This window comes from Streptosporangium sp. NPDC020072 (assembly GCF_040631445.1).
GTDB lineage: Bacteria > Actinomycetota > Actinomycetes > Streptosporangiales > Streptosporangiaceae > Streptosporangium.
On sequence record NZ_JBEYAB010000002.1, the window covers coordinates 280,939 to 396,281 of the forward strand.

Here is a 115,343-nt window from a genome sequence, read left to right on the forward strand (position 1 = left end):
TGCACGGCGTCCAGGCGTAGGCCGTCCACGTGGTAGTCGCGCAGCCACTGCAGGGCGTTGCCCACGAAGTAGCGGCGCACCTCGTCGGAGCCGGGGCCGTCCAGGTTGACCGCCTGCCCCCAGAAGGAGGCGGCCGAGGGGTTGAAGTAGGGGCCGAAGGGGGCCAGGAAGTTGCCCGAGGGCCCCAGGTGGTTGTGAACGACGTCCAGGATCACCCCGAGTCCCCGCCGGTGGCAGGCGTCGACGAAGCGCTTGAACCCGTCGGGGCCGCCGTAGTTCTCGGTCACGGCCCACAGGTCGACCCCGTCGTAGCCCCAGTTGCGCGTGCCGGGCACCGGGGGGACCGGCATGACCTCGACGAAGTCGACGCCGAGTTCGGCCAGGTGCGGGAGCCTGTCGATCGCCGCGTCGAAGGTCCCCTCGGGGGTGAAGGCCCCGACGTGCAGCTCGTAGATCACCGAACCGGGCAGGGCGCGCCCGCGCCACAGGTCGTCGTTCCACGCGAACCTGTCGTGCTCGTAGACCCGGCTCGGCCCGAAGATGCCCTCCGGCTGCCTGCGTGACCTCGGGTCGGGCAGCCCGGGACCGCCGTCGAGGCTGAAGCGGTAGTCGGTGCCGTGGCCCGCTCCCGGCACCCGGGCCGACCACCAGCCGCCCGCGCCCAGGGCCATCGGGTGGCGCACTCCGTCGATCTCCACGTCCACCGAGGACGCCTGCGGCGCCCAGACCTCGAACACGGGCTACTCCCTCTCAAGAAGCGCGACCGGGAAGACGGAAAGCAGGTGGGCCAGCGGGACACGCCCGGTGTGGCGGGCGCCGGACAGCAGGTCGAGCCATCTGCCGTGCGGCAGGGTGATCGTCTCACCGCCCCAGCCGCCGCGCGCGGCCAGGCCGACCGGCAGCCGGGTCGCGACCGCCACCGCCCTGTCCCCCCGGGCGAAGGCGACGGCGTGCTCCCCCGTCTCGACCGGCAGGTACGGCAGCGCCGGGTCGAGGCGTTTGCGCAGCCGCAGCGCCTGGGTGGTGACCAGCAGCTTGTCCTCGTCCCACGAGCCGCTCCCGGGCCCGCTCCCGGTCACGGCCAGCAGCGCGCGACGGCGGGCGAAGTCGACCGGGCGGCGGTTGTCCGGATCGACCAGCGAGAAGTCGGTGATCTCGTTGCCCCAGTAGAGGTCGGGAACGCCGGGCAGCATGAGCTGCACGAGCTTCTGGCCGAGGGAGTTGGACCTGGCGTACGGCTCGATCATGGCGGTGAACTCGGCGACCGAGGGGCCGCACTCGTCGACGGCCCGCATGACGAAGTCACGGACGCCCCGCTCGTAGGCGGGGTCCGGGGCCGCCCACGAGATCGCCGTCTTGGCCTCGCGGGCCGCCTTGAGCAGGTAGTCGAAGAACCTGCCCGGCTCGATCGGCCAGGCGGCCATCAGGTTCTGCCAGGCGAGATAGTCGAGCGCCGGGTCGAAGGAGACCTTCGCCGACCACTCCCCCACCGCCCGCGCCCACTCCTGCGGCATCTCGGAGAGTACGGCCAGCCGCGCCCGCACGTCCTCGGAGCGTTTGGTGTCGTGGGTGGACAACGTCGTCATGGTCCCCGGGGACATCTCCCCGCAGAAGGCGTGGAAGTCCCCGACGTCTCCGCCGAACCGGTCGGGCTCGCCGCCGACCTCGTTCAGGCAGGCCAGCGGGTACCACCGGTAGAGCGCGGTGTCCTCGACGCCCTTGGCCATCACGGGACCGCAGGTCTGCTGGAAGCGGACCACGGCGTCGGCGGGGCCGTACAGGACCCTGTCCACGACCTCGGCGACCGGGGCGCCCTCGGGCAGTCTGGCGGCTGCGGCCCGCCCCGCCGCCTCGACGATCGCCACCGACCGCTCGGGGACCGGCTCACCCGGCACGGCGTAGGCCCGGTAGACCGGCATCGCGACGAGCAGTTCGGCCAGCGCCGTACGGTCGGAGCCGACGACCGCGTGCAGCCGGTCGAGTTCGGCGCCGAGGAACAGGTCGATGACCTCCCGTTTCGCACGGCCGACCACGGCGGCGTACTCGCGGGGCATGCCGGTGCGCTCGACGAACAGGTCGGTCAGCGGCTCCTGCCCCGCCGGGTCGACGAACAGGCCGGTGATCCGGTTGAGCACCTCGTAACCGGTCGTGCCGTCGCAGTCCCAGTCGGCGGGCAGCCGTTCCTCCCCCACCAGGATCTTCTCGGCGACCGTCCACACCCCGCAGGCCTCGCGGAGCCTGGCGAGGTAGCCGCGCGGGTCGGCCAGGCCGTCCGGGTGGTCGACCCGCAGCCCGTGGACGATCCCGTCGCGGACCAGCCCGACGATCACCTCGTGGGTGGCGTCGAAGACCTTCTCGTCCTCGACCCGCAGCCCGATCAGCGAGGAGACGTCGAAGAAGCGCCGGTAGCCGGGGCCGCGACGCCAGTCGACCAGCCGGTAGTGGGTGTCGGGCAGCGGGAACTCGTGGTCGTGGTAGCGCAGCACGGGGCCGTCGGCGTGCGGCTCGACCTCGTCGCCGAGGACCGGCATGTCCACCCGGCCGCCGCCGCCCGCCCAGTCGATGTCGAACCACCGCGCGTACGGCGAGGCCGGGCCGTCCCTGAGCACCGACCACAGCTGCCGGTTGCCCGACTCGGGGACCGGGACCGTCATGTGGTTGGGCACGATGTCGACCACGACGCCCAGGCCGTGCGCGGTCAGCCGCTCCGACAGCGCCCGCAGCCCCTCAAGGCCGCCGAACTCCTCCCTGATCCGGGAGTGGTCGGTCACGTCGTAGCCGTGGCGGGAGCGCGAGGTCGCCTGCAGGATCGGGGAGAGGTAGACGTGGCTCACCCCCAGGTCGCGCAGGTAGGGGGCCAGCTCGGCGACCTCGGCGAAGCCGAAGTCGGGGGTGAGCTGGAGCCGGTAGGTGGACAGCGGCGGTCCGAAGTCCCGCCCCGCGTTCTCCCTTCGCCCGTCAGACACGCCGCAACACCCGTACCGACCTGCCGGTCACCGGCACCTCCTCACCCGCTCTGCAGACCCTGGTGTCGACGATGATGGGCATCGCCGTGTCGATCTCCGTCACCCACATGTCGCCGTGGTCCTTGGGGATCGTGAACTCGATGACGTCGTGGTGGGCGTTGAACAGCAGCAGGAACGAGTCGTCGACGATCCGCCGTCCCCTGCGGTCCGGCTCGGTGATCGCGTCGCCGTTCAGGAAGACCGCCAGCGACTTGGCGTAGCCCACGTTCCAGTCGGCGTCGGTCATCCGTTCCCCTCTCGGGGTGAACCAGGCGATGTCGCTGAGGTTGTCGCCGGAGCCCCGTACCGGGCGGCCGTAGAAGAAGCGGCGCCTGCGGAAGACGGGGTGCCCGGCGCGGAGCCTGGCCAGGCGCCGGGTGAACTCCAGCAGCAGCCAGTTCTCCCTGACGTCGGACCAGTCGACCCAGCTCAGCTCGTTGTCCTGGCAGTAGACGTTGTTGTTGCCCAGCTGGGTACGGCCGAGCTCGTCGCCGTGGGAGATCATCGGCACGCCCTGGGACAGGAACAGCGTCGTCAGGAAGTTGCGTTTCTGCTGCTCGCGCAGCGACTCGATCGCCAGCGAAGCGGGCCCCTCCGTGCCGCAGTTCCACGAACGGTTGTCGTCGGTGCCGTCCCGGTTGTCCTCGCCGTTGGCCTCGTTGTGCTTGCGGTCGTAGGAGACGAGGTCCTGCATGGTGAAGCCGTCGTGGCAGGTGACGAAGTTGATCGAGGCGGCGGGCCTGCGGCTGTCGTCCTGGTAGAGGTCGCTGGAGCCGGTCAGCCGGGAGGCGAACTCCGGCAGGGAGGCGGGCTCGCCGCGCCACAGGTCGCGGATCGTGTCGCGGTACATGCCGTTCCACTCGGTCCACCTGGCGGGGAAGTTGCCCACCTGGTAGCCGCCCGGGCCGACGTCCCAGGGTTCGGCGATCAGCTTGACCTGCGAGAGCACCGGGTCCTGCTGGACGAGGTCGAAGAAGGCGCTCAGCCGGTCGACCTCGTGCAGTTCCCTGGCCAGGGTGGCCGCCAGGTCGAACCTGAAGCCGTCCACGTGCATCTCGATGACCCAGTACCGCAGCGAGTCCATGATCATCTGGAGGACGTGCGGGGAGCGCATGAACAGGCTGTTGCCGGTCCCCGTCGTGTCCATGTAGTAGCGCCTGTCGTCGTCCACCAGCCGGTAGTAGCCGGGGTTGTCGATCCCCCGCATGCTCAGCGTCGGCCCCAAGTGGTTGCCCTCGGCGGTGTGGTTGTAGACCACGTCGAGGATGACCTCGATGTTCGCCTCGTGCAGCGCCTTGACCATGGCCTTGAACTCCAGCACCTGCCCGCCGCGCTGCCCGGTGCTCGAATAGGCGTTGTGCGGGGCGAAGAACCCGATGCTGTTGTAACCCCAGTAGTTCGTCAGGCCACGCTCGGCCAGGACGTGGTCGGTGACGAACTGGTGGACCGGCATCAGCTCGATCGCCGTGACGCCGAGGGAGGTCAGATGGTCGATGATCTCCGGGTGACCGATGGCCGCGTAGGTGCCCCGGATCCGCTCGGGGATCTTCGGGTGGTTCACGGTCAGGCCCTTGACGTGCGCCTCGTAGATGACCGTGTCGTGGTACGGCGTCGCGGGCGGCCGGTCGTGTCCCCACCCGAAGAACGGGTTGATCACGATGGACCGGGGGACGAACGGGGCCGAGTCCGCGTCGTTGCGCAGGTCGGGGTCCCCGAAGCGGTAGCCGTACACGGCCTCGTCCCAGCGCATCTCCCCCTCGATGGCCTTGGCGTAGGGGTCGAGCAGCAGCTTGGCGGGGTTACAGCGCACGCCCCTGGCGGGGTCGTAGGGGCCGTGCACGCGGTAGCCGTACCGCTGGCCCGGGCCGACGCCCGGCAGGTAGCCGTGCCAGACGTAGCCCTCGCACTCGGTGAAGGGGACCCGCGTCTCGTTGTCCTCCTCGTCGAACAGGCACAGTTCGACCCGCTCGGCGACCTCGGTGAAGAGCGCGAAGTTTGTCCCCGCGCCGTCGTAGGTGGCCCCGAGGGGATAGGGGTCACCGGGCCAGATCTCGATCATCACACCGCCCTTCAGCGGTGGGAAGACATGCCCCATGTTTCCCCTGTCATGCGTGGCGGTGCCCCGGCGTGAGCCTCGGCGCGGCGAAACCGGCATGACATGGGAGTATTCCTGGCCCTCAGGCGGGAGGACAGGACCGCGCCCGGCGATTCGCGGCCCGTCGCCGGGCCCGCCCGCCTACCGGCCCGTCCTCGCCTCCCCCACCGGCTCGGCCAGCCTGGCCTCCAGCTCGCGCAGCGCGGGCTCGTAGCGGGTCAGCCGGGCGCGGGTGACCAGGTCACGCGCCGCCCCCAGGTGGTCGTGGGCGCCCCGGACGTCGCCGTCGAGCAGGGCCAGCCGCCCCAGGCACAGGTCCGTCACCGACCAGCCGAGCAGCCTGCCCGCGTTGGGGGCGAGCAGGCCGTACAGGACACGTCCTGCCGCCCGCTCGCCCAGCACGGCGCAGGCCTCGCTGAGGGCGTCGGGGACGAACCGGTAGGCCAGGTCGGGTCCGGCGGCCGCGAAGCCGTCCGCGGCGAGGACCGTGAAGACGGCGCGTGCCCGTTCGGTCTCACCCAGGTCGATCAGGGCCAGGCAGCGCAGGGCGAGCCAGGGCCGCTGCCCCGAGCGCAGGACGAGCATCTCGTCGGCGACGGCGAGCGCCCCGGCCGCGTCCCCGGCCGCCCGCAGCGTCAGGAAGCGGAACACCCCGCGCCGCAGCCCGGCGTCGTCCCTGCCCAGCGCCCCCTCCGGGTAGGCGGCGGCGGACTCCTCGGCCGCGGTGAGGGCCGCCTCCGCGTGCCCGCACAGCCAGGCGTGCACGGCCCGCTGCCAGGCGGCCAGGCTCACCATCGAGGGGAGCCTGAGGCGTTCGGCCGTCTCGGTGAGCCAGGCCAGCAGTTCGGGGGCCCGTTCGGTCCTGCCCTGGGTGAGCAACTCGACGTAGGCGGTCTCCCTGCCGACCCACTCGACGGCCAGGTCGCCGATGCGGTGGCCGATCTCGGTGATCTCGTCGATGACCGCCTGCCTGCGGTCGTGGTCGTGTTCGGTCCGGGACAGCAGCTCCTGGACGATCAACGTCTTGGCCAGCGTCCTGTCGTCACCGAGCCTGCGGGCCAGCCGTACGGCCTGCAGCGCGGTCCGCGTGCTCTCCTCGACGGGCCTGGTCGTCGCGCCGGTCAGCGCGGCGGCGGCCAGGAGCTGGGCCCGCCAGGGCGAGTCGGCGGCCAGCCCGGAGGCCAGGACCCGCTCGATCCGCTCGGCGAGCCGGTCGATGCCGGTCGTCTCCTCGTACATGGCCAGGGAGATCGGGTCGGTGAACCCCAGCACCGCCCTGGCCAGCCTGCTGTCGTCGCCGAGCCCCTCGGCGATCTCCGCCGCCGCCTCAAGGGAGGCGTGGGCCGCCACGCTCATCCCGGCGGCGCCCTGCGCCTCGGCCAGGTCGAGCAGCAGGTCGCAGCGGAGCGCGTCGTCGGACCTGGGCAGGGCTCCGACCAGCGCGATCGCCTGCTCCAGGTTCTCCACCGCGTCCTCGTGGGCGAACTGCGCCGTGGCCTGCGCCGCGGCGCGCCGGGTGTAGCCGATCGCCTTGCCGGTCGTGGCGGCGGTGAGCAGACTCTGCCGGTAGTGGTGGGCGATCTCGGTCAGGCGCGCCCCGCCACGGGCCTCCAGCACCTCGGCGATCCGGGCGTGCAGGCGCCTGCGGCGCAGCGGGGGCAGCGCCTCGCGCAGCACGTCGCGGACGATGTCGTGGACGAAGCGGCAGGCGGGTCCCCGCCCCTCGGTCAGCAGCCCCGCGCCGACGGCGGCGTCCACGATGTCGAGCACCCGCTCGACGGACAGCCCGGTCACCTGGGTCAGGACGTCGGCGACCACCTGATCGCCGAGCAGCGCCGCGGTGGTCAGCACCTCCTCCGTCTCCGGAGGCAGGCCCGTCATCCGGCCACGCACGACGTCGGAGAGCGCCGCCGGGGTCTCCCCGAGCCGCAGGACCTCCCCCAGGAAGAACGGGTTGCCCGCGGTCAGCCTGCCCATCTCCCCGGCCAGCCCGGGGTCGGCGCCGGCCCGCCCGAGGTACTCGCCGATCTCCGCCTCGCCGAGCCCCCGCAGCGGGAGCCTGCGCACGTACGGCAGCCGCGCCAGGGCGGCCAGGGCGTGTTCGAGCGCGCCGCCGGGCCGTACCTCGGTGTCGCGGTAGGTGGCGACCACGGTCAGCTGGGGGCACAGCCGGGTCGAGGCGAGGAATTCGAGCAGCCGCAGCGAGGAGGCGTCGGCCCACTGGAGGTCGTCGAGGACGACCAGGACCCTGCCGTGCTCGTTGAACAGCTCGGCGAAGGCCTCGTAGAGCTCGAAGCGGTCGCCTCCCGAGGGCCCGGCCTTGCCGCCCTGCCCGCCGGTCAGCTCCTGCGCGGCCTGCGTCCAGGGCCAGAAGGGCGGCGCTCCCGTGCCGTCCCAGCAACGGCCCCACACCACCCGGTTACCCTCAGCCCGCGCGGTCCGCGCCGCCTGTTCGGCCAGGCTCGTCTTGCCGATGCCCGGCTCCCCGGCCAGCAGCACCACCCGGTACGGCCCGCCCGTGACCGCGGCGTCGAGCACCTCCGCCTCGGCGTCCCTGCCGATGAGCCGGGTCTCCCGAGGGTCCTTCGCGGGCCGGGGCGGAGCCGGTGTGGCCTGGACGCGGGGGGTCAGGGACGGGTCCTGGGCGAGGATGCGCCGTTCCATCTCCCTTGAGCGGGGGTCGGGGTCGAGGCCCAGCTCGTCGGCCAGTGTGTCGCGCCCCCTGGCCAGCACGGCGAGCGCGTCGGCCTGCCGTCCCGCCTGGTAGAGGGCGTGCGCGCCGAGCACGTGCAGGCGTTCCCTGAACGGGTTGGCGGCGACCAGCCGCGTCAGGGTGCCCGTCAGCTCCGCCCCCAGGCCGAGCGCGAGTTCGCACTCGGCGAGGTCCTCCTGCAGGGTCAGCCGCTGTTCGCCCAGGTGGGCGGCCTCCCGCGTGGCCCACGAGGCCTCGGCGAAGTCGGCCAGCGGCTCCCCGCGCCACTCGGCCAGTGCCAGCCGCAGCCGTCCCGCCGCGGCCTCGTGCTCGCCCGCGGCGGCCAGGCGCCTGCCCTCGGCCGCGTACTCCCGCACCCTGGTCAGGTCGAGGTCCCGTGCCGGGATGTCGAGGGCGTAGCCGCCCGGCTTGCTGACCAGGACCGTGGGCCGCGTGGCACGGCTCCTGCCGGGTTCGAGGGCCCGGCGGAGCTTGGAGACGTAGGCCTGGAGGGTGTTGAGTGCCCTGGGCGGCGGCTCGCCCTCCCAGAGCTCCTCCATCATCGTGGCCGCCCCGACGGGCCTGGGCGCGGCCAGCATGCACAGCGCCAGGACCGCACGCTGCTGGTGGGGACCGATGTCCAGCGGCGTCCCGTCACCGGTGATCACGCTGACCGGTCCCAGCACACGAAAGTCCATCAGGCACCTCGCTCACGAATTCGGCAGATGGTAACCCACCTCGGACCCGGACCGTAAAGTCGTGGTCGTGCGAACGTCATCGCTCAGTTACTCTCCGGGGCGGGCTTCGCGGTAGGCTCGGCGTCCACACGAGTGGAGGACGCACGGAATGACCGGATTCAAGAAGTTCCTGATGAGGGGCAACCTCGTCGAGCTCGCCGTGGCCGTGGTCATCGGCGCGACGTTCAGCGGCCTGGTCCAGGCCCTGGTCAAGGACCTCATCACCCCGCTGATCGCGGCGGTCACCGGCGGCAACGAGCCGGACTTCTCCGACTACGTCTTCACGGTCAACGGCGCCAAGTTCATGTACGGCGACTTCGTCAACCAGCTGCTGAGCTTCCTGATCATCGCCTCGGTCGTCTACTGGCTGGTCGTGCTGCCGATGAGCAGGGTCGTCGCCTACTTCGACAGGAACAAGGAGTCGACGGAGAAGAAGTGCCCCGAGTGCCTCAGCGACATTCCCGTCGCGGCCAGGCGCTGCGCGTTCTGCACGGCGGTGCTGGAGGACTCCGGAGCCACGGCCGCCTCCTGAGCGGCCTCCCCCGTCGTCCGCGAGACGATGGGGTCATGAGTTTCGAACTGGCCGTCTGGCACGAACCCGAGCCGATCACCGCCGAGCGCGCGGCCGAGGTCCTGCGGGCGCTGCGCGAGGGCGACACCCGGGCCGTACGGCCTCATCCCGGGGTGGCCGAGTTCACCGCCGCGTTCCCCGAGGCCGTGTCCTTCGGCGACTCCCCGGCTTACGCCCTGCTCACCGTGGACCTCGAACGCTCCGACGAGGTCGCGGGCGAGGCCTTCGCCCTGGCCCGTGAGTGCGGGCTGGTCTGTTACGACCCGCAACGCGGGCTGGTGCACAACCTGGCCCCGCTGGGCGCCTATCCCGGCATGCAGCTGCGCACCGGGGACGGCATGATCGTCGTCGATCCCGACCTGCGGCTCGTCGGGGACGCGGTCGCCACGATGTCGCCGCAGAACCCGTTCACGGCGCTGGTCGTCTTCGGTGAGCACTTCGTCCAGTCGTCTCCGGAGATCACCGGATACGAGCTGGAGTACAAGGACAGCGCGCGGGACGTGATGGTCCGCACCCACGTCCCGGAGATCGGCGCGGTGCGGGAGGCCTTCGTCGAGTACGCCGAGGGGGGCCGTTCCTTCCTGGAGCGCCACGACTGGCGCCGGGTCTAGCGGTCGGGCGGGGCCGTACGGGGAGAGGGGCTGTGCACGGGCCGCCCCGGGGATGCGGGGGGCGCCGGAAAACCGGCCGCGGGCTCATCGTCCACCACCCTCACCAGCCTTTTCACGACATAGACGACGCCAGGCGGAAAAAGGCGACAACGCGGTGATGGCGGGGAAAAACAGTGATTTGTAAGCTGTGTCAGTAATATCGGTAAACCTCGGAGAATCCGAGAGGACACCGGCGGGAGCACCACGACCCAACCTTCCAGGAGCCCCCCGTGACCATCAAACGAGCCGCCTCGTACGCCCTGCTCGCCGCACTGACCGTCACCTCCTCGGTCGCCACGGCCGCCCCGTCGAGCGCGGACACGGCCGGCCACGCCGCGTTCGCCCTGACCAGCGCCGCCTTCACCGAGGGCGGGACGATCCCGAAGGTCCACGAGTGCACCAGCGGCGGCAACGACCCGCGCCAGCACAACGAGTCCCCGCCGCTGACGTGGGCGGGCGCGCCCACCGCCGCGCGCAGCTACGCACTCGTCATGCGCGACCTCGACAACAACAACCTCATCCACTGGGTCATCTACGACATCCCGGTGAGCGTGACCTCGCTCCCGCAGAACGTCGATCACGCCTACCGGCCCACGGTCCCCTCGGGGGCCAGGCAGGTCTACTACCGCGGCAGCGCCAGCCTGTACGGCTACCAGGGCCCCTGCTCGCCCAGGACCGTCAACACCTACGAGTTCGTGGTCTACGCGCTCAACAGGGCGAGCCTGACCGAGCTGACCACGAGTTCCTCGACGCAGACCGCGGCCAGGATCATCGCCAACGCGTCGCTGGGATCGGCCAGGCTGACCGGGGAGTCCTGAGCGCTCCGTCAGCAGCCGCAGTCGCAACCGCAGCCGTCGCCGCAGCACCCGTCGCCGCCACAGCAGTCACAGCAGCTTCCGCAGTCGCCGCAGTTCCCGCAGCAGTCGCAGCCGCTGGCGTCGCACCGCTCACCGCATGACTTGTACCGGTCCTCATCCCACGGGGGCCGGTACAGGCCACAGGTGCAGCAGGCCATCGCCGCGCACATCACCGACAGCAGGCCGCCGGGGTCGGGCTTGAGCCGCGGGTCGCGGGGCCGGTCGTGGTGCGGGGTCTTGGGGTCCTTGTGACCCGGTCTCCCCCGCTGCCCGGCCAGGGCGAAGGTCCGTTCGACGGAGCGGGCGGTCTCCCTGACCAGCAGCGCCCTGACCAGGGTCCGCCGTTCCAGGTCGAGTTCGGCGACCGCGAGGCGCAGCCCGAGCAGCGCGTCGTCGCAGTGGCGCCGGGCCTCGGTCAGGCCGGTCCCCGAGGCGATCAGCGGGTTGTAGGCGCCCCGGGCACGGTCCTCGGTCAGATCCTCGACCGCGTCGAGCAGGTGGGCCAGGCGGCCGAAGTGGCGCCCCGCCTCCCGCAGCGCCTCCTGGTTGTGCGGCTTGCCGGTGAGCAGGGCGGTGTGCCCGAAGGCGGCGGCGACGGCCTCCTCGGTCGGGGCGGTCAGTTCGAGCAGCCGCAGCCCCGGCACGCCCTCCAGCCTGGTCTGCTCCGCCACCGCCCTGACCAGGACCTCGGGGTCGAAGCCGACCGCGACGGCCGTACCCGAGCCCGCCGCGGACCAGCGGGTGGCGACCCGGCCCGCGACGGCCGCGACCGGCCTGCGCGCGTAGGCGCCGTCCCCGTCCGCGACGTGGTCCCCGATCTTGCCCGCGGCCAGGATCAGCGAGACCGCCGCCGCGAGCCGTACCCCCTGCTGGGCCTCGACGACGTCGGCGCCCTTGAAGCCGCGCAGCGCGCACGCCGCGGCCCTGCGGTGCGGGGAGGAGGAGACGGCCTGGGCCTCGGTGAGCACCGAGACGAGCAGGCCGTCGTAGTTGGTGACCAGCCGGGAGAGGTGGCCGTGCTCGTCACGCAGCGCCAGGCAGAGCCCGCACAGGTGCGCCATCCACTCCTTGAACAACCCGTTGCACATCCCGTGGCGGCACGGACGGACGATTCCGAACATCTGCTTCCCTCTGTCACACGGCCGCCGTCGCACGGCACGCGAGCCACCGCCCTACCCCCCCGGTGGACAGGCGCTCCGGCGATAAGGATGCCCCATTTGGCCGTCTTGTGGGGATATATCGCACTAGGCGCGGACAGTGTCGCCCATTCTCCGATAGGCGGCGCGACAGAGGGCCCCTACGCCCGCCTCCAGCGGCCTTCAGCGGCCCCGGCGCGCCCGATGTGATCCATCGAGACCCGGGGCCGTTTCGGCGGCTCGTAGGACGGCTCAGCCCCGGGTGTCGGCGAGCAGGGCCTTGAGCACGAGGTTCGGGTGGTCGCGCAGCACGCCGCGCATGCGCCACTCGTCGCTGAACAGCGCGAGCAGCTCTCCGTCGATCGCCCGGGTGAGGACCTCGACACCCCGCTGACGGGCCAGGATGGGCGCGGACTCGGCGTCGGTGATCCTGGCCAGGCTGTAGTCGAGCCTGTCCATGACGATCTCGGTGTTGAACTCCCCCGCCAGGCGGTGCTTGACCACGTCGAACTGCATCGGGCCGACGGCGGCGAGCACCGGCGACTGGTCTCCTCTGATGTCGGAGCGCAGGACCTGGACGACGCCCTCGGCCTCCATCTGGTCGATGCCCTTGCGGAACTGCTTGGCCCTGCTCGAATCACGGCACCGGGCGGTCCAGAAGTGCTCGGGCGCGAAGCTGGGGATCTTGGGGAACTCCACGGGGACGCCGTCGTAGAGCGTGTCCCCCGGGCGCAGGGCGGTGGCGTTCACCAGGCCGACCACATCGCCGGGGAAGGCCTCGTCGATGGTGGCGCGCTCCTGGCCGAAGACCGACTGGGCGTACTTGGTCGCGAAGGGACGGCCCGTCGCCGCGTGGGTCAGCACCATGCCGCGCTCGAAGCGCCCCGAGCAGACCCGGACGAAGGCGATCCGGTCGCGGTGCGAGGGGTCCATGTTGGCCTGCACCTTGAAGACCAGGCCGGAGAACGGCTTGTCGAGCGGGCGGGGGTCGTCCTTGACGTCAGGGCGGGGCGCCGGGGCCGGGGCGATGTCCACCATGGCGTCGAGCAGGCGGCCGACGCCGAAGTTGTTCAGCGCGGCGCCGAACAGCACCGGGGTCGACTCGTGGGCCTCGAAGGCCTTCTGGTCGTGGTCGGAGCCGATCGCCGACAGCAGGTCGGCCTCGTCCCTGGCCCGCTCCCAGTCCTCGCCGAGTTCGGCCGTGGCCAGCTCGGGGGTCAGCAGGGTCTCGATGGCCTTGGTCGCCCCACCGGGGGTCCGGGTGTAGCGGACCGCCTGCTCGGCGACGCGGTCGATCACCCCGTGGAAGAAGCCACCGGTGCCGATCGGCCAGGTGATCGGGGTCGGCCGCAGGCCGGTCTTCTCCTGGATCTCGTCGAGCAGCTCAAGGGCCTCCCTGCCGGGACGGTCCCACTTGTTGACGAACGTGATGACCGGGATGCGCCGGTGGCGGCAGACCTCGAACAGCTTCAGGGTCTGCGGCTCCATGCCCTTGGCCGCGTCGAGCAGCATGACCGCGCAGTCGACGGCGGCCAGCACCCGGTAGGTGTCCTCGGAGAAGTCGGCGTGGCCCGGGGTGTCGACCAGGTTGAACATGTGGCCGCGGTACTCGAACCGCAGGGCCGCCGAGGTGATGGAGATGCCCCTGGCCTTCTCCATGTCCATCCAGTCGGAGGTGACGCCACGCCTGCCGGCCTTGCCGTGCACGGCACCGGCCTCACTGATCGCCGAGGCGTGCAGCGCGAGCGCCTCCGTCATCGTGGACTTTCCCGCGTCGGGGTGGCTGATCACCGCGAACGTACGGCGCCGCCCCGCCTCCTGCGTGACCGCGGTCATTTCCTCAGCTCCTCGCCGTCCGGGGTGGTGGGGCTCCCGGCAACGTGTGCGGGGAGCCGAAACAGCTTACGCGCCACGGTGACCCCCAAAGGATGTGACGACACTTCCACAGGCCGCTTGCGCCACCATGGTGTTAAGTGGATTGTGGAACATCTCGGTTCGACCGTGCCGATTCCACCGCCCGAAAGCGACCCGCTCGTGCAACTCGACCTTCCAGTGGTGTGCAGATGATCACGCTCCGCTACGCAGCCGGTTCCGACGTCGGCCGTGTCCGCCAGGGCAACGAGGACGCCGGGTACGCCGGCGCCCGGCTGCTCGCCGTCGCCGACGGCATGGGCGGCCACGTGGGCGGGGAGGTCGCCAGTTCGGCGGCGATCGCCGCGGTCGCCTACCTGGACCACGAGTGTTCCGCCGACCTGGCGGCCGCGGCCGAGGCCGGGATACGCAGGGCCAACCAGCGCCTGCGCGAGCTCGTCGAGCAGGACCCGTCCCTCACCGGGATGGGCACGACGCTGACGATGATGCTCTGGGACGGCCCCCGGGTGGCCCTGGCCCACATCGGCGACTCCCGCGCCTACCTGCTGCGCAACGGCGACCTCTACCAGATCACCTACGACCACACCCTGGTGCAGACGCTGCTCGACGACGGCCGGATCACCCCGGAGGAGGCCGCCAGGCACCCGCACCGGTCGATCCTGCTGCAGGTCCTCGACGGCGGCGACAACGCCGACCCCGACCTGTCGCTGCGGGACGCCGAGGTCGGCGACCGCTACCTGCTGTGCTCGGACGGCCTGTCCGGGGTCGTCGAGGCCGAACGGCTGCGCCACGTGCTGGCCGAGGTCGACGACCTCTCCGAGGTGACGCGGCAGCTCATCGAGCTGGCCTGCGAGGCGGGCGGCCCGGACAACATCACCTGTGTGGTGGCCGAGGTCGTCGAGGGACCCGGCTCCGAGGAACCGGTCGTCGTCGGCTCGGCGATTCCCTCCTGAGACCCCTCCTGACGGCCTTCCGAGGGTTCTGGTCGCGGCGCGGGGCAGGCGCTATCGTCGGTGCTCAGCGTTCCCGCAACGATCGTCACCCTCGAAGGGATGTCCGTCGTGTACAAGGAGTTCGCCATCGAGGCGATCGTGTGGCTCATCCCCGTCGTGATCCTCGTCGGGCTGGCCATCATGATCACGCGGCCCGCCTGAGGCCCCGAGGCCGGGGCGCGCAAGGCCCGCCGCCCCGGTTCTCACCCCTGCGACTACGCTGTTGGTGCCGATCAGCCTCCCACCGGGCCGGGCGGACACGTGTCAACCAGCGGGCGGTGCCGCCATCGCGGCCATCGTGCCGAGCGATCTCAGGGGATTAGGGAACAGTGAAGCTTCTCCACTCAGGGAAGGTCCGCGACGTCTACGAGGACCGGGGCGACATCATCCTGGTCGCCTCCGACCGGGTCTCGGTCTACGACGTGATCCTGCCCACGCCCATCCCCGACAAGGGAAGGATCCTCACCCAGCTCTCGCTGTGGTGGTTCGAGCAGCTCGCCGACGTCGTGCCCAACCACGTCATCTCCGCCACCGAGGTGCCCGACGAGTTCGAGGGCCGGGCCGTACGGTGCAGGCGGCTGGAGATGGTGCAGGTCGAGTGCATCGCCAGGGGTTACCTCACCGGCTCGGGCCTGAAGGAGTACCAGGCGACCGGCGCGGTCTCCGGGGTCGAGCTGCCGCCCGGCCTGGTCGAGGGCTCCAGGCTCCCCGAGCCGATCTTCACGCCGACCACGAAGGCGCCGCTCGGGCAGCACGACGAGTTCATCACCTTCGACGAGGTGGTGGCCCGGGAGGGCGCGGAGACCGCCCAGGAGCTGCGCCGGATCACCCTTGAGGTCTACCGGCGCGGCGCGGAGCTGGCACGCGAGCGCGGTGTGATCATCGCGGACACGAAGATCGAGCTCGGCCGGGACGCCGAGGGCACGCTGGTGCTCGGCGACGAGGTGCTCACCTCGGACTCCTCGCGGTTCTGGCCCGCCGACCAGTGGGAGCCGGGACGCCCGCAGTTCTCCTACGACAAGCAGTTCGTCCGCGACTGGGCGGCGAACAGCGGCTGGGACAAGAAGGGGCCCGCCCCCGAGGTGCCCGAGGAGGTCGTCGAGATCACCAGGGCCCGCTACATCGAGGCCTACGAGCGCATCACCGGCAGGACCTGGTAGTGCCAGGTCCGGTACGGCGGGCCGGCCTCCGATCCGCCCGCCGTACCGGTCACAGGGACAGTCTTCGCTCCGCCGCGGCGCCGACGACGAACCGGTTCGCGGAGGCGGGGTGGGCGCCGAAGTCGGCCACGACACAGGTGATGTTGTCGGGCCCGCCACCCCGGTTGGCCAGGTCGATGAGCCATCTGGCCGCCTCGTCGGGGTCGCCGATGTCGGTCAGCGTGTTGAACAGGGTCTCCGGGCCGACCACGGCGGTCAGGCCGTCCGAGCACAGCAGGTAGCGGTCGCCGACCTTGGCCTCGCGCAACGACAGGTCGAGCTCGCCGTCTCCGGTGCCCTCAAGGACCCGTAGCACCATGGAGCGGCGTGGGTGCTCGGCCGCCTGCTCCGGAGTGATCCGCCCGTCGTCGACCAGCGACTGGACCAGGGTGTGGTCGTGGGTGATCTGGTAGAGGGCGCCCTCGCGCAGCATGTAGGCGCGGGAGTCGCCGACGTGGGCCAGCGCGAAGGAGGCGCCGTCCCAGAGCATGGCGGTGAATGTGGTTCCCATCCCCCGCAGGGTGGGGTCCTGCTCGCTCCTCTCCCTCAGCGCGTGGTTGACGTCCCGCGCGGTGTTCTTGATGGTGGTCACCAGATCGACGCCACTTTGCGGGAGACTGTCGTCCAGTGCCGCCAGGGCCGTGACGGCCAGGGAGCTGGCGACCTCCCCGCCGGCGTGACCGCCCATGCCGTCCGCTATGGCCAGCAGGCGCGCGCTCGCGTAGCCCGAGTCCTCGTTCGCCTCACGGCGGACGCCGACATCCGAGCGGGCGGCATAGCGCAGTGCCGGTGCTTCGTTCAGTGCCATGAAGGCAGTAAATCATTGGTTGAAGCACTTCACAAGCAAAGCTGTTGTAGACCGCTGCGGCACAGTGAACTACTCTGGCCCAGTATGGAGGAGAGCCAGGAGATCACGGTGAACGCGGGCGACATCGCCCGGCTCGCCTCCGTCGGCCGTGCCGCGGTCAGCAACTGGCGCCGCCGCCACGACGACTTCCCCCAGCCGGTCGGCGGAACCACCTCCAGCCCGCTCTACTCCCTGCCCGAGATCGCCGCTTGGTTGCGCCGTAACGGCAAGACCTTCGAGGTCTCCCTCGGTGACCTGGTCTGGCAGCGGCTGCGCACCTCGGCCGACGACCTGCGCCTCGGCGACCTGGTCGGCGGCGCCGGGGCCTTCCTGCTGTTCCTGCACCGTGAGCCCCGGGCCTGGCGTGAGCAGGGCAGACGCGCCCTGTCCCGGATCGCCGAGGTGACCGCCGACCTGCCCGGCGTCCCGGCACGCGTCGACGACCCCGCGCTGCTGCGCCTGGTCGCCGAACTGGCCGCCGAGCTCGGGCCGCTGCCCGCCTTCGAGTTCCTCTGCGAGCGCTACGTCGAGGCCCACTCCCGCAGGCTCTCGGTCACCAGGGACGACGTCGCCGCGCTCATGCACCGGCTGGCCGTGCAGGACGGCGGAACGGTGCTGGACCCGGCCTGCGGGGTCGGGACCCTTCTGCTGCACGCGGAGAACGCCCTCGGCCAGGAGATCAACGAGACGAACGCGCTGCTCACCGCGGTCAGGCTGCTGCTGCGGGGGACGAGGGCGCGGATCGTCGCGGGTGACTCGCTCCGCGAGGACGGCCTGTCGGACGAGCCCGCCGACGCCGTGGTCTGCGACCCGCCGTTCAACGAGCGCGCCTGGGGTTACGAGGAGCTCACCGGCGACCCCCGCTGGGAGTACGGCCTGCCGCCGCGCGGGGAGTCCGAGCTGGCCTGGGTGCAGCACTGCCTCGCCCGCGTACGGCCCGGCGGCCTGGTGGCGATCCTGATGCCCGCCGCCGCGGCGAGCCGCCGTCCCGGCAAGCGGATCAGGGGCAACCTGCTGCGCGCCGGGGCGCTGCGTGCGGTGGTCACGCTGGGCGCGGGCGGCCCCGACCTGTGGCTGCTGCGCCGTCCCGACGGGGAGAGGCCCCCCTCCCAGCTTCTGGTGGTCGACGCCAGTGAGAACCTGTCGGTCGTCGAACCCGCCTGGCGGGCCTACTGCGACGACCCAGAGGCCGAGATGACCGGCGAGAGCCGTACGGTGCGGATCATCGACCTGCTGGACGACGAGGTGGACCTCAGCCTGGCGCGCGTCCGCCCCCAGCAGGGCGGCCCCGACTTCCTGCGTGACTTCACCGGGGCGCTCGACCGCTTCAGGGGCACCTCGGCGAGGCTCTCCGGCGCGCCCTTCGCCCTCGAACCGCTCACCGAACGGCAGGACCTGCCGACGACCACCGTGGGCGAGCTGGTCAAGGCGGGCCTGATCACGATCCTGCAGGCCCCGCCGAAGATGTCCGTCGAGAAGGGCCCGCTGCCGGTGCTGACCGCGGAGGACGCCGCCCTGGGCACCGCCCCCTCCGGCAGGACGACCCCTGACCCGGCGCCGGTCATGGTCACGCCCGGAGACGTCGTGACGACCGTCATGGGCGCGGTGCGGGTGGTCACGCACGGCGGGGCCGCGCTCGGCCCGCAGCTCACGCTCTACCGGGTCGATCCCGAGCGGCTCGACGCGGACTTCCTCGCCGGTTTCCTCCGTTCGGCGGACGCGGCGCGAATCCATCCCAGCTCAAGCCGCCTCGACGTACGGCGGGCCAGGGTGCCGATGCTTCCCCTGGTTGAGCAGCGCCGTTACGGCGCCGCCTTCCGTGAGCTGTTCGCCCTTGAGGACAGATTGCGCGAGACGGCGGCGCTGGGGGAAACCTTGATCCGGTTAGGCTTTGACGGACTGGTCGACGGTCATCTGCGGCCGTGCGACCAAGGAGTGTGATGTTCCGCGGGCTTGGAGGACCGGATGGTCATCGGCGACCGGTACGTGCTCGACGACCTCCCGCTCGGCCAGGGCGGCATGAGCGCCGTCTACGCGGGGCACGACAGGCATCTCGACCGCAGGGTCGCCGTGAAGTTCCTGCGGCTCGTCACGGGTCCTGACGAGGAGATGAAGCGGCGCTTCCTGCGTGAGGCGCGCATCCTGGCCAGGCTGGAGCATCCCGGCGCGCCCGTCCTGTACGACTTCGGCACCTTCGACCACCGGCTGTTCCAGGTGATGCAGTTCATTGCGGGCGTCACCGTGGCCGACCTGCTCAGCGAGCACGGCCCGCTGCCGGTTCCCTGGGCCGCCACGATAGCCGCGCAGGCCTGCGCGGTGCTGGTCGCGGCCCACGCGCTGAGCATCTACCACCGCGACCTCAAGCCGACCAATCTGATGCTCTGCCCCGACGGCAGCGTCAAGGTGCTGGACTTCGGGCTGGCCGTGCTCCGTGAGACCGGTTCGGCCCAGTTCACCCGGGTTGGGCAGATCCTCGGGACGCCCGCCTACATGGCCCCTGAGCAGATCCAGAGCGGGATCGTCGGGCCCCGCAGCGACCTGTACGCCCTGGGCTGTGTGATCCACGAGATGCTGACGGGCGAGCAGTTGTTCACCGGCCCGACGGAGTACGCCGTGTTCGAGCGCCAGGTGAAGGAGCGCCCGCCCCCCGTCGGCGGCGTCCCCGCCGAGCTGAACCGGCTGATCCAGGACCTGCTGGAGAAGGACCCCGAACGGCGTCCCCCAGGGGCCGACGTCCTCTACGAACGGCTGCAGCCCTTCGCCGTGAACCCGCCGATGCTTCCCGGCTTCCTCAACCCGCCCTCGGTGCCCAGCCCGGGGCGGATGTACGCCCGGATGGTCGGCCGCGTGCTGGCCTGACGTTCAGGGGGCCGCGTCGACCGGCCTGCGGCACACGTACGCGATCCCCGGCGGGATGTTCCGCCAGACGGGCCCGGTGATCAGCACCTCGTCGAAGACCGCGCGCAGCCGCCGGCGCAGCGCCCTCGCCCCGGCCAGCGGCAGCGCGTGCAGGTAGGTCACGGTCGTGAACGCCCCGCCCGGGGCGAGGGCCCCGCTGATCTGGCCGAGGATGCGCTCCTGCACGTCGCCGGGGAAGAACGACCACGGCAGCGTGCTGACGACCGCGTCCACCCGCTCGACCCCCGCCTTGGCCAGCAGGGTGCCCAGGTCGGCGGCGTCGCCGTACAGGGTCTCCATCCACGGCCTGGTCCTGCGCAGGTGCGCGGCGAGGTCGGGGTCGATCTCGACGGCCAGGTGGCGGGAGCCGGGGGCCAGCCGTGCGTGGATGACCTCGCTGATCGGGCCGGTGCCGGGGCCAAGCTCGACCACGACCGACGCGTTCCCCGTGGGGACCACCGCGCTGAGCGCCCTGCCCAGGACGGGGGAACTCGGCGCGATCGCGCCGACGACGTGCTGTCTGCGCAGCGCGGCCGACATGAAGGCCCGCAGGTCCGGGCGTACGGCTGTCTGGTTCATGGCCCCCATGACACCGTCGCCGGGGTCGTGGACACAGGACGCCAAAGCCTAGTTTTCCGGGTATATCTGGCTATACCCCTATAAGTGGGGTTGCTCTCCTGGGGGCCTCCGCTCCGGGGACGTAGTGTCGTCGGATGCAGTCATCGGCGGCGTGGCGGGCCCTCACCCGGTGGGACCTGGTGCTGACCTCCTGGCCGTGGCGCTCGCTCGCCTACCTGGTCACCGGCGTGCTCGTCGGCGAGGTCGTCCTGGTGGTCTTCCTGCTGGGCCTGTTCACCGGGACCGTCCTGGCCGCGGTGCTGATCGGCGTGCCGCTGCTGCTCGTGCTCGCCCTCGGCGGCATACCCGTGGCCGCGCTCGAACGCCGCAGGCTGCGGATCATCGATCCGGACCCGGCCCCGACCCCGCACCGCGCCGCGGAGTCCTCGGGGGTCGTCGCGTGGCTGCGGTTGCGGCTGCGGGAACAGGCCACCTGGCGGGAGCTCGGCTACCTGGTCCTGATGGTCACGGTGCTGTGGCCGATCGAGCTGCTGGCGGTGACCTTCGGCCTGGGCATGCCCGCCACGATGGTCCTGACCCCCGCCCTGCGCTCGCAGACGGGAGACGTCAGGGTGCTGAGGTTCTGGCTGGTCGACAACGACCTGTCGGCGATGGCCGCGCTCGCCATCGGCTCGCTCTGGCTCCTGCTGGCCCTGTACCCGCTGACGCTGCTCGCCCTGGCCCACGGCGCGCTGGCCAGGGCGATGCTGTCGCCGAAGGAGATCGACGCGGGACGGCGGCTCGCCGAGATCACCCGGTCGAGGACCCGGCTGGTCGCGGCCTTCGAGTCGGAGCGGCGCCGGATCGAACGCGACCTGCACGACGGCGCGCAGCAACGGCTGGTCGCGCTGACCATGACGCTCGGCATGGCCAGGCTGACGGAGGGCGAGGAGACCGCCGAGCTGGTCGCGCGGGCCCACGGCCAGGCGAAACTGGCCCTGGCCGAGATCCGCGACCTGATCAGGGGCATCCATCCGCAGATCCTCACCGACCGGGGCCTGCCCGCCGCCGTCGCCGACGTGGCCGACCGGTCGCCGATACCCGTCGACGTCTCGGTCACGCTGCCGCGCCTGCCCGAGGCCGTCGAGTCGGTCGCCTACTTCGTGGTCTCCGAGGCGCTGGCCAACGTGGCCAGGCACAGCGGCGCCGCCCACGCCCGGGTCGAGGGCCGTCTCGACGGCGGCCTCCTGGTGGTCGAGGTCGGCGACGACGGCACGGGCGGCGCCGACCCCGCCAGGGGCAGCGGCCTGGCCGGTCTGGCCGACCGCGTCTCCGTCGTCGACGGCAGGCTCATGCTCTCCAGCCCCGCCGGGGGCCCTACCCTGCTACGTGTGGAGATCCCTTGCGTACCGACCGACCCCTCGACATAGTCCTCGCCGAGGACGGCGTCCTGCTGCGCGAGGGGCTCGCCGGGCTGCTGACCCGCTTCGGGCACCGGGTGGTCGCCTCGGTCGGCGACGCCGACGGCCTCGTCGAGGCGGTACGGGCACACACCCCTGACGTCGTGGTCACCGACGTGCGGATGCCGCCCGGCTTCACCGACGAGGGACTGCGGGCCGCGGTCGCGCTGCGCGCCGCCGACCCCCGCCTGCCCGTCCTGGTGCTGAGCCAGTACGTCGAGCAGACCTACGCCAGCGAGCTGCTCGACTCCGGCGACGGGACCGGGGTCGGCTATCTCCTCAAGGACCGGGTCGGCGACGTCGAGGAGTTCGTGGACGCGCTGCACGGCGTCGCCTCCGGCGGCACGGTCGTCGACCCCGAGGTGGTCAGGCAGTTGCTGCGCCGCCGCCGTGACCCGCTCGGCAGGCTCTCCCCGCGTGAGCGGGAGGTGCTGGCCCTGATGGCGGAGGGCCGTTCCAACGCGGCCATCGCCAGGGGGCTGGTGATCTCCGAGGCCGCCGTCGGCAAGCACATCGGGAGCATCCTGACCAAGCTCGACCTGCCGCCCGCCGAGGACGACCACCGCAGGGTCCTGGCCGTGGTGACCTACCTGCGCGGCTGACCTCCATGGCCCGTGGACAAGCAGGCATATAAAGAATGAATTTTCCAGTTAAGGCCGGACTTTAAGGGTCATTGCCGCCTAAAAGGTCAATACAGCTGTTATGGACTCCAACACCGTACTGCTGGGAGTCGTGGTGGCCACCGCCCTGGCCTTCGACTTCACCAACGGATTCCACGACACGGCCAACGCGATGGCGACCTCCATCGCCACCGGCGCCCTGCGCCCCAAGATCGCCGTCGCGCTCTCGGCGATCCTCAACTTCCTCGGCGCCTTCCTCTCCCTGGCCGTCGCGGCGACCATCGCGACCGGCATCGTCGAGGCCGGAGCCATCACCCTCACCGTCGTCTTCGCCGGACTCGTGGGCGGTCTGGCCTGGAACCTCCTCACCTGGTACTTCGGCATCCCCTCCAGCTCCTCCCACGCGCTGATCGGCGGAGTCGTCGGGGCGACGCTGATCGCCGCGGGCCCCTCGGCCGTGAAGGCGGTCGGCATCGTCTCCAAGGTGCTGATCCCCGCCGTCCTGGCGCCGCTGGCCGCCATCCTGGTCGCGACCATCGGTACCTTCCTGGTCTACGTCATCACCAGGAACGTTCCCGAGGACATCCGCGGCAGAGGGTTCAGGATCGGCCAGATCGGGTCGGCCTCACTCGTCTCACTCGCCCACGGCACCAACGACGCCCAGAAGACCATGGGCATCATCACCCTCGCCCTGATCGCCAACGGCACCCTCGGCAAGGACGCGGGACCGCCGCTGTGGGTGATCGTCTGCAGTGCGAGCGCCATCGCCCTGGGCACCTACCTCGGCGGCTGGCGGATCATCCGTACCCTCGGCAAGGGGCTCACCGAGATCGAGACGCCGCAGGGCTTCGCCGCGGAGGGGTCCTCGGCGGCGGTCATCTTCGCCTCCTCCCACTTCGGCTTCCCGCTGTCCACGACGCACGTGTGCGCCGGGTCGGTGATCGGCTCCGGCCTCGGCAAGCGACTGGCCGAGGTGCGCTGGAACGTGGCCGGTCAGATGGCCACCGCGTGGCTGCTGACGCTGCCCGCCGCCGCCCTGGTCGGCGCCGTCGCGTGGAAGGGCGCCGACCTCATCGGCGGGGCGGGCGGGGTGACCGTCGTCTTCCTGCTCGCGCTGCTCGGCGGCCTCGGCCTCTACCTCGCCTCCCGCCGCAGCACGGTGAACGCCGCCAACGTCAACGACGAGTGGACCGGACGCACCCCCGCCCCGGTCAAGGAGGCCGTGTGATGAACGCCTACCTCGACCTCGACGCCCTGTGGCGGGTCCTGGTCGCCGCCCTGGCCGGTGGCGCGGGGCTCGTCGCGGTCTTCTCCGTCGCCCTGGCCGGTCTGGCCGCCGCCCGGCCCACCTCGGCCGGAGGCGGCGGACGTCCCCTCGGCTGGGTCGTCGCGGTGGCCGGTTTCCTGGTCGTCGTGAGCGGTGTCGCCCTCGGCATCTGGGTGATGCTGCACAAATGAGCCTCCCGTACGGCCCGGCCGCGCGGGCCGTACGGGAGAATGCCGTCCGTGGAGGGACGTTGGATCGAGGTCGCCGACCGGGTGCTGGTGCGGCGGCACAGTGAGCTCGACCTGTCCGTCGGGCTGGTCCTCGGCGACGGCGGCTGCCTGGTGGTCGACACGCGGGGCGACGCCCGGCAGGGCGCCGAACTGGCCGCCGAGGTACGGAGGATCACCCCGGATCCGTGGACGGTGGTGATCACCCACTCGCACTTCGACCACAGCTTCGGCACGGGCGCCTTCCTCGACTGCCCCGTCTGGGCGCACGAGGCCTGCCGTGGCGACCTGGTGGCGAACGGTTCGGCGGCCAGGGACACCTGGGCGCGGTGGTACCGCGACCAGGGGCGGGACGACGTCGCCGACGACATCGCGGGCACGGAGATCGCGCTGCCCGACCGCCTGGTGAGCTCGGGGGCCGAACTCGTCGCCGGAGGCAGGAGGGTCGTGCTGGCCCACTTCGGTCCCGGCCACTCCGGCAACGACCTCGTGGTCCACGTGCCTGACGCGGACGTGGTCTTCGCCGGTGACCTGGTGGAGAACGGCGCGCCGCCCGACTACGAGGACGCCGCTCCCCTGGCGTGGCCCGCCGCCCTCGACGGGCTGCTCGGGCTGCCCGGGACCACGGCGGCGACGACGGTCGTTCCCGGCCACGGCGACCCGGTCGGGCGCGGGTTCGTCGTCGCCCAGCGTGCGGAGATCGCCGCCGTCGCCGACCTCTGCCGCCGGGTCGCCTCGGGCGAGCTGGACCGGGAGCACGCCGTACGGCTGTCGCCCTATCCGCGCGAGACGACCCTCACCGCCCTTGACCGTGTGTCATGAGGGCACGAAGCTGGGGGCCTCCCCGCTGAACTCGCTGTGCACGCGTTCACCGCGCACCCCCATGGCCAGCAGCCGCGCGGTCGTGTGGCGCACCATCTCCGGCGAGCCGCACACGTAGACGTCCCCGTCGGGGATGACCCGGTGGTATTCGAGGGCGTCGACCGCGGTGTGCCTCGGCCAGTGCTCGGGTTCGTCGGAGACGGCCTGGATGATCCGCAGACGCTTGTGCTGTGCCCGCAGGCGCCGCAGGTCGTGCATGTCGTAGGCCTCGGAGCTGTGCCGTACGCCGTGGAAGAGGTCGATGGAGGGGCGCTCCGGCGACCACGCCGACTCCTCGACGAGCGCCTTGAGCGGGGCGAGGCCGGTGCCGCCCGCCAGGAACACCAGGTGCGGGGTGCGCGCGTCGTTCAGCGAGAACGTCCCCCTCGGCGGGCCGATCAGGACGATGTCGCCGGGCTGGGTGTGCCGGACCAGCGCCGTGCTGACCCATCCGCCCGGCACGGCCCGCACGTGGAAGGACAGGCGGTTGTCGTGCCTGGGCGCGTTGGCGATCGAGTACGGCCGCCACACCTTGGGCCACTGCCCGGTCTGCAGGGTGGCGTACTGACCCGCCCTGAAGGGGTAGGGCTGGTCGGGCTCGACGTTGATCACGGCGATGTCCCGGGTGCGCATCTCGTGCGAGACGACCGTGCCGATCCAGGAGGGCGGCGCGTGGACGGCGTCCTGTTCCGCGGCCTGGATCATCACCTCGGCGACGTAGCGGTAGGCGCTCATCCACGCCTCGTCGTAGGCGGGCAGCCAGGCGCCGTGGGCGTTGGCCCGCATCGCGGCCACCAGGCAGTGGCCCAGCGCGGGGTAGTGCTCGGGGCGCACGCCGTACTTGCGGTGGTCCCTGGCGAGCTGGCCGAGGTAGTCGTCGAGCGGCTCACCGTTCTCCAGGCTGAGCACCACCTGGGTCAGCGCCTTGAGCAGACGGTCGCGCTGCACGTCCATCGCGGGCGGGAACATCTCTCTCACCTGCGGATACTCGGAGAAGAGCCTGCCGTAGAAGTGCATGGTGACCTTCTCGGCCACGGGGGCGACGAGCAGCCAGCTGTGGCGGATCAGCCCGATGTCGATCATCATGTCGTCACCCGGCCGGCTTCCCCGCCTTTTCCCTTTCCCTCTCGGCGGGCCACTCCCTCTCGGCGGGCAGCCCTCTTTCGATGGATCTCTCCCTTTCGGCGGGCCGCTCTCCACGGCGGCCGACACCGAAGTGGTCCTCCCCCGCCGGTCTGCGCCGCGCTCCGTGCCGGCCTCCGCGTTCCTGCCTGGCCAGCAGCGGGATGTGCTTCGAGCAGTGGATGTAGGCCTCCTCGACCTCGATCCTGACCCAGCGCTCGGCCCTGCGTCCCGGGGCCGTCATGTCCTCGTCGGCCAGACCGTGGCGGCGGGCCGCGTCGTAGGCGGTGACGATGGTCGCCGAACCGTTGACGTGCAGCCCGACGAGTTCCTCGAAGAAGTCGACGAACAGCAGGCTGAGGTGCGGGTTCTCCATGATGTTGCCGAGACTGGCGAGCACACCGTTGCCGCGGAACTCCGGGTAGGCGAGCGTGGTCTCGTCGAGGACCCTGACGAATCCGGGAGGGCCGGCGCGGAAGGTCGTGTCGCAGTTTCCCGAGGCGTCGGCCGTACCCACGAAGACCATCTCCTGGCGGGCCACGAACTCCCTCATCCGCGGCGTCAGCCGGTCGGTGACCTGGCGTTCGTAGAACCTCTTCGCCCTGTCGCGGGTGGCGAACAGGAGCTGGAGCACGTGTTCCCCCCTCGAACCGGGGAGGTGGTCCCCGTCGTCCAGGCCGCCGCGCGGCGTGTACTGGTCCATCAACTCGACATCGCTCCCATCCATCGCGGACCCGTGGTCCGCGACGCGATCTGTGACATGGGCACGCGCCGGTCCTGCCTCCGGCGGGAGCCGCCGGAGGAGGTCTGTGCCCGCTCCGTGCCCGCTCCTTGCCCACACAGGCGTTGGAGCCTAGACCACAAATCGTGCATGTCTTGAATGTTTACGAAACTTTCCTTCGGCTGTCACATCGGCCACTTCAGCCACAGCCGTCCCCGGTACCCGATGCCCGTGCGACCAAACACGGCCTCGCCAACTTCTTGTGACGGCCCCGCCCCGAGCCGGGTCGTCACACGTGTTTCGCCGAAATTAACAAAAAACACAGGAGAGAAAAAACAAACAGCTTCTCGACTGCCGGTGACGACTCGGCTACTCTTACTCGCATGACGAAGCGACAGGCCCTGACGCGGCGGCGGCACGTCGATCTCGCCCGCGTCTCCAGCGCCATCTGTCGTCCCCAGTCCTGAGAGCCCTTCCCCCTCTCACCCCCTCCCACCAGGCATTTCCCCCTTTCTCCGCCTGGCGTTCACGGCGTCGCCCCTCTTCCCAACCGCCTTCGGAATTCCCCTTCCAAGCGGTACGGCATCGCATGTGAATTCGCCATGCCAATTTCCCGACCCCCTTTTCTCGTCCGTCGTGAACGGTATTTCCCCATGCCGTGAACGACGACCACCCGGTTTTCTCCGTCATGCCCTCCCTCCATGTGCCGGGAGCCTTTCGATGTCCGCACCACCCTCCACAGAACCCGTGCGATTCGCCTACTGGGTGCCGAACGTCAGCGGCGGCCTGGTCACCAGCCGGATCGAACAACGCACCGACTGGAGCTACGAGTACAACCGTGACCTGGCCGTCCTCGCCGAGGAGAACGGCTTCGACTACGCCCTGAGCCAGGTCCGCTACATCGCCGGCTACGGCGCCGAGTACCAGCACGAGTCGACCGGCTTCAGCCTGGCCCTGCTGCTGGCCACCCGGCGGCTGAAGGTCATCGCCGCGGTCCACCCCGGCCTGTGGCATCCGGGGGTGCTGGCCAAGTTCGGCGCGACCGCCGACCACCTCTCCGGCGGCCGGTTCGCGGTGAACGTCGTCAGCGGCTGGTTCAAGGGCGAGTTCACCGCCCTCGGCGAGCCGTGGCTCGAACACGACGAGCGCTACCGCCGCTCAGAGGAGTTCATCCGCGCCCTGCGCGCCATCTGGACCGAGGACCACGCCGAGCTGGCCGGGGACTTCTACCGGATCCGCGACTTCTCCCTCAAGCCGAAGCCGCTGAGTTCCGCGGGCCGTCCGCACCCGGAGATCTTCCAGGGCGGCAACTCCACCGCCGCCCGCGCCATGGCGGGCCGGGTCTCCGACTGGTACTTCAGCAACGGCAGGGACTTCGACGGCGTCGCCGAGCAGCTCGCGGACGTGCGCGCCGCCGCCGAGGGCGTGGGGCGCCGCCCGCCCCGCTTCGGTCTCAACGGCTTCCTCATCGCCCGCGACACCGAGGCCGAGGCCCGCGAGACCCTCAGGGAGATCGTCGCCAAGGCCGACACCGAGGCCGTGCGCGACTTCGGCGACGCCGTCAGGCAGGCGGGCCGTTCGACCGCCGACGGCAGGGGGATGTGGCAGGACTCGACCTTCGAGGACCTGGTCCAGTACAACGACGGGTTCCGCACCGGCCTGATCGGCACCCCCGAGCAGGTCGCCGAGCGCATCGTCGCCTACCGGCGGCTCGGCGTCGACCTCCTGCTGCTCGGCTTCCTGCACTACCACGAGGAGGTCGAGTACTTCGGCAGGCGGGTGCTGCCGCTCGTGCGCGAGCTGGAGTCCCGGCTGCCCGGGAAGGAGAGCGAGCCCGCCACGCTCGGCTCCTGACCGCACCACCAGCCCCCCGGAACAGCGAACCCACGACCGTCAGCCCGAACGAGAGGTCCGTCATGACCGCCGTCACTCCTTCCGCCTGGCAGACAGAGCCCTTCCCCGACAGCCCGCAGGGCTGGATCGACCGGGCCGCCGAGGTGGCCGCCGTGCTCTCGACCGACGCCGCCGCCCGTGACAAGGCCGCGGCGACGCCGTACGCCGAGGTCCGGTTGTTGAAGGACTCCGGGCTCGTCACCCTGCTCGGGCCCGCCGAGCACGGGGGCGGGGGCCAGAACTGGCCGACCGCCTACCGCGTCGTCCGTGAGATCTCCAAGGCGGACGGCTCCGTCGGCCAGCTGCTCGGCTACCACTACCTGTGGAACTGGGCGGCCAGGCTGGTCGGCACCCGTGAGCAGTGGGAGCACGTCGAGGCGGAGGCCGCGCGCAACCGGTGGTTCTTCGGCGGCGCGGTCAACCCACGCGACAACGACGTCGTCGTCACCGAGGACGGCGACGACCTGGTCTTCACCGGGCGCAAGTCCTTCTCGACGGGCAGCAAGGTCTCCGACGTGACCGTCCTGGAAGGGGTGCTCGACGGGACGCAGACGCACATCTTCGCGATCGTGCCCTCCGACAGCCCGGGGCTGACCTTCCACGACGACTGGGACAACATCGGCCAGCGGCTCACCGAGAGCGGCAGCGTCACCCTCGACGGCGTCCGGACCCCATGGGCCTCGGCGGCCGGTTTCGTGGACCGGGTGTTCCAGCCCCGCGTCTACAACACCCTCAACGTCCCGACGATCCAGCTCGTCTTCGTCAACCTCTACCTCGGCATAGCGGCGGGCGCCCTGGAGACGGCCGCGACCTACACCAGGACCAGGTCCCGTTCCTGGCTGCACGGCGGACACGACAACGCGGTGGACGAGCCGTACGTCATCGACGCCTACGGCGAGCTGACCTCCAGGCTCTGGGCGGCCGAGGCGCTGGCCGACCGGATCGCCGAGGAGGGCGAGAGGCTGCACGGCGACCCGGACGCGGTGACCGAGGCGGCGCGCGGGGAGTTCGAGGTGCGGGTCGCGGCGGCCAAGGCCGTGGCGACCGAGGTCTCCCTTGAGGTGACCGGCCGGATCTTCGAGGTCACCGGCGCGCGGGCGACCTCGAGCGCCGAGGGCCTGGACCGGTTCTGGCGCAACGTCCGCACCCACACCCTGCACGACCCGGTCGCCTACAAGCGCCGGGAGGTCGGGCGTTTCGTCCTGACGGGCGAGATTCCCGAGCCGACCTGGTACTCCTGACCCCTCCGCGCCGGTGACCGCGGGCCCGGTCGTGGCCGACACGGACGGCCACGACCGGGCACGCCCCGGTTCTCCCTGTACCGACCCCCTGGAGATCCCGCCGTGACCGCTCATGTGACCGCTCATGTGATCACCGACGACGCCGAGGCGCTGGAGACGGCCGGGAGGCTGGCCGCCGAGTTCCGCGCGGGCGCCTCCGAGCGGGACTCGGCGAGGAAGCTCCCGCACGCCGAGGTGGAGCGGCTCTCGGCGAGCGGGCTGCTCGGCGTCACCGTTCCCGCCGACCACGGTGGCGCCGACATCCGCCACGAGACACTGGCCGAGGTCTTCCGGCTGCTGGCCTCCGGCGATCCGAGCCTGGCGCAGATCCCGCAGAGCCACTTCGTCTACGTCAACGTCCTGCGCCGCCAGGGCACCCCGGCGCAGCGGGAGTTCTTCTTCGCCGAGGTGCTGGCGGGACGCAGGTTCGGCAACGCCCAGTCGGAGGCGGGCACCAGGCACGTCCAGGACATCCGTACCAGGCTCGTCCCGGCACCGGACGGCTCGTTCCTGCTCAGCGGCGTCAAGCACTACTCGACCGGGGCGCTGTTCGCGCACTGGATCCCGGTGCTCGCCCGTGCCGAGGACGACACGCTCCACGTCGCCTACGTGCCACGCGAGGCGCGGGGGCTGACCGTCGTCGACGACTGGGACGGCATGGGCCAGCGCACCACGGCGAGCGGGACCGTCAAGCTCGACCGGGTCGAGGTGCCCGCGGACCGGGTGGTGCCGCACCACCTGACCTTCCAGGGGCCGCAGCTGCACGGCGCGGTCGCCCAGCTGCTGCACACCGCCATCGACGTGGGGATCGCCGCCGCGGCCCTGGCCGAGGCCGCCGAGTTCGTCCGCACCAGGAGCAGGCCCTGGTTCGAGAGCTGTCACGAGAGCGCGGCCGACGACCCGCTGCTCATCCAGCGCTTCGGTGAGCTGGGCGTTCAGCTGCGCGCGGCCGAGGCGCTGCTGGCGACGGCCGCCAGGACCGTGGACGCCGCGGGCACGCCGGGGGCCGGGCTCACCGAGGAAAGCGCGGCCGAGGCGTCCATCGCGGTGGCCGCCGCCAAGGCCTTCGCCGCGAGCGCCGCGGTCGACATCGGCGGCGCCCTGTTCGAGCTGGCCGGAACCCGCTCCGCGCTGGACGGCCTCAACCTGCACCGTTTCTGGCGGGACGCCAGGACCCACACCCTGCACGACCCGGCCAGGTGGAAGGTGCAGCACATCGGGCGTTACCTGCTCAACGGCACCCTGCCGCCCCGGCACGGCCTGCTCTGACCTTCTCCGGCGCGCCCTCTCTGGACCGTCCTCCGCGGTCGCGCGCCGTACGGGATCTTCGTGGCCCGTAATCCCCGGTGTCCGGATGGATATGTCCGGACATATAGAAAAACCGAGGGTTGACGGTGTATGTCAGCGCGAGTAGCTTCCCGAATTAAATAAGAAGGTTTCTTGTTTGTTGCTTCCCTGACGAGCGGATTCACCCGCCCGCCGGGAAGGTCACACGCGCGCGCGAACTATCTCGGGGGACACCTTTTTAGCTGCTTCGCCAGAGAGGAAGCACGATGTCCCGTCTCCGTTCATGGAGAGCAGTCGCCGTTGCGGTCATGTACGCGGCCGCAACGGCGGGAATGGCCGCGGTCGGTGCGCCCGCCGCGCACGCCGCGGCATCGCTGACCGCCAAGTTCTCCGCCTCCGACCGCGGTACCTGGTGGCAAGGAACGTACGAGGTGAAGAACGCCGGCGACTCGGCGGCGACCACCTGGACCCTCGAATTCGACCTCAACTCCGGCCAGTCCATCGGCAACTGGTGGAACGGCACGCCGACCATCAGCGGCAGCCACGTGACCGTCAAGCCCGGCAGCGGCAACGCCAACGTTCCCGCGGGCGGAAGCACGGGCGGCAACAGCTTCGGCTTCGTCGGCATGGGGCCGACCACCCCGCCGGCCAACTGCAAGATCAACGGCAACCCGTGTGAGGGCGGCCCGCCACCGGACACCCCGCCGACCGCGCCGGGCAAGCCCGTCGCGACGCCGACGACCAACAGCGTCGCCCTGACCTGGGCCGCCTCGACCGACGACAAGGGCGTCGCGGGCTACGACGTCTACCAGGGCACCTCCAAGGTCACCTCGGTGGCGACCACCTCCGCGACGGTGAACGGCCTCACGCCCGACACCGAGTACACCTTCTCCGTCAAGGCGAAGGACACCGCGGGCCAGGAGTCGGCCTCCTCCCCCTCGACCACCGTCCGCACCCTCAAGGACGACACCCCCGACACCGAGGCGCCGACCACCCCCGGCACGCCGACCGTGAGCGGCAGGACGACCACCAGCATCACCCTGCAGTGGGGTGCCTCGACCGACAACAGGGGCGTCACCGCCTACGAGGTCTACAACGGTGACTCGTCGGCTTCCACTGTGACGGGGACGCCGCCGAACACGACCACCACGATCAACGGGCTGAGCGCCGACACCGAGTACACCTTCAAGGTCCGCGCCAAGGACGGAGCGGGCAACCAGTCCGGCTTCTCCGGGACCGTCACCGCCCGCACCGACAAGCCGGACACCGAGGCGCCGACCACCCCCGGCACGCCGACCGTGACCGGCAAGACGAACACCAGCATCACCCTGCAGTGGGGCGCCTCGACCGACAACAAGGGCGTCGTCTCCTACGAGGTCTACAACGGCAACTCCTCCGCGACCGTCGTGACCGGAACCCCGCCGGGTACGACCGCGACCGTCAGCGGCCTGACCGAGGACACCGAGTACACCTTCAAGGTCCGGGCCAAGGACGCCGTCGGCAACCAGTCCGACTTCTCCGGAACGGTCACCGGCCGCACCGACAAACTGCCCACCGACCAGTCGGCCTGCCGTCCCGACGGCCTCTACCAGTCTCCCGGCGTGACCGGCGTGCCGTACTGCACGGTCTACGACAACAACGGTCGCGAGAAGATGGGCGCCGACCACCCGCGCCGCGTGGTGGGCTACTTCACCAGCTGGCGCACCGGCAAGGACGGTTCCCCGTCCTACCTCGCCAAGGACATCCCCTGGGACAAGATCACCCACATCAACTACGCCTTCGCCCACATCGACGGGCAGGGCAAGGTCTCCGTGGGCTCCCCCAGCGCGAACAACCCCTCCATCGGCATGGAGTGGCCGGGCGTCGCCGGGGCCGAGATGGACCCGGCCTACTCCTACAAGGGCCACTTCAACCAGCTCAACAAGTTCAAGAAGCAGCACCCCAACGTCAAGACGATCCTGTCGATCGGCGGTTGGGCCGAGACCGGTGGCTACATCGACGACAACGGCGTCCGGCAGGCCTCCGGCGGCTTCTACACGATGGCCAGCTCGCAGTCGAGCATCAACACCTTCGCCGACTCGGCCGTGAAGTTCATGAAGGACTACGGCTTCGACGGTGTGGACATCGACTACGAGTACGCGACCTCCGCCCCCAACGCCGGTAACCCCGACGACTTCAGCTTCTCCAACCCGCGCCGGGCGACGCTGATGGCGGGCTACGTCAACCTGATGAAGACCCTGCGGCAGAAGCTGGACGCCGCCGCCGCGGCCGACGGCAAGTACTACCTGCTCACCGCGGCGACCACCGCCTCCGGCTGGATCCTGCGCGGCAGCGAGACCTACCAGGTCACCCCGTACCTCGACTACGCCAACATGATGACCTACGACCTGCACGGGGCGTGGAACCACTTCGTCGGCCCGCTGCAGGCCCTCTACGACGACGGCAGCGACGCCGAGATGAAGTACTGGAACGTCTACGGCACCTACAGCGGCATCGGCTACATGAACGGCGACTGGGCCTTCCACCACCTGCGAGGCGCGATGCAGGCGGGCCGGATCAACCTGGGCGTCGGCTACTACAGCCGGGGATGGCAGCGCGTCACCGGAGGCACGGACGGCCTCTGGGGCACCTCCGACCTGCCGGACCAGAACAACTGCCCCGAGGGCACCGGCGGCAAGATCGGTTCCAAGGTGCCGTGTGGTGACGGCGCCATCGGCATCGACAACCTCTGGCACGACCTGGACAAGGCGGGCAAGGAAGTCCCGGCCGGCGTCAACCCGGTCTGGCACTTCAAGAACCTGCAGGAGGGCAAGCAGGGCAGCTACATCACCCAGTACGGCCTCACCCCGGACACCGACCCGACCGACCGCATCTCGGGCACCTACGTCCGCAAGTACTCCTCCTCCATGGTCGCCCCGTGGCTGTGGAACAACGACAAGAAGGTCTACCTGTCCACCGAGGACGACCAGTCCATCCAGGCCAAGGCCGACTACGTGGCCAACAAGGGCATGGGCGGCATCATGATCTGGGAGCTGGCCGGCGACTACAAGTACTACCCCGAGCGTGACGGCGGCAAGGGCGAGTACTTCATCGGCGACACCCTCACCACCAAGATCTACAACACCTTCAAGACGGCCGCGCCGTACGGGAACCTGAAGGCCGGCACCAAGACGATGCCGACCGAGACCCTCAACGTCCAGGCCGAGCTGTACGGCTTCGCGGTCGGCGACGCCAACTACCCGATCTCCCCCAAGTTCAAGTTCACCAACAACTCGACGACCACGATCCCCGGCGGCGCCACGATCGAGTTCGACTACGGCACCTCCGCCCCGGCGACCATGACCCAGCAGACGGGCTGGACGCTCTCGGTGGTCTCGACCGGGCACACCGGGCCGAACGTCGGCGGCCTCAAGGGCGACTTCCATCGGATACGGCTGACCGTTCCGACCTGGGAGAGCATCGCCCCGGGGCAGTCGAAGGAGGTCCAGCTCAGATACGACCTGCCCATCGCGACGCCGTCCAACTTCGTCGTGACCTTCGGCGGGAAGTCCTACCGGATGGCCGCCGACAACCCGCGGTGATCTCTCCGGTGATCTCCCGGTGATCCGGGAACCGCACCTTCGCTGACACGTTCCGCCCGGCCACACGGCCGGGCGGAATGTTTTTCCGCCCTTATCCAGCATTATCCATATTGCTTACCTGTTGGGTCGGCAGCCAATAAGACCGTCCCACAACCCACATTGCATGCGCACTCAAAAACACGGTTCACGGTGATATTGACCGAGCTTTACAACATGAGTGGCAATCTGGTATTAGTTAAAATATTGTTCCGCCTGTTCATATCAGGGAGGACGTGTTGGCTGGGCGCCCAGGTGCAACGAAAGGCGCGACCCGGATCCAACCGAAAAGGAATTCCATCGGAGAAAAGAATCATCACAGGGGTTCCGACGACGCCTACGGAGGCGTCCAGGTGACCCCCGTCGGTCTTCGCATCCCAGCGGAGTTGCCCTACGAACTCTGGGAGAAGGCCGGTTTCCGGATTTCCGCGGTCGCCAACTCTTCCACATGGTGTCTCGGCGACTGGCTCGCCTACGGCCGGTCCCGCTACACCGACAGATACCGAAAAGCCATCGAGGCCATCGGCCTCGACTACCAGACACTTCGCAACTACGCCTGGGTCTCCAGGAGGGTCGACCTCTCCCGCAGACGCGACGGGCTGAGCTTCCAGCACCACGCGGAGGTGGCGTCACTGCCTCCCGAGGAGCAGGACCACTGGCTCGACCAGGCGCAGCGGAACGGATGGACACGTAACCGGTTGAGGCGGAACCTCGCCGCCCTCCGCCAGGAGAAACCAGAGGCCGAAGGAAAGCGGGTCTCACTCGAACTCAGGCTGGGCGCCGACCGCATCGCCCGTTACCAGGAGGTCGCGGGCCAGTCGCAGACCAGCCTCGAATCCTGGATCGTCGAACAACTCGACACCGCGGCCGCCGCGTTTCTCGGCTGAACGGACCATCCGGGCGGACGACGCCGTCCGTAAATCTCAACAGGGGGCGAACGGCCTTCCCCTCTCGTTTTCCGGCCCGGCGCTCCCGTCATGTCCACGGTCTCTCCAGGCCCGACCGAGCGCGAAAGGACATCGGAAATGAGATCAACGCCGGAAGGAACGACCGGCGAACTCGACTGGGAGGTCTCCGAGGGGAAACCGGTGTCCGCGTGGCTCACCGGCCCCGACGACATCGCCGGGACCTGCGACCGGCTGAGCGCCCTCCTGCCCGAGTTGCGCGCGGCCCTGGCCGAACACGGCGCCGTCCACCTCCGGGGCCTGCCGCTGAAGGGCGTCGAGGACTTCGCGAGGGTGCGGGACGTGCTCATCCCCAGGCACACGCCGTACCGGGAGAAGGCGACGCCGCGCAGCGACCTCGGCAGCGGGGTCTTCTCCTCGACCGACCTTCCCCCCTCGCAGCCGATCATGATGCACAACGAGAACAGCTACACCCTGACCTTCCCCGGGCTGCTGCTGTTCGCCTGCCTGACCGCGCCGGAGGAGGGCGGGGCCACGCCGGTCGCCGACTGCAGGAAGGTTCTGCGGAACGTCCCCGCGCCCCTGGCCGAGAAGGTCCGGGCCTCCGGCTGGCTGCTGAGACGCGGCTACTCCGAGCACATCTCGACCGACTGGCGCACCGCCTTCTCCGCACAGGACAGGGGCGACGTCGAGCGCTACTGCGCCGACAACCTCATCGGCCACCGGTGGCAGGACGACGGGAACCTGCGCACCAGCCAGCTGCGCCCCGGCGTCATCAGGCACCCGCGCAGCGGGGAGGAGGTCTGGTTCAACCACCTGGCCTTCTGGAACGAGTGGTCCCTGGACGAGGAGCTCAGGGAGGTCCTCGTGACGGAGTTCGGGCGGGACGGCCTGCCGTTCAACACCGCCTTCGGCGACGGCGAACCCCTGACGCGGGACGACCTGGAGGACCTGCGGGCCGCCTACGAGGCGGCGACCGTACGCGAACGGTGGCGCCCCGGTGACCTGCTCATCGTCGACAACGTCCTGACGGCGCACGGCAGGGACCCCTTCCGCGGCGACCGCAGGATCGTGGTGGCGATGGGCGAGCCCGTCGACCTCCTCGACTGCGCGCCGACCGTCCAGCCCGCGGCCGGTCAGCTGTGAGCGGGCAGGAGCGGGACCTGCTGAGCCGTTTCTCCGCCACGGTCCGGCACGCGCCCGACCGGCCCGCGGTGCGCCACGGGGAGACCGTGCTCGACTTCGCCGAACTCGACGCCCGTACGGCCCGGCTCGCGGCGGCGCTGCGCGACCTGGGCGCCGGGCCGGGCCACCGGGTCGGGGTGAGCCTGCCCAGGGGCGCCGACCTGGTCGTGGCGCTGCTGGCGGTGTGGCGGGCGGGCGCGGCCTACGTCCCGCTCGATCCCGTCTACCCCGCCGACCGGCTCGCGTTCATGGCCGAGGACGCGGAGACGCGGATTCTGCTCCACACCGGTGAACGTCCCTCGTGGGCGGGTGGAGCGCGTTGCCTCACCCCGGATGCGACCTCGGGCAACGACGGGGCCTTGGACCTTCCGTCCGCCTCGGCCCCGGCGTACGTCATCCACACCTCGGGCTCGACCGGCAGGCCGAAGGGGGTCGAGGTGTCCCGGAGCTCCGTGGCCTCCATGGTCACCGCGCTCGAACGCTTCGGCGCCTACGCCGACCGTCCCCGGGTGGTCGCCTGGAACGCCAGCGTCTCCTTCGACGCCTCCGTGCAGCAGTGGGTCAGGGTGTGCCGGGGAGACACCCTGGTCGTGCTCGGCGAGCAGGACCGCACCGACCCGGCCCGGCTGCGCGCCCTGCTCGACGAGCACGCGGTGACCGACCTCGACCTGACCCCCTCACACTGGGAGACCCTGCGCGAGGAACTGCTCACCCCCCGCCCCGACGGACGTGTGCTGCGGCTGTTCCTCGGCGGCGAGGCCGTACCCGAACGGACCTGGCGGGAGATCGCCGGCTCGGAGCACGTGGAGGGGCTGAACCTGTACGGCCCAACGGAGTGCACGGTCAACGTCACCACCGCCTGGATCACCGGCGCCGGGCCGCACATCGGACGGCCACTGTCCGGCTGCCACGTCCACGTGCTCGACGACGCCCTGCGCCCGGTGCCGCCCGGCGTGACCGGGGAGGTGTACGTCGCGGGCCCCCGCCTGGCCCTCGGTTACGTCGGCAGGCCCGCCCTCACCGCGGAGCGGTTCGTCGCCGACCCGTTCTCCGCGCCCGGCGCCCGGATGTACCGCACCGGCGACCTGGCCTCCCGCGCGGAGGACGGCACGCTGCGGTTCGCAGGGCGGGCCGACGGCCAGGTGAAGGTCCGCGGCTTCCGGATCGAGCCCGGCGAGATCGAGCACGCCCTCGGCGCCCACCCCGACGTGGCACGCGCCGTCGTCACGCTCCGCGGCGACCGGCTGGTGGCCCACGTGGTGCCCGTGGAAGGCCGCGAACCCTCCCCGGAACGGCTGCGGGAACACCTGGCCACCGGGCTGCCGGAGTTCATGGTGCCCTCCGCCTTCGCCCTCGTCGAACGCCTCCCGCTCACCCCGAACGGCAAGCTCGACGTGGCCGCCCTCCCCGAGCCCGTGTGGGCCGCGGAACCCGGGGAAGCGCCGCGGGGCGAGTTCGAGGAGCTGATCGCGGGCGTGTGGGCGGAGGTCCTCGGCCGGGACGGGATCGGCCCCGACGACGACTTCTTCGCCCTCGGCGGCCACTCGCTGATGGCCATCCGGGTGGTCGCGCGGCTGCGCAGGAACCTCGGCGTCGTCGTGCCGACCCGGCAGGTGTACCGGCATCCGCGCCTGCGCGACCTGGCCGGCTACGTCGAGTCGCTGCACCGCAACGGCTGAGGACCACGAGAGAGGAAAAAGCGTGGACACCATCGTGGTGCGCCCCCGGCACCGGCCCGAGGCGACGCGGGCACTCGTCTGCCTGGGTTTCTGCGGCGGCGGCGCGGGCCCCTACCTGGGGTGGGCCGACGTCGTGCCGCAGGATGTGTCCCTGGCCGCGATCTGCTACCCCGGCAGGGAGGGCCGTTTCGCCGAGGCGTTCGCCACCGACTGGGACGAACTGGCCGAGGACGCGACCGCCGCCGTGCTCGCCGCCGCCGACCGGCCGTACGTCCTGTTCGGGCACAGCATGGGCGGCTGGATGGCCTTCGACGTCGCCTCCCGGCTCGAACGGCACGGCGGCAGGCCCCCCGAGGCGCTCGTCATCTCCTCGACGAACGCGCCGAGCGGCGGCCTGCGCCCCAGGGACATGTTCCCCGCCCAGGAGGAGACCGACGAGCAGTTGCTGCACTGGATGAGCGTCAACGGCCTGCTGCCCGCGCACGTGCTCGACGACCCTGACCTGAGCGAGATGGCGGTCGAGCTGATGCGCGCCGACATCAAGGTCCGCGACTCCTTCCGTCACCGGGCCGGGACACGCGCCCGGGTTCCCCTGCAGGTGCTCACCGGCGCCGCCGACGACGTCATCGAGCCCGAGGCGACCGAAAGGTGGCGGGAGCTGGCCGAGAGCGCCTTCCGGCACGACAGGCTGCCCGGTGGCCACTTCTACACCCCGGACGTCTGGGCGAGGCTGCCCGCGTTCATGGCGCCGTTCGCCGGGGATCCGCCCGGGGCGTGAGCGGTCAGAGCAGGACGGTGCCCAGGGTCCGGGCGGCGGAGAGGTCGGCGCAGCCCGTCAGCAGCATGGCCTCACGCAGCTCGGCGCGCAGCAGGTCGAGCACCAGCCCGGCCCCCGCCTCGCCGTCCATCGCCAGCCCCCACAGCAGGGGACGGCCGAGCAGCACGCCGGCCGCGCCGTACGCCAGCGCGCGCAGCACGTCGGTGCCGCTCCTGACCCCGCTGTCGAACAGCACCTCGCACCGCCCGGCGACCGCCTCGACGACCCCCGGCAACGCCACGATGGACGGTACGGCCCCGGCCAGCTGACGACCGCCGTGGTTGGAGACGACCACGGCGCTCACCCCGGCCTCCACGGCCCGTACGGCGTCGCCCGGGTCGAGGACGCCCTTGAGCACGACGGGCAGGCCGGTGTGCCCGCGCAGCCAGGCCAGGTCGTCCCAGCCGAGCGTGTTCTCGAACATGATCCCGGTGTGGGAGGCGACGGCCGACTCGTGCGGCATGGGGACGTGCGCGGCCGACCCCGTCCCCTCGGGGAGGTTGGCGGCGACGACCGAGGCGGGCAGCGTGAACCCGTTGCGCATGTCGCGCGGTCGCCGCGCGGGCACCGGCACGTCCACGGTCAGCACCAGCGCCGTGCAGCCCGCCCGTTCCGCCCTGGCCAGCAGGTCGAGCACGAGCCCCCGGTCACGCAGCCAGTAGAGCTGGAACCACAGTGTCCCGGCGACCGCCGCGATCTCCTCGATCGGGACGCTGCTCAGCGTGGCGGCCGTGAACGGGACGCCCGCCTTCCCGGCGGCGCGGGCCATGGCGAGCTCGCCGTCAGGATGGCACAGCCGCTGGTAGGCCATGGGGGCGACGGCGACCGGCATCGCCGCCGTGCCGTGCAGCAGCCGTCCCGCCGTGTCGGCCCCGTCCGCCGAGGTCAGCACCCTGGGCACCAGGCGCACCCGGTCGAGGCAGGCGCGGTTGGCCGCCTGGGCGGACTCGTCGCCGCCTCCCCCGGCGACGAAGTCCCGGATGTCCGGCGGCAGGAGGTCCCCGGCGAGCCGTTCGACGTCCGCGACGCACACCGCCGCGTCCCCGGCGTTCACCGGGCCTGCCTGTTGCGCTGGATCTCCACCGCGGTGTAGAGGGCGTTGATGTTGCCGCTGCCGAAGGTGCGCGCCCCGGCCCGTTCGATCACCTCGAAGAAGAGGGTGCCGCGCGGGTGGACGCTCCTGGAGAAGATCTGCAGCAGCTGGCCGTCCTGGTCCTGGTCGACGAGGATGCTCAGCGCGCGCAGCTCGCCGAGGGAGTGCCTGGCCAGCCGCAGCCGCTCCGGCACCAGGTCGTAGTAGGCGCCGGGGGTGCCCAGGAACTCGATGCCGTTCTCCCGCAGCGTGCCCACCGCCCTGACGATGTCGCCGGTGGTGAAGGCGACGTGCTGGATGCCCGCCCCACCGTGGTCCTTGACGAACTGGTCGATCTGGCCGGGGTCGCGTGACACGTCGGGTTCGATCAGGGTGAGCGTCACCGCGCCGGAACGGCTCTGCACCACCTTCGAGTCCATGGCCTGGCGTCCGACGACGATGCGCTGGGTGAACACCATCTCGAAGTCGAGGGCCGTCTCGTAGAACTCGACCGTGGGGTCGAGCTGCCCGGCCTCCAGGCAGACGGCGAAGTGGTCGACCGTGCCGAGCCCGGCGTGTCCCGCCGGGTGCCGTTCCCCGGTGGCCGGGAACAGTCCGGGCAGGACACGCGGGTCGGTCGTGGGCGGGCGCTGGACGAAGGTGTGCAGGACGTCCGCGAAGCCGACGATCGAGGCGGTGACCACCCCGTCCCGTACGGCCGGTGGTGTCACGGGCCGGGCGCCGCGCCGTACGGCCTCGGTGTAGGCCGCCTCGGCGTCGCAGGTGCGCAGGGCGATGTCGGAGACCCCGTCGCCGTGCCGTTCCACGTAGGCGGCGGCCGGGTGGTCGGCGTCGCCCGCCTGGGTCAGCACCAGCCTGATGTCCTGGCAGCCGAGGGCGACGGTGAGGGCGCCCCCGGTCTCGGGGGGTTCCTCGGATCGGGCGTAGACGGTGAAGCCGTAGCGGTCGACGAAGAGTCTGGTCGTCTCCGCCAGATCGGCGACGGAGAATCCGACGTGGTCGACGGACAGCTCCTCGAAAACTGTCATCTCTTGCCTCCCTATGGGGCCTCACAACGCCGGGCGACGAAGCGCGCCAGCCGGTCGAGGCCGATGGTGATCTCGCCGGGCGTCAGATGGCTGAACGACAGCCGGATCTGCGGTCGTGGCAGGCCGTCGCCGTAGAAGTGGTGCATGGGCGTCCACAGGACGCGGTGCTCGCGGGCCGAGTGTTCGAGCAGCTCGTCGTCGGCGGGGAACGGGACGTCGAGGACGACGAAGAAGCCGCCCTCCGGGGTGTTCCAGCTGACGCGGCTCTCCGGTGGGAAGCGTTCGCGCAGCCCGTCGAGCATGTGCCGGAGGTTGCCCTGGTAGACCCGGGTCTCCCTGGCGTTCGCCGCGCGCAGGCTGCACCCGTTGGCGAGCAGTTTGCCGCCGATGACGGCCTGGGCGATGGGTGAGGTGTTGACCGTCAGCATGCTCTTGATCTTCGCCAGCTGGTCGGCGAGCAGCCCGTTCCCGGCGCGCTGGTCGGCCACGACGTAGCCGACCCTGGCACCGGGGATGCCGGTCTTGGCGAACGAACCGAGGTAGACCACCCGCCCGCCGGGGTCGAGGGCCTTGAGCGTCGGCGCCCGCTCCTCCTCGCCGTGGAAGAGGCCGTACGGATTGTCCTCAAGGATCAGCAGGTCGAGCTCCCCTGCCAGGGCGAGCAGGCGCTCACGGGTGGCGCGGCCGAGGCTGACGCCGGAGGGGTTGGCGAAGTCGGCGACCACGTACAGCGCGCGTGGCCGCATCCCGTCGGCCCTGGCCCGATGGACGGCCGCGACGAGGTCGTCCAGGTCGATCCCCTCCGGGGAGCCGGCGACGGGCAGCAACGGCATGTCGGCCAGCGCCGCGGCGCCCGCCACCCCGACGTAGCACGGGAAGACGCTCAGCAGGGCGTCCCGCCCGTCGCGGCGCAGCGCCCGCACCGTGAGGTAGAGGGCCTCCTGGCAGCCAACCGTGACGACGATCGACTCGGGGTCGACGTCGATGCCCTCGTCCAGCAGGAGGTTCCTGGCCACGAGGTCGTGGATGACGCCCTTGGTGCGGCCGTACTGGAGCATGGTGCGCCTGACCAGGACCTCGTCCCCCAGCCGTTCCATCAGGTGGTCACGGTAGACGCGCAGGTAGCGGTGGACCTCCTCGATGTCGAAGAAGCCCTCGTAGGGCCGTCCCGCGGCGAAGGAGACCGCGTCGGGGAAGCGGCTGGAGACCTCGTTGAGGAAGTTCATCGACTCGATGACGGGAGAGCCGAGCGAGCCGTGCAGGCCGAGGAGGTCCAGGACGACCGTGTCGGCGAGGCCGGTGTCACGCGTCATGGGAGCCCGCCAGACCGCGGGGCCGCATGTCGGTCCAGTGCTCCTCCACGTAGGCGACGCAGTCGTCCCGGCGCGCGTCGTCGAGCCGCACCAGCCACCCGCCGGGTACGGCGGTGCCCGCGGGCCACAGTGAGTACTGGCCCTCGTCGTTGACCAGGACCTTGAACAGCCCCGTCTCCTCGTCGAACGGTCCGGGCATCTCAGCCTCCGCTTTCTCTCCCCGCCCCTCGCGGAGAGTCCGTCGTCATGTGGCCGTACCGGTGGGTCGCGCGGCGAGCATGAACCCCGCGCCGAGCACGGCGACCACCCCGCACAGCGCCCAGTGGCCGACGGTGGTGTGCCCGTACAGGAAGCCGCCCGCGGCGGGGCCCGCCGTCTGGGCGACGGTCACCGCGACGCCCTCCGCGCCCTGGTAGCGCCCCCTGAGGTGGCCGGGCGCCAGCAGGCCCGGATAGGCCGTGGCCACCGGCGTGTAGACCATCTCGCCGAGCGTCCACAGCGCCACGGTCGCCACGAGCGCGGCCCGCTCGTCCGCGACCCCGGTCAGCGCGACCCCGGCGCCCAGCAGGACCACCCCGGCCGCGATCACGTACCGGGGCTGGCGGCGCTCGGTGAACCGGACGAGCGGCAGCTCGAACAGCACGATCAGCAGCGCGTTCACCCCGAGCAGCAGGCCGTAGAACTCGGTGCCGAGCCCCTGGTTCCTGACGTGCAGCGGGAGGGTCGCGATCGTCTGCGTGTAGACGTAGGTGGCGGCGGTCATCGACAGCAGGTACAGCACCATCGCCCGGTCGCGGAACACGGTCCGGTAGCCGCCGCGTGCCCCGGCGTCCTCGTGCTCGGGCGGGGCGGGCCTGGTCTCCGGCAGCAGCGTCAGCACCAGCAGCCCGAACAACAGGCACGTCACCGCGTTGCCGACGAACAGGTAGGTGTAGGACAGCACGCTGAGCAGGCCGCCGACCACGCCGCCGATGGCCATCCCGAGGTTCATGGCCAGGCGCAGCAGGGAGACCGCGGCGATCAGGTCGCGGGCGGGCACGGTGTCGACGAGGATCGCGCCCGCCGCCGGGCGGTAGAGCTGCGCGAGGAATCCGACGGCCAGCGACAGCGCGACGATGACGCCGATGGTGTCGGCCAGCGGGACGAGCAGGGTGAAGACCGCGGTGCCGAACATCGAGGCGACGATCGTCCACCGTCTGCCGATCAGGTCCGCGATGCTTCCGCCGACCGCGTTGCCGAGGAAGCCGCCGAAGCCGACCGCGCCGAGCGCGAGCCCGGCCAGGAAGGCGGAGTACCCCCGATGGGTGAGGTACAGGACCAGGAAGACGTTGAGGAAGGCGCCGAACTTGTTGACGAACATGCCCGCGCAGATGACCCAGGCCTCCCTGGGCAGGCCCATGATCCGCCGGGTGAGCGAGGTGGTGGTCGCGGTCATCGCGCGGAGCCACCGAGCGCGCGGAGCCCGTCCGTGCTTCCGTCCGTGCCTCCGTCCGTGCCTCCTTCGGTGTTCCCGTCCGTGCCCGCGTCTGTGTTCCCGCGTTGAGGGCCGCTCCGGTGGTCCGGGTCGGCGACGGCCTGGCGCAGCCTCGTGACGAACCCCTCGACCAGCCGCAGCGCGCTCTCCCGGTCGAACAGGTCGGTGGCGAACTCCGCGTAGCCGTCGAGCGCGCCGGGCGTGCCGTCCGCCTCCCGCCGGGCGATCAGGTCGAAGGTCAGGTCGAACCTGGCCGCCCCGGTCCTGGCCAGCGTCCACTCACCGCGCTCCGGCGTTCCGGGGGCCTGCGGATTCGTTCCGGGGGTCTCCGGGGTTCCGGGGGGCTCCGGCGTGAGGTCGAGGACGAGGTCCGGGGCGTCGAGCAGGCCGAGCGTGACCTGGAAGACCGGATGGCGGGACAGCCCGCGTGCCGGGTTGACCCGTTCGACCACCAGCTCGAAGGGGACGTCCTGGTTGGCCGAGGCGGGCAGCCAGCCGTCGCGCACCCGGCCGAGCAGCTCACGGAAGGTCGGTTCGCCCGAGGTGTCGGTCCGCAGCGCGACCATGTTGACGAAGAAGCCGACCAGCTCGTCGAGCGCCTCGGCCGTACGGCCCGCGGTCGGGCTGCCCACCACGATGTCGTGCCCGCAGCCCAGGTCGGTGAGCAGGTCCGCCAGTGCGGCGTGCAGCGTCATGAACAGCGTGGCCCGGCAGGAGCGCGCGAGGTCCTCAAGCCCCCGGCGCAGCTCGGCGGGGACGGTGAAGGCGACGGCGTCCCCCCGGTTGCCCGAGATCGGCGGCCGGGGCCGGTCCGGCGGCGGCGAGACCTCGTCGGGCAGGCCCGCGAGCCGCCGTTCCCAGTAGCGGAGCTGGGACGACAGCCTGCTGCCCGGGTCTCCGGCGTCGCCGAGCAGCTCACGGTGCCAGGCGGCGTAGTCGGCGTACTGCAGCGGCAGCGGGACGAACTCCGGGGCCGTACCCGCCAGCCTGGCCCGGTAGGCCAGGGACAGGTCGCGGCAGAGCGACGTCAGCGACCAGCCGTCTGCCGCGATGTGGTGCAGCACCAGCAGCAGTGTCGTCCCCCGCCCCTGGGACGGGCGCAGCAGCGCGCCGCGCAGCGGCAGGTCCTCGGTGATGTCGAACGGCCTGCGGACCTCGGCCGCGAGCAGCTCCTCCATCTCCGCCTCGGCGCAGACGGTGACCGTCAGCTCGGGGTCGCGCTCCCCGGGGCCCAGGACGCGCTGCCAGGGCCCCTCGTCGTCATAGTCGTCGGGGAAGACCGTGCGCAGGCTCTCGTGCCTGGTGACGACGTCGGCCATGGCCAGGCGCAGCGCGTCGGCGTCCACCTCGTACGGCAGGCGGAAGACCAGCGGGATGTGGTAGCCGGGGTCGCCCTCCTCCTGGAGCTGGTCGACGAACCACAGCCTGCGCTGGGCGTGGGACAGCGCGATCCGCTCCGGGCGCGGTTTAGGAACGGGCGGAAGGCAGAGACCCGCGGCGCGGGCCGGTGAGGTGAGGAGGCGTACGGCCAGCTCGGCGACCGTCGGCGCCTCGAAGACCTCCCCCGCCTCGACCCGGAGGCCGAGGGCGGCCTCGGCCCTGGCCGCCAGCCGGGTCGCCGCCAGCGAGTGGCCGCCCAGGTCGAAGAAGCCGTCGTTCACCCCGACCCGTTCGACGCCGAGCACGTCGGCGAACAGGTGGCACAGCACCTTCTCCGTCTCCGACGCGGGCTCCGCGCCACCCGCCGCGCGCGCCGGGGCGGGCAGCGCCCGTATGTCGAGCTTGCCGTTGTTGTTCAGCGGCAGCTCCCCGAGCACGACCAGCGCCGAGGGCACCATGTACGGCGGCAGCCGTTCGCGCAGGTGGTCCAGCAGGACGTCCGCCCAGGCGTCCCCGGTCTCCCCGGCGTCTCCGGTCTCCCCGGCGTCTCCGGCGTCCCCTGCGGGGACGACGTAGGCGGTCAGGGTCGTGTCGCCGTGCCGGTCGGCGGTGGCGACGACGGCGGCCCGGGCCACGTCCTCCCTGCGGGAGAGCTGGTTCTCGATCTCGCCGAGCTCGATCCTGAAGCCACGGACCTTGACCTGGCCGTCGTGCCTGCCGACGAACTCCAGCAGGCCGTCGGGGCGGCGCCGTACGATGTCGCCGGTCCGGTACATCCGGGCGCCGTCACCCGCGAAGGGGTCGGCGACGAACTTCTGGGCGGTGAGGCCCGGTCTCGCCCAGTAGCCCCGGGCGACGCCCCGTCCGCCGAGGCACAGCTCACCCTCGGCGCCGTCGGGGACCGGGCGCAGGTGTTCGTCGAGGACGTGGACGGTGACGTCCCGCATGGGCGAGCCGATCGGCACCGGGCTCGGCACGGGTTCCTCGACCGGGTGGTAGGTGGCGAAGACCGTGGCCTCGGTCGGGCCGTAGACGTTGACGACGGAGCCCGGCCCCGAGGCGCGCAGGGTGCGCTCGACCGCCACCGGGGAGGCGGCCTCGCCGCCCATCCACACCTGGCAGCCGCCGGCGAAGGCGTCCGGGTGTTGCTCGGTGAGCACGTTGAAGAAGGAAGTGGTCATGAAGGTGCAGGTGACGGCCTCCTCCGCGATCGTCCGCGCCAGCGCGCGGGCCTCGACGGGGCCGGGCGGGGCGAGCACGACCGTGCCGCCGCGCAGCAGGGGGACCCACATCTGGAACACCGAGGCGTCGAACTCAAGCGGGGAGTGCAGCAGGACCCGTCCCTCAAGGCCGGTCCAGCAGGGGTCGGCGGCGAAGGCGACCAGGTCGCGGTGGCAGATCGCCACGCCCTTCGGCGTCCCCGTCGAACCCGAGGTGTAGACGACGTAGGCGAGCTGCCCGGGGGCGACCTGTTTCCGAGCCGTTCGCGGGCCGGGTCCCGACAGGTCGAGATCCTCACCGACGACGGCCACCCGGGTGCCCGGCTCGCAGAAGCCCCGGACGAAGGCCGCGCGCTCCGCCGAGTCGGTGATCACGACGCGGATGCCGCACTCGGTGAGGATCAACCGCAGCCGGGCGGCCGGTGAGCGGGTGTCGAGCGGGACGTAGGCGGCGCCCGACTTCACCGTCCCGACGATCGCCGCGACCACGTCGGGGCCGCGTTCCATGAGGATGCCGATCCGCTGCTCGGAACGAATATCACAGCGTTCCAGAAAATCAACGAAAATGTCGGAGATCTCATCCAATCTGCGGTACGAGAGAACGGTCCCACCCTGCTTGACAGCGGGCCTGTCGCTGTTCTCCTGGACTTGTTCGGCGAAAGCGCCGACTATGGTGCGCGACTCGCCAGACACCGGAGAATCCCCCTTCTCTCACACGCCCGCCATTGAAACACGATGCCGCGCGTTCATGTCAACGCGCCGCCGGGGCGGGTCCGCGCGCCGCCGCGATGTCCCGCCGGCGGGACATCGGCCCTCACCGGAGGCACTCGCTTGACGTCCACCGGCCATCTGGTTCAATCGGTCGAAAGTAACGTGGCAGATAACTCATACAAAAGCTATGCAGGATCACACGGGGAGTGATTTATCCATCCCTCGGCGTACGCATACCGGCCGCGAACACAAAGGGAAAAGGAACTGCATTGCTGAATGACATTCACGTTCACCGATTCCCCGGGGGAACCGTTTCCTCCGGGTTCGAGGAACTTCTTTCCGCGCGCAGAAAGCGCCTCTCCGAGGACCTCGCGCTCGGGCGTCTTCCGCACCGGAACTTCCCGGTGCTGGCCGTGCTCGCGCCCGTCATGACGCAGGCGGAGGGCGAGATCACCTACCCCGGCGACCCGATGTGCCTGTACGCGGCCCTCTCGGTCGCGGTGCGCAACGCCGTACGGGACGCCGGGCACTACAACGACCTGGCTCCGGGGTGGACCCGGTTTCCCGACCTCTCCTACCGCATGTCGGTCGGCGAGGACGGCTACCGGCCGTACACCGACTCGCCGAACACCGACGAGACCGTCTTCGACCCGCGTGTCTGGGACCGGGCGGCACGGGAGCGCTGGATCGGCCTGCTGCGCGAGACCCGGCCGAGGATCGTGCTGATCAGCAGCGTCTCACCGGCCCACCGCTACGCCCTGGACATCGCGGGGCTGGCCAAGGCCGAGATACCCGGTGTCTACGTGATCCTGGGCGGGCGGCACGTCGACGAGACGACCACCTGCGTCCCCGGCGCCGACACGCTCATGATCGCGCCGAGCAGCACGCTCGCGGTCATGGACGACGGCAGGGTGCCGCACGTGGTCGACGCGACCGTCTCCGGCGAGGCCTACCACTCGCTCGACCTGCTGATGCGCGCCGTCGCGCTCTCCGTCGACCTGGACACCGGGTGGGTCGCCCCTTCGGCCGTCCGCCCCCGCCTTGAGGACCTGCTGCGACGGGACGGCCCTGCCCCGGGGCGCTCCCTGATCACGCTGACCGGCCAGGACGCCGTGCACGCCTACCCCCAGGAAGGGCCCAGGCTCGACCTGACCACGCTGCCCTCGCCGTACGAGGCGTTCGCGATCCGGTCCCGGTTCCCGATCTTCACCGACGGCGCGACCGGAGAGATCCAGCGGACCGCGCACATGATGGTGTCCAACGCCTGCCCCTACCAGTGCAACTTCTGCTCGGAGACGGCCAAACTCGCGGGCGGCCTGAAGAAGTTCGGCCAGACACACGCCGGAGTCGAACGCGTGTGCGAATATGTTGGATACGGCGCCGAGGCCTTGTTCTTCGACGACTCGGTCTTCTGGAGCGGCACCTTCCGGGACATCGCCGAGTTCTGCGCCGAGCTCGGCGGCGTCCGCCGCGCCGCCGCCGGGGAGCTGGACGAGGGCCTGCTGCGCTCGCTCGGCGGCGAGGACGGCCTGGCCCGCCTGCGCCGCCTGCAGTGGGGCGCGCAGCTGACCGTGGACGTGCTGGTCGGCCTGCACAGGCCCGAGGAGAGCGCGACGATCCTCGACCTGATGCGCGAGGCGGGATGCACCTACGTCTACATCGGCATCGAGAGCATGTCCACGCAGGTGATGGACCGCATCCACAAGAACCTCCGCCGCGTCGAGGGACGCGACTGGGCGCAGAAGGTGCGCGAGGCGACGTCACTGGTGAAGTCACACGGCCTGCGGGTCGGCACGTCCGTCCTGTTCGGCCTCGACGGGGAGACCCGCGCCAGCATCGACGAGACGATCACGGGGGTGAGCGAGCTGATCGACGAAAGGATCATCGACCTCGCCAGCCCGAACATCCTGACCTACCACCCGGCCACCCCGATCACCCGCATCCACGGCATGACCGACAAGCTCGACTACCACTCCCCGTGGGTCGACAACCGCAAGCCGTACATCTATTTCGAGGAGGCCTTTCCCGGCGTCGTGTCCGTCACACTGACGGAGGACGACCTCTGGTACATCCACAACGAGACGGAAAGACGCTGGGGCGCCATCCGTAACGACAGCGCGCCGGTGCCGCTCGAACAGGACCCCCGACAGGCTAGGTGACACATCGATGACCCTGGACGCCCTCGACCTCGCCACTCTCTCCCTGCGTGACGGGGAGAAATGGGCGTCCGCCCCGGCCGGGGTGCTGCCCGCGTGGGTCGCGGACATGGACTTCCCCATCTCGCCCGCCGTACGGCGCGCCCTGGTCGAGCGGATCGACACCGACCTCGGCTACCCCGCGTGGTACGACGAGTCGCGCGGCGGGCCGCTGGGAGAGGCGTTCGCCGGGCGCATGCTCGGCCGGTTCGGTTTCGCCGCCGACCCCGCGCACGTCAGGCTGTTCACCGACATCAACCAGGCGATGCAGGTCGCGCTGCACTTCGGCACCTCACCCGGTGACCCGGTCGCGCTGCACTCCCCGGTCTGTCCCCCGTTCACCGAGATGCTGACCAAGCTGGGCCGCCCGCCGAGGCCCGTGCCGATCCGCTGGCGCGCCGGTGACTGGGACCTCGACCTCGACCGGATCTCCGAGGAGGTCAGTGGCCGTCACGGGACCCCGTGCCGCGCGCTGTTCCTGGTGAACCCGCACAACCCGACCGGACGTGTCTTCCGGCGCGACGAGCTTGAGGCCCTGGCCGCGCTCGCCGTCGAACACGACCTGCTGGTGATCTCCGACGAGGCCCACGCCGAGCTGGCCTACGACGGATACCGGCACATCCCGTTCGCCGCGGTCTCCGAGGAGGCCGCGGCGCGCACGGTGACGATCACCTCGGGCAGCAAGGCCTTCAACCTGGCCGGGGTCCGCTGCGCCGTCGCGCACATCGGCGCCAAGGAGGTCCGCGACGCCGTGGACGCGCACCGCGGCATCCTGTTCGGCCAGGTGAGCGCCCTCGGGGTGGACGCGCTCAGGGCCGCGTGGACCGAAGGGGACCCCTGGCTGAAGACCGTGCGGGACCTGCTGGCGCGCAACCGGCTGCGGGTCGCGGAACGGCTGCCCGAGGGAGTGGTCTACCGGCTTCCCGAGGCCACCTACCTCGCCTGGCTCGACTGCCGCGCCCTGGGCCTCGGCGACGACCCGTCGGCGTTCTTCCTCGAACGGGCCAGGGTCATGCTCTTCAGGGGTCCGGACTTCGGCCCGGAGGGCAGGGGGTTCGCCCGGCTGAACTTCGCCACCTCACCCGCGGTACTCGACGAGATGCTCGACCGGATGCGCGCCGCCGTACCCGGCTGACCGACCTGAGACGAGAAGGGCACCGATGCACGACACCCCCGGTACGGCGCGGCCCCACGACCTCGGCGCTCCGCGTGACTCCCGTGGCCCACAGGACTCTCACGGCTCTCGCGAACTCGACGAGCCTCGTGACGCCCATGGCTTCCATGATTCGCATGTTCTCCACGGCCCGCGTGGCTCAGGCGATCCTTGTGGTCCCCGTGGTCCCCGTGGTCCCCGGGAGGAGATCATGTGCGGGCTGTTCGCCGAGGTGCTGGGGGTGACGGACGTCGGTCCCGAGGACAACTTCTTCAGCCTGGGCGGGCAGTCGCTGCTGGCCACCCGGCTGGTCAAACGGGTCCGTACGGCGCTCGGCGCCTCGGTCGGTGTGCGCGCCCTCTTCCAGGCGCCGACACCGAGAGGGCTGCTCGGCCGTCTCGGCGGACGGGAACGGCCCGCCGTCACGGCGGTCTCCCCCCGTCCCATGACGGTGCCCGCCTCACCGGGGCAGCGGCGTCTGTGGTTCCTCGACCGGCTCGCGGGACCGAGCCCCACCTACAACATGCCGGTCGCCACCGTGGTCCACGGCACGCTCGACCCGGCGACGCTGGCCGCCGCGCTGCGGGACGTCGCGCTCAGGCACGAGAGCCTGCGGACGGTCTTCGCCGAGGAGGGGGGCGAGCCCGTACAGCGGATCCTGCCCGAGCCCAGGACCGAGGTGGTGCTCACCGGGTGCCCGCCCGCCGAACGCGCGGCGGCGGTGGCCAGGGCGTGTGCCCACGTGTTCGACCTCACGACGGACTCGCCGCTGTACGCCGAGGTGATCAGGTCGGAGCCCGGCGAGTGCGTGCTCGTGCTGGTGCTGCACCACATCGCGGGCGACGGCTGGTCGATCGACCGGCTGGGGGCCGACCTGTCACACGCGTACGCGGCGCGGCTGACCGGGCAGGCACCCGGCTGGGAACCGCTACCGGTGCAGTACGCCGACTACGCCCTCTGGCAGCACGAAGCGCTCGCCGGGCAAGGCCCGAGTCGCAGGGTGGAGGGCGAGGCCGCCTCCCTCGTGGAGCAGGCCCCACGGCACCTGGCGGAGGGCGGAGTGCATGACCGAGCCGTCTCCCACCGGACGGAAGGCGGCTCGCACCACTGGGTGGAGAGACTGCACGGCCTGCCGGAGGAGCTGACGCTGCCCACCGACCGGCCCCGCCCTCCCCGGGCCGACCACCGGTGCGGACGCGTGCTCGTCCCGATCGACGCCGAACTCGTCCGAGGACTGCACGAACTCGCCCGGCGTCGTCACGCCACGGTCTTCATGGTGGTCCACGCCGCGCTGGCGGGTCTGCTGACCCGTCTCGGCGCGGGCACCGACATCCCGCTGGGCACGGTCGTCGCCGGACGCGGCGACGAGGCGCTCGACGACCTGATCGGATTCTTCGTCAACACCCTGGTGCTCCGCGTCGGCACCTCGGGCGACCCGGCGTTCACCGAACTGCTCGACCGGGTCAGGGAGGCGGACCTGGCCGCCTACGCCGACCAGGACGTCCCGTTCGACCACGTCGTCGAGGCCCTCAACCCGAACCGCTCCCCCGCCCGTCACCCGCTGTTCCAGGTGGCGCTGTCCTGGGCCGACAGCGGCGTCCTCACCCTCGACCTGCCGGGAGCGCGCTGCCTGCCGGGCACCGCGGTCGCCCAGGGGGCCAAGTTCGACCTGGACTTCGCCTTCGAACGGCGGGGCCGGGACGTCGAGCTCACGATCACCTACGCGAGTGCCCTGTTCGACGAGCCGACGGTCGCCACGATGGCCGAACGGTTCGTCCGTGTCCTGCGTCAGATCGTCACGGAGCCCGAGACCCGGCTGAGCGCCCTGGAGGTGCTGTCCTCCCGGGAACGCGAACTGATCCTGACCGGCTGGGACGACACCGCCGCGCCCCGCCGCACCGCCTCGGTCGTCGAGGTGTTCGGCGAACGCGCCACCGCGACCCCCGACGCGCCAGCCGTCGTCGCCGGCCGTACCCAGCTCACCTATGACGAACTGGACGAACGCGCGGGACGCCTGGCCGCGGCGCTGGTCACGGCCGGGGTCGGCACCGGCACGACGGTGCCGGTGCTGATGGAGCGTTCCGCGGGACTGGTCGTCGCACTACTGGCCGTACTGCGGACCGGGGCGGCCTACCTGCCGGTCCACACCGCCTATCCGGTGGCCAGGATGCGGGCCGTCGTCGAGGAGAGCGGCAGCCCGGTGCTGCTGACCGACCAGGTGTACGGCGCGCACGAACTCACCACGGGCTTGCGGACACTGACGGTGCACCCGGACGGCGGCCTCTCTCCTTTCCCCGCGAGCCTCTCGGAGAGCGGCCTTGACGAGGCACGGCCTGAGGACCTCGCCTACGTCATGTACACCTCCGGCTCGACCGGTGAACCGAAGGGCATCGGCGTGACCCACCAGGGCGTCGTGGACCTCGCCCTCGACCCGATGTGGGAGGTCGGCCCGCAGGACCGGGTGCTGTTCCACGCCCCGCACGCCTTCGACGCCTCCACCTACGAGATCTGGGTGCCGCTGCTCACCGGGGGCACCGTGGTCGTCGCGCCGCCCGGCGACCTCGACGCCCCGGTGCTCGAACGGCTGATCCGTGAGCACGGTGTGTCCCACGTGCACCTCACCGCAGGACTGTTCCGGGTCGTCGCCGAGGACCTCGCCGACTGTCTCACCGGTGTCCGTGAGGTTCTCACCGGCGGAGACGTCGTCTCTCCCCAGGCCGTGGCCTCGGTGCTCGACGCCTGCCCCGAGACGACCGTGCGGACGCTGTACGGCCCCACCGAGATCACCCTGTGCGCCACCTGGTCGCGCTGGCGGGCCGGGGACGGGCCGGGGACGACCGTCCCCATCGGACGTCCGATGGCCAACACCCGCGCCTACGTGCTGGACGACGCCCTGCGCCCGGTGCCGCCCCACGTGCCGGGTGAGCTGTACCTCGCCGGGGTCGGGCTGGCCCGCGGATACGTCGGGCGTCCCGGCCTGACCTCGGCGCGGTTCGTCGCCTGCCCGTTCGGCGAGGCCGGAGAACGGATGTACCGCACCGGCGACGTCGTCCGCTGGGACGAGCAGGGGCGTCTGTTCTTCCTCGGACGTGCCGACGACCAGGTGAAGATCCGTGGCTTCCGCGTCGAACCCGGCGAGGTCGAGGCCGCGCTGGCGAGCGTCCCCGGCGTCAGACAGGCCGTGGTGGTCGTCAGGGAGGACACCCCCGGCGAGAAACACCTGGTCGGCTACGTCGTGAATTCCCCCTCCGGCACGCCCCCGGGCCACGAACCGCAGGAGACCGCACCGGACGGCGTGCCGGCCGGGCCCCTGTCCGGGCACCGCAGCCCGACGGACACCACCCTGATCGACGCCGGCCTGGCCCCGGAACAACCGGGCATCGCACCTGAAGGCCAACCGCCCCGGCCGAACGCGGCCACGACCGGCACCGGAGGCCTGGGCGTGGCGGACGCCGAGTGGTGTCGTGAGCACGTGGCCGGGTTGCTGCCGGAATACATGGTGCCGTCCGCGGTGGTCGCGCTTGAGGCGTTCCCGGTGACCGCGAACGGGAAGCTGGACCGGCACGCCCTCCCGGCTCCCGTACGGCGGGCGTCGTCGGGCGGTTCCGCGGGCAACCCTCGTGAGGCGGTCCTGCGTGAACTGTTCGCCGAGGTGCTCGGGGTGCCCGAGGTCGGCGTGCGCGACAACTTCTTCGACCTGGGCGGACACTCCCTGCTCGCCGTCCGCCTCGTCAGCCGCGTCCGTTCCGTGCTCGGCGCCGAGGTCGGCGTCTCCGCGCTGTTCGCCGACCCGACCGTCACGGGACTCGCGGAACGCCTCGGCGAGGAGAGCGGTGCCGTACCCGCCGTCCTGTCCTACCGCCCCCGTGGTGAGCTGTGCCCGATCTTCCTGATCCCCGCGGCGAACGGACTCGGGTGGTGCTATTCGGCGCTGCCCAGGCACATCCCCCGGGGGCATCCGGTGCACGCCCTTCAGGACCCCCGCCTCGCCGTCGGCCCGGTGCGCCCGATGTCGGTGCCCGAGCTGGCGGCCGTCTACGCCGAGCGGATGCGCGAGATCCAGCCTGCCGGGCCGTACGTCCTGGTGGGCTGGTCCTTCGGGGGTACGGTCGCCCAGCAGATCGCCGTCGACCTGACCGCCACGGGTGAGCAGGTCGCGCTGCTCGTCCTGCTGGACGCCTATCCCGGTGACGTCAGAGGACGCGCGTCCCGCGGATTCGGGGCGAGAACCCCGGACCAGGCCTTTGAGGGTTCTCACAAGGAGTCCCTCGCGAAGGCCTCTGATGAGGCCCCCGCCGAGGTCGTTGAAGAGACCCTTGAGGAGGAGGTCGTCCGTACCGCCCTGGACGGTGTCACCGCACCCAGGGACTCGCGACGGGAGGCGCTGCGACAGGCGGGAAGCCCACTCGCCGCCCTGGACGAGGCCGTGATCGACGACCTGGTGTCGATCACCGGGGAGAACACCCACGCGATGGCCGCGCACTCCCCTGTGCCCTTCACCGGCCCCACCCTCTGCTTCGACGCCTCCCTCCAGGACATCCACGCCTCGGACACCTGGCGCCCCTTCCTGCCCGCCCTGACCGTCCACACCGTGACCTGCGACCACACCTCCATCGTCAAGCCCGAAGCCCTGTCCGAGATCTCCCCCATCCTGGCGAAACACCTGCCCGCCTCCGGGTGAGAGCCCGTCGCGCCCCGCTCGTCGAACGTGCTCGTGACCTCTCCAGTCGGAGCGGACGGTCCAGGCGTACGGATCACGCGTTCGACGCGCCGCCGACCTCGCCGACCATGTGGGCCGTCTCGAACCTCGGGTCCGGGACGGCTCTCCCCACGGCTCTCCCCACGGCGGTCTCCTCGTCGGACCGACGAAAGCGCTGGGCGTCCAGCGCGCTACGCGTCTCCGCCTGTCCAGGGGCTCCCACGCTGGTCATGTACCGTCCTCCTCCACCTCAGGGCCCCCACACCCGTCGTATACGAGCGCGCTGCGCGTTCCTCGTCACCCTCCTCGTCGCCCAAGGTCTCCGGTCAGCGGCCTGGCCGCGGGAACGCAACCGCCGTGCCCCGGCGGGTGTGCCCTCCCGGTCCACGAGTCACTGGGCCGTGGCGTCCCAGGCCATCCGGTAGACGGTCATGGTCATCCCTCGGGGAACTCCCGGAGGAGCCCGGGAAGCCCGGTGACCGAATCGATCGTGTGGTCGGCTCCCCCGGCAAGGCCGTCCGCCCGCTGGTCGGCGTACTTGCCCGTGCGCACCTGGACGGTCCTCGCACCTGCGGCGTTCCCTCCGGCGACGTCGGTGGTCGCGTCGTCTCCGACGACCAGACACTCCGTGACCTCGACGCCGAGCGTCGCGGCGGCGAGGGCGAAGAAGTCGGTGGACGGCTTACCGAGCACACGGGCCTGGACACCCGCCGCGTACTCCAGCCCCGCCACGACCGCCCCGGTGTCCAGATGGTCGCCGTCCGCCCGCTTGAAATAGCGTCCGCGTTGCAGAGCCAGTAGCGCCGCGCCGGAGCGCAGAGCACGGAAGGCCCCGTCTAGCAGGGGGTAGCTCAACGTGTCCCGGCAGTCGCCCACCAGTACGTGGGTGAAGGGCGGCTCGTCGACGAGGCAGGGGAAGGACTCCCGCAGGGCCTGCGAGACCACCGCGTACACCCGGGCGTTTGGAGTGGCCGCCACCAGGGACTCGGCGGCCACCACCGGGGTGAACAACTCCTCCTGGCCGATCGGGAGACCGTAACCGGCCAGCCGGGCGAGAGTCCGCCCAGCGGGCTCGGAGTCGGTGTTGGTCAGGAACCGGAGCGCGAGCCCCTGTTCCCGTAGCTCGGTCAGGGCGGCGACGGCACCGGGAATCATCTTCCCGTTGGCGTACAGCGTCCCTTCCAGATCGAACAGGACGGCGCGCACCGGATACTGCGATCTCATCTCATCTCCATGGGGAGTTCGGGTCGCGCGGCCACCGCGTCCTTGAGGAAGGCCCTCCGGGAGGGGTGACCCCGTACTCACCTGGTGAGGTCTGGGTCCACAACTGGTGGACGTCAATGAGAACGGGCGAGGCTCCGTAAGACTGGAGACCCGCCCGTTGCTGTGCCGTTCCCCTTCTCAGCGAACAGATCGCCGATGAGGAGTTGGTGCCCCCTGCAAGATTCGAACTTGCGCTCCCGGCTCCGGAGGCCGGTGCTCTATCCCCTGAGCTAAGGGGGCCAACGAGTGAATAGGCTACCAGCATCCTGGAGGGAACCGACACTCGAAACCCGAAGCGGGTGATCTAGAGGGCAGACAGGCGGGAAGCCCTGGGTGGGCGGCTTGGAACCGGGGTGGAGATCGAACAGGCCGGGGAGAAGATCGCTCTGGGGTGAGGTCAGCCTGCGGGGCGAACGGCGCCCCGGTAACGGGCACGGTAGTAGGGCGAGGTGGCGAAGCTCGTTGTCTTGACGACGTCACCACGTCGTGGGGCGTGAATCATGCGGCCACCACCGACATAGAGCCCCACATGGGCGGGATCTCCACTGCCTCCCCCGAAGAAGACCAGGTCTCCGGGGCGAAGGCGGGAGAACGGCACCCTCCTGCCCTGCCTGAACTGACTGCCGGTGTAGTGGGTGAGCCGGACCCCCGCCCTCGCCCAGGCGTGCAAGGTGAGCCCCGAGCAGTCGAAGCCGCCGCGGGTCGGCCCTGTGCTCGAACCACCTCCCCAGACGTAGGGCCTGCCGATCTGGCGTAAGGCCGCGGTCACGGCCATCCGGCCAGGGGACAACGCGACAGCCGTCCTCGCCGGGGATAAACGGCTCGACCATCGCAAGGCGATCCTGCCGGCCGCCTCGCTACGACCTGTGGTCGTCCCGGATCCGCGCGGTTCAAGACCGCTTGGCTCCGGGCTCGCCATCTCGGCGATCTCACCGCCTCCCCTGGCCATGCCGTTCTCGTCGGCATGGTGACCTGTCCTGTCGCCGACCTGACCGCCCTTTTCTGCGGCGTCGCTCGTCTCGTCGGCGCCAGCGAGCCCGTCCGAAGCCCTCAGGGAAGGTGGGGCAGGCGGGGAGCCGACCGGACTCCGGGCATGAGGTCCGGGATCCGTGGACGGAGGATTCGCTTTCATGGGGGCCATGGGGTGAGCGGCCTGCCCGCGGATGGACGTATCGGACCCGGCCGGCCCTGCGGAGGCCTCCTGCGGGGTGTCGCTGCTCGTAGCGGGCTCCGGTGTCAAGGCGGCCGCTCCTGGTGGAGGCACGGCTCCGGCCGTCTCCGCATGGCAGGCGTCCTGTTCGCCCCCGGACAGGCCCTCAAGGAGGCCTGGCGGACCGCCCATGATGAGCCGCCTCGTCCAGCTGTCGGCGGCCTCACGACAGGGTCGGGTCACGGATATCCGGGGGGTGACCACGAGTGCAGCCACAAGGACGGTGACGGTGACAAGGGTCGTGATCATGTGTGGCCTCCTGGGGTCGGTGAACGGTCGAGGCCCAGGATCAAAGAAACGGCGGGGTCGCCAAGCGACCGAACGCGGTTCTGTGGATAACTCAAGTTATCCACAGAACCGCGTTCGGTAACCGCTTCCGCGCACCTCCGGGCTGAAGATGTTCTCCGACGCCCCGTACGACGCAGCGCCCCGAACGACCACCCGAGGGAGAACCCCGATGATCGACGCCATCCGTGGAGCGCACGACGGTGACAGCCATCCTGGAGGTGGGAAACCTGACGAAAAACGTCTTCCTGGCCGGTCTCCGCCTGCGGGAACCTGTCGCCCATGAACAGCTCTGTGTACACATCCATCGAAAACCGCGCGGGACACCTCTTCGAGGAGTTAGCCTCACGGCCGTGGGCGAGCCTCTGGGAAAAGTGTTGGTGGTGGATGACGACGAGGTCATCCGACAGCTCATCGCGGTCAATCTCACCTTGGAGGGGTTCCAGGTCGAGACGGCCTCCGATGGGCAGGACTGCCTCGATCGGGTGCTGGACGTGCGGCCCGATGTCATCACGCTCGACGTCATGATGCCCAGGCTCGACGGCTGGATGACGGCGACAAGGCTGCGCGGCGACGAGGAGACGAGCCACATCAAGGTGGTGCTGATCACCGCACGGGCGCAGGAGGACGACAAGCGGCGTGGGCTGGGGATCGGTGTCGACGCCTATCTCACCAAGCCGTTCGACCCGTCCGAGCTCATTCAGGTCGTCCGCGACCTGGCCCTGGCCGCCCACAACGGCTGAACCCGCTCCCCGAACGGCACAAGCCTGCCTGTCGTGGCCGTCCCAGCCGGGCGGCACGACCGATAACGGCCGCCCAGCACGCCGAGCAAGATCACATGCCTCCGGACTCCAGACAGACGCCTGCCCGGGAACGCCCCAAGAACCCGCCGTTCACTCAGAAGCCTCAGTCTCCCGACCGAAGATCATCTTCGGCGTCGAACTCGAAAACCTCGATGCCGCTCCTTTGAAAACTCCGCGTTCCAGAACCTCGGCGCCGAATCCAAGTAAGCGAACACCTCAGGAAAAGACTCGAAGACGCCACGGGCTCTCTTGACCCACTCCATCCATGGCGTATTCTCCGGGCGGAACGCCTCCCGGATGAGAACGTTCCCTTTCAATGAGATGAAGAAGTCGCACATGAGCTCCGGAAATCACCGCGATATCCGGTTCGGGCGTGCTCTTCTTGTCACCGCGATCGCCGTTCTCACAGGACCTCTGACGACGATTCCCGCCGCACACGCGGACGGCGGCTACACCTGCTCCGACGGGACCCGACACGAGATCTCCCCGGCGCTGGGCTGGATCATCCTGGCCGGCGACCGCACAGGCCTGGGAGACGGCGGATCGGCCCAGGTCACGATCACCTCCGGCTCCTACGCCTGCCACGTGGTGAAACGGCCCGCCTACCCTGCTGAATGCGAGTCGCCACTGAATCCTGCGCCGTGTCTACAACAAGACAGGTTCACAACAAAGGCGGGCCCACCTATCGAAGCCCATCAAAACCCTCGAATCCCTGTTCCCGTCGGGTGATATCACTACAGGAAAACCAAGGACAGACCTCAGAGAAGGCCCCGCTTACGCGCGAGAGCGGCGGCATGCGTTCGAGAGGAGACACCGAGTTTGCCAAGAATGTTGGAGACGTGCACACTCACGGTCTTCTGGGCGATGAACAGCCGTTCGCCGATCTCGCGGTTGGGCAGGCCCTCGGCGACCAGGGCCAGCACCTCCTGTTCGCGGCTGGTGAGCAGGCTCTGCTGGGCGGTGACGAACCTGGCGCGTTGTCCCAGTTCGGCCAGAGCCTTGGCCAGAGGTTTGGCACCCAGGGAGTCTGCGGTCTCGACAGCGAGTCGCCACTCCTCAAGCGCGGCGGCGCGATCTCCTGAGGCAAGCAACGCCTCGGCCAGCCGCCACCGCGCGCGTGCGGTCTCGTAGACAAAGGCGGGGTCGAAGATCTCGACGACCCGACGCCAGGCCTGGACGTCGAAACGGCCGTTCGCGCGGTGCCACTCGGCCTCGGCGCGTGCCATCCATCCGTGTCCCTCGGTGCCCATCCCTGCCCTGACCGCACCACGGGCGCGGGCGAGCAGTTCGTCGGCCCCTTCGGTGCGGCCAAGGTCGGCCAGTGCCCACAGCGCGACGGCGCTGATACGGATCACCCCGAGGTCAGCGGGGTAGATCGTGTCCAGTACAGCGGTGGCATGCTCCAGGGCGAGCTCGGGGTCGCCCTGCCAGAGGGCGTGCTCGGCGGCCAGGCCGCGTGACATGTAAGCGACAAGGGGGTCGGACCAGAACGGCCTGAGCCAGGCGAGACGCTGCTCAACCTGAGGCGCCCCCGAGGCGACCTCCACGAACAACGCGAAGGAGGACAGCACGGCTTCGGCGACCCTGCCGACCCTGGCGCCGAACCCGGCGGCCATCTCCGCGGCGCGGGTCCACTCTCCTGACGAGTAGTGGACCAGCAGCCACAGGAACCGCAGGTCGGTGCCGTAGGTGCTCCACGACAGTCCGGTGCGTTCGGCCAGCCGTACACCACGCTCGGCTGTCTCGGCCGCACTCGCCATGAATCCGCGCTCGTATCGCGTCCGGGCGTGGTGGAACAGGGCGCGCAGGTCCATGGCCAGGTCGCCGGAGTCTCGCAGGACGACGGAGTCGAGCAGCTTCTCGGCTTCTTCGACGTCCCCCTCGTATTCGGCGCAGAGGGCGAGAACGAGGATCGCTCCCTTCTCGGCGTCGCTCGTCCCGGTGGCCCTGGCCACCCCGAGCGCGCGTTCGGCCAGCACCTTGACCTCGGCCGGTCGTGGTGGCCAGGCGAGTGTGCGGGAGAGCGTGGCCAGTGCCCTGGCCAGGTCAGGGCTGTCCGGAGGTGCCGCATCGACGGCCGCCCTGGCGGCGGCGACCGCGCCCTCGACGTCGTCGGAGTCGTAGAGGTAGTAGGCGAGCCGCTCGTAGATCTCCGCCGAGGGGGTGAGAGAACGCAACTGGGCTATGGCCCGGTGGTTGTCGCCCATGTCGGCCGCGACGGCGGCGGTGCGCAGTGTGAGCCGTACGCGATCGGTCCCGGCGCGCTGTTCGGCGTCCGGGACGCGGTCCCACAGGCTGAGCGCCTGCTCGAAGTGGCGGTGGGCCTCCGCGGGGGCGCCCAGACGTTCGGCCCTGCGTCCCGCCTCCACCGACGCAGACAGGCCTTCGGCGAGGTCGTGGCCCGCGAGGTAGTGGTAGGCGAGTTCGGCCGCCGCTCCCTGACGGGCCGTGAGCAGGCGGGCGAACTCGGAGTGCAGTCTGATCCGCTCGCCGGGCAGCAGGTCGGTGTAGACGGCCTCCTGGAGCAGGGCGTGCCGGAAGGCGTAGCCGTACTCGCCGTCGGGGCGGAGCAGCCCACGCGAGACGATCTCCCGCATGGCCTCGTCGAAGGCCAGGTCAGGCAGGCCGGAGGCCTCCTGGAGGAGGTCGTGGTCGACCCGCCTTCCCGCGACGGCGGCGCCGCGCAGCACCCGCTGGGCCTCGTCGGAGAGCACTTCGGCCCTGGACAGCAACAGGCCCGCGAGGTCGTCGGTCATCGAGGAGCCCTCGGTCACGGCTTCGAGCAGCTCGGCGCCGTAGAACGGGTTGCCCTCGGCTCGTTCGGCGACCTCGTCCATGACCCGGGCGTCGGTACCGCCGAGGACCGCGAGATAGTCGGCCATCTCGGCCCGGTCGAGCGGGGTCAGTTCGACGGAGGTCACCGAGGGCAGGAGTCTGAGCTCGGCGAGGACCCGGCGCAGTGGGTGGCGTCGATGCAGGTCGTCGGTCCGGTAGGTGCCGACCAGCAGCACACGTTCGGTCTGCAGCATCCGGCTGAGGAAGACCAGCAGGTCACGGGTCGAACGGTCGGCCCAGTGCAGGTCTTCGAGCACCAGCAGCATGGGCCGTACGGCCAGGAAGCCGAGCATCGACCCGAACAGCCGCTGCTGGGTGAGGCCGGAGGCGCTCTCGGTGCCCGGGTCGGTGCCTCCCGGCAGCAGCCTCCCCAGGACGGGACGGGCGTCGATCTCCGTGCGCAGCTCGGCTGGGGCCCCGCGCAGGGCGTCGGCCAGCGGGAGGTACGGCAGCGCGTCACCCAGTTCGGCGCACTGACCGACCAGTACGGCGAAGCCGTCCCGCCTGGCCTGCTCGGCGAGCTCCGTGACGAGACGTGTCTTGCCGATGCCCGCGTCACCGCCGACCAGGGCGACACCCGCGAGGCCCTCGGAGGCCGCGCGGAGCAGCGCGGCGAGCCTGCCCAGCTCGGACGACCGTCCGATCAGGACTCCGCTCGAAGCGGTGCCCGAAGTGGCGCCCAGAACACCGTTCGAAGCTCTCTGTCCCACCTGGTGAGTATGCCACCGTGCGTCGACAAAGTTGATGGCCCGTTCCATAGGACCGAAACGCTCTTATGGTTGGGGCATGGTCTCGATGTCCACGTTCCTGGTCTTCGTGGTCGCATCCTCGGCGCTCGTCCTGATTCCGGGGCCGAACCACCTGTACATCGCCGCCCGGAGCATCGCCCAGGGCAGGTCCGGCGGGATCGCGAGCGTGTTCGGCGTCGGGACGGGCACGCTGGTGCACATCGCCGCCGCGGCCGCGGGACTGTCCTATGTGATCGCCAGGTCCGCAACGCTCTTCAACGTGATCAAGTGGGCCGGGGTGGCCTACCTGGCCTATCTCGGGCTCAGGGCGTTGGTCCGCAGGCACGAGGAGGCCTCCTACGAGGCCCGGCCCCAGCCGCTTCGCGCGATCTTCCTGGAGGGCATGGTGGTCAACCTGCTCAATCCCAAGGTGATCCTGTTCTTCCTGGCCTTCCTTCCACAGTTCGTGCACCCCGAGGCGGGGTCGGTCCCGTTGCAGGTTGTGGTCCTGGGTGTCACCCTCCTGCTCCTCGGCATGGTCTCGGACATGGTCTACGCACTGGGGGCGGGAATGCTCGGCTCCAGGCTGCGTGGCCGTTCGAACACGGTCGGGCGCCTCAGCGGAGTGGTCTACCTGGGCCTGGGGGTCGCGACGGCGCTCGCCGGACGCTCGGTCTGAGAGATCAGGCTCCGCCTGAGAGGCCGGACGTCCATCTGAAACCGAACCCTCAACCGGGAAACCAAACACACAGCCTGAGAGGCCGGACGTCCATCTGAGAAACCGAACACGCGACCAGAGAAACCAGGCCCTCGATCCGGGAAACCCGACACACGACCAGACGCCCGATCAGGAAGCGGACGCACGGCCTGAGGGATCGGCTCAGCCCGGGAAACCATCCGGGCCGGAGGCACAACCCGGCTCGGACCAGCCGCCCGGACCCACCGGGGAGCACGGCTCGACCTGGGAGCACAGGTCGTCGACGAGGCGGGCCAGGGAGCCTGGAGCCGCCAGCACACCCAGGTGGCCACGCCCGGGGATCAGAATAAGCCTGCCGTTCCGGCAGGCACGCAGGAAGTCGCGCTCGTCGGCTCTGAACGGGTCGCGGGAGCCGTTCACCAGCCACACACGGCCGGGGTACGCGGCCAGTGCGGTGAGCTGATCGTGCGCGGCGACGGCCTCGACCACCTGGGGCAGCACCTCGCACGACAGCCCCCCGGCGACCATCGCGGCGGCTGAGGGGGCGGGCAGGAAGCGGCGGAAGCCGTACTCGCTGATCCGGTTGGCCCGGGCGGGGTTCCTCGCGGCGAGCCTGGCGGCGAACCGGTAGACCCCGAGCATCGACTGGCTGCGGGACGTGCAGCCCATGGCCACCAGGCCCGCGACCTTGTCGGGGAAGCGCTCGGCGGTCGCCATGCCGACGTAGCCGCCCAGGGACAGGCCCGCCACGACGGCTCTGCCGCCGAGTGCGTCGATCGCGGCGGACACCGCGGAGACCGCGTCGTCCATGGAGAACGGCTCTCCCGCGCGGGTGCCGTGGCCCGGCAGGTCGACGGCCTTCGCGGGGCGGTCGAGGTGGTCGATGACGGGGTCCCACATGGTCGCGCTGACCCGGATGCCGTGCAGGAAGACGATTGGCCGCATGGGAGATCTCCAGACATGTCGGACGAACAACCCCATTGAAACACAACGCACCGTTGCGTTGCTATGGTTGGCGCATGGCACCGCGCAAGGAGCAGCAGATCTTCCAGGCGACGCTCGAACTGCTCACCGTGAGGGGATACGAGGGACTGACCATCGAGGGGGTGGCCGAGCGGTCCGGAGTCAACAAGACCACCATCTACCGCTGGTGGCCCTCCAAGGCTGCCCTGCTCGCCGCCGCGCTGACCCAGGCCGACCTGCTCCTGTTCGACCCTCCGGACACCGGCACCCTCAGGGGAGACCTGGAGGAGCTGGTGCGAGGGATGGCCACACTCCTGACCACCTCCCCCAGCTCGGACGTGGCGGTGGCGACGCTGGGCGCGGCCGTGAACCATCCCGAGCTGGCCACGGCGGTCCGGCGGTTCTTCACCGACCGGTTCGCCAGGGAGGAGGCGGTCTTCGACCGTGCCCGGCGGCGTGGCGAGCTTCCGGAGACGGCCGATCCGCTGCTGATCGTGGATCTGCTCGGGGGCGCGGTGTGGATTCGGACGATCTTCCGCGGCCTCCCTCTCGACGACGACTTCGCCACCCAGGCGGTGTCCGTCGTCCTTGACGGAGTGCGCTAGAGGCCGAGGTCCCCGGCGATGCCGTCCAGCATCCAGCGCAGGCCTTGCTCGAAGTCCTCGTCCGCCGCGGAGGGGTCGGCGGGGCCGGAGGCGATCTCGTTCACCAGTGGCGCGAGATTGGGGAACTCGCCGCTTTCGAGAAGCTCACGTAGGTATGGCCGCATGAGGGCCTCACGCTCCTGCGGTGTCCAGGTGTATCCGCTGCGCCCCTCCCCCCGCAGCGTCTCCCTGATCACGAACCCCAGCGCGTAGTCGTCGACCGCGGCGATGATCCGCCACTTCTGCTCGGGCGGGATCGGCAGTCCGGAGAGCGCGGCCAGTGACTGTTCCCCGTGCCGCAGGCCGTTCGGGCCGACCTGGGGACGGCTGGCGACAAGATCGACCAGCCAGGGATGGCGCCGGATCGTCTCCCGCGTGCGCCGTACGACGGCCGAGATCGCCTCGCGCCAGTCGTCGGGCAGTTCCCCCTCGACCAGGATCTCCGCGTTCGTCTCGTCGGCCATGAGGTCGAGCAGGTCCTCCTTGCGCTCGATATGGGTGTAGAGGCTCATCGCCCGCGCCCCGAGCTCGGTGGCGATCCTGCGGATGGAGACGGCGTCGAGCCCTTCGGCGTCGGCGACCTCGATCGCGGTCCTCACGATCGCCTCGCGGGTCAGTTTCGGACGGCGCCCGGCCGTCTCACGTGCCCAGACCGGCCCCTGCGCCTGTTCGGTTCCCATCCGAAGAGTGTACGGCGTAGCGCAGGAGTGCTACAGTGTACGTAAAACCGATACACTGTACGGAATGGTGATCTGGATGACCGTCACCCAAGCCCGATCCGACCCCGCGCTGCGCGCCGTCTCCATCACCGTGGTGCTCGGCACGATCATGACCATGCTGGACGCGACCATCGTCAACGTCGCGATCGACGTTCTCGGCCGTGACCTGCGTGTCCCGCTCAGCACCGTCCAGTGGACGGTCACCGGCTATGTGCTCGCCCTGTCCATGACGATCCCGGTGACCGGATGGGCCATCGGGCGCTTCGGCGCCAAGACGACCTGGATCGCCTCGCTCGCGATCTTCGGAGCCGGATCGGTCCTGTGCGGGGCCGCCTGGTCCGTGGGCGCCCTGATCGCCTTCCGCGTGCTCCAGGGGATCGGCGGCGGGCTGCTCATGCCGATCGCGCAGACCCTGCTCGCCCGCGCCGCGGGCCCCGAACGGCTGGGCCGGGTGATGGCCGTGATCTCGGTCCCGTCGATGCTCGCGCCGGTACTCGGGCCGCTGCTCGGCGGGGTGCTCGTCGACCACCTGAGCTGGCGGTGGATGTTCTACGTCAACGTCCCGGTGTGCGTGGTCGCGTTGCTGCTGGCCGTACGGCTGCTGCCCGGTGACCGGGAGCGCGACGCCGGGCGGCTGGACCTGCTCGGCTTGGTGCTGCTGTCCCCCGGGCTGGCCGCGCTGGTCTACGGACTGTCACAGTTCGGCGAGGCGGGGGGCGGTACGCGGGCGGTCCTGGGACTCGGCCTCGGCGCCGCGCTCGTCGCGGTCTTCGTCACGCACTCGCTGCGCCGGGGCACCGGCGCCCTGATCGACGTGGGTCTCTTCCGCGACAGAGGGCTGACCACCTCCGCGGCGTCCCTGTTCTTCTACTCCGTCGGGGTCTTCGGTGTGCTGCTGCTGGTGCCGCTGTACTCGCAGAGCGTCCCGGGAACGGGCGTGCTGGACGCGGGCCTCCTGATCGCCCCGATGGGCGTGGGCGCGATCGTCACCATGCCGCTGGCCGGACGGCTCACCGACCGGCTCGGCGCCCGGCTGCCCGGGGTGGCGGGCATCGTGACCGTGCTCGCCGGGACCCTCGCCTGCGCCGTGATCGGCCCGTCGGTCGCCGCGCTCTTCGTGATCGGCCTCGGGCACGGTCTCGTCACCCCGTCGATCATGGCCTCGGCCTACCGCACCCTGCCCAGGGCGGCCGTTCCGGGTGCCGCGACCGCCTCGCAGATCGTGATCAGGGTGGGCAGCGCGCTCGGCGCCGCCGTGACCGCGGTCGTCCTGCAGGCGCTGACCCGTTCGTACGGCACCGCCGCCTTCACCGGTGGCTTCACCTGGACTCTGGTGATCATCGCCGTGGCCCTGGTGCCCGCCCTGGTGATCCCCCGCCACCGACCGGCGTGACAGTACCGTGACAGTGCCGTGAACGGTCAGCCGGACAGGGCCCCGGGGATGCGGTCGAGGATGGGGTACGGCATGAGCCCGTAGGCGTAGAAGTCGACCGCGTCCGCCCCGGCGACCTTGGCGGCCCTGACCTTGGCGGCCAGCCGTTCCGCCGAGTCGGTGTCCGGCATTCCGGGCCGGAGCACCGCCCGCAGCTCCTTGCCCGTGGAACGACGGTAGGCCACCAGGTCGTCGGCGACGCGCTCGGCGTCGCGGGCGTAGGCGAGCACTCCGAGCGAGGGGACCAGGTCACCCAGGGCGACCAGGTCGACGCCGAGCTGCCAGGAGTCGTGCGCGGACAGCCCGGAAGGGGGGAGACCGTCCATGTAGCCCTTCGCCGCGCCGGTCGCGTCGAGGAAGACGAACCTGGTGCCCTCCGCGGTGACCGCGGCGGAGACCTCGGAGACCAGTGAGGTCACCACCTCGGAGCGGGCCCGCGCGTAGGAGACGACCTCGGGCCCCGCGTAGGCGGTCAGCGCCGCCCTGGTCACCTCGCCCTGCGCGGGCGGGTCGCCGTCGAGGACACCGCCCACGATCCTGGCGCACTCCTCCCTGGCGACCTCCGCGTTGACACCGAGGTCCGCGGCGCGGCGGATGCAGAAGTCGCAGAAGCACAGGCCCAGAAGGAAGACGTCCATCGGCCCGAGCGGCACGAAGCAGCGGTCGTTGTGGTAGCCACAGCCGAAGGTGCCGAAGTGCAGCGCCTCGGCGACCACACTGTCCACCCCCTGCCTGGCCACGGCCCTGCCGAGCGCCACCGCGTAGCGGCGCACGTCGGGGTTGGAGGGGCACAGCTCGGCGGGCGAACCCCGGTCACCGAAGCAGTTGCGCACGGTGACGTCGGGGTTGGCCAGGCCGAGTGTGGTGTTCTCCAGGAAGACGGTCCAGCCGTGCAGCTTCAGGCCCCGCTCCGCGGTGGCCAGACGCAACGCGGTCAGGGGCTCCTCCTCGGCACCCGCCTGCACAGGCGGGACGAGGCGGAGCCCGTCGAACAGGTCGGCCGGCGGAAGGAAGTGGACGCCGTCGTCACGCACGGTCACCCGGGGGCGGCCGTGCGGGGTGACGTCGCGAGCGCGGTGATAGGCGGCGGCGACGGTCACGCCCGCCACGCCGTACCCGGTGACCCGGTCGAGGACCGCCTCAAGGCCCTCACCCCGCACGTCCTCGACGTAGACGTATAGCGAGCTGTCCAAACCGCCGCCTTCCCACGCAGTCGGTCAGACTCTAACGTGCCTTGTAAGCGACGAAGTCGATCTCGACGAGGATGTCCATCAAGTCGGAGCCGACGGTCGTACGGACCGGGTACGGCTGGGTGAAATACGACTTGTACACCTCGTTGTAAGCGGCGAAGTCCCGCTTCAGGTGCTGAAGATGGACGGTCGACTTGACCACGTCGTCGAACCCTAGACCGTGGGCCGCCAGGATCGCGCCGAGGTTGCGCATCACCTGGTGGGTCTGCTCGGCCACGTCGGTGCCGACGACCTCACCGGTCTTGGGGTCGAGCGGGCCCGCGCCGGAGGTGTAGACGAAGTCACCGACCACGAGGCCCTGTGAGTACGCCCCGACCGGCGCGGCGCCCTCGTCCGTCCGCAGTTCCTGCTTGCCACTCATGTCACAACTCCTTAGGAGACTCTCTACGACAACGACAGAACGTCAGAAATAGGTCGTGATCAGATCGACGACCGTGTGGTCGTCGTCCACGACCGGGATGACCCGCCACTTGTCGAAGGCGGTGCACGGGTGGGAGATGCCGAAGGAGACCAGGTCTCCGGGCCTCACCGTCGAGCCCGGCGTGAGCCGCAGGATCGCGTGCTGGTCCTGGACCTTGAGCACGGTCGCGCCCTCGACGGCTCCCTTGGGCACCGGCAGCCCCTCGTCGAAGGGGGCGTCCCGCTTGCCGAAGCCCACCACGGCCAGACCGGGTTCGGGCACACTCAGCACGTACGCCCACACCTCAAGCGCCGCCCGCAGTTCCCCCTCGATCCGGTTGTACGGCGTGCGCTCGCGGTAGTAGCCGTCGTCGTGGGAGACGTAGGCGCCGCTGCGCAGCACGACCCTGGCCTGGCAGGTGGCCAGCTCCCTGCCGATCACGTCGAACCACTGGCTGCCGCCGACCGACAGGATCGGGTCGCGCACCCGCAGGTGCTCCAGCGCCTCGACCAGCCTGCCGAGGTAGGCGCGCACCTCCTGCGCGTTCCCCAGCCCGCCCTCGTAGCCCGCGACGCCCACCAGTTCGACGCCGGACGCCTCCTGGGCCGCCGTGGCGACCTCAAGGAAGTCGGAGAGCGTACGGCAGCCCGCCCTGCCGCCCTCGTGTCCCAGCTCGACCAGCACCTGGAACGGCCTGCCGCCCGCGTGCCGGGAGAGTGTCTCGACACCGGCGACCGAGTCCGCGAAGCAGAGGAACTCGAACGACGGGTCCTGGTCCAGCTGGGCGGCGATCGCGTCGAGGCCCGCGGGGTCGAAGACCTGGTTGGCGATGAGGACGCGTGACACGCCGAACTCGCGCAGGGTCAGCGCCTGGCTCGGGGTCGCGACCGCCAGCCCCCACGCGCCCGCCTCAAGCTGGGCTCTGACCAGCTCCGGCGACATGGTCGTCTTGGCGTGCGGGGCGAGGAGCAACCCGTGGTCGGCGGCGAATCCCGCGAGTGTGGCGATGTTGTGTTCGAGCGCGTCACGGTTGGCCACCATCACGGGGAAGCTGAAGGCTCCCCCGAACAGTGAGGACCCGACCGCCCGACTGGGATCGACGATCCCCTTCACGTGTTACCCCCTTCGCTTCCCTTGCTGGACCCTATCCGTCAGGGTCTGATCGCCCTTCCGGGGGTGGCCCCGGTGAGCGTTCCTCCGGCGAGCACCGCGACTCCGGAGACGAGGACGTCGTCGACACCGGCCGCGGGGACGCGGGGGTCGGCGTAGGTGGCCAGGTCCTGGACGCGGGCGGCGTCGAGAACGACGACGTCGGCCACCTGACCTGCGCGGATCAGGCCCCTGCCGGTCAGGCCGAAACGCCGGGCGGGGTGGGAGGCGAGATGGACGGCGGCCTGCTCCAGGGTCAGGTCACCGGTGTCGCGGACGTGGTGGCCGAGCATGCGGGCGAAGGCCCCGTAGCCCCTGGGGTGCGGATGCCCTCCGACGTAGATGCCGTCGGAACCACCGGTGTGGGCGGGATGCCGCAGGATCGCGCGGACCGACTCCTCCCCTTCCGGTCCCTCGTCGGGGCGGGCCATCACGCACCCGGCCTCAAGGCGGGTCGCGACCAGGATCGCGCGGCAGAACTCCCCCGGTTCCGCGCCGGCCCGCTCCGCCGCCTCGGGCAGCGTCAGCCCCTCCGCCCACTCGGCCCCCGGGACGTGCGAGAGGGTGATCCTCGGCCAGATCGTCTCGTCCCACTCGATCCGCTCGGACTCCAGCAGACTGAGCGCCCTGTCCGTGTCGGCGGCCGGAATCCACGACGGCAGCGCGACCATCGCCAGGATCGTGCTGCCCCGCAGGTAGGGATAGGTGTCGAAGGTGACGTCGAGACCTTCGTCGCGCGCCCGGTCGACCATCGGCAGCAGGGTCGCCGCCGGACCGTGGTAGTGCGAGACGTGCACGGCGGCGCCCGAGCGCCTGGCGATGTCGGTCACCTCGGTCATCCCGGTCGTGGCATTGGCGCCGTAGCCGCGCATGTGCGTGACGTACGGCAGAGCGCCGAGGGGCGCGCAGAGCGCGGCCAGCTCGGCGGCGTCCGCATAACGTCCCGGGGCGTACTCCAGGCCCGTGGAGAACCCGGCCGCCCCCTCGGACAGGCCGCGCTCGACCCGGGCGAGCATGGCGGCGAGCTCGTCGGCCGACGCCGCCCGTTCCGCGGCGCCCATCACGTCGTAGCGGATCGTGCCGTGCGGCAGCAGGTAGACGGTGTTGAGCGCGCTCGCCCCGTCGTAGCCCGCCAGCAGCTCCGCCACGCTCAGCGGGCCCTCCGCGTGGGGGTGGGCGCCGTTGACCGCGGCGAAGTAGCGGGTGGCGTAGGCGAAGGCCTCGGGGGTCGAGGTGGGGGCGAAGGACAGGCCGTCCTGACCGAGGACGAAGGTCGTCACGCCCTGGCGCAGCGCGGCGAGCTGCACCTCCGGGTCGAAGACGAGGGCGTCGCCGTGGACGTGGCAGTCGATCAGACCGGGCATGACGTGGCGCCCAGAGGCGTCGATCACCGTCGCGGCCTCCGCCCCCGTCAGTCTGCCGACCGCGGTGATCTCGCTCCCGGTGATCCCGACGTCCGCCAGAAAGGCCGGGGCGCCGGTTCCGTCCAACACCCAGCCGTCTCTGATCAACACATCAAAGGACATGCTCGGATTCAATCATTGAAGAGGGATTCCGTGCATCTTCGAGCGTTCCAGCCGTCCGGGGGCGACTCGCCGTGACGCCGGAGGCGGTCGGCGAGTCCCCGCCGGAGTCAGTCGTACGGCCCCCGGGAGGAGGTGGTCGCGCACTCGGGGCCGGAGAGCACCGGGCGTTCGGCCAGCAGATCCCTGGCCCGCTGGCGGGCGAGGTTCCATCCGTTCCACGGGTCGGGGGCCGCGAGGTCGTTGGCGGCGACCACGTCCCGCAGCACACAGCTGCGCATCGGCTCGGGCAACCGGTCGAGCGCGGGTACGGCCTCCGCCCCGAGGTCGCCCAGGTAGGCCTGGTCGAGCCGTTCGACACCCCGGATGGCGACCTGGGTCTCGGCGACCCGCAGGTCGGGGTTCCACACGGCGAACGCCAGCAGCGCGACCCCGGTCATCATCACCATCGCCCTGGGCAGCCATCCCGCGTGGCCACGCCGGGTGAGCCGTACCGCCCCCGCGGCCAGGACCAGCACGAAGACGGCGCCCAGCCACCAGATCGCCGCCTCGACCGAGGCCCGCAGCCGGGAGAAGCCGTAGGCGTCGACGTAGAGGTCGAGACGGTGCAGCGCGGAGGCCAGGACCACCAGGGTCAGCGCGCAGAGCAGGCCGAGCAGCCCGGCCATCAGCCACCTATCACGCCCCCCGAGATCGACCAGGACCGAGGCCGCCGCCACGATGGCCAGCACGAACACGCTGACGATGACGAGCTGGAAGAACCCTGACCTGGCGTACTCGGCGTAGGTCAGCCCCACGGCGGAGACCACCCACCGGGTGCTGCCGAACAGCACGGTCAGCTGCATCCCCACGAACACGGCGAACAGCAGGTTGAGAGCGACCAGCGGAGGCACCCACAGGCTCCGGCCGACCGTGAGCCGCAGCGTGGGAACCCTCGGTTCGGCCACGGGACGCAGACCGACCAGCACCGCCGCGGCGACCAGCACTCCGAAGACCGCGAACAGCACGATCCGCACCGGCATCGACGCCGCCCAGTCCTGCGCCAGCAGAATCCGTTCGACGGCGTCGGCGAAGACCGCGTCCGCCGAGACGAACAGCCCGCCGAACAGCAGCACGAGCACCAGGCTCAGCCCGACCCCGACCAGCGCGGGCACCACTCGTCTGCGCAGGGACGCCCCCTTGACCGACTCCGCGAGGAACCACGGCACGGGCGGTAGCGCGATCAGGACCGAGGCGGCGCCCCTGACCACCCCGAGCCAGCCGCGCCCCACCCCCGACAGGGCGAGGGCGGCCAGCAGGAACCCGGCCAGCAGGAGCGAGACGACCAGCCAGTCCGAGTCCCTGAACACCGCGACCGTGACGAGTCCGTACGCGACCACCCCCAGCCCTGCCGACCACGGTGTGATCCGGTGCCGGGCGACCGGCAGAACCGCCACACCCATGGCGACGGCGACGAGCACGAACCCCAGCCCGATCCGGCTGTACGGCAGGGCCAGCGCCGCGACGAGGCCGACACAGGCGCCGGCGGCGAGCATCCAGCGGGGGGTGGCGGGCAGCTCGGGCCTGGGGAACAACGGCGGGGCCACATATCCCCCCGGCGGCCCTCCCGAGCCCTTTCCCGAAGGACCCCCGAAGGGGCTTCCCGGAGAACTTTCCGACGTCCCTGCCGGGAGGCCTTCCAGCGTGCCGTCCGGGGAGCCTCCCGAGGAGCCCGTCCCCCGCTCGCCACCGGTGGTTTCCCGCGTGGAGCCGGTCGCTCGTGCGCCCCACGGCCCGCTGCCGTGTCCCGCCGGCCTCGGTATGACGGGACGCTCCGGGAGGCTTCCCGCGGCCCTGGCGTAGGAGTCGGTGATCCCGAGCACCGTGCCGACGAACCCGCCGCCCAGCGTGATCAGGAAACCGGCCAGCGCCCCCAGCAGCGGGCTCATCGAGGCGATGATCAGCCCCGTGATCACCCCGCAGACCAGTCCGGCGATCCCGCCGCCGAAGAGTCCGGCGAACGCCCCCGCCCAGTTGCGAGGCGGCCGGGACCGACGGGGGACCTCCGGTATCGGCCCCCACGCGGCGGACCGATACGACCCGCCCACCGCGGGTCTCCGCTCGGAGGACAGATGCGACTCGCCTGCCCTCGGCTGCTCACGCGCTGAGGACTCGCTCACCACCGGCCCGTTCGCCGAGGACGAGTACGGCCCGCCCACCGGCCCCCGCTCAGAGGACAGCCGTGACTCAACCGCCACCGGCCCGTTCGCCGAGGGCGGGTGCGGCTCACCCGGGGCCGACGGCTCCGCCGCCCCGTGCTCGGTCCTCCGGGGAGGTTCACCGTCTCCCTCGGCGTACCGCGCGAATCCGGCTGCGCCGGCACTTTCCCTGGGTCCGGCCAGACCACCCTCGACGGCATCGGAGGGCTTCGCGCTCTCACCGGTTCCCCCGGCCCGGTGGGCGGGCCCGGCGGACTTGCCGGATTCCGTGATCTCCGGCGACCCCGTCCCCTCGGAGGAGGGTACGGCTTTCCCGACCTCGCCGTGTTCCCGGAGCGCCTCAACCCCCGAGTCCCCGGTGGATTCCGCCGTCTCAGGGAGCCGTGGGCCTTCCCCTCGCGCCTTGGCGGGGTTGCCGGGCGTTTCGGATCCCGCGATCTCCCGAAAACCAGATCCCTCGACGGGCGCCTCGTCCTGGGAGAGTCGGGCGCCCCCCGCGGCACCGGTACGGCCGGTGGCGTCAGCCGGTCCGCGCGACGCCCGGGTGAGGGTCGAGGCTGAAGAACCTTCCGGAAGGTCGACCACGACACGGCAGCCCCCGCCGTCCTCGACGTGGATGCAGCCGCCGTGCAGCTCGACGATCTCCTTGACGATGGCCAGCCCGAGGCCTGCGCCGCCCACGTCCGCCGCCCGCCCGGCGTCCAGCCGGGAGAAGCGCTCGAACGCCCGAGCCCGGTCCTCCTGCGGGATGCCCGGCCCCTGGTCGGTCACGCGCAGCCGTACGCCGCTCTCCCGTGGGGCGGCTCCGAGCACCACGACCCCGCCCGCGGGGCTGTGCCGTACCGCGTTGTCCAGCAGGTTCGCCAGCACCTGCGCCAGCAGGTCGGGGTCGGCGTGGGCGCTCAGGCCCGCGGGCACCTCACAGCGGGCGGTGACGCCCTCCCTGGCGAGTACGGCTTCGCGCAGCGCCTGTTCGCACAGCGGCCGGAGCTCGACCTCCTCAAGCTCGATCGGCCTGGCCCCGGAGTCGAGACGGGACAGGTCGAGAAGCTGGGCGACCAGTCTGCCGAGCCGCTCCGTCTGGGACAGGGCGGTTCCCAGCGTGACGGGGTCGGGCGTTGAGACGCCGTCGACCACGTTCTCCAGGACCGCCCTGAGCGCGGTGATCGGTGTGCGCAGCTCGTGGCTGACGTTGGCGACCAGCTCGCGCCGCTGCCGGTCGACCTCGCCGAGGTCGGCCGCCATCGCGTTGAAGGCACGGGCGAGTTCGCCGACCTCGTCACGTGAGGTGGCGGCGACGCGCAGACCGTAGCGGCCCTTGGCGATGGTCTGCGCGGCGGCGGCCATCTCACGCAGCGGTTTGGTCATCCCCCGGGCGAGCAACTGCATCATGACCAGGGCGAATGCGACGGCGACCGCGACGCGGACGTTGCGCGGATATCCGGCGTTGATGCCGACCTCGTTGGCGACGAACGCCGCGGCGACGGCCAGCAGCATGACCATGCCGATCTTGACCTTGATCCTGCCGAGGAAGTCGAGGGGTCTCAATGGGGCCCGTCCGTTGGTCGAGTGGTGGCGGTTCGGAGGATTTCCGGTACTGAAAGGAGGAGCGGGTCAGTTACGGACGAGGGCGTAGCCCACTCCGTGGACGGTCCTGACCACGCCGGGGCCGAGTTTGCGGCGCAGCGCGCGCACGTGGCTGTCGACCGTCCGGGTGGCGGCCGCCTCGGAGAACCCCCAGATGTCGGCGAGCAGCCGTTCTCGTTCGTACACCTGGCCCGGCCGCTCGGCGAGACGGCACAGCAGGTCGAACTCGGTCCTGGTGAGCTGCGCCTCCGCTCCCCGCACGTAGACCCGCCGCTCCGCGGTGTCGATCTCGACGTCACCGACCCGGATGACCGTGTCCTCGACGGCGAGCTGGGAGGCCCGCTCCACCCGGCGCAACAGCGCGTGCACCCGCGCGACCAGTTCGCGCATGCTGAACGGCTTGGCCATGTAGTCGTCCGCGCCGACCCCGAGACCGACGAGCAGGTCGGTCTCCTCACCCAGCGCGGTCAGCATGAGCACGGGCACCGGCCTGGCGGCCTGCATCCTGCGGCAGACCTCCAGGCCGTCGAGGCCGGGCAGCAGCCGGTCGAGCACGACCACGTCGGCCCCGGCCCTGGCGTAGGCCGTGAGCGCCCCCTCCCCGTCACCCACGACCTGGACGTCGAAGCCCTCGGCCGTCAGCCGGTGCCCCACGGCCCGCGCGATCGTCTCGTCGTCCTCCACCACGAGGACACGTCGTTGTTGGGGGGATGTCATGCCTCGCAGCGTAAGGGGGTCGCGTGCAGATCACCTGTGATGAATTGTGAAGGTTTCGCGCACTCCGCCCGGCCCCCTGACCGACTTCCGGCGCCGCGAGCGTCTCGGACATCTCTGATATCTCCGACATCACGGCCAGAGGGCGCGGGCGTGGCCGGAACTACATGAGCACCATCCGGTGGCCGGTGACGCGGTAACCCAGCCGGGCGAACGAGGCGGCCATGGGGACGTTGCCCAGGTCGGTGTTGTCGTAGACCTGGGGCTCGCCCTCCGCGGCGAAGATGTGCAGCGCCTCGGTGACCAGATCGCCGGAGTAGCCGTGGCCACGGTGCGCGGGATCGACCCCGACGTAGCCGACCGTCGCCGAGCTGTCGTTGCGGGTCGGCATCACGACGCCGACCAGCACTCCGGACGCGTCGTGAGCCAGGCGCCAGCGGGAGCGCCCGCCGGGATACCCCGCGAGCGCCGTGAGGGTCTCCCTCGCCGTCGCCTCGGCCCCCTTCTCGGCACTGGTGCGCCGGTCCCAGGAGTCGAGACTGTCCCCGGCGACCCTGGCGAGCAGGCCGAGCACGGTCTCGTCGTCGTCTGCCGGGGTGAAGGTGAGACGGACCGACCTGGGTGGCAGACCGTACTCGGGAAGCCAGCGCAGGTTGAGCCGTTCGACGGTCCTGCGCCAGCCCAACCGCTCGGCGGCGTCGATCCGGTCGGTCGCGTCCGCCAGCGCGTCCGGCTGCTCCTGCCAGCCGACGGGCAGGAACAGGTGGTACTCGGGCCGGGTGTCCCCTTCGGGAAACAACGCCGTAAGGGCGGCCTCCAGCAGGGCGGCACCCGTCTCGACCCGGTCGTCACCGTGGCCGGGGTCGAACCAGTCGAGAAAGGCCGGGCGGTCGGAACCCTCAGGGGCCCAGAAGGCCGCACGCGCGACCACCTCGTCGCCACGCGAGGCGACCCAGACCCACCCCGACCGGTAGCCGAGCTCCTCGAAGGGCCGGGGACGCAGGCCGACTCCCGATGCGGGCACCGGACCGTAGCGGTGGAACAGGGGGAACTCGTCCGCCTGGAGCGGACGGAACAGCAGATCGGACATGTGAAACTCCAGAAAGCATGTGCGCCTCCCGGATCTCAGGTGGTCTGCCACCCAAGACGGGGACGCGTGATCAGATCGGTGGGCATCTGTTCCTCACTCCTTTCTTTCCAGGGCCGGTCTCCTGAGGACCGGCGGGCAGACGTTAACCGGCCGAGCGACCCGCGCTCAACCGGATAAACCGGCCTCCGAGCGGGGCGCAGCCGCCTCCCCGGAACCGTCACCGTGGGCATCACGCCGACAGGATGGCCCGATCCGGGAACGGCCGCCGGCACCGAATCCCGTTCTGTGGATAACTCCGCACCCCGTGCGCGGCCACCTTTCGTTTCAGCAAGTCCTCATTCATTGGTTCATATGGCGCTAAGTGGCTATGTTGCTGTCCGCGATGGGACGGCGAACGGGGTGGGTGGGATCGACACTCAAGTGCTAGCGGGCCGCTATCGGCTGCTCAATCCCCTCGCCGAGGGCGACACGGGGGCGGTCTGGCTCGCCGCTGACGAGATGCTCCGCCGTGACGTGGCGGTCAAGGAGGTACGGCTCCCGCCGGGCCTCGACCCCGTCCGGCGGCAGGAGGCGTGCGCCTCCGTTCTCAGGGAGGCCAACCTGGCCGCCCGCCTCAAGCACCCCTCGATCGTGACCGTCCACGACGTGGTGATCGAGCACGAGCGTCCCTGGCTCGTCATGGAGCTGTTGTCCGGAGCCTCCCTTGAGGAGACCGTCGGCAGACGGCAGCCGCTGCCCGTGCACCAGGTCGCCAGGGTCGGCGTGGGAATCCTCAGCGCGCTGGCCGCCGCGCACGCCGCCGGGGTCGTGCACCGGGACGTCAAGCCGGGCAACGTCTTCCTCACCCGCACCGGGCGGGCCGTACTGACCGACTTCGGCTTCGCGGCGGTCGAGGGAGAGGAGACGGCCGGACGCACCGGCCAGCTGATCGGCTCCCCCAACTACATCGCCCCGGAACGCCTGCGCGGCGAACGCGGCGGTCCCGCCTCCGACCTGTGGTCGCTGGGCGCGACACTCTACTTCGCCGTCGAGGGAACACCCCCGCACCCGGCGGAGAGCCCCGTGGCGGCGATCGGCCGGGTGCTGACCGACCCCGCCAGACCTCCCGAGCGGGCGGGGCATCTCGGCCCGCTGCTCATGCGGATGCTCGCCCCCAGGGCCGAGGAACGGCCCTCCTTCGAGGAGGCCGCCCGCATCCTGCAGGAGATCGCCCTCGGCCGCCCCGGCGCCGAGGTGGCCGTCGTCTCCCCCGCCCCCGAGTCCCTCCCCCCGGCGGAACCCGAGGCGGCGCCCGTCCCCGCGGGCAACCGCGGGCGCACCCTCGTGTGGGCGGCCGTCGAGGTCACGGCGGTCGTCGCGGTCATCGCGGCGACCACGGGGGTGGCCCACTTCGCCTTCGGCCGTACGGTCCAGCAGGGGCCGCCCAGGCTCAGTGAGAAGCCGGGTGCCTTCACCGTCCCGGTGGACCTGTGCGAGCTGATCTCCGCGGCCGACGTCAAGAAGCTCCTGCCCGCCGTGAAGGCCCCGGGCAAGCCGACCAACCAGGGAGGCTGTGAGTGGATGAGCCCCGGAATCGGCCTTGACGTCCAGCCCGCTCCCCCCGGCAAACAGTGGGGCAAGAGCCCACGCCAGGCCCACGAGCTCTTCGTCAACCAGCGCAACGGCACACTGCCCAGCGGGCAGATCGGGTGGGGCTGGTCCGAGATCGGGGCGGCCATGCACTCGGCCAGGACCACGGGGCCTCTCACGGTCAAACCCGTGGGGGACGAGGCGTTCGGCTACGACCTGTACGACAACAGGAAGACCGGCAGGCTCGAACAGAGCCACGTGGTCCTCCGCGTCGACAACCTGGTCCTCGACGTCACCTACACGGTGGTCAACGGTTCCAAGGACGGTCCCGCGATCCAGGCGGGCGCCCACACCGCAGCGACCTGGGTCGCGCAGGCACTGAACAAGCAGAAAGCGAGAGGATGAACCGTCCAGACGTCCCGGACTCGCAGGGCAGGCGCTCGGGCAGGCACGCGGTGAACGCGCCCGGTTCCGCGGTGCTCGAACAGTCCTCACTGGAGCAGGTGGTCGAGCGGGCCGGACCGTTGACCCCTCAGCAGGCCGCCACCATCGGCCTGGCCGTACTGGACCAGCTCGTGGCCGTGCACAACCGGGGGATGCTCCACGGTGACGTGCGTCCGGGTTCGGTGCTGATCGGCCCCCGTGACCATGTCACCCTCGCGACGCCCACCCTGCGTTCCCCGGCGTTCACCGCCCCCGAGGGGGTGACGGGGCCCGCGGCCGACCTGTGGTCACTCGGCGCGACCCTCTACACCGCCGTCGAGGGACGCGCTCCCTCGCCCGGCGGGTCTCTGGACAACGCGGGGATGCTGGGCTCGGTGCTGTTCGCGCTGCTCTCCGGCGACCCCGCCCAGCGGCCCGAGCCCGGGGTGCTGCGCAACACCCTGCTCGACCTGTCCCGCAACGGCGGCCACACCCCGTTGCCGCCGGTCCGCGCGGACGCGGTGCCTCCGCCGTCCCCCTGGGCGGCCTCCACGCCCTTCCCCGCGGATCTCCCGACGATCCCCCCGGCCTCCTCCTACCCCTCGGACCCGTTCTCCTCCGGCCCTCTCTCCTCCGGGGCGTTCACCTCGGGGCCCTCGGAATCCTTCACCTCAGGCCCCTCGGAGGCGTTCACCTCGGGACCGTCGGAGGCGTTCACCTCAGGCCCCTTCACCTCGGGCCCGTTCAGCTCGGACCCGTTCTCGTCAGGACCGTCAGGACCGTCGGGGCCGTCAATGCCGCCGGAACCGCCGCGCTCTCCAGGGGCGTCAGGAGCCCAGGGAACACTGGAACCAACAGGGCAATCAGGACCGTCCAGTCCCCAAGAACACTCCCAGAACGGCCCTGAGAACAGCCGTCAGGCCGAGACACGACCCGGGCCCCAGCCTGAGCCCCTGTCTGAGCCGCTGTCTGAGCCGCTGCCCGAACCACCGACCGGAGCGGTACGCGAAGCGGTGCCCGGAGCACCGTCGAAACCGCTGGCCGAACTGCTGGCCGGGCCGCCGCCGGAGTCACCGCCGCAGTTCGAAGGGGCCATCCCCACCTCGCCCTTCCCGAACCAGCCCCAGAACCCGCATCCCCAGCCGCAGGCCCCGGCACCGCGGCCCCCTGCGCCCCAGGCCCAGCAGGTCCAGGCCCAGGTCCAGCAGATCCAGGTCCAGCAGGCCCCCGCCCCGCGTGAGCCGGTTCCGGTGTCGCCGATCCAGGAGAGCGCGACGCGACCGCCCACATCGGCGCGGCGTTCCTCCGGGGTGCTCGTGCCCCGCCCGATCGTCGGGCTGACCGGCGGGTTGCTCCTGGCCATGGCGGTCACCATCGGTGTCCTGCTCTCCCAGCGGATCGGCGCCCCCGTCGAGGCCGAGGCCCGTGCCCCCGGTCCCGGCGGCGCTCTTTTCGCCTCCGCGCCCAGGGCGTGCAGCCTGCTGGACGACAAGCAGGCCGCCGAGGTCGTGCCCGGCTTCCGTAGCTCCGAGGTCGAGCCCTCCTCCTGCGACTGGCTCGCCTCGCTCGACCTGCACAAACCGGGCGTCGAGAAGTTCGACCTCAGCGTACGGCTGGTCGCCCAGAAGCAGGACGCCTCCGGGGTGGCGCGCGCCAAGCAGTACCTGTCCGGAAAGCGGCAGGACATCCTGGAGAAGATCAAGGTGCTCACCCCCAAGCCCACGACGCCGAAGGCCCTCCAGGGAGTCGGTGAGGAGGCCTTCAGCACCGGGGTCTTCAACCAGTACAACCTGTACGGCGGGGCGTACCGGGTCACCGTGGTCCTCCGGATCAGCAATCTGGTCGCGGAGATCGACTACAGCCGGTACGGCGTCAAGAACGACTCGGACGGCCAGATCGCGGCGGGTGCGGAGAAGGTCGCCCGCTGGCTCAGCACCTCTCTGAAGACCAATGGCTGACCAGGCGCCGCCCGTGCTCGCGGGCCGTTACCGTGCGCTCGACCGGCTGGGCGCGGGCGGGATGGGGGTGGTCTGGCGGGCCAGGGACGAGCTGCTGCACCGCGAGGTCGCGATCAAGGAGGTGCTGCTCAACCGGAACCTGACCGAGGCCGAGCGGGTGGAGGCGTACGAACGCACCCTCCGCGAGGCCAGGGCGGCGGCCCGGCTGAGCCACCCGTCCATCGTGGCGGTGCACGACGTCATCGCCCAGCAGGGGCGCCCCTGGATCGTGATGGACCTCGTCCGAGGCCGTTCCCTCGACCGGGTGATCCGCGCCGAGGGTCCGCTGCCGCCCCGGCGGGTGGCCGCGATCGGGGTGGCGGTGCTCGACGCGCTGACCATGGCGCACGGCAGGGGCATCATGCACCGCGACGTGAAACCGGCCAACATCATGCTCGCCGACGACGGCGGGGTGCTGCTGACCGACTTCGGCATCGCGACGGTCGAGGGGGACGCCCAGCTGACCTCGGCGGACTCGCTGGTCGGCTCCCCCGGGTACATCGCCCCCGAACGGCTGCGCGGCGACGACAGCCCCGCCGCCGACCTGTGGTCCTTGGGCGCCGCGCTCTACGCCGCCGTCGAGGGGCGGGGGCCGTTCCAGCGGGGTGTCCCGGTGGCGACCCTGGGCGCGGTGCTGACCGAGCCGACCCCGTTCCCCGCCCGCGCGGGGGACCTGGCTCCGGTGCTGCTGGCCGTACTGGAGAAGGATCCCCGGCTGCGGCCCGGTGCGGCGATGCTCCGTACGGCGTTGCAGCGGGTGGCGCAGGGGCTGCCCGCGGGCCCGCTGACCCCCGCCGAGCCGGTCACCGAACCCGGTGGAGCCTCGCGGCGGGCGGGGCGGATCAGGACCGGGTGGCTCGTCGGAGGCGGGACCGCGGTCGTGGCGGCCGGGGTGACGACCGCCGTGCTGCTGGCCACCGGGGGCACGGCGACGCCCTCCCCCTCGCCGTCCCCGTCCGGGACGACGGCGGAGGCGGGCGCGGGGCGGTTCTCGGCGGATCCCGACCCGTGCTCCATGCTCGAACCCGCCCAGGTCCGCGCCCTCGGCCCCACCTCGGCCCCGTTCTTCGTCAAGGCCAAGGGGGACGAGGAAGCGTACTGCAGCTGGTCCGACCCCTCGGACGGCCCCGCGCTCAGGGTGCGGTTCGCCCGTAAGACCCCGGTCTCCGGGAAAACGGCGCCGGAGGTCGCCCACGCGTTCTTCGTCGCCGAACGCGTCAAGTCCAAGGCCGACGAGGGGACCTCCCCCGCCGGCTGGGTCGGCCCGCTGCGCGATGTGAACCGGGTCGGCGCCGAGGCGTTCGCCTACGACATGGGCGTCCTCGACCAGGTGCACGCCGTGATCCGCTTCCGGATCAGCAACCTGCTGGTCGAGGTCAGCCTGTCGGAGAAGGCCAAGCGGGTGAGCCCCGAACTGCGCGCGCGGGGCCTGCGCGCCGCCAGATTCGCCGCCGAGGAGCTGAACAGCCGTGACTGACGTGTCCCCCGATCCCGGCCTGCTGGCCGGGCGTTACCGGCTGCTCGAACGCCGTGACCACACCGGCACCTCGTGGCGGGCCCGCGACGAGCTGCTCGGCAGGGAGGTCACGATCGCCGAGGTACGGCTGCCGCCTCCCGGCCCCGTCCGTGACCGGCTCCTCGCCCAGGTCCGCGCGGCGGCCGACCTCAGGCACCCCGGGGTCACCACTCTGCACGACGTGATCTCGGCCCCCGACCGGATGTGGCTGGTCGCCGAGGCGGTGACGGGCCGTTCACTGGTCCAGATCGTCAGGCACGAGGGTCCGCTTCCCCCCGAGCGGGCGGCCGAGGTGGGCCTGCGCGTGCTGGACGCGCTGAACGCCGCCCACGAGCGGGGCGTCAACCTGGCCGCGACCCCCGACACGGTGGTGCTCGCCGCGGACGGCCGGGTCGTGCTGACCGGCATCCTGAACCCCTCCGGCGCCGACGAGATGCGGGATCTGGGCACCACCCTGTTCACCGCCATGGAGGGCAGGGCGCCGAGCACCGGGTCGGTGACCGTCCCCAGGATGGCGGACGGCTCGCCGCTCGCCGCCCCCTCCGACCTCACCGGCGGGGTGACCACGGGCTCGGGCGTGCTGGCGCCGATCGTCGAGGGCCTGCTCGCGGCCGACCCTTCCCAGCGTCCCGACGCGACCTCGGTCCGTCTCGCGCTCGAACAGGTCTCCCCCAAGCCCGCGAGGTCGCCTCTCCGGTCCCCGCTCGTCATCGCGGCCGTCGCGGCCGTGGTGCTCGCGGTCGCCGGAGGGGTCGTCTGGGGCCTGACCCGCCCCTCCGCGCCCGTGGTCGAGGTGGCGCCGTACGTGGACCCCGGGCCCTTCGCCGGAAAACCCGCCGCGAAGGGGCTCTTCACCGCCGAGCAGCTCGGGCAGCTCGGTGTGAGGACCGATCCGACCGGCCCCGACGATCACCTCATCTGGGGTACGGCGAACGACAACGACCCGGGGAACCTCAAGCGTCAGCTCGCCGTCGAGGAGAAGCTGTATCCGTCGGCGGCCGAGGCCTCCGAGGCACTCGCTCGCCGCGTGGCCACGGCCGCCAAGAAGCGGACGAACGACTACGGAAGCGCGCAGACTCCTCTGAGGCCCGTCGGTGGGCTGGGCAACGAGGCCGTCGTGGGCGAGGTCTCCGGGGGTGGTTACTCGGTGACCGTGATCGTCCGGGTCAACAACCTGCTGCTCTTCGTCCAGTACCAGAACTCCGCCGGTCCGGCCGATGAGGAGATCATGCGCAACGCCCTCACCGCGGCCAGGTGGGGGGTCGAGTCACTCACCCGGGACCACTGATCCCGGCCGGGACAACACGATATATCTCGGATGGAACCCGGGAGGGCGCCCACGCGTTGGACAGGAGACGCACAATGAACGACAGGCGGGGCGAGCGCTCCGCGTTCGGAGGATGTTGACGATGTCGCCGGTCCAGAAGTACCTGCTCGGCGCAGGCGCGGTGGTGTTCCTGTCGTGGCTGTTCCTGCCCGGTCTGCTGTTCACGCTCGTGGTCCTAGGCGTCATCGCCGCCCCGATCGTGGGCTACCTGATGCTCGACCCGTCGCAGCGCGCCAGGCTCAAGCGCGCCCGCAAGCGCGGCCTCGGACGATAGCCGGCGGACGGGCCGCGGCACCCCCGCGGCCCCGCCCGTCCATCAGGGCCGGCCGTGAGAGGCCGGTCAGGCCGCCGCGAGCTCGGCCTCGACCCGCCGGGTGACCTTGCGCTCGAAGACGAACGACAGCAGCGGGACGGTGCCCGCGAGCATCACGCCCACGATGTACGGCCACGACCAGCGGGCCTTCATGCCCAGGTTCATCGCGGCCACGAGATAGAGCATGTAGAGGAACCCGTGGATCGGGGAGACGACCCTCGACGGCCCGGCGATGTCGAAGCCGTACCTGAGCACGATGCACGTGACCAGGACGAGCAGCATCACGCCGACGACGTACGCCAGGATGCGAAAGGGCTTGAGGGCGGATTCCACGTCATCTACCTCGGTCTGGGAGTTCGGGACACTAAACGATATGTCGGCTTCCGCGGGCCTTCAGGCCGTGGCGGGCTCGGGTTCCTGCTCCCGCTCCGCCGTACGGCTTCGCACCATGTCACGCAGGAAGTGCCACCACATGAAGACCGCGAAGAGACCGAAGATCCACCACTGGGCGGCGTAGGCGAGGTTGCGCCAGGAGAAGCCGCCGGGCTCGGTCGGCGGGGCGACGGCGACCGGCTTGACCGCCACGGCCGGGGCCGGGCTGTGGGCGGTGGCGATCACGAACCCGTCCCGCAGTCTCACCCCGCGCCACAGGTTGACCAGCTCCGCCGACGAGACCGTGAGCACCTGCCCCTCGGGCAGCCTCTCACCCCCGCGCCGCACGCTGTCGGTCGCCTCCGAGGGCTTCAGGCGCCCGGTCACGGTCACCGTCCCCGACGGTACGGCTCCCGCCCCGGCGGCGGGGTCCGTGGCCCCGGGCACCCAGCCGCGCACGACCGGGACGGAGGTGCCGTCGCCGAGGTCGAGGGGGGTGAGCAGCCACGCCCCGCCGTCCCGTCCGGCGACCAGCAGCTGCCTGGAGGCGTCGTAGGTCCCCGAGGCGGTGACCCTGCGGCTGACCGCCTCGCTTGTCATGTGCCTGCCGGGCTGGGTGAGGGTCGCGACGGCGACCGGTGCGGGGTCCTGCGCCGCCTGTGGCCTGCCCGAGTCCTCGAACACCCCCAGCTGCCAGCGGCCGAGCAGCCCGCACACGACGAGCGCTCCGATCGCGAGCAGGTGAAGCACCAGCGCGCGAGGAGAGAACAGGGTCCGGAGCATGACACCACGCTATCCGCCCGACCCGGTGGTCCTGTCTTCAGCATCGCCCACCGAATACCCAAGCACCATGGATGCCTACGAAAGTGACATGAACCGGTAGTGACGCGGTCATGGATGTCGCTAGAGTCAGCCCCATGTCTGAACCTCAGATGGACCCTGCGGGCAACACCCAGCAGTTCAAGGCGTTCGCCCAGCGTAACGAGCCCGAGGCCGCGCCCGCCGGGCGGTCGCTGCTCACCCCGATCCTGATCGTGGTCGGAGTCCTGATCGTGGCGGTCCTGGCCTTCCTCCTGTTCCGCTAGGGCCGCTCCCCCCGGGGCCACCCTGACAGAACGCAGCGCCGACGGCATTCGCCATCGGCGCGTTTCGCGTTCTCCGGGGCCGGGAGGCCGTCAGCGGCGCCCGCTCACCACCAGCGCGCTGCCGCCCCCTCGCCTGACCGGCTCGGCGACGGCCTGGACCCTGCCGCCGCCGAGGAACTCAAGGCCGGTCGCCGCGCCGATCTCCGGGTTCAGCACGAGGCTGTGACCCCTGGCCGTCAGTTCGGGGCCGTAGCGGTCGATGAAGCCCTGCTCCGCCTGGGTCTGCGCGGTGTTGCGCTGGGTGGCGCGCGGCGCGGCCAGCGCCTGGGGCAGCGTCATGCCGAAGTCCCAGCGGTTGACCAGGATCTGCAGCACGGTGGTGATGATCGTCGAACCGCCGGGCGAACCGACCGCCAGCAGCGGCTCACCGTTCTTCAGCACGATCGTCGGGGCCATCGAGGAGCGGGGCCGCTTGCCGGGACCCGGCAGGTTGGGGTCGCCGGGGGCCGGGCCGAAGGTGAAGTCGGTCAGCTCGTTGTTGAGCAGGAACCCCCGCCCCGGGACGACGATGCCGTTGCCGCCGGTGGACTCGATGGTGATGTTGTAGGCCACGACGTTCCCCCACCGGTCGGCCACCACCAGGTGGGTGGTCTCCGGCCCCTCCGCGGGAATCGGCTTCGCGCTCTCCTGCGGTACGGCCCGGCACGCCCCGTAGGAGCCGTCCGGGTCACCGGGCGCGGCCGGGGCGGGGATCGCCCGCTCCCCGATCAGGCAGGCGCGCTCCTTGGCGAACCCCTCCGACAGCAGTTGCCCAAGCGGCACCCCGGGGATGTCGCCGACGTACTTCCCCCGGTCGGCGAAGGCCAGCTTGGAGGCCTCCAGATACTCGTGCGCCCCGACCCCGGGCAGGGCCTGCAGGATGTTGAGCGCCTCACCGACCGTCGAGCCGCCCGAGGAGGAGGGCGCCATGCCGTAGACGTCCATGTCCTTGTAGGTGACCTTGGTCGGCCGGCGTTCCACCGCCCGGTAGGCGGCCAGGTCGGACAGTTCCATCAGGCCGGGCCGTACGGTCCTGGTCGAGCCGGGGGTGACCGGCGGCCGTTTGACCGTGGCCACGATCTCGGCGCCGAGACGCCCGCCGTACAGCCAGGAGCCGCCGCGCCTGCCGAGCTGCCGGTAGGTCTCGGCCAGCTCCGGGTTGCGGAAGGTCGAGCCGACCGCGGGTGGCGCGCCCCCGGGGAGGTACAGCCTGGCGGTCGAGGTGAAGTCCTTGAACCGGGCGGCGTTCGACGCCGTCTGGTCGTGGAAGGTCTGGTCGACCGTGAACCCCCGTGAGGCGACCTCGATCGCGGGCCTGAGCGCCTGACCGAGCGAGAGCGTGCCGAACCGCCTCAGGGCCAGCTCCCACTGCGCGACGCTGCCCGGGACCCCGGCGGACAGGCCGCTGGTCACCGCGTCGTCGAACGGGACGCCCTCCAGCGAGGAGGACCGCATCGCCCTCGGCGCCGTCTCCCTGCCGTCGATGGTGTGCACCCTGCCGTGGCGGGCGTCGTAGTAGACGATGTAGCCGCCCCCGGCGAGTCCAGCCGAGTACGGCTCGGTGACGCCAAGCGTGGCCGCGCCCGCGACCGCGGCGTCGATCGCGTTTCCGCCCCTGCGCAGCACGCCGAGCGCGGCTCTGCTGGCGTCCAGGTCCACGGTCGCGACCGCGCCGCCGTACCCCTCGGCGACGGGTTGTTTCTCCTGCTGCGGGGCCGCGGTGGCGGGCCGTACGAGCAGGACGGAGCTTCCCGCCAGAATCGCGGCGGCGAGCACGGTTGAGCCTCGACTGATCATGTTGGCCTCCCGCAGCCCAGCTTGACTCAGTTGACCGCCCATGTCAGCCCCCTCCTACGCCCGGCGGTGTAGTGCCGTCTGCCGCCGGGGGCGGACGCGCAGGTCAGGGCCGGGACGTAAAGTGCTCACCGTGCGCGTCACCCGCCTTCCCCTTCCGCTGCTGCCGTTCCTGGTGGCCGTCGTCCAGGTCGTGGGCAGCACCGGGGCCCAGTGGAACCAGGTGCACAGCGCCGGACTGATGCGGGTCCCGCTGGACGCCGTGGGATACGCGCTGCTGCTGACCGGCCCCCTCGCCCTTGCCGTACGGCACCGCAACCCCGTTGTCAGCCTGGCCGTGACCCAGGTCGTGACCTGGGCGTACGTCGTCCTCGGATACTCCTACGGCCCCGTCTTCGCCAGCCCGGCCATCGCGCTCTACTGCGCCGTCTCCGCCGGGCACCGCAGGGCCGCCTGGCTGACCGGCGGGCTGATGTACGCCTTCCTCCTGTCCTACGCGACCTGGGCCGCCAACCTGCCGATCCCCTCCTGGTACCACAACCTGGCCGTGGCGGCCTTCATCGGCGTGGTGCTGGCGGCCGGCGAGTACACCAGGGCCAGGCGCGAGCGGATCGCCGAACGGAGGCGGGTCGAGGCCGAGGAGTCCCGGCGGCAGGCCAGCGAGGAGCGCCTGACCATGGCCCAGGAGCTGCACGACGTGCTGGCGCACAACATCTCCCTCATCCACGTGCAGGCCTCGACCGCCCTGCATCTCATCGACGACCACCCCGAGCAGGCCCGCACCGCGCTCACCACGATCAAACAGGCCTCCAAGGACGTGCTGACCGAGATGCGCTCGGTGATCAACGTGCTCCGCGAGGGCGCCCCCCGCTCCCCCACGGCCGGGCTCGACCGCCTCGACGAGCTCACCGGACGTGCCGAGCACGGCGGCCTGACGATCGAACGGCAGGTCGAGGGCCGGGTCAGGGCGCTGCCCCCGGGGACCGACCGGGCCGGGTACCGCATCGTCCAGGAGGCCCTGACCAACGCCGCCCGGCACGCCCCGGGCTCGACCGTCACCGTGCTCCTGCGGTACGGCCCGCGTGAGCTGCTGATCCGGGTCACCGACACCGGTGGCGTCGGCGCGGCCGAGCCCCTGGGCGGCGGCAACGGCATCCCCGGCATGCGCGAACGCGCCACGGCCCTCGGCGGCACCCTGACCTCGGGCCCGCACGGACGGGGTTTCCGCGTCGAGGCCCGGCTGCCGATCCCGGAGGAACCCGCATGATCAAGATCGTTCTCGCCGACGACCAGGCGCTGGTCAGAGCCGGGTTCCGCGCCCTGCTCGACGCCCAGCCCGGGATGACCGTCGTGGCCGAGGCCTCCGACGGCGCCCAGGCGCTGCGCCTTGCCGCCGAGCACCGGCCCGACGTGGTGCTGATGGACATCAGGATGCCCGGCATGGACGGCCTGACCGCGACCAGGGAGATGCCCCCGGGGCCGCGGATCATCATCCTGACCACCTTCGAACTCGACGAGTACGTCTTCGAGGCGCTGCGCAACGGCGCCAGCGGGTTCCTCGTCAAGGACACCGAGCCGGCCGAGCTCATCCAGGCCGTCCGCGTCGTCGCCGCCGGGGACGCGCTGCTGTCCCCCGGGGTGACCCGCCGTCTGATCGCCGAGTACGCCAGCCGGGCCAAGGCGCCGCACCCCTCCCAGGACCTCTCCCTGCTCACCGAGCGTGAACGGGAGGTCCTCACCCTGGTCGGCACCGGCATGACCAACGACGAGATCGCCCAGCGGCTCTTCATGAGCCCCGCGACCGCCAAGACGCACGTGAGCCGGACCATGATGAAACTGCACGCCCGCGACCGCGCCCAGCTCGTCGTCATCGCCTACGAGTCCGGCCTGGTCCGCCCCGGCTGGCTGTGATCGTTTTCAGGGAAAACCCATGCCCGCACGGCATGTCGGCGATACCCTGCGTGTTCCCAAGGACACGAAGGGAAACAATCGTGCTCATGATGTCACGACGGCGCCCCGCCACTCTGAGGCCCACTCCCGAAACCGCGTCCCACCCCCTGCCCGGGACGCCACGCGAACTGTTCGAGGCCCTCCCCCAGCTTCCCGGGCTTCGCACCGAGATCATCGACGGGAGACTCATAGTGAGCCCGGTGGGCACCCCCGAACACGCCAGGATCGCGATGCGCCTGTACGGCGCGCTTCTTCCTCTCATCGAGGAGAAGGGTTGGGACGGCTTCAGCGGAAACGTCGACGTCTGCATCGACGGGCCTCGCGACCCCGTGGAGCCCGACTTCGTGCTCGCCCCGCCCGACTGCCCCCGCTGGGGAGAGCGGGAGCTGCTGTCGTCCGGTCTCATCATGGTGGCCGAGATCGTCTCGCCCGGCAGTATCGCCGACGACCGTGACAGGAAGCCCGGCGTCTACGCCCTCGGCGAGATTCCGGTGATGGTCATCATCGACCCCGTGGCCACCCCGGCGACCGTGACGGTCCTCAGCGACCCCAAGGAGGGGGCCTACCTGACCTCGACCCGGGTCGCGATGGGCTCGCCCGTGCACCTGCCGGAACCGGTCGGCTTCACGCTGGACACCTCGGTCTTCGTGCGCTCCTGAGCGGGTCGTATCCACCCCGGCCCCGGATACGCCCGGCGCCGTACGCCGTGATGGGACGTGGGGGCGATTGCCCGTCACGTCCCGCACGGGAGGGTGGGAGACGTCGAAGGAGGTAGAAGATGAACGTTCTCGCCGTGGGTCACGAGGTCGTCGCGGCGGCTCCGCCGTGGGGGTGGCACATGCCCTGGTGGCCGGTCTTCCCGGTGTTCTGGGTGCTGGTGTGGGCCGGGGTCGCGACGCTGGTGGTGCGGGCCCGGCGCCGGGGTCTGGGGCCGTGGCGGCGTCCTGAGGTCCAGACGCCCCAGGAGGGCACGACGGCGGCGGCCGAGCGGATTCTCGCCGAGCGGTATGCCAGGGGCGAGCTCGGTGCCGAGGAGTATTTCGAGCGGATGTCGGTGCTCAGAAGCGGCGCTCTCTGAGAAGCGCTGGCACCTGGGGACAACCCGGCCGTGACATTCCGCCGTTCGAACTCGGCACTATATGCGGAGAATTGGCGGCCGAAAACGGCTTTCCCGCGCGGAACCGAAGCGCGGGGCCGTACGCGGAGAGAGGGGGGCCGTGTCCCGCGCGCCGGGAGCGCGGGGCACGGTCACGGTGTGGAACGGTCAGTCGGCGATGACCTGCGAGACCGGGGTGTACGGCAGGCCGAGGGACTGGGCGACCTGGTCGTTGGTGAGCAGGCCCGCGTGGGTGTTGAGGCCCAGCGCCAGGCCCGCGTCCTGCTGCAGGGCCGACTTCCACCCGAGGCCCGCGAGCTTGACCGCGTAGGGCAGCGTCGCGTTGGTCAGGGCGTAGGTGGAGGTGTTGGCCACAGAACCGGGCATGTTGGCCACGCAGTAGAAGACCGAGTTGTGGACCTGGTAGGTCGGGTCGGCGTGGGTGGTCGGCCTGGAGTCCTCGAAGCAACCGCCCTGGTCGATGGCGATGTCCACCAGGACCGAACCCGGCTTCATCCTGGAGACCAGCTCGTTGGAGACGAGGGTCGGCGCCTTGGCCCCGGGGATCAGCACGGCGCCGATGACCAGGTCGGCCTCAAGGACCTCCTTCTCGATGGCGTAGGAGGTCGAGACGAGGGTCTTCAGCCGCCCCTGGTAGACGGCGTCGATGAAGCGCAGCCGGTCGACGTTGAGGTCGAGAACGGTGACGTCCGCCCCCATGCCGACCGCGATCTGCGCGGCGTTGAGACCGGAGACGCCGCCGCCGATGACGACGACCTTGGCCGGGGCCACACCGGGCACGCCGCCGGGCAGCACGCCCCTGCCGCCGTTGAAGCGCATCAGGTTGTAGGCGCCGACCTGCGGGGCCAGGCGGCCCGCGACCTCCGACATCGGGGCGAGCAGCGGCAGGGTGCCGCCGACCTGCACGGTCTCGTAGGCGATACCGGTGACCTGCTGCCTTAACAGGGCCTCGGTGCACTCGGGGCCCGCGGCCAGGTGCAGGTAGGTGAAGAGCACCTGCCCCTGACGCATGCGGTGATACTCCTCGGCGATCGGCTCCTTGACCTTGAGGATCATGTCCGCCTCACCCCACACCTCGTCAGCGGTGTCGAGGATCTTGGCTCCGGCGAACAGGTACTCCTCGTCGGTCAGGTGCGAGCCGAGACCCGCGCCGCGCTGGACGTAGACGTCGTGGCCGTGTCGTACCAGCTCGTGGACGCCCGCCGGAGTAGCGGCGACGCGGTACTCGTGGTTCTTGACCTCGGCAGGCACGCCGATCTTCATAATCGGTCCTTTCAGCTTCCAAAGGATGTCACCGCATGGCCCGCTGAACGTGGTGACGTTTCAGCGAATGCCGTGACGATTGGGTGAGATCCATTGTGCTGCTGCCAGGGTGAAGTCAGAGCCGATTCCACGCTTCTGTCAGAACCGACCGCAGAATCGACTCGATCTCGTCGAACTCCTTGGGGCCGCAGATGAGCGGCGGGGCGAGCTGGATGACCGGGTCGCCCCGGTCGTCGGCCCGGCAGTACAGCCCGGCCTCGTACAGGGCCGAGGACAGATAGCCCCGGATGAGGCGTTCCGACTCCTCCAGGTCGAAGGTCTGCTTGGTCGTCCTGTCCTTGACCAGTTCGATGCCCCAGAAGTAGCCGGACCCGCGCACGTCGCCGACGATCGGCAGGTCCCGCAGGCGTTCCAGGGTGGCGCGGAAGACCGGCTCGTTGCGGGTCACGTGGCCGAGCAGGTCCTCGCGCTCGAACAGGTCGAGGTTGGCCAGGGCCACGGCGGCGGAGACCGGGTGGCCGCCGAAGGTGTAGCCGTGGGCGAACATCTCGGTGCCGTCCTTGAACGGCTCGAAGAGGCGCTCCGAGGCGATCATGGCGCCGATCGGCGAGTAGCCGCTGGTCATGCCCTTGGCGCAGGTGATGATGTCGGGGACGTAGTCGAACTTCTGCCCGCCGAACATGGTGCCGAGGCGGCCGAAGGCGCAGATGACCTCGTCGGAGACGAGCAGGACGTCGTACTCGTCGCAGATCTCGCGCAGGCGCTGGAAGTAGCCGGGCGGGGGCGGGAAGCAGCCGCCCGCGTTCTGCACCGGCTCGACGAAGACGGCGGCCACGGTGTCGGGGCCCTCCATCTCGATGGCCCTGGCGACGCGTTCCGCGGCCCAGTGGCCGTACTGCTCGGGGGTCATGCCGGGCACGCCGGTGATCTCGTCGGCGCGGTAGTGGTTGGTGTTCGGCACCCGGATCGAGCCGGGGACCAGGGGCTCGAACATCTGCTTGAAGGCCGGGATGCCGGTGATCGACAGGGCGCCCTGGGGGGTGCCGTGGTAGGCGATCTGGCGGCTGATGACCTTGTGCTTGAGCGGCCTTCCGGTGATCTTGAAGTACTGCTTGGCGAGTTTCCAGGCGGTCTCGACGGCCTCGCCGCCGCCGGTGGTGAAGAAGACCCGGTTGAGGTCGCCCGGGGTCTGCTCGGCCAGCCGCTGCGCCAGTTCCGCGGCCTTGGGGTGGGCGTAGGACCACAGCGGGAAGAAGGCCATCTCCTGCGCCTGCTTGGCCGCGGCCTCGGCCAGTTCGCTGCGGCCGTGGCCCGCCTGAACCACGAACAGCCCGGCCAGGCCGTCGAGGTAGCGCTTGCCGTGGATGTCGTAGACGTAGCTGCCCTCGCCTCGCACGATCATCGGCATCTCCGCGTCCCGATAGGAGCCGTGCCGGGTGAAGTGCAGCCACAGGTTGTCCTGCGCGGCCTTCATGATCGAGGCGACGTCGGTGTTTTCGGGGTGGTTCATGGCGATCTTCCCTCGATGAGCTGGGCTCCCCACAGTCTGCACGCCGAACATCACCTTGCCAAGTGAAAACGTGGCAACGGACTGCAATGACATCGGAATCCGCAATGACATCCCACGACATCAACGAAATCCGCGAGCGCGGCCCATACCGCTCCGGTCTCCGGGTTCCGTCCCACGGAATGAGACGCGAAACCATTGGACGATGGAAACGGACACCAATGACGAAGGGTCGTCCACTCGTTGTGATCCAATAGGACGGACCAGATGTTGAGATGCGAGGGAACGTTGTGACTCCTGACGAGATCGAGGGCGCCGTCGCCGCGGGACTGCCCCAGGCGGTCGAGGACCTCAAGCGCCTCGTCGCCATCCCCTCCGTGGCCTTCCCCGGCCACCCGGAGGAGCCGGTGTTCGCCGCCGCCGCGGTGACCGAGGAACTGCTGCGCAGTACGGGATTGCCGCACGTCCAGCAGGTACCGGTCCCAGGGAGCTTCCCCGCCGTCTACGCCGAGGCTCCCGCTCCGCCCGGCGCGCCGACCGTCCTGCTGTACGCGCACTACGACGTGCAGCCCGCGGGCGACCCCGCGCTGTGGCGCACCCCGGCCTTCGAGCCGACCGAGATCAACGGCGCCATCCACGGACGCGGCGCCGCCGACGACAAGTCCGGCGTCATCACGCACGTCGCCGCGCTGCGCGCCTTCAGGGGCCGTTTCCCGGTGGGCGTCAAGGTGATCGTCGAGGGCCAGGAGGAGTACGCCGGGGAGCGCCTTGAGTCCTTCATCGAGCACAACCCCGAACTGGTCCGCGCGGACGCGATCGTGGTCGCCGACACCGGCAACCCCCGCGTCGGCGACCCGGCGGTGACCACCTCGCTGCGCGGCATGGCCGCCTTCACCGTCGAGGTGCGCACGCTGCGCGAGTCGCTGCACAGCGGCTCGTTCGGCGGTGCCGCCCCCGACGCGCTGGCCGCGCTGATCCGGATGCTCGCCTCCCTGCACGACGACCACGGCGACATCCGCGTCCCCGGCCTGCCCCGTGGCACCTTCCTGGGCGCCGGCCCCTCCGAGGAGGACTTCAGGGCGACGGCGGGCGTGCTCGACGACGTCTCCCTGGTCGGCTCGGGCTCGCTGGCCGACCGGCTGTGGGCCTCCTACGCCATCACGGTCACCGGCCTGGACGTGCCGACCGTCTCCGGCGCCATCAGCGCCGTCCAGCCCGTCGCCAGGGCGCGGGTGACCGTACGGGTGCCCCCGGCGGGCGACCCGAAGGCCACGACCGAGGCCGTGCTCGACTTCCTGCGGCAGGTCGCCCCCTGGGGGGTCAGGGTGAGTTTCAGCGACCACGTGCTCGGCTCCGGCTTCCTCGCCGACACCGGCGGCGTCGCCCGCTCCGCGCTGAACCGGGCCATGGAGCGCGCCTACGGCAGGCCGCCGCGCGACGTCGGGGCGGGCGGTTCGATCCCGCTGGTCTCCACGCTCGTCAGGCAGTTCCCCGCCGCCTCGATCCTGCTCTTCGGCGCCGAGGACGACGACGCCTCGATCCACGCGCCCAACGAGCGCGTCGTCATCGAGGAGCTGCGCCGTACGATCGCCACGGAGGCACTCTTCCTCCAGGAGTACGGCTCCGCACCCTTCTGACCTGCGGTGACGCGAAAGGCCCCGCCCGGGAACGGGCGGGGTTTTTCGTTGTGTTAGTTTTTGTACTGACTGGTCAGTTTTAAACGTGGAGGCGAGATGTTCACCGGGGTGGCGGTGCGCGCCGACGACCTTTCCCTCAGGGGCGGGCACGGCTGGGTCTACCGCGAGGTCACCGCCGAGGCCGCCCCCGGCGCGCTCACGGCCGTCGCCGGGCAGGCGGGCAGCGGGCGTACCAGCCTCCTGCTGACCCTGGCCGGCCGGATGAAACCCACCGCGGGCGCACTCACGGTCGCCGGAAGGCACACGCCCAGGACCATCAGGCGGGTGGCCGCGCTCGGCCTGGTCGACGGGGTCAACGACCTGGATCCCGCGCTGTCGGTCGCCGAGCACCTGCGTGAGCGGGCACGGGGTCCTCTGGGGTCACGGCGGGGCGGCCGGCAGGAGACACGGGCAGGCGTCGCGCTCGAACTGGCCGGCCTCGAACGCTCCCCCGGTGACAGGACCCTGGTGCGCGCCCTGGACCGCGAACAGCGTGTACGGCTCGGCCTCGCCCTCGCCCTGCTCGACGAACCGGGACTGCTCGTCCTCGACAACGTGGACACCGGGCTCGACGCGGTACGGCGCGCGGCGCTCTGGGCGACACTCACCGAACTGGCCGCGCTGGGGCTGACCGTCTTCGCCGCGTGCACCGAACCCCCCGAGCCCCCGCGGGCCGGTGGAACCCTCGAAACCACCACGACCCCCGGGGCCGCCAAGGCGCGCCCGGTTGGGACGCTGCGCCTGCCGGGCCAGGAGGAACGATGAGATCACTTCGGCTGGGCGACCTGGAGCTACGGCGTTTCACCCGGTCACGGCTGACCAGGGCGGCACTGGCGGGGGTCGTGATGCTGCCGCTGCTGTACGCCGGGCTGTACCTGTGGTCGTTCTGGGACCCGCAGGGCAACCTCGGTGACATCCCGGTCGCGCTGGTCGTCGAGGACCGGCCCGCGACCGTGGACGGGAAGACGGTCGACGCGGGCCGGGAGCTGGCCGACAGGCTGCGTGAGCGCGAGGTCTTCGACTGGCACACGACCGACGCGCGGCAGGCTCTGGACGGCGTCAACGACGGCCGTTTCTACCTGTCGCTGACCATCCCCGCCGACTTCAGCGCCAGGCTCGCCTCCCCCTCAGGGGAGGGCGCGCCCACCCCGGCCGAGCTGGGCGTGCGGGTGGACACCGGCCGCAGCTACGTCATGCGCACGATCTCCGACGCGGTGTTCGCCGAGGTCAGGGAGTCCGCGGGCCGTACGGCGCTGAAGGACTACTGGGACCGGGTCTTCGTCTCCTTCGGAGAGCTGCACGAGGCGACGGCCAAGGCCGCCGACGGCGCGGGCGAGCTGCGCGACGGCGCGGCCAAGGCGGGCGAGGGCGCCTCCGCCCTGGACACCGGTCTCGACAAGGCCAAGGACGGCACCGGCAGGCTCGTCACCGGCCTGAGCGGCGCGAACGCGGCGACCGGCAAGCTCTCCTCGGGGGCGGCCGAGCTTGCGGGCGGGCTGGGCAGGGCACGAGACGGCGCTCGTGAGCTCGGCCGGGGCTTGGACAGGCTCGGCGACGGCGCGAAACGGGTCGCGGCGGGCAACGCCAAGGTCCACCGGCAGGTCCGCGCCCAGATCGCGGCGCTCGACAGGGCGGCCGGCGAGCTGACCAGGCTGCTCGACGCCAACGGCGCACGGCTGCGGTCCCTGGCCCAGGCCGTCGAGCGGGACGCGGCTCTGCTCGCGGACGGCTCGGGCGGGTCGGGCGGGCAGGTCTCCGGCCAGGCCGCGCAGCAGGCACGGCGGCTGCAGAACTGGATCGCCGCCAACCCGGAGGCCGACTCCGCGCTGCGCGGCATCGCCGACCGGCTCTCCGCCTCGACCCAGGCGGGCGAGCCCTCGGGCCCCGCACGTGACGGACAGGCCGCGGCCAGGCTGCGGCGGGACGCGCGGCGCGTCTCCGAACTCGCGGGCCGCGCCGCCGAGATCGCCCCCTCTGCGGGCGCCCACCTCGAACGGGCCAGGAAGGCCGTGAAACAGCTGGAGGCGGGCCTCAGCGAACTGGCCGCGGGCTCGGCCAAGGTCAGCGCCGGACTCGGCAAGGCGGGTACGGCAGGTGGCCGGCTCACCTCCGGCCTGACGAGGCTCGGCACCGGAGCCGACCGCCTCAGCCAGGGCCTGTCCCGGCTCGACGGCGGCATCGTCAGGCTGAGCGACGGCGCGACCAGGGTGGACAGCGGCGTCGGCAGGCTGAGCCGGGGCGCCGGAGAGCTGAGCGACGGCCTCGGCAAGCTGGCCGACGGGTCGAAGGAGCTGAGCGACAAACTCGGCGAGGGCGCGGCCCGCATCCCCGACTACGACGGGGACGAGCGCGCGCGGCGCGCCGACATGATGAGCGAACCGGTCAGGCTGGCCAGCCAGGTCCTCAACCGGGTGCCGAACTACGGCACCGGCTTCGCGCCCTTCTTCGTCCCGCTGGCACTGTGGGTCGGCGCGATGGTGAGCTACATGGTGCTGCGCCCGCTCAACCCGCGCCTGCTCGCCGGTACGGCTCCCGCCTGGCGGATCGCCCTCGCGGGCTGGCTTCCCGGGGTCGCCCTGGGCGCGGCGCAGGTCGGCGTGCTGCTGGCCGTGATCAGGTTCGGGCTCGGCATGGAGGCCGCGCACTGGGCCGGGGTCGTGGGCGTCCTGCTGCTGACCACGGCGGCGTTCCTGGCGATCGTGCAGGCGGTCAACGCCCTGCTCGGGCCACCGGGACGGGTCGCGGTGCTGGCGCTGCTGATGCTCCAGCTCACCTCGGCCGCGGGAACCTACCCCATCGAGACCTCACCGGGTTTCTTCAGGGCGATCTCGCCGTGGCTGCCGATGAGCTGGGTGGTCAGCGCGCTGCGCAGGCTGATCAGCGGCGGTGACCTGACCGTCGCCTGGCAGGCCTGCGGGGTGCTGACCCTGTTCACCGTCCTGGGCCTGGCCCTGAGCGTCTACGCGGTGCACCGGGGCCGTACCTGGACCATGCGCCGCCTGCACCCGGAGCTGGCGCTGTGACTACGGTTGGCGCATGACGAGACAGCGGGCCGCGGGCGGGGAGGACGGCCGCAGGGCCGCGACACGGCTTCGGCTGTTCGGCGCGGCGGTCGAGGTGATCGCCGAGGACGGCTACGCGGCGGCGACCGTCGAGGCGATCGCCGAACGGGCCGGGGTGGCCAAGGGCACGGTCTTCTACAACTTCGGCAGCAAGGACGGGCTCTTCACCGCCCTGCTCGAACACGGCATCCGGCAACTGGCGGAGACGATGACCCGGGCGGCCCAGGCCCAGGAGAGCCCGCTGGAGGCGCTGGACGCGGTGATCATGGCTCAGCTGCGCTTCTTCGAGGAGTACGCGGCCTTCGCCCGGGTGCTGCTGACCGAGATGTGGCGTACGGCCTGGCAGGAGACGATCGCCACGCTCAGGCGGGAGGTGCTGGGCGTCTACGCGGACACGCTGCGCGAGGCGGTCATCCGGGGAACGGTCCGCGCTGACCTGGACGTGGAGACCGCGGCGACCGCGCTGTTCGGCATGGTCCTGACCACCTCGATCGAGCGCAGGGCGCTGCATCCCACCCGCCCGGTCGAGCAGTTGCACGCCACCCTCGTCGACCTCGTCCACGGACGGGTAGCCGATCACCTCTTGTCCGAGTAAAACGGTTCTTCCTACGATCGTCTGACGATGCACCGGCTCTTCGCCCTTGATCGCGGATCACGGTTCCCGCCGGGGCGGTGGCGAACTCCGCGTCGGACAGACACCACCATCCTCGGGAGGCCGGGTGCAGCAGCCGCAGCGACGACGCAGGAACGTCGCCCCGTTCGTCATCGCGATCCTCGTCGCCGGCAGCCTGATCGTCGGCCTGCGGCTGTTCATCGGAGCCCGGGACGACGAGGGCGGCGGAGGCGGCGAATCCGGGAAGGGCACCGAAACCGCGGCGGCCTGCGACGGCGAGGGGATACGGCTGACCGTGGCCGCCTCCCTTGAGAAGGCCGAGCTGCTGCGGAAGATGGCGGCCGGCTACAGCGGCAGGAAGGTCGGCGGCCGGTGCGCCGAGATCGCCGTGACCAGGTCGAGCGGCGGCCTGATCCAGGCGCTCGCCAGAGGCTGGGACGAGGGACGGGACGGCCCGCGCCCCGACGTCTGGTCCCCGGCGAGCAGCAGCTGGATCGCCCTGCTCAGGCAGCGCGCCGCCGCGGCGGACACCGCCTCCCCCGTCGCCGACGACAACCCGTCGATCGCCAAGACGCCGCTGGTCATCGCGATGCCCAAGCCGATGGCCGAGGCGCTCGGCTGGCCGGGCAAGAAACTCGGCTGGTCCGACCTGCTCGAACTGTCGAAGAGCTCGTGGGCCAAGTACGGCCATCCCGAGTGGGGCGCCTTCCGGCTGGGCAAGACCAACCCCAACTTCTCGACCAGTGGCCTGAACGCCACCATCGGCACCTACTTCGCGGCCACCGGCCTGTCGGGCGACCTGTCCGAGCACAACGTGGCCGACCCCGCGGCGCGGGAGTTCGTGCGGGGGGTCGAGCACTCGATCGTGCACTACGGCGACACGACGCTGACGTTCCTGTCGAACCTGCAGCGGGCCGACGACGCCGGGACCGGCCTGAGCTACATCTCCGCCGTGGCCGTCGAGGAGAAGTCCGTCTGGGACTACAACGAGGGCAACCCGACCGGCGACCCCACGACGCTCGGCGAGCACGGCAAACCCAAGGTGCCGCTGGTCGCGATCTACCCCAAGGAGGGCACCCTCTACTCGGACAACCCGTACGCGGTGCTGACCACGCCGTGGGTGGACGACGCCAAGCGCGCCGTGGCCGCCGACTTCCTGGCCTACCTCCAGGCGGCGCCGCAGCAGAAGCAGTTCACCGACCACGCCTTCAGGTCGCACGACGGCAAGCCCGGCGGGCTCATCACCCAGGCGAACGGGCTGCTGCCCGCCGAACCGGGGAACACGCTCAGCCCGCCCGCCCCCAACGTGCTCGACAAGGTGCTGTCCAGTTGGGCCGAGCTGCGCAAGCCCGCCAACGTGCTCATGGTGATCGACGTCTCCGGCTCGATGGGCGCCCAGGTGCCCGGCACGGGCAGGAGCAAGCTCGAACTCGCCAAGCAGGCGGCCGTCAACGCGCTGCCCCAGTTCGGGCCGCACGACCAGGTCGGCCTGTGGATGTTCTCGACCGAGCGGGACGGCGCCAAGGACCATCTGGAGCTGGCCCCGATGGCGACCGTCGACGACGCCCAGCGCAAGCGGCTGCGGGCCAGGCTCGGCGGGCTGACCCCGGACGGCGGGACCGGCCTGTACGACACGGCGATGGCCGCCTACCAGCACGTGCGCGGGCGGCACAGCGGTGACGCGATCAACGCGGTCGTCTTCCTCACCGACGGCAGGAACGAGGACAACAACAGTCTCTCCCTGGACAAACTGCTGGCCGGGCTGCGCACCGAGCCGTCCGGGGAGTCGGTGCGGATGTTCACCATCGCCTACGGCCAGGACGCCGACCTCGGCGTGCTCAGGCAGATCTCCCAGATGACGAACGCCGCCGCCTACGACTCCAGGGAGCCGGGGAGCATCGACCAGGTGTTCACCGCGGTGGTGTCCAACTTCTGATGTCCCGGCTCGGTGAGGAACTACGCGACCCGTGGGGGCTGCTGCTCGGTGTGACCGCGGCGGGCGCCGCCTGGGCCGTGAACGTGCCCCCGGCGGCCGCCGTTTTCGTCGGGGCCGCCGTCTGGCTGACCAAGGTGGGCAGCGCCGTCCTGCAGGGCCGGGGCGGCGGCCGTACGGCGACCGTCACCTCGGGCAGCCAGGAGGAGCGGTGGCTGCGGCGGGCGGAGGAGGCGACGCGGAGCTTCGACGAACTGGGCGCCTCGATGGGGGACGGCCCGCTGGCCGGGCGGGTCGCGCTGATGCGTCCCCAGGTGGACGACGCGATGGCCGCCCTGCGGCGGCTGGCCCAGCAGGCGTCGCTGGCCTGTGCCGCGCTGGACAGGTTCGACCTCGACCAGCTCATGCGGGAGCGCCTCCGGCTGACCGGCGCCAGGGAGCAGGCCAGGAAGGAGGTCGTCGAGGACATCGACCGCGCGCTCGCCTCGCTGGCCGCCCAGCTTGAGGTGGTCGACCGGCTCGCGGAGACCAGGGACCGGGCGCTCGCCCGGATGGAGTCGAGCACGATCAGCATCGAGGGACTCCTGGCGCGGGTGGTCGAGCTGGCGGCGACGTCGGCCACCGGGGTCCTGGACCCGGCACGGGTGCTCGACGAGCTGGCCGCCGGGCTCGAAGGGGTCCGCGTGGGCCTGCGTGAAACCGAACAGATCACTCGCGACGCGCTGGACCGGCAGCCCCCTCCGGAGCGGTAATCGGTAAGGAGTCCCCATGTTCGCACTCGTCCGCAGGGCCTGGCGCTATCTCGTCTTCGCCCTGTCCGGCAGGCTCTCCGAGCTGTCCGACCCCCGGGTCCAGATCGAGCAGGCCGTACAGGAGGCCAGGGAACGGCACCGGGTGCTGACCCAGCGGGCGGCCTCGGTCATCGGCAACGAGCACGAACTTGAGCTGCGGCTCACCCGCGCGACGGAGGAGACGGACCGTCTCCAGGAGAACGCCCGCCAGGCGGTCCTGCTGGCCGAGGGGTCCAGGGCCGCGGGGGAGGAGGCCAAGGCCCGTTCCTACGAGGAGTCGGCCCGCGCCTTCGCCTCCCGGCTCGTCGCCGCTGAGGACTCGCTGCGGGACACCCGGCTCATGTACGAGCGCGCGCGGCAGGCCTCCGACCAGGCCCGCGCGGCCGTCGACACCAACGCCGCCGCCCTGCAGCGCACGCTCGCCGAACGGATGCGCCTGATGTCGCAGCTCGACCAGGCCGAGATGCAGGAACAGCTCAACAGGGCCATGGGTGAGTTGTCCGGGCTCGGCCCCGCCGGGGAGACCCCGACCCTCGGGGAGGTCAGGGAGAGGATCGACAAACGTTACGCCCGTGCCCTCGGTGAGGCGGAGCTGACCACGGGCTCCGTCGAGGCCAGGATGCTGGAGGTCGAGCGCGCCGCCCTCGACGTCGAGGGCGCCGCCCGCCTTGAGGACATCAGGCGCGGTCTCGGCCTCGGCCGGGAGGAGGGGCCGGGGGATCAGCCGACCGGCAGGTCATAGGCACGGCATGGCCGTACCAATGCATAACGTCCAGTGCCTGTCTTTCCGCTGATTCATCGATAACTTTGATACATGCTCGACGTCGTACGGCTTCGTGTCCTGGCCGCCGTCGCACGGCACGGCTCGGTGACCGCCGCCGCCAGGGAACTGCACTACTCCCAGCCCTCCGTCAGCCACCATCTCGCCCGGCTCGAAGCCGAGACCGGGGCCAAACTGATCCAGCGGGCGGGCCGGGGCATCCGGCTCACCGAGGCGGGGCGTCTGCTGGCCGAACGGGCCGCCGAGATCGTCGGCCGCATCGACTCCGCCGCCGCCGAACTCTCCGCGCACGTCGGCCTGCGCGCGGGCCGGGTCAGGCTGGCCGCCTTCCCCGCGGCGCTCGGCACGTTCGTGCCCGGGGCGGTCTCGCTGCTCGCCAGGGAGCATCCGGGACTCGAACTGCGCCTGACCGAGACCGAACCGCACGAGGCGCTGCGGATGCTCCGCGCCGGCCACGTGGACGTGGCGGTCGTCTTCCACCACTCCGGCACCGGCCCCGAGGTCGAGGGCGTCCGGCTGACCCACCTGATGGACGACCCCGGCTACCTGGTCACCTTGGGTGTGCCCGGCGACCTGTCCGCGCACCGGGACTCCCCGTGGATCGGGGGTTGCGACCGGTGCCGCGGCCCCCTGCTGCGGTTGTGCGCGCGTGCGGGCTTCGCTCCGGACATCTCCTTCACCACCGACGACGTCGTCGCCGCCCAGGCCCTCGTGGCCGCCGGGATGGGGGTGACGCTCCTGCCGGGCCTGGCCCTGCGCGCGCACCGCAACCCGGGGGTCAACGCGGTGGAGGTGCCCGGCTCGACCCGGCACATCCACGCCGCCACGTACGGCGAGCCGCCTCCTCCCCCGGCGACGGCCGCCCTGCTGACCGCCCTGACCGCCGCGGCCCGCGCGACCGACGTCCCCTGAGCCGGAGCCGTACGGCCAGGCCGCGACCCCGGACGAGGCCCTGAACGAGGCCCTGAACGAGGCCGTATGGCCAGGCCGCGATCCCGAGCCGGGCCGTACGGTTCCGGCTGCGGCTCCGGGCGGGGCCGTACGGTGGAAAAACCTGAGGCGAACGGCCAGGTCACCCTTCTACGATCCGGATATGCCGGACCTGACGACGCTCACTCTCTTCGCCGCCGCGACCCTCGCCCTGCTGCTCGTGCCGGGCCCCGCGGTCCTGTACATCGTGACCCGCAGCGTCGCCCAGGGCCGTACCGCGGGCATGTTGTCGGTGATGGGCATCCACCTGGGCTCCGTGGTCCACGTGGCCGCCGCCGCCCTGGGCATCAGCGCGCTGCTGGCCGCCTCCGCGACCGCGTTCACCGTGGTGAAGTACCTGGGCGCGGCCTACCTGGCCTGGCTCGGCGTCCGCAAGCTGATGGCGGCCCGCACCGAGGGCGACGCCCCCGCCGAGCTCGGGACCGCCTCCAGGTCGCGGCTGTTCTGGGAGGGCTTCGTGGTCAACGTGCTGAACCCGAAGACCGCGATCTTCTTCCTGGCCTTCCTCCCGCACTTCACCGACCCCGCGCGGGGCCCGATCGCGCCGCAGATCGTGGTGCTCGGCCTGATCTGGATCGTGCTGGGCCTCACGAGCGACGGGGCCTTCGCCCTGCTCTCCTCCGCGCTGGCCGGGCGCCTGCGCGGCTCCGCCCGCGCCCGGCGCCGCCTGAACGTCACCAGCGGCGTCGTCTATCTCGGTCTGGGAGCCGTCGCGGCGTTCACCGGCGAGAGCGCCCAGGCCGCCAGGGCCTGAGCGCGGGTCTCTCAACGGGTCTCTGCGGGCGTTCGCCGCCGAGGCGGTCGCGGCCGGGTCAGGAAGCCCGCCACGACGACCTTGCGGACGACCACCGTGAGCGCCGCCAGGGCGATCGCCGTCCACGTCTGGGCCCGAGAAAGGCGCAACAGACCCGCCGCGACGAGGAAGTCGAGCAGCACCGCCATCGCGCCCCCGGGTCCGCCGCCACGCGCCAGCACGGCGAACGAGGCGGCCAGTCCCATGGTGACGATCAGGACGACGGCTGTCCCGAGGAGGTCAGCCATCGCCGATCATGCTCCTCTCCCGCTCGATCTCCCTGCTCAGGAAGAAGTTCAGCGCGGTCCTGATCGTCGCGATCGCCGCCAGTTGCCCGATCTGGGCGAAGCTCGGTGAAACAGCCGTCCGCAGCACGTCACCGGCCAGCTGGAACTCCAGCCCCAGCGCGAGGAATCTGCCCAGGAACAGCCGGACGGTGACGAACCCATCACCGTCCCCGCGCACGGCGGCCAGCAGGAACCGCGCGAAGGCCGTGACCGCCCCGGCGAAGATGACGATCGCGCCCGCCGCCTCGACGAGACGGACGAGCAGGTTGACGACCTCCCCGAGGCTCTCCTCCGGCAGGAGATCAGGCATGTGGTGCTGGTACCCGCTGACCCTCGGGCCAAGCGGCCCCGCCCCCGGGCGACCTCAGCGGGCGAGCCTCAGCGGGCTGAGCCTCAGGGCCGAGCCTCAGCGGGCCGGGCCGAACCAGGTGGTGAGGGCGGCGCGCAGAGCGGCCTCCTCACCTTCGGAGGAGGCCCCGGCGACCCAGGCGACATGGCCGTCCGGGCGCACGAGCAGCGCCCGGGGGGCGGGAACCTCCCCGGCGCCCGGCACGGTCCACACCCGCTCCGCGCAGCCCGCCTCGACCAGGTCGACCCGGCCGTCCCACCCCTTGACGACCTCCCCCGCCTCCCCTGCCGGCCCTAGATCGAGCAGCACCGGCCTGGCCGTGTGCAGCAGGCCGTACAGCCTGACCGGGCCGTCCGGGGTCAGCAGGTCGAGGTCGGGGACCCGGCGGCCGAGCAGCGGGTGGTCCCCGCCCAGCGGGTACCGGACGTCCAGCGCGGTGATCATGCCGCTGAGCAGCCGGTTCACCTCGTCCACCTCGATGAGGCGGCCGAACGTCTCGCGCAGCGCGGTCATCTGCTCTCCGGGACGCCCCAGCACCGTCTGCGCCCGTGTGTTGCGCAGCACCTCCTCGGCGACCGGGTGCCGTTCGGCGTGGTAGCTGTCCAGCAGTTCCTCCGGCGCGGTGCCGTCGACCACCAGGGCGAGCTTCCAGCCAAGGTTGAACGCGTCCTGCACGCCCGTGTTCAGCCCCTGGCCGCCCGCGGGGAAGTGGATGTGCGCCGCGTCCCCGGCGAGCAGCACCCGGCCCTCGCGGTAGCGCTCGGCCTGCCGGGCGGCGTCGCCGTATCGGGAGACCCAGCGGGGATCGTGCATGCCGTAGTCGGTCCCGGCGATCCTGACCAGCGTCTCCCGCAGCGTCTCGAAGGTCACCGGGGCGTCCCGGTCGGCCACGTGGTCGTACTCGTTGGTCATCACCCGGTACCAGTCCTGGTCGAAGGGCAGCACCGTGAAGGAGCCGTGCTCCCTGCGCTCCTGGAAGATCACCTCCTTGGGCGGGTCGGCGAGCGACACGTCGCCGAGCAGCGCGGTCATCGTCGCCGGGGTTCCGGGGAAGCCGATCCCGGCGAGCTTGCGGACCGTGCTGCGCCCGCCGTCGCAGCCGACCAGGTAGGACGCGCGCAGCCTGCCGCCGCCTTCGGTCTCGACCTCGACGCCGGTCGCGTCCTGGCGCAGGTCCGTCACCCCGGACGACCAGCGCACCCGCACACCGAGCTGGGCGGCGCGCTCCTCAAGCAGCCGTTCGACGGTCGTCTGCAGGACCATGAGCAGGAAGGGATACCTGGTCGCGAGGCCGCTGAAGTCCAGTGGCAGCGCGGAGAAGTGCCCCGCCTGCAGTCGCCGTCCGACGTCGAGGAAACCGCCGAGAAGGCCCCGCTGGTCGAGAACCTCCATGGTGCGCGCGTGGATGCCCCCCGCCCGTGACTCCCGGCCGCGCTCGGCGAGCCGGTCGAGCACGACGACCTCGACGCCCGCCAGCCTCAGCTCGCACGCGAGCATCAGCCCGGTCGGCCCGCCGCCCACGACCACCACGTCCGTCTTCTCCATGATCGCCCCCCTTAACGCCGTTAAATTTAACTGCGTTAAGGATTAATTGAACGATGTTAAGCTGTCAAGGGCACAGGACGGAGAACGGGATGAAGATCACTGCCGAGGAGATCGCGCGGGCCTCACTGCGACTCCTCAACGAGGTCGGCCTCGACGGGCTCACCATGCGTCTGGTGGCCAGGGAGCTCGGCGTGCAGGCCCCCGCCCTCTACTGGCACGTCAAGAACAAGCAGGAGCTGCTCGACGTCATGACCGGGATCGTGTTCGCCGAGAGCACCGTGGGACTTGAGCTGCCCGGACGCGGCACCCCGTGGGACGAGTGGCTCGCCGACAGGTTCCGGCTGCTGCGCCGTACGATGCTGTGCTACCGCGACGGAGCGCGGATGATGGCGGGCACCCATGTCACCGACCCGGCCATCTTCCGGACCACCGAACTGGCCCTGCGGACCCTGGGGGACGCGGGCTTCCCCCTCGACGTGGCCGCCCGCTCCCTGCCCACGCTCCTGCACTACACGATCGGCTTCACCATCGAGGAGCAGGCCCGCACCGGCGAGGCGTACGGCGAGGCGGGCAACCCCTACCAGGAGGGACTGCTGGCCGCCTCCCTCGACCCCGGGCGTTTCCCCCTCACCCTGCGGGCCCTCCACCACCTCTTCGACGACGACGGGGACGCGAGCTTCGAGTACGGCCTGCGGATCATCCTCGACGGCATGCGCGCCCTCCTGAAGGAGGACTAACGGGGCATCCTCCGCCACACGGCGCGGGGCAGGACACGCATCACCGCGAACATCGCGCGCAGCGCGCCGGGCACCCACACCACCTCGGCGCCGGAGCGCAGCCCGGCGACCACCGCGTCGGCGACCTGGCCGGGGGTGGAGGACAGCGGCGCCGGGGACATGCCCTTGGTCATCCTGCCGATCACGAAGCCCGGCCGGACGACCATCACCCGGGCGCCCGAGCCGTGCAGCGCGTCACCCAGCCCCTGGGCGAAGCCGTCCAGGCCCGCCTTGGCCGAGCCGTACACGAAGTTGGCCCTGCGCACCCGGATTCCCGCGACCGACGACAGGACGACCAGCGTGCCGTGGCCCTGCTCGCGCAGCCGCCGGGCCGCGAAGAGCCCTGCGGAGACGTGCCCGCCGTAGTTGACGGCGACCGCCCGCGCGGCGGCCACCGGGTCGGCGTCGTAGACCTCCTGGCTGCCCAGCACCCCGAAGGCGGGGATGATCACGTCGAGGTCGCCGACCAGCTTCACCGCGGCCTCGATCACCTCCCCGTGCGTCTCCGGCGCCGAGGCGTCGAACTCAAGCAGGTGCACCTCGGCGGTGCCGATCGCCGGGGGCGTCTCACCGGGGTCCCGCGAGGCCAGCACGACCTTGCGGGCACCGTCGCGGACCAGCCGTTGGACGATCTCCAGACCGATCTCGCTGCGCCCGCCGAGCAGCAGCACGGTGTCCACCGAGCCCAGGGCGTTCTTCATCGGACGAGCCTCCCACAACCTGTCGTCTTCACAGCCCGAGTCTCCTGGCCAGGTCGGAGCGGAAGACCCCGGCGGGGTCGGCCTCCTCGCGGATCTTGCGCCACTCGTCGAGCCTGGGGTACATCGCGGCCAGGGACCGCGCCGACATGCGGGAGTCCTTGGCCAGGTAGAGCCGTCCGCCCGCCTCCATGACCCACCCGTCGAACTCCCGCAGCAGCCGGGCGAGACCCGCGCGGCCCGCCGGGATGTCCAGGGCGAGGGTCCAGCCGGGCATCGGGAACGACAGCATCCCCGGCGTGCCGGGACCGAACCGTTTGAGCACGGTCAGGAAGGACACCACGCCCTCGGCCGAGAGCCTGGAGACGATCCGCCGCAGCGTCGCCTCCTCGCCGAAGGGCACCACGAACTGGTACTGGACGAAACCGTTCGACCCGTAGACCCGGTTCCAGCCCTCGACGAAGTCCAGCGGGTGGAAGAACGGCCCGATCTCCTGGATCAGCCCCGTCGCCGGACGCGACTTCCGGTACCAGGCCTCGTTGAAGGCCCGCACGGTCAGCGGGTTGAGCATGCCGTTCGGCGCCCACGGCGGTGCCTTCAGCCGCGTCCTCGGCGCGAAGGCCAGCGGCTCGGTCCCCCTGGGCAGCTCGGCGCGGCTCGCGTGGTCGCCCCGGGTGAGCACGCTGCGGCCCATCCTGGCCCCCGAGGCGAGCAGGTCGATCCAGGCGACCGTGTAGCGGTAACGGTCGTCGGTCGCGGTCATCGTCTCAAGCGTGTGCTCCAGGTCACGGGTGCGTTCGACGTCCACCCGGACCCGCGAGGTCTCGATCGGCACACACTGGAAGACCGCCTCGACGATCACCCCGGTGAGCCCCATCCCGCCGACCGTCGCCCAGAACAGCTCGTCGGCCGGTGTCACCGTACGGCTGCCGCCGTCCGCGGTGACCAGCGTCAGGGAGCGCACGTGGGCGCCGAAGGAGGAGTCCACGTGGTGGTTCTTGCCGTGCACGTCCGCCGCGACGGCCCCGCCGACCGTCACGTGCCTGGTGCCCGGTGTGACGGGGACGAACCAGCCCTTGGGCACCAGGGCCGTCATCAGGTCGTGCAGGCTGAGCCCGGCGCCCGCGGTGACCAGCCCGGTGGACTCGTCGAGGGACCACGAGGTCAGCGAGGTGCAGTCGAGGACGAGTCCTCCGGCGTTCTGCGCGGCGTCGCCGTAGGCCCGGCCGAGCCCTCTGGGGGCGACGCCCCGGTCCGAGGCCCGCCGTACGAGGTCGGCGACCTCCTGCGGTGAACGAGGCCTGGCCACTCGCGCGACGGTCGGCGCGGTACGGCCCCAGCCGGTCAGCAGGGTCATGTGAGGTAGATCCCGATCAGGAGCGGAAGAAGGAGAAGGGCGACGAAGAGCTGGGTGGGCCGGTCACGCAGGGCGAGTTCCTCGGGCTCCTCGCCGACGCCCCGGTCGACCAGCAGGTTGTGCCGCAGGACGATCAGCACGAAGGGGACGATGCTGATCGGGTAGAAGGGCCCCGAGTGCTCGTTCAGCGCCCACAGGCAGTAGGTCACGATCATGGCTCCCGAGGCCATCATCCTGACCCCGGCCAGATAGCCGGGCGTGTAGGCGGCCAGGATGGCCCGGGTCGCGTTGCCGGTCTCGTTGCCCATCGCGGCGCGCAGCTCGGTCTCGCGCTTGCCCGCGACGAGCTGCAGCGAGCCGAGCGAGATGACCACGAGGAACCAGCTCGTCACCGGCACCTGTACGGCGATCGCCCCGGCGAAGGCCCGGATGACGTGGCATCCCGCGACCGCGACGAGGTCGACCACCTCCTGGTGCTTGAGGTAGTAGGTGTAGGAGAAGGTCAGCGACAGGTAGCCCGCCACGACGAGCGGCAGCCGCCAGCCACCGGACAGCGCGGCGATCGCGGGGGCCAGCAGCACGAACGCGATCCCGACCGCCCAGGCGAGCCGTATCGGGACCAGGCCCGCGGCGATCGGGCGGTGGCGTTTGCGCGGGTGGCGGCGGTCCGCCTCGACGTCGGAGGCGTCGTTGAGCAGGTAGGCCCCGCTGGCCGCGACGCAGAAGGCGGCGAAGGCGATCAGCGCGTCCAGCATTCCCTGCACGGTGAACAGCACGCCCGCCGCGGCGGGGGCCGCGAAGATCAGGCCGTTCTTGAGCCACTGGCGGGGCCGACAGGCGCGCAGGAGGGCGACCGGCGAGAACCTCCGCGCCGGCTCGACGTCCACGGGTGGCTCAGGCTCGGCCTGCGGCGGTCCGAGCACCGTCTCATCGCTCGTCGCCTCACGGCTGGAACCGCTCATCGCTTCACGACTGGGACGGGGCCCGAAGGAGGCGTGGGGGGAATTGTCACCTTGGGCATGGTGATCTGATTCTTGCCTTCCTGTGGCGTCGTCCACAAGGTCATTGACGATGGGAAAAGTCATCCAGGCCGAAACCGTACAGTAGCGGCGCGAATCACCTGCCAGGTTCCGGGTCGCGGGGCAGACCGAGCAGCCGTTCACCGATGATGTTCAGCTGGACCTCGGTGGTACCACCGTAGATCGTCATGGCCCGGGTGGCCAGGATGGCGCGGTTCCAGTGGCCCGCGTCGCCGAGCGTACGGTCGGCGGCGGTCACCGCCGCGGCGCCCAGCAGGCCGACCGCGCACTCGGCGACGTGCTGGGCGTGTGAGGTGGACAGCAGCTTGCGGACCGAGGCGTCGCCGCCGGGTTCGGCGCCGCTCAGCTGCCGCAGCGTCACCCGCAGGCCGAGCGCGTCGATCGAGTGGCCCTCGCAGAGCACCTCCGCCAGGTCCTGACGTTCGACGGCGGTCAGCTCGCGGCCGAGCCTGCCCACGAACCCGAGCAGGTCGCGGATCGAGGAACCGGTGCCGCCCGTCCCCGAGGAGAGCAGGACCCGCTCGTTGGACAGGGTGTTACGGGCGACCCGCCAGCCGTCGCCGACCTGGCCGACGACCAGCTCGTCGGGGACGAACACGTCGTCGAGGAAGACCTGGTTGAACATGCTCTCCCCGGTCATCTCGGTCAGCGGCCTGACCGTGACGCCCGGGGTCTTCATGTCCACCAGGAAGTAGGTGATGCCCTCGTGCTTGGAGCCGGTCGAGGAGGTGCGGGCGAGGCAGATGGCCCATTCGGCGATGTGCGCGATCGAGGTCCAGACCTTCTGGCCGTTGAGCCGCCAGCCTCCCTCAACCCGTTCCGCCCTCGTCTGGAGGGAGGCCAGGTCGGAGCCCGCGCCCGGCTCCGAGAACAGCTGGCACCAGACCGTCTCCCCGCTGAGGGTGCGGGGCAGGAAGCGTTCCTGCTGCTCGGCGGTGCCGTAGGCGACGATCGACGGCACGACCCACGCGCCGATGATCATCTGGGGTGGCCTGACCCGGGCCGCCCGCAGCTCCTGGAGGATGAGCACCTGTTCGAGGGGGGTGGCCTCGCGCCCCCACGGCCTGGGCAGGTGCGGCATGACGTAACCGGCCTCGGCCAGCGCCCGCCGCTGCCGCCGGCCTTCGAGCCCGGCGAACCCGGCGACCTCGGCGCGGACGCGTTCACGGAGCCCGGCGGCCTCCTCGGGCAGGTCGATCTCCATCTGCGGGCGCACGCCGTCCAGCGCCAGCCCGGCGACCTTGTCGGCCCACCCGGCGGAGGGACCGAGCAGCGCGCGCAGGCTCAGCGCGCGGCGGTAGTAGAGGTGGACGTCGTGCTCGTAGGTGTAGCCGATGCCGCCGAAGATCTGGATCGCGTCCCTGGCGCACCCGACGGCGGCGTCCGGCGCGACCACCCCGGCGACCGCGGCGGCGTAGGCCGCCTCCCTGACGGCCTCCCCGGTCGCCCGCGCGGCATCGTCCTCTTCAAGGGTCCGTACGGCCGTGCCCTCCCCGGCCTCCTGTGCGACGTCACCCCCGGCCGTCCGTGCGACGCCGTCCTCCTCGGCGGTCCGCGCGGCCCGGACGGCGTCCCACACGGTCGCGCGGGCCTGTTCGAGCGCGACGAGCATCCGGGCCGCCTTGTGCTTGACCCCCTGGAACTGCCCGATGGGACGGCCGAACTGCACGCGGCCCCTGGCGTACTCGGAGGCGGCGCGCACGCACCAGGCGGCCACGCCCGCGGCCTCGGCCCCGAGCAGGATCGCCGCCAGGTCGTGGACGCGCTCCGAGCGCAGGCCGTCGAGGACCCTCCCCGGCGGCACCTCGACCGACTCGGCCTCGACCCTGGCCACTCCCCGGGTGAGATCCAGCGCCTGGATCGGTGTCACGGTCACCGTTGAGGCGTCCACCACGACCCACACCCGCTCCTGCCGCGTGGCGACGGGGAGCACCAGGACGTCGGCGAGGGTGCCACCCAGGACCGGTTCGACGACGCCGCCGACGGTCAGCGTGCCGTCCTCGCCGCGGGTGCCCGTCAGGGAACCGGCCGGAGGGTGGGTCAGCGCGACCGCGCCGGTCAGCGTGCCGTCGGCGAGCCCGGGGAGCAGTTCGGCACGGGCCTTGCCGTCCGAGGCCAGGATCACCGCGCTCGCCAGGACGGTCGGCAGGAGGGGGCCGGGGGCGACCCGCTCCCCCAGCGCCTCGACGGCCACGGCCGTCTCCAGCAGGCCGTATCCGCTGCCGCCGTACTCCTCGGGAAGGTGGAGGCCGAGGAGCCCCTGGGCGGCGAGGCTCGTCCAGAACGCCGGACGGGTCTCCTGCGGGGCCTGTACGGCGGCCCGCAGGACCTCAGGCGGGATGTTCCGCGCCGCCCAGCCGATCACCGACTCGCGAAGCTCCCGGTGCTCCTCCCCCAACCCGATCGCCATGACAGAGCCTCCAGACAGGGTTCAGTGACAGAAGCAGATTCTAGAATGTGTTTCCGTCAGAGCGCCCGGGCACTTGCCACCAACGGCGCGATATCAGCCCAGAGTTCCTTGCGGGTGTCCGGAACGGTGACGAAGAGGATGGCCGGTTTGCGGCGGCCGATGTCCAGCAGCGTGAGCGCCGCCTGCGAGGTGTGCCGCTTGCCCTTCACCGTGTAGGTCACCCGGTAGCCGAGCGTCCATCCCTTGCCCGTGGCCGGTTTCTGCGACGCCGTCCAGGCCACCTTGGCGCCCGCCGGATAGTGGTTGGCGACCGTCCACCTCACCGCGCCCGCCGCCGCCTTGCGGAACTCGGCGTCGGTCTTCAGGTCGGCCTGGGGAGAGGCGCCGGGGAGCAGGCCCGAGACGACCATCGTGCCCGGCTGCCGTGCCGTACCGACCTGCTGGCCCGCGGAGAAGGAGGGGATGTCGGCCACCTGCCACGGCTTGCCCAGCTTGGCGTAGGTGATCGCCGCCCTGCTGTCGGTGACCGCGCCGAGCACCGGGCTCGGCGTGCCGGGCAGCGCCCGCAACTTCGTCGTCGGGGGCAGGCCGGGCAGGGCGACCGCGGACGGTGACGGTGCGGGCGAGACGACGGCGGCTCCCGATCCGGCCCCGCTGCCCGACTGGTCGATCCTGTGGGGCCTGTCGCCGGAGAACAGCACGAAGATCAGGAAGACCGCCAGGGCCGTGACGAGCGCGGCGCCGACGCTGTAGACGAACCGGACGGGGATGTCCCCGATCCGGGTCAGCAGGCCCTCCTTGCGCCGCTTCGCCGGGGGCGCGAAAAGCGCAGGCGGCGGGCCGGGCACGAGGGACGGCGTCGGGCTGACCGCGGGTTCCTCGGCCGGAGCGGGCGTCCAGACGGGCTTCGAGGAGGAGTCTCCGGCCGCGTTCCTGGCCGCGGCCTCCCAGGCCCAGACCCCGGACAGGCCGCCGGAGGGCGACTCGGCCGGCTCCGGCGTCTCGGGGGCGTGCTCCCTCTCATCCGTTTCGAGCCCGGGGAAGCCCGCCATGGGGAAGAGCCAGACGGACTCCTGCTCCTCGGCCGCCTCAGGCTCCGGCTCGGGAGACGGCTCAGCGGGCAGCTCGGGCCTGGGGACCAGCACGGTCTCCTCGCCGTCGCCGATGGGGAACCGGCGCGGCACCCGAGGGTTGATCAGCGTGCCGTCCTCGGCGCGGATGGCGGGGATGGGCGCCGTGGGCGCGTCGTAGGACGGGATGTATCCATCGTGAGGGCCCCCGGAGGAGTCGCCGCCAACATCCGCCATGAGCGCCAGGCTATGCCACCTCACCTGATGGGCGAAACGCATACCATCACGCTTCGGCCACGAGACACCGGGGAAGGGGCCGGTCCGCCGCTCCCCGTCAAGAGCATCTTCCGCGCTGAGCTGGGAAGATACTCCCGCATGCAGGGATGGAGTTCACGGGCCGCGCTGTCCGTCGCCGTCGTCATGACGCTCGCGGGATGCGGTCAGAGCGCGAGACCACCGGCGGCGGGCCCCGAGCCCTCACAACCGGGCACGACGGTCGCCACGCCACCACGGGCCTCGGCGGACGGCGCCTCCCCCGGCGCCCCCATCGGCCCACCGCCGGGCGGCTCCCCTGTCGGACCCGAGGCCCTGGAGACCAAGTACGAGCAGGTCATCGCCACGGTGCTGCCGTCCATCGTGCAGATCACCACGAAGAGCGGCCTCGGCTCCGGTGTCATCTACGACACACAGGGACACATCATCACCAACGCCCACGTCATCGGACGTTCCACAACCTTCGAGGTGACACTGGCCAGCGGCGGCAAACCCCGCGCCGCACGGCTCGTCAAGGCGTACGGGCTCGGCGACCTGGCCGTGATCAAGGTTGACGACCCCACGGGGCTGAAGCCCGCCAGGTTCGGCGATTCGAGCAAGCTCCGGGTCGGGCAGCTCGTCCTCGCCATGGGCAACCCCCTGGGCCTGTCCGGCAGCGTCACCAACGGCATCATCTCGGCGCTCGGCCGTACGGTCAGCGAACCGCAGGAGGAGGGCGGCCCCGGGGCGACGATCACCGGGGCCGTCCAGACCTCCGCCGCGATCAACCCCGGCAACAGCGGCGGCGCCCTGGTGAACCTCTCCAACGAGGTCATCGGCATCCCGACCCTGACGGCCGTCAACCCGGAGCTCGGCGGCGGTCAGGCCCCCGGCATCGGGTTCGCGATCCCCTCGAACACCGCGACCGACATCGCCAACCAGATCATCAGGCACGGCAAGGTCACCAACACCCACCGGGCGGCCCTCGGGATCACCGTGCAGACGGTGATCGGCTCCGACGGCAGGCCCGCGGGTGTCGGCGTCGTACGGGTCGCCCCCGGCGGCAGCGGCGCGAAGGCGGGCATCAGGCGTGGCGACGTGATCCTGTCGATCAACGGCGCCCCCACCCTGGACACCCAGGCCCTGGCCGAGGCCATGGCGGGCCTCAATCCCGGCGACCGCGCCCAGGTCCAGCTCCTGCGCGCCGACGCGTCGAGGGCGACGGTCACCGTGACGCTGGGCCAGCTGCCGAGCGACTGACCGGCCCTCTCAGCCGCCCAGGATCGCGTTGAGCCTGCCGTAATCCAGGGCGCCCTCAAGAGGCGTGTAGGTGCCCGAGGCGAGGACCTCCCTGGTGGCCTCCCAGATCACGGCGTAGGCGGCTCCCACGATCGAGGAGCCCAGGCTGACCCGGGCGACACCGAGCTCGGCCAGCTCGGCGACCGTGGGGGCCCCGGGCCCCACCAGGATGTTCAACGGAGCTGCCACGGCCCCTGTGAGCGCGGCGACGGTCTCCGGATCGACGACCCCGGGCACGAAGACGCCGCTGGCCCCGGCCGCGAGATAGGCCTCGGCGCGCTCGACCGCCGCCTCGAACCGCTCCTTCGGCGTCTCGCCGACCTGACGCAGGTAGACGTCGGTCCGCGCGTTGACGTAGAGGGGGATCCCCGCCTCCTCGGCCGCCCGCCTGGCGGCGGCCAGCCGCTCGCACTGCTCCTCGACGGGACGCAGCGGCGTGTCCCCGCCGTACAGGGCGTCCTCGATGTTGACTCCGACGGCACCGGCCGCGATCACCCGCCCGACCGTCTCGGCGACCCCCTCCGGGGTGTCCGCGAAGCCGCT

The 115,343-nt window shown here is 71.2% G+C and carries 92 protein-coding genes and 1 tRNA gene (2 of these 93 only partly in view); 49 read left to right on the top strand and 44 right to left on the bottom strand.

From position 1 onward, the window contains the following. The 4 genes from ABZ470_RS04590 to ABZ470_RS04605 all read right to left on the bottom strand — a co-directional run. Positions 1 to 737 carry the start of a malto-oligosyltrehalose trehalohydrolase gene (locus ABZ470_RS04590; protein ID WP_362909925.1) on the bottom strand. Its footprint begins 1,099 nt before the window's first position, so 737 of the gene's 1,836 nt are visible here — the first part of the coding sequence; its start codon is at positions 735 to 737; the stop codon falls past the left edge of the window. A 3-nt stretch (positions 738 to 740) separates the two neighbouring features. Then, positions 741 to 2,966 carry a malto-oligosyltrehalose synthase gene (gene treY, locus ABZ470_RS04595; RefSeq protein ID WP_362909927.1) on the bottom strand — a complete coding sequence of 742 codons (2,226 nt, stop codon included), beginning with the start codon at positions 2,964 to 2,966 and terminating at the stop codon, positions 741 to 743. Continuing rightward, a complete protein-coding gene (gene glgX / locus ABZ470_RS04600) occupies positions 2,959 to 5,064 on the bottom strand; it encodes a glycogen debranching protein GlgX (RefSeq protein ID WP_352010166.1) in 2,106 nt (701 codons plus the stop codon). The genes treY and glgX overlap by 8 nt, the downstream gene beginning before the upstream one ends. A gap of 177 nt (positions 5,065 to 5,241) precedes the next feature. Continuing rightward, positions 5,242 to 8,490: a BTAD domain-containing putative transcriptional regulator gene (locus ABZ470_RS04605; protein WP_362909929.1), complete on the bottom strand. Its 3,249-nt coding sequence runs from the start codon at positions 8,488 to 8,490 to the stop codon at positions 5,242 to 5,244. Positions 8,491 to 8,638: 148 nt separating this feature from the next. On the opposite strand from ABZ470_RS04605, the gene mscL reads away from it, so the two are divergent. The 3 genes from mscL to ABZ470_RS04620 all read left to right on the top strand — a co-directional run bounded on the left by mscL (position 8,639) and on the right by ABZ470_RS04620 (position 10,568). Next, positions 8,639 to 9,061, top strand: coding sequence for a large conductance mechanosensitive channel protein MscL (gene mscL / locus ABZ470_RS04610; RefSeq protein WP_352009724.1), 423 nt, complete (start codon positions 8,639 to 8,641; stop codon positions 9,059 to 9,061). 35 nt (positions 9,062 to 9,096) lie between these two features. Continuing rightward, the gene (locus tag ABZ470_RS04615) at positions 9,097 to 9,711 is read left to right on the top strand and encodes a hypothetical protein (RefSeq protein WP_362777186.1); all 615 of its coding nucleotides are present in this window, start codon (positions 9,097 to 9,099) and stop codon (positions 9,709 to 9,711) included. 269 nt (positions 9,712 to 9,980) lie between these two features. Next, positions 9,981 to 10,568 (top strand): YbhB/YbcL family Raf kinase inhibitor-like protein, encoded by a 588-nt coding sequence (locus ABZ470_RS04620; protein ID WP_362909931.1) that lies wholly within the window; start codon positions 9,981 to 9,983, stop codon positions 10,566 to 10,568. 8 nt (positions 10,569 to 10,576) lie between these two features. Here ABZ470_RS04620 and ABZ470_RS04625 read toward each other — a convergent pair whose 3' ends face one another. Next, complete coding sequence (locus ABZ470_RS04625; RefSeq protein ID WP_362909933.1) at positions 10,577 to 11,728, bottom strand: DUF5685 family protein; 1,152 nt, start codon at positions 11,726 to 11,728, stop codon at positions 10,577 to 10,579. Between the two features lie 267 nt (positions 11,729 to 11,995). Then, positions 11,996 to 13,579, bottom strand: a complete 1,584-nt coding sequence (locus tag ABZ470_RS04630) for a peptide chain release factor 3 (protein WP_352009728.1) — start codon at positions 13,577 to 13,579, stop codon at positions 11,996 to 11,998. Positions 13,580 to 13,806: 227 nt separating this feature from the next. Between ABZ470_RS04630 and ABZ470_RS04635 the strand changes: the two genes are divergently transcribed. Then, positions 13,807 to 14,568, top strand: coding sequence for a protein phosphatase 2C domain-containing protein (locus ABZ470_RS04635; RefSeq protein WP_362909936.1), 762 nt, complete (start codon positions 13,807 to 13,809; stop codon positions 14,566 to 14,568). Between the two features lie 368 nt (positions 14,569 to 14,936). Continuing rightward, the gene (locus ABZ470_RS04640) at positions 14,937 to 15,767 is read left to right on the top strand and encodes a phosphoribosylaminoimidazolesuccinocarboxamide synthase (protein ID WP_352009730.1); all 831 of its coding nucleotides are present in this window, start codon (positions 14,937 to 14,939) and stop codon (positions 15,765 to 15,767) included. Between the two features lie 49 nt (positions 15,768 to 15,816). Here ABZ470_RS04640 and ABZ470_RS04645 read toward each other — a convergent pair whose 3' ends face one another. Next, positions 15,817 to 16,614 carry a protein phosphatase 2C domain-containing protein gene (locus tag ABZ470_RS04645; RefSeq protein WP_352009731.1) on the bottom strand — a complete coding sequence of 266 codons (798 nt, stop codon included), beginning with the start codon at positions 16,612 to 16,614 and terminating at the stop codon, positions 15,817 to 15,819. Between the two features lie 84 nt (positions 16,615 to 16,698). Between ABZ470_RS04645 and ABZ470_RS04650 the strand changes: the two genes are divergently transcribed. Then, complete coding sequence (locus ABZ470_RS04650) at positions 16,699 to 18,594, top strand: N-6 DNA methylase (RefSeq protein ID WP_362909939.1); 1,896 nt, start codon at positions 16,699 to 16,701, stop codon at positions 18,592 to 18,594. Positions 18,595 to 18,618: 24 nt separating this feature from the next. Then, the gene (locus ABZ470_RS04655; protein ID WP_362909941.1) at positions 18,619 to 19,512 is read left to right on the top strand and encodes a serine/threonine-protein kinase; all 894 of its coding nucleotides are present in this window, start codon (positions 18,619 to 18,621) and stop codon (positions 19,510 to 19,512) included. 3 nt (positions 19,513 to 19,515) lie between these two features. Here the strand turns inward: ABZ470_RS04655 and ABZ470_RS04660 are convergent, their stop codons facing one another. Then, positions 19,516 to 20,130 carry an NAD-binding protein gene (locus ABZ470_RS04660; RefSeq protein ID WP_352009734.1) on the bottom strand — a complete coding sequence of 205 codons (615 nt, stop codon included), beginning with the start codon at positions 20,128 to 20,130 and terminating at the stop codon, positions 19,516 to 19,518. Between the two features lie 134 nt (positions 20,131 to 20,264). Here ABZ470_RS04660 and ABZ470_RS04665 point away from each other — a divergent pair, with 134 nt between their 5' ends. The 5 genes from ABZ470_RS04665 (at position 20,265) to ABZ470_RS04685 (ending at position 24,505) form a co-directional block, all read left to right on the top strand. Continuing rightward, the gene (locus ABZ470_RS04665) at positions 20,265 to 21,539 is read left to right on the top strand and encodes a sensor domain-containing protein (RefSeq protein WP_352009735.1); all 1,275 of its coding nucleotides are present in this window, start codon (positions 20,265 to 20,267) and stop codon (positions 21,537 to 21,539) included. Next, positions 21,512 to 22,171 carry a response regulator transcription factor gene (locus ABZ470_RS04670; protein WP_362777202.1) on the top strand — a complete coding sequence of 220 codons (660 nt, stop codon included), beginning with the start codon at positions 21,512 to 21,514 and terminating at the stop codon, positions 22,169 to 22,171. The genes ABZ470_RS04665 and ABZ470_RS04670 overlap by 28 nt, the downstream gene beginning before the upstream one ends. Before the next feature lie 100 nt (positions 22,172 to 22,271). Continuing rightward, complete coding sequence (locus tag ABZ470_RS04675) at positions 22,272 to 23,417, top strand: inorganic phosphate transporter (protein ID WP_362909943.1); 1,146 nt, start codon at positions 22,272 to 22,274, stop codon at positions 23,415 to 23,417. Further along, positions 23,417 to 23,647 (top strand): hypothetical protein, encoded by a 231-nt coding sequence (locus ABZ470_RS04680; protein ID WP_362777205.1) that lies wholly within the window; start codon positions 23,417 to 23,419, stop codon positions 23,645 to 23,647. Before ABZ470_RS04675 ends, ABZ470_RS04680 begins: the two co-directional genes overlap by 1 nt. A 39-nt stretch (positions 23,648 to 23,686) precedes the next feature. Continuing rightward, on the top strand, positions 23,687 to 24,505 hold the full coding sequence (locus tag ABZ470_RS04685) for an MBL fold metallo-hydrolase (RefSeq protein ID WP_362909945.1): 819 nt from the start codon (positions 23,687 to 23,689) through the stop codon (positions 24,503 to 24,505). Here the strand turns inward: ABZ470_RS04685 and ABZ470_RS04690 are convergent. Continuing rightward, positions 24,500 to 25,630, bottom strand: coding sequence for a globin domain-containing protein (locus ABZ470_RS04690; RefSeq protein WP_362909947.1), 1,131 nt, complete (start codon positions 25,628 to 25,630; stop codon positions 24,500 to 24,502). The genes ABZ470_RS04685 and ABZ470_RS04690 overlap by 6 nt on opposite strands. Before the next feature lie 4 nt (positions 25,631 to 25,634). Further along, positions 25,635 to 26,393, bottom strand: a complete 759-nt coding sequence (locus tag ABZ470_RS04695) for a pyridoxamine 5'-phosphate oxidase family protein (RefSeq protein ID WP_362909950.1) — start codon at positions 26,391 to 26,393, stop codon at positions 25,635 to 25,637. Between the two features lie 377 nt (positions 26,394 to 26,770). Here ABZ470_RS04695 and ABZ470_RS04700 point away from each other — a divergent pair, with 377 nt between their 5' ends. The 9 genes from ABZ470_RS04700 to ABZ470_RS04740 all read left to right on the top strand — a co-directional run bounded on the left by ABZ470_RS04700 (position 26,771) and on the right by ABZ470_RS04740 (position 39,011). Then, positions 26,771 to 26,854: a putative leader peptide gene (locus ABZ470_RS04700; protein ID WP_352001415.1), complete on the top strand. Its 84-nt coding sequence runs from the start codon at positions 26,771 to 26,773 to the stop codon at positions 26,852 to 26,854. A gap of 253 nt (positions 26,855 to 27,107) precedes the next feature. Beyond that, the gene (gene sfnG, locus ABZ470_RS04705; RefSeq protein ID WP_352009742.1) at positions 27,108 to 28,241 is read left to right on the top strand and encodes a dimethylsulfone monooxygenase SfnG; all 1,134 of its coding nucleotides are present in this window, start codon (positions 27,108 to 27,110) and stop codon (positions 28,239 to 28,241) included. Positions 28,242 to 28,303: 62 nt separating this feature from the next. Then, positions 28,304 to 29,521: an acyl-CoA dehydrogenase family protein gene (locus ABZ470_RS04710; RefSeq protein WP_362909952.1), complete on the top strand. Its 1,218-nt coding sequence runs from the start codon at positions 28,304 to 28,306 to the stop codon at positions 29,519 to 29,521. Positions 29,522 to 29,623: 102 nt separating this feature from the next. Further along, positions 29,624 to 30,829 (top strand): SfnB family sulfur acquisition oxidoreductase, encoded by a 1,206-nt coding sequence (locus ABZ470_RS04715; RefSeq protein WP_362909954.1) that lies wholly within the window; start codon positions 29,624 to 29,626, stop codon positions 30,827 to 30,829. Positions 30,830 to 31,155: 326 nt separating this feature from the next. Next, on the top strand, positions 31,156 to 34,428 hold the full coding sequence (locus ABZ470_RS04720) for a glycosyl hydrolase family 18 protein (RefSeq protein WP_362909956.1): 3,273 nt from the start codon (positions 31,156 to 31,158) through the stop codon (positions 34,426 to 34,428). Positions 34,429 to 34,817: 389 nt separating this feature from the next. Beyond that, complete coding sequence (locus ABZ470_RS04725) at positions 34,818 to 35,351, top strand: LmbU family transcriptional regulator (RefSeq protein ID WP_352009746.1); 534 nt, start codon at positions 34,818 to 34,820, stop codon at positions 35,349 to 35,351. Positions 35,352 to 35,489: 138 nt separating this feature from the next. Further along, positions 35,490 to 36,515: a TauD/TfdA family dioxygenase gene (locus tag ABZ470_RS04730; RefSeq protein WP_362909958.1), complete on the top strand. Its 1,026-nt coding sequence runs from the start codon at positions 35,490 to 35,492 to the stop codon at positions 36,513 to 36,515. Beyond that, entirely contained in the window at positions 36,512 to 38,233 is a 1,722-nt protein-coding gene (locus tag ABZ470_RS04735; protein ID WP_362909960.1) for a non-ribosomal peptide synthetase, read from the top strand. The genes ABZ470_RS04730 and ABZ470_RS04735 overlap by 4 nt, the downstream gene beginning before the upstream one ends. 22 nt (positions 38,234 to 38,255) lie before the next feature. Further along, entirely contained in the window at positions 38,256 to 39,011 is a 756-nt protein-coding gene (locus ABZ470_RS04740; protein WP_362909962.1) for an alpha/beta fold hydrolase, read from the top strand. A gap of 4 nt (positions 39,012 to 39,015) precedes the next feature. On the opposite strand, the gene ABZ470_RS04745 is transcribed toward ABZ470_RS04740, so the two are convergent. Genes ABZ470_RS04745 through ABZ470_RS04770 form a run of 6 tightly spaced genes read right to left on the bottom strand, consistent with a single transcriptional unit; the run spans position 39,016 to position 47,251 of the window. After that, positions 39,016 to 40,104: an alpha-hydroxy acid oxidase gene (locus tag ABZ470_RS04745; RefSeq protein WP_352009750.1), complete on the bottom strand. Its 1,089-nt coding sequence runs from the start codon at positions 40,102 to 40,104 to the stop codon at positions 39,016 to 39,018. After that, on the bottom strand, positions 40,101 to 41,171 hold the full coding sequence (gene hppD, locus ABZ470_RS04750; RefSeq protein ID WP_352009751.1) for a 4-hydroxyphenylpyruvate dioxygenase: 1,071 nt from the start codon (positions 41,169 to 41,171) through the stop codon (positions 40,101 to 40,103). Before hppD ends, ABZ470_RS04745 begins: the two co-directional genes overlap by 4 nt. Positions 41,172 to 41,182: 11 nt before the next feature. Further along, positions 41,183 to 42,484, bottom strand: coding sequence for a PLP-dependent aminotransferase family protein (locus ABZ470_RS04755; RefSeq protein ID WP_362909964.1), 1,302 nt, complete (start codon positions 42,482 to 42,484; stop codon positions 41,183 to 41,185). Then, a complete protein-coding gene (locus ABZ470_RS04760; protein WP_352009753.1) occupies positions 42,474 to 42,683 on the bottom strand; it encodes an MbtH family NRPS accessory protein in 210 nt (69 codons plus the stop codon). Before ABZ470_RS04760 ends, ABZ470_RS04755 begins: the two co-directional genes overlap by 11 nt. 45 nt (positions 42,684 to 42,728) lie before the next feature. Then, the gene (locus tag ABZ470_RS04765; RefSeq protein WP_362909966.1) at positions 42,729 to 43,919 is read right to left on the bottom strand and encodes an MFS transporter; all 1,191 of its coding nucleotides are present in this window, start codon (positions 43,917 to 43,919) and stop codon (positions 42,729 to 42,731) included. Further along, complete coding sequence (locus ABZ470_RS04770; RefSeq protein WP_362909968.1) at positions 43,916 to 47,251, bottom strand: amino acid adenylation domain-containing protein; 3,336 nt, start codon at positions 47,249 to 47,251, stop codon at positions 43,916 to 43,918. Before ABZ470_RS04770 ends, ABZ470_RS04765 begins: the two co-directional genes overlap by 4 nt. A 287-nt stretch (positions 47,252 to 47,538) precedes the next feature. Here ABZ470_RS04770 and ABZ470_RS04775 point away from each other — a divergent pair, with 287 nt between their 5' ends. The 3 genes from ABZ470_RS04775 to ABZ470_RS04785 all read left to right on the top strand — a co-directional run bounded on the left by ABZ470_RS04775 (position 47,539) and on the right by ABZ470_RS04785 (position 55,298). Beyond that, entirely contained in the window at positions 47,539 to 49,428 is a 1,890-nt protein-coding gene (locus ABZ470_RS04775) for a radical SAM protein (RefSeq protein ID WP_362909970.1), read from the top strand. 7 nt (positions 49,429 to 49,435) lie between these two features. Further along, the gene (locus ABZ470_RS04780) at positions 49,436 to 50,599 is read left to right on the top strand and encodes an aminotransferase class I/II-fold pyridoxal phosphate-dependent enzyme (protein WP_362909972.1); all 1,164 of its coding nucleotides are present in this window, start codon (positions 49,436 to 49,438) and stop codon (positions 50,597 to 50,599) included. Between the two features lie 229 nt (positions 50,600 to 50,828). Next, on the top strand, positions 50,829 to 55,298 hold the full coding sequence (locus tag ABZ470_RS04785; RefSeq protein ID WP_362909974.1) for an amino acid adenylation domain-containing protein: 4,470 nt from the start codon (positions 50,829 to 50,831) through the stop codon (positions 55,296 to 55,298). Between the two features lie 73 nt (positions 55,299 to 55,371). On the opposite strand, the gene ABZ470_RS04790 is transcribed toward ABZ470_RS04785, so the two are convergent. From ABZ470_RS04790 to ABZ470_RS04805, 4 genes are all read right to left on the bottom strand, one after another. Beyond that, positions 55,372 to 55,548 carry a hypothetical protein gene (locus ABZ470_RS04790; protein ID WP_362909976.1) on the bottom strand — a complete coding sequence of 59 codons (177 nt, stop codon included), beginning with the start codon at positions 55,546 to 55,548 and terminating at the stop codon, positions 55,372 to 55,374. 203 nt (positions 55,549 to 55,751) lie between these two features. Next, entirely contained in the window at positions 55,752 to 56,540 is a 789-nt protein-coding gene (locus ABZ470_RS04795) for an HAD hydrolase-like protein (protein WP_362909978.1), read from the bottom strand. Positions 56,541 to 56,744: 204 nt separating this feature from the next. Continuing rightward, positions 56,745 to 56,819: transfer RNA gene (locus tag ABZ470_RS04800), tRNA-Arg, on the bottom strand. 157 nt (positions 56,820 to 56,976) lie between these two features. Beyond that, positions 56,977 to 57,354: a C40 family peptidase gene (locus ABZ470_RS04805; protein WP_352009761.1), complete on the bottom strand. Its 378-nt coding sequence runs from the start codon at positions 57,352 to 57,354 to the stop codon at positions 56,977 to 56,979. Between the two features lie 1,094 nt (positions 57,355 to 58,448). On the opposite strand from ABZ470_RS04805, the gene ABZ470_RS04810 reads away from it, so the two are divergent. Next, entirely contained in the window at positions 58,449 to 58,817 is a 369-nt protein-coding gene (locus ABZ470_RS04810) for a response regulator (protein WP_184713476.1), read from the top strand. Between the two features lie 818 nt (positions 58,818 to 59,635). Here ABZ470_RS04810 and ABZ470_RS04815 read toward each other — a convergent pair. Next, a complete protein-coding gene (locus ABZ470_RS04815) occupies positions 59,636 to 62,422 on the bottom strand; it encodes an AAA family ATPase (RefSeq protein WP_362909981.1) in 2,787 nt (928 codons plus the stop codon). Between the two features lie 76 nt (positions 62,423 to 62,498). On the opposite strand from ABZ470_RS04815, the gene ABZ470_RS04820 reads away from it, so the two are divergent. After that, complete coding sequence (locus ABZ470_RS04820) at positions 62,499 to 63,119, top strand: LysE family translocator (RefSeq protein WP_362909983.1); 621 nt, start codon at positions 62,499 to 62,501, stop codon at positions 63,117 to 63,119. 201 nt (positions 63,120 to 63,320) lie between these two features. On the opposite strand, the gene ABZ470_RS04825 is transcribed toward ABZ470_RS04820, so the two are convergent. Continuing rightward, the gene (locus tag ABZ470_RS04825) at positions 63,321 to 64,082 is read right to left on the bottom strand and encodes an alpha/beta hydrolase (protein WP_362909985.1); all 762 of its coding nucleotides are present in this window, start codon (positions 64,080 to 64,082) and stop codon (positions 63,321 to 63,323) included. Positions 64,083 to 64,156: 74 nt separating this feature from the next. Here ABZ470_RS04825 and ABZ470_RS04830 point away from each other — a divergent pair, with 74 nt between their 5' ends. Next, positions 64,157 to 64,705, top strand: coding sequence for a TetR/AcrR family transcriptional regulator (locus tag ABZ470_RS04830; RefSeq protein WP_352009766.1), 549 nt, complete (start codon positions 64,157 to 64,159; stop codon positions 64,703 to 64,705). Here the strand turns inward: ABZ470_RS04830 and ABZ470_RS04835 are convergent. Beyond that, positions 64,702 to 65,424 carry a TetR/AcrR family transcriptional regulator gene (locus ABZ470_RS04835; protein ID WP_362909987.1) on the bottom strand — a complete coding sequence of 241 codons (723 nt, stop codon included), beginning with the start codon at positions 65,422 to 65,424 and terminating at the stop codon, positions 64,702 to 64,704. The two genes, ABZ470_RS04830 and ABZ470_RS04835, sit on opposite strands and share 4 nt — an antisense overlap. 76 nt (positions 65,425 to 65,500) lie before the next feature. On the opposite strand from ABZ470_RS04835, the gene ABZ470_RS04840 reads away from it, so the two are divergent. Continuing rightward, a complete protein-coding gene (locus ABZ470_RS04840; RefSeq protein ID WP_362909989.1) occupies positions 65,501 to 66,856 on the top strand; it encodes a DHA2 family efflux MFS transporter permease subunit in 1,356 nt (451 codons plus the stop codon). A 26-nt stretch (positions 66,857 to 66,882) separates the two neighbouring features. On the opposite strand, the gene ABZ470_RS04845 is transcribed toward ABZ470_RS04840, so the two are convergent. The 7 genes from ABZ470_RS04845 to ABZ470_RS04875 form a co-directional block, all read right to left on the bottom strand. Continuing rightward, positions 66,883 to 68,088: a hypothetical protein gene (locus tag ABZ470_RS04845; RefSeq protein ID WP_362772264.1), complete on the bottom strand. Its 1,206-nt coding sequence runs from the start codon at positions 68,086 to 68,088 to the stop codon at positions 66,883 to 66,885. A 31-nt stretch (positions 68,089 to 68,119) separates the two neighbouring features. Continuing rightward, positions 68,120 to 68,506 (bottom strand): Rid family detoxifying hydrolase, encoded by a 387-nt coding sequence (locus ABZ470_RS04850; protein ID WP_352009770.1) that lies wholly within the window; start codon positions 68,504 to 68,506, stop codon positions 68,120 to 68,122. Positions 68,507 to 68,548: 42 nt separating this feature from the next. Then, a complete protein-coding gene (locus ABZ470_RS04855) occupies positions 68,549 to 69,658 on the bottom strand; it encodes an alanine racemase (protein ID WP_362909991.1) in 1,110 nt (369 codons plus the stop codon). A gap of 38 nt (positions 69,659 to 69,696) precedes the next feature. Then, entirely contained in the window at positions 69,697 to 71,220 is a 1,524-nt protein-coding gene (locus ABZ470_RS04860) for an amidohydrolase family protein (protein WP_362909993.1), read from the bottom strand. Between the two features lie 107 nt (positions 71,221 to 71,327). After that, positions 71,328 to 74,963 carry a DUF4153 domain-containing protein gene (locus ABZ470_RS04865; RefSeq protein WP_362909995.1) on the bottom strand — a complete coding sequence of 1,212 codons (3,636 nt, stop codon included), beginning with the start codon at positions 74,961 to 74,963 and terminating at the stop codon, positions 71,328 to 71,330. A 66-nt stretch (positions 74,964 to 75,029) separates the two neighbouring features. Beyond that, positions 75,030 to 75,719, bottom strand: a complete 690-nt coding sequence (locus tag ABZ470_RS04870) for a response regulator transcription factor (protein WP_352009774.1) — start codon at positions 75,717 to 75,719, stop codon at positions 75,030 to 75,032. A gap of 160 nt (positions 75,720 to 75,879) precedes the next feature. Next, on the bottom strand, positions 75,880 to 76,806 hold the full coding sequence (locus ABZ470_RS04875; RefSeq protein ID WP_362909997.1) for a GNAT family N-acetyltransferase: 927 nt from the start codon (positions 76,804 to 76,806) through the stop codon (positions 75,880 to 75,882). Positions 76,807 to 77,226: 420 nt separating this feature from the next. On the opposite strand from ABZ470_RS04875, the gene ABZ470_RS04880 reads away from it, so the two are divergent. From ABZ470_RS04880 to ABZ470_RS04900, 5 genes are all read left to right on the top strand, one after another. Beyond that, entirely contained in the window at positions 77,227 to 78,780 is a 1,554-nt protein-coding gene (locus ABZ470_RS04880; protein ID WP_362909999.1) for a serine/threonine-protein kinase, read from the top strand. Beyond that, entirely contained in the window at positions 78,777 to 80,756 is a 1,980-nt protein-coding gene (locus ABZ470_RS04885; protein ID WP_362910001.1) for a hypothetical protein, read from the top strand. The genes ABZ470_RS04880 and ABZ470_RS04885 overlap by 4 nt, the downstream gene beginning before the upstream one ends. Next, the gene (locus ABZ470_RS04890) at positions 80,749 to 82,272 is read left to right on the top strand and encodes a serine/threonine-protein kinase (RefSeq protein WP_362910003.1); all 1,524 of its coding nucleotides are present in this window, start codon (positions 80,749 to 80,751) and stop codon (positions 82,270 to 82,272) included. The genes ABZ470_RS04885 and ABZ470_RS04890 overlap by 8 nt, the downstream gene beginning before the upstream one ends. Further along, entirely contained in the window at positions 82,265 to 83,599 is a 1,335-nt protein-coding gene (locus ABZ470_RS04895) for a hypothetical protein (protein ID WP_362910005.1), read from the top strand. The genes ABZ470_RS04890 and ABZ470_RS04895 overlap by 8 nt, the downstream gene beginning before the upstream one ends. Positions 83,600 to 83,720: 121 nt before the next feature. Next, positions 83,721 to 83,912, top strand: coding sequence for a hypothetical protein (locus ABZ470_RS04900; RefSeq protein WP_352009780.1), 192 nt, complete (start codon positions 83,721 to 83,723; stop codon positions 83,910 to 83,912). A gap of 66 nt (positions 83,913 to 83,978) precedes the next feature. On the opposite strand, the gene ABZ470_RS04905 is transcribed toward ABZ470_RS04900, so the two are convergent. Both ABZ470_RS04905 and ABZ470_RS04910 read right to left on the bottom strand, forming a co-directional pair. Further along, positions 83,979 to 84,284, bottom strand: a complete 306-nt coding sequence (locus ABZ470_RS04905) for a DUF3817 domain-containing protein (protein ID WP_352009781.1) — start codon at positions 84,282 to 84,284, stop codon at positions 83,979 to 83,981. A 60-nt stretch (positions 84,285 to 84,344) separates the two neighbouring features. Further along, on the bottom strand, positions 84,345 to 85,106 hold the full coding sequence (locus ABZ470_RS04910) for an SURF1 family protein (RefSeq protein ID WP_362910007.1): 762 nt from the start codon (positions 85,104 to 85,106) through the stop codon (positions 84,345 to 84,347). A gap of 134 nt (positions 85,107 to 85,240) precedes the next feature. Between ABZ470_RS04910 and ABZ470_RS04915 the strand changes: the two genes are divergently transcribed. After that, a complete protein-coding gene (locus ABZ470_RS04915) occupies positions 85,241 to 85,408 on the top strand; it encodes a hypothetical protein (RefSeq protein ID WP_352009783.1) in 168 nt (55 codons plus the stop codon). 90 nt (positions 85,409 to 85,498) lie between these two features. On the opposite strand, the gene ABZ470_RS04920 is transcribed toward ABZ470_RS04915, so the two are convergent. Next, on the bottom strand, positions 85,499 to 87,244 hold the full coding sequence (locus ABZ470_RS04920) for a gamma-glutamyltransferase family protein (protein ID WP_362910009.1): 1,746 nt from the start codon (positions 87,242 to 87,244) through the stop codon (positions 85,499 to 85,501). A 130-nt stretch (positions 87,245 to 87,374) separates the two neighbouring features. Between ABZ470_RS04920 and ABZ470_RS04925 the strand changes: the two genes are divergently transcribed. The 4 genes from ABZ470_RS04925 to ABZ470_RS04940 all read left to right on the top strand — a co-directional run bounded on the left by ABZ470_RS04925 (position 87,375) and on the right by ABZ470_RS04940 (position 90,269). Continuing rightward, positions 87,375 to 88,508: a sensor histidine kinase gene (locus ABZ470_RS04925; RefSeq protein WP_362910011.1), complete on the top strand. Its 1,134-nt coding sequence runs from the start codon at positions 87,375 to 87,377 to the stop codon at positions 88,506 to 88,508. Beyond that, entirely contained in the window at positions 88,505 to 89,152 is a 648-nt protein-coding gene (locus ABZ470_RS04930; protein WP_362772291.1) for a response regulator transcription factor, read from the top strand. The genes ABZ470_RS04925 and ABZ470_RS04930 overlap by 4 nt, the downstream gene beginning before the upstream one ends. Positions 89,153 to 89,238: 86 nt before the next feature. Further along, positions 89,239 to 89,850 (top strand): Uma2 family endonuclease, encoded by a 612-nt coding sequence (locus ABZ470_RS04935; RefSeq protein WP_362910013.1) that lies wholly within the window; start codon positions 89,239 to 89,241, stop codon positions 89,848 to 89,850. A 119-nt stretch (positions 89,851 to 89,969) separates the two neighbouring features. Continuing rightward, on the top strand, positions 89,970 to 90,269 hold the full coding sequence (locus tag ABZ470_RS04940; RefSeq protein ID WP_362910015.1) for a hypothetical protein: 300 nt from the start codon (positions 89,970 to 89,972) through the stop codon (positions 90,267 to 90,269). Positions 90,270 to 90,455: 186 nt separating this feature from the next. Here the strand turns inward: ABZ470_RS04940 and ald are convergent, their stop codons facing one another. Together ald and ABZ470_RS04950 are read right to left on the bottom strand one after the other, a co-directional pair. Continuing rightward, positions 90,456 to 91,571 carry an alanine dehydrogenase gene (gene ald, locus ABZ470_RS04945; RefSeq protein WP_362910017.1) on the bottom strand — a complete coding sequence of 372 codons (1,116 nt, stop codon included), beginning with the start codon at positions 91,569 to 91,571 and terminating at the stop codon, positions 90,456 to 90,458. A 115-nt stretch (positions 91,572 to 91,686) separates the two neighbouring features. Then, positions 91,687 to 93,081: an aspartate aminotransferase family protein gene (locus ABZ470_RS04950; protein ID WP_352009790.1), complete on the bottom strand. Its 1,395-nt coding sequence runs from the start codon at positions 93,079 to 93,081 to the stop codon at positions 91,687 to 91,689. A gap of 287 nt (positions 93,082 to 93,368) precedes the next feature. Between ABZ470_RS04950 and ABZ470_RS04955 the strand changes: the two genes are divergently transcribed. From ABZ470_RS04955 to ABZ470_RS04995, 9 genes are all read left to right on the top strand, one after another. Next, entirely contained in the window at positions 93,369 to 94,715 is a 1,347-nt protein-coding gene (locus ABZ470_RS04955) for a M20/M25/M40 family metallo-hydrolase (protein WP_362910019.1), read from the top strand. Between the two features lie 96 nt (positions 94,716 to 94,811). Next, entirely contained in the window at positions 94,812 to 95,519 is a 708-nt protein-coding gene (locus tag ABZ470_RS04960) for an ATP-binding cassette domain-containing protein (RefSeq protein ID WP_362910021.1), read from the top strand. Further along, complete coding sequence (locus ABZ470_RS04965) at positions 95,516 to 97,777, top strand: YhgE/Pip domain-containing protein (RefSeq protein WP_362910023.1); 2,262 nt, start codon at positions 95,516 to 95,518, stop codon at positions 97,775 to 97,777. Before ABZ470_RS04960 ends, ABZ470_RS04965 begins: the two co-directional genes overlap by 4 nt. A 13-nt stretch (positions 97,778 to 97,790) precedes the next feature. Then, entirely contained in the window at positions 97,791 to 98,411 is a 621-nt protein-coding gene (locus ABZ470_RS04970; RefSeq protein ID WP_352009794.1) for a TetR/AcrR family transcriptional regulator, read from the top strand. A 124-nt stretch (positions 98,412 to 98,535) separates the two neighbouring features. Further along, a complete protein-coding gene (locus ABZ470_RS04975) occupies positions 98,536 to 100,365 on the top strand; it encodes a substrate-binding and VWA domain-containing protein (protein WP_362910025.1) in 1,830 nt (609 codons plus the stop codon). Continuing rightward, a complete protein-coding gene (locus ABZ470_RS04980) occupies positions 100,365 to 101,114 on the top strand; it encodes a hypothetical protein (RefSeq protein WP_352009796.1) in 750 nt (249 codons plus the stop codon). Before ABZ470_RS04975 ends, ABZ470_RS04980 begins: the two co-directional genes overlap by 1 nt. Positions 101,115 to 101,130: 16 nt before the next feature. Then, positions 101,131 to 101,895, top strand: a complete 765-nt coding sequence (locus ABZ470_RS04985; RefSeq protein WP_362910027.1) for a PspA/IM30 family protein — start codon at positions 101,131 to 101,133, stop codon at positions 101,893 to 101,895. Between the two features lie 72 nt (positions 101,896 to 101,967). Then, entirely contained in the window at positions 101,968 to 102,846 is an 879-nt protein-coding gene (locus tag ABZ470_RS04990) for a LysR family transcriptional regulator (RefSeq protein WP_362910029.1), read from the top strand. 181 nt (positions 102,847 to 103,027) lie between these two features. Beyond that, a complete protein-coding gene (locus ABZ470_RS04995) occupies positions 103,028 to 103,678 on the top strand; it encodes a LysE family translocator (protein WP_362910031.1) in 651 nt (216 codons plus the stop codon). An 11-nt stretch (positions 103,679 to 103,689) separates the two neighbouring features. Here the strand turns inward: ABZ470_RS04995 and ABZ470_RS05000 are convergent, their stop codons facing one another. The 3 genes from ABZ470_RS05000 to ABZ470_RS05010 form a co-directional block, all read right to left on the bottom strand. Continuing rightward, positions 103,690 to 103,965, bottom strand: a complete 276-nt coding sequence (locus ABZ470_RS05000; RefSeq protein ID WP_362910032.1) for a hypothetical protein — start codon at positions 103,963 to 103,965, stop codon at positions 103,690 to 103,692. Next, the gene (locus ABZ470_RS05005) at positions 103,958 to 104,314 is read right to left on the bottom strand and encodes a DUF1622 domain-containing protein (RefSeq protein WP_352009801.1); all 357 of its coding nucleotides are present in this window, start codon (positions 104,312 to 104,314) and stop codon (positions 103,958 to 103,960) included. The genes ABZ470_RS05000 and ABZ470_RS05005 overlap by 8 nt, the downstream gene beginning before the upstream one ends. Positions 104,315 to 104,410: 96 nt before the next feature. Continuing rightward, a complete protein-coding gene (locus ABZ470_RS05010) occupies positions 104,411 to 105,898 on the bottom strand; it encodes an FAD-dependent monooxygenase (protein ID WP_362910034.1) in 1,488 nt (495 codons plus the stop codon). A gap of 89 nt (positions 105,899 to 105,987) precedes the next feature. On the opposite strand from ABZ470_RS05010, the gene ABZ470_RS05015 reads away from it, so the two are divergent. Continuing rightward, entirely contained in the window at positions 105,988 to 106,635 is a 648-nt protein-coding gene (locus ABZ470_RS05015) for a TetR/AcrR family transcriptional regulator C-terminal domain-containing protein (RefSeq protein ID WP_362910036.1), read from the top strand. On the opposite strand, the gene ABZ470_RS05020 is transcribed toward ABZ470_RS05015, so the two are convergent. The 5 genes from ABZ470_RS05020 to ABZ470_RS05040 form a co-directional block, all read right to left on the bottom strand. Further along, positions 106,632 to 107,375 (bottom strand): SDR family NAD(P)-dependent oxidoreductase, encoded by a 744-nt coding sequence (locus tag ABZ470_RS05020; RefSeq protein WP_362910038.1) that lies wholly within the window; start codon positions 107,373 to 107,375, stop codon positions 106,632 to 106,634. The genes ABZ470_RS05015 and ABZ470_RS05020 overlap by 4 nt on opposite strands. A 28-nt stretch (positions 107,376 to 107,403) precedes the next feature. Further along, complete coding sequence (locus ABZ470_RS05025; protein ID WP_362910040.1) at positions 107,404 to 108,729, bottom strand: FAD-binding oxidoreductase; 1,326 nt, start codon at positions 108,727 to 108,729, stop codon at positions 107,404 to 107,406. Continuing rightward, positions 108,726 to 109,691 carry a decaprenyl-phosphate phosphoribosyltransferase gene (locus ABZ470_RS05030; protein WP_352009806.1) on the bottom strand — a complete coding sequence of 322 codons (966 nt, stop codon included), beginning with the start codon at positions 109,689 to 109,691 and terminating at the stop codon, positions 108,726 to 108,728. Before ABZ470_RS05030 ends, ABZ470_RS05025 begins: the two co-directional genes overlap by 4 nt. Before the next feature lie 154 nt (positions 109,692 to 109,845). Continuing rightward, positions 109,846 to 112,179: an acyl-CoA dehydrogenase gene (locus ABZ470_RS05035; protein WP_362910042.1), complete on the bottom strand. Its 2,334-nt coding sequence runs from the start codon at positions 112,177 to 112,179 to the stop codon at positions 109,846 to 109,848. Between the two features lie 56 nt (positions 112,180 to 112,235). Then, positions 112,236 to 113,486 carry a hypothetical protein gene (locus ABZ470_RS05040; protein ID WP_362910044.1) on the bottom strand — a complete coding sequence of 417 codons (1,251 nt, stop codon included), beginning with the start codon at positions 113,484 to 113,486 and terminating at the stop codon, positions 112,236 to 112,238. Positions 113,487 to 113,624: 138 nt separating this feature from the next. Between ABZ470_RS05040 and ABZ470_RS05045 the strand changes: the two genes are divergently transcribed. Continuing rightward, positions 113,625 to 114,761, top strand: coding sequence for a trypsin-like peptidase domain-containing protein (locus tag ABZ470_RS05045; protein WP_352009809.1), 1,137 nt, complete (start codon positions 113,625 to 113,627; stop codon positions 114,759 to 114,761). 9 nt (positions 114,762 to 114,770) lie between these two features. On the opposite strand, the gene ABZ470_RS05050 is transcribed toward ABZ470_RS05045, so the two are convergent. Then, positions 114,771 to 115,343: the 3' portion of an isocitrate lyase/phosphoenolpyruvate mutase family protein gene (locus ABZ470_RS05050; RefSeq protein WP_362772335.1), read on the bottom strand. 261 nt of this gene lie beyond the right edge of the window; only the last 573 of its 834 coding nucleotides appear in the window; its start codon lies beyond the right edge, outside the window; its stop codon occupies positions 114,771 to 114,773.

Excerpts from the sequence above, each read along its gene's own strand:
- ABZ470_RS05045 (WP_352009809.1), top strand. The coding sequence starts at position 113,625 with ATGCAGGGATGGAGTTCACGGGCCGCGCTGTCCGTCGCCGTCGTCATG.
- ABZ470_RS04930 (WP_362772291.1), top strand. The coding sequence starts at position 88,505 with ATGATCAAGATCGTTCTCGCCGACGACCAGGCGCTGGTCAGAGCCGGG.
- ABZ470_RS04990 (WP_362910029.1), top strand. The coding sequence starts at position 101,968 with ATGCTCGACGTCGTACGGCTTCGTGTCCTGGCCGCCGTCGCACGGCAC.
- ABZ470_RS04840 (WP_362909989.1), top strand. The coding sequence starts at position 65,501 with ATGACCGTCACCCAAGCCCGATCCGACCCCGCGCTGCGCGCCGTCTCC.
- ABZ470_RS04885 (WP_362910001.1), top strand. The coding sequence starts at position 78,777 with ATGAACCGTCCAGACGTCCCGGACTCGCAGGGCAGGCGCTCGGGCAGG.
- ABZ470_RS04795 (WP_362909978.1), bottom strand. The coding sequence starts at position 56,540 with ATGAGATCGCAGTATCCGGTGCGCGCCGTCCTGTTCGATCTGGAAGGG.
- ABZ470_RS04985 (WP_362910027.1), top strand. The coding sequence starts at position 101,131 with ATGTTCGCACTCGTCCGCAGGGCCTGGCGCTATCTCGTCTTCGCCCTG.
- ABZ470_RS04850 (WP_352009770.1), bottom strand. The coding sequence starts at position 68,506 with ATGAGTGGCAAGCAGGAACTGCGGACGGACGAGGGCGCCGCGCCGGTC.
- ABZ470_RS04995 (WP_362910031.1), top strand. The coding sequence starts at position 103,028 with ATGCCGGACCTGACGACGCTCACTCTCTTCGCCGCCGCGACCCTCGCC.
- ABZ470_RS04910 (WP_362910007.1), bottom strand. The coding sequence starts at position 85,106 with ATGCTCCGGACCCTGTTCTCTCCTCGCGCGCTGGTGCTTCACCTGCTC.
- hppD (WP_352009751.1), bottom strand. The coding sequence starts at position 41,171 with ATGACAGTTTTCGAGGAGCTGTCCGTCGACCACGTCGGATTCTCCGTC.
- ABZ470_RS04665 (WP_352009735.1), top strand. The coding sequence starts at position 20,265 with ATGCAGTCATCGGCGGCGTGGCGGGCCCTCACCCGGTGGGACCTGGTG.
- ABZ470_RS04755 (WP_362909964.1), bottom strand. The coding sequence starts at position 42,484 with ATGACGCGTGACACCGGCCTCGCCGACACGGTCGTCCTGGACCTCCTC.
- ABZ470_RS04700 (WP_352001415.1), top strand. The coding sequence starts at position 26,771 with ATGACGAAGCGACAGGCCCTGACGCGGCGGCGGCACGTCGATCTCGCC.
- glgX (WP_352010166.1), bottom strand. The coding sequence starts at position 5,064 with ATGATCGAGATCTGGCCCGGTGACCCCTATCCCCTCGGGGCCACCTAC.
- ABZ470_RS04645 (WP_352009731.1), bottom strand. The coding sequence starts at position 16,614 with ATGGCACTGAACGAAGCACCGGCACTGCGCTATGCCGCCCGCTCGGAT.
- ABZ470_RS04720 (WP_362909956.1), top strand. The coding sequence starts at position 31,156 with ATGTACGCGGCCGCAACGGCGGGAATGGCCGCGGTCGGTGCGCCCGCC.
- ABZ470_RS04860 (WP_362909993.1), bottom strand. The coding sequence starts at position 71,220 with ATGTCCTTTGATGTGTTGATCAGAGACGGCTGGGTGTTGGACGGAACC.
- ABZ470_RS05000 (WP_362910032.1), bottom strand. The coding sequence starts at position 103,965 with ATGGCTGACCTCCTCGGGACAGCCGTCGTCCTGATCGTCACCATGGGA.
- ABZ470_RS04785 (WP_362909974.1), top strand. The coding sequence starts at position 50,829 with ATGTGCGGGCTGTTCGCCGAGGTGCTGGGGGTGACGGACGTCGGTCCC.
- ald (WP_362910017.1), bottom strand. The coding sequence starts at position 91,571 with ATGAAGATCGGCGTGCCTGCCGAGGTCAAGAACCACGAGTACCGCGTC.
- ABZ470_RS04890 (WP_362910003.1), top strand. The coding sequence starts at position 80,749 with ATGGCTGACCAGGCGCCGCCCGTGCTCGCGGGCCGTTACCGTGCGCTC.
- ABZ470_RS04675 (WP_362909943.1), top strand. The coding sequence starts at position 22,272 with ATGGACTCCAACACCGTACTGCTGGGAGTCGTGGTGGCCACCGCCCTG.
- ABZ470_RS04825 (WP_362909985.1), bottom strand. The coding sequence starts at position 64,082 with ATGCGGCCAATCGTCTTCCTGCACGGCATCCGGGTCAGCGCGACCATG.
- sfnG (WP_352009742.1), top strand. The coding sequence starts at position 27,108 with ATGTCCGCACCACCCTCCACAGAACCCGTGCGATTCGCCTACTGGGTG.
- ABZ470_RS04760 (WP_352009753.1), bottom strand. The coding sequence starts at position 42,683 with ATGCCCGGACCGTTCGACGAGGAGACGGGGCTGTTCAAGGTCCTGGTC.
- ABZ470_RS05025 (WP_362910040.1), bottom strand. The coding sequence starts at position 108,729 with ATGACCCTGCTGACCGGCTGGGGCCGTACCGCGCCGACCGTCGCGCGA.
- ABZ470_RS04650 (WP_362909939.1), top strand. The coding sequence starts at position 16,699 with ATGGAGGAGAGCCAGGAGATCACGGTGAACGCGGGCGACATCGCCCGG.
- ABZ470_RS04950 (WP_352009790.1), bottom strand. The coding sequence starts at position 93,081 with ATGAACCACCCCGAAAACACCGACGTCGCCTCGATCATGAAGGCCGCG.
- ABZ470_RS05040 (WP_362910044.1), bottom strand. The coding sequence starts at position 113,486 with ATGGCGGATGTTGGCGGCGACTCCTCCGGGGGCCCTCACGATGGATAC.
- ABZ470_RS04940 (WP_362910015.1), top strand. The coding sequence starts at position 89,970 with ATGAACGTTCTCGCCGTGGGTCACGAGGTCGTCGCGGCGGCTCCGCCG.
- ABZ470_RS04980 (WP_352009796.1), top strand. The coding sequence starts at position 100,365 with ATGTCCCGGCTCGGTGAGGAACTACGCGACCCGTGGGGGCTGCTGCTC.
- ABZ470_RS05015 (WP_362910036.1), top strand. The coding sequence starts at position 105,988 with ATGAAGATCACTGCCGAGGAGATCGCGCGGGCCTCACTGCGACTCCTC.
- ABZ470_RS04680 (WP_362777205.1), top strand. The coding sequence starts at position 23,417 with ATGAACGCCTACCTCGACCTCGACGCCCTGTGGCGGGTCCTGGTCGCC.
- ABZ470_RS04790 (WP_362909976.1), bottom strand. The coding sequence starts at position 55,548 with ATGACCAGCGTGGGAGCCCCTGGACAGGCGGAGACGCGTAGCGCGCTG.
- ABZ470_RS04835 (WP_362909987.1), bottom strand. The coding sequence starts at position 65,424 with ATGGGAACCGAACAGGCGCAGGGGCCGGTCTGGGCACGTGAGACGGCC.
- ABZ470_RS05035 (WP_362910042.1), bottom strand. The coding sequence starts at position 112,179 with ATGGCGATCGGGTTGGGGGAGGAGCACCGGGAGCTTCGCGAGTCGGTG.
- ABZ470_RS04605 (WP_362909929.1), bottom strand. The coding sequence starts at position 8,490 with ATGGACTTTCGTGTGCTGGGACCGGTCAGCGTGATCACCGGTGACGGG.
- ABZ470_RS04805 (WP_352009761.1), bottom strand. The coding sequence starts at position 57,354 with ATGGCCGTGACCGCGGCCTTACGCCAGATCGGCAGGCCCTACGTCTGG.
- ABZ470_RS05005 (WP_352009801.1), bottom strand. The coding sequence starts at position 104,314 with ATGCCTGATCTCCTGCCGGAGGAGAGCCTCGGGGAGGTCGTCAACCTG.
- ABZ470_RS04830 (WP_352009766.1), top strand. The coding sequence starts at position 64,157 with ATGGCACCGCGCAAGGAGCAGCAGATCTTCCAGGCGACGCTCGAACTG.
- ABZ470_RS05020 (WP_362910038.1), bottom strand. The coding sequence starts at position 107,375 with ATGAAGAACGCCCTGGGCTCGGTGGACACCGTGCTGCTGCTCGGCGGG.
- ABZ470_RS04935 (WP_362910013.1), top strand. The coding sequence starts at position 89,239 with ATGATGTCACGACGGCGCCCCGCCACTCTGAGGCCCACTCCCGAAACC.
- ABZ470_RS04660 (WP_352009734.1), bottom strand. The coding sequence starts at position 20,130 with ATGAACCAGACAGCCGTACGCCCGGACCTGCGGGCCTTCATGTCGGCC.
- ABZ470_RS04765 (WP_362909966.1), bottom strand. The coding sequence starts at position 43,919 with ATGACCGCGACCACCACCTCGCTCACCCGGCGGATCATGGGCCTGCCC.
- ABZ470_RS04920 (WP_362910009.1), bottom strand. The coding sequence starts at position 87,244 with ATGATCAGTCGAGGCTCAACCGTGCTCGCCGCCGCGATTCTGGCGGGA.
- ABZ470_RS04690 (WP_362909947.1), bottom strand. The coding sequence starts at position 25,630 with ATGATGATCGACATCGGGCTGATCCGCCACAGCTGGCTGCTCGTCGCC.
- ABZ470_RS04710 (WP_362909952.1), top strand. The coding sequence starts at position 28,304 with ATGACCGCCGTCACTCCTTCCGCCTGGCAGACAGAGCCCTTCCCCGAC.
- ABZ470_RS04635 (WP_362909936.1), top strand. The coding sequence starts at position 13,807 with ATGATCACGCTCCGCTACGCAGCCGGTTCCGACGTCGGCCGTGTCCGC.
- ABZ470_RS04625 (WP_362909933.1), bottom strand. The coding sequence starts at position 11,728 with ATGTTCGGAATCGTCCGTCCGTGCCGCCACGGGATGTGCAACGGGTTG.
- ABZ470_RS04820 (WP_362909983.1), top strand. The coding sequence starts at position 62,499 with ATGGTCTCGATGTCCACGTTCCTGGTCTTCGTGGTCGCATCCTCGGCG.
- ABZ470_RS04695 (WP_362909950.1), bottom strand. The coding sequence starts at position 26,393 with ATGGATGGGAGCGATGTCGAGTTGATGGACCAGTACACGCCGCGCGGC.
- ABZ470_RS04960 (WP_362910021.1), top strand. The coding sequence starts at position 94,812 with ATGTTCACCGGGGTGGCGGTGCGCGCCGACGACCTTTCCCTCAGGGGC.
- ABZ470_RS04970 (WP_352009794.1), top strand. The coding sequence starts at position 97,791 with ATGACGAGACAGCGGGCCGCGGGCGGGGAGGACGGCCGCAGGGCCGCG.
- ABZ470_RS04730 (WP_362909958.1), top strand. The coding sequence starts at position 35,490 with ATGAGATCAACGCCGGAAGGAACGACCGGCGAACTCGACTGGGAGGTC.
- mscL (WP_352009724.1), top strand. The coding sequence starts at position 8,639 with ATGACCGGATTCAAGAAGTTCCTGATGAGGGGCAACCTCGTCGAGCTC.
- ABZ470_RS04870 (WP_352009774.1), bottom strand. The coding sequence starts at position 75,719 with ATGACATCCCCCCAACAACGACGTGTCCTCGTGGTGGAGGACGACGAG.
- ABZ470_RS04655 (WP_362909941.1), top strand. The coding sequence starts at position 18,619 with ATGGTCATCGGCGACCGGTACGTGCTCGACGACCTCCCGCTCGGCCAG.
- ABZ470_RS04900 (WP_352009780.1), top strand. The coding sequence starts at position 83,721 with ATGTCGCCGGTCCAGAAGTACCTGCTCGGCGCAGGCGCGGTGGTGTTC.
- ABZ470_RS05010 (WP_362910034.1), bottom strand. The coding sequence starts at position 105,898 with ATGGAGAAGACGGACGTGGTGGTCGTGGGCGGCGGGCCGACCGGGCTG.
- ABZ470_RS04615 (WP_362777186.1), top strand. The coding sequence starts at position 9,097 with ATGAGTTTCGAACTGGCCGTCTGGCACGAACCCGAGCCGATCACCGCC.
- ABZ470_RS04915 (WP_352009783.1), top strand. The coding sequence starts at position 85,241 with ATGTCTGAACCTCAGATGGACCCTGCGGGCAACACCCAGCAGTTCAAG.
- ABZ470_RS04630 (WP_352009728.1), bottom strand. The coding sequence starts at position 13,579 with ATGACCGCGGTCACGCAGGAGGCGGGGCGGCGCCGTACGTTCGCGGTG.
- ABZ470_RS04780 (WP_362909972.1), top strand. The coding sequence starts at position 49,436 with ATGACCCTGGACGCCCTCGACCTCGCCACTCTCTCCCTGCGTGACGGG.
- ABZ470_RS05030 (WP_352009806.1), bottom strand. The coding sequence starts at position 109,691 with ATGAGCGGTTCCAGCCGTGAGGCGACGAGCGATGAGACGGTGCTCGGA.
- ABZ470_RS04965 (WP_362910023.1), top strand. The coding sequence starts at position 95,516 with ATGAGATCACTTCGGCTGGGCGACCTGGAGCTACGGCGTTTCACCCGG.
- ABZ470_RS04875 (WP_362909997.1), bottom strand. The coding sequence starts at position 76,806 with ATGTCCGATCTGCTGTTCCGTCCGCTCCAGGCGGACGAGTTCCCCCTG.
- ABZ470_RS04685 (WP_362909945.1), top strand. The coding sequence starts at position 23,687 with ATGCCGTCCGTGGAGGGACGTTGGATCGAGGTCGCCGACCGGGTGCTG.